Annotated in this window: 80 protein-coding genes and 1 tRNA gene; 42 read left to right on the top strand and 39 right to left on the bottom strand. The window is 38.9% G+C overall.

All coding sequences use genetic code 11. The features are described 5' to 3' along the window. The 4 genes from AC58DT_RS13725 to AC58DT_RS13710 form a co-directional block, all read left to right on the top strand. The coding region (locus AC58DT_RS13725) for a thioredoxin family protein (RefSeq protein ID WP_497217383.1) at positions 1–601 on the top strand (601 nt) is incomplete at its 5' end. 51 nt (positions 602–652) lie between these two features. Beyond that, positions 653–1,060, top strand: coding sequence for a BT0820 family HAD-type phosphatase (locus AC58DT_RS13720; protein ID WP_497217386.1), 408 nt, complete (start codon positions 653–655; stop codon positions 1,058–1,060). Between the two features lie 4 nt (positions 1,061–1,064). Then, entirely contained in the window at positions 1,065–1,868 is an 804-nt protein-coding gene (gene map, locus AC58DT_RS13715) for a type I methionyl aminopeptidase (protein WP_497217382.1), read from the top strand. A gap of 102 nt (positions 1,869–1,970) precedes the next feature. Next, on the top strand, positions 1,971–2,735 hold the full coding sequence (locus AC58DT_RS13710; RefSeq protein WP_497217381.1) for a class I SAM-dependent methyltransferase: 765 nt from the start codon (positions 1,971–1,973) through the stop codon (positions 2,733–2,735). Here the strand turns inward: AC58DT_RS13710 and AC58DT_RS13705 are convergent. The 9 genes from AC58DT_RS13705 to AC58DT_RS13665 form a co-directional block, all read right to left on the bottom strand. Further along, on the bottom strand, positions 2,724–3,731 hold the full coding sequence (locus tag AC58DT_RS13705) for an FAD:protein FMN transferase (protein WP_497217380.1): 1,008 nt from the start codon (positions 3,729–3,731) through the stop codon (positions 2,724–2,726). The genes AC58DT_RS13710 and AC58DT_RS13705 overlap by 12 nt on opposite strands. Further along, positions 3,728–4,090, bottom strand: coding sequence for a DUF8840 domain-containing protein (locus AC58DT_RS13700; protein ID WP_497217379.1), 363 nt, complete (start codon positions 4,088–4,090; stop codon positions 3,728–3,730). The genes AC58DT_RS13705 and AC58DT_RS13700 overlap by 4 nt, the downstream gene beginning before the upstream one ends. A 111-nt stretch (positions 4,091–4,201) precedes the next feature. Continuing rightward, positions 4,202–8,902: a DUF8693 domain-containing protein gene (locus AC58DT_RS13695; RefSeq protein ID WP_497217378.1), complete on the bottom strand. Its 4,701-nt coding sequence runs from the start codon at positions 8,900–8,902 to the stop codon at positions 4,202–4,204. Positions 8,903–9,064: 162 nt separating this feature from the next. Beyond that, complete coding sequence (nqrF, locus tag AC58DT_RS13690) at positions 9,065–10,375, bottom strand: NADH:ubiquinone reductase (Na(+)-transporting) subunit F (RefSeq protein WP_497217377.1); 1,311 nt, start codon at positions 10,373–10,375, stop codon at positions 9,065–9,067. 1 nt (position 10,376) lies between these two features. Further along, positions 10,377–11,117, bottom strand: coding sequence for an NADH:ubiquinone reductase (Na(+)-transporting) subunit E (gene nqrE / locus AC58DT_RS13685; RefSeq protein ID WP_497217376.1), 741 nt, complete (start codon positions 11,115–11,117; stop codon positions 10,377–10,379). A 77-nt stretch (positions 11,118–11,194) separates the two neighbouring features. Then, positions 11,195–11,839, bottom strand: a complete 645-nt coding sequence (locus AC58DT_RS13680) for an NADH:ubiquinone reductase (Na(+)-transporting) subunit D (RefSeq protein ID WP_062622351.1) — start codon at positions 11,837–11,839, stop codon at positions 11,195–11,197. 3 nt (positions 11,840–11,842) lie between these two features. After that, positions 11,843–12,592, bottom strand: a complete 750-nt coding sequence (locus tag AC58DT_RS13675; RefSeq protein ID WP_497217375.1) for a Na(+)-translocating NADH-quinone reductase subunit C — start codon at positions 12,590–12,592, stop codon at positions 11,843–11,845. Between the two features lie 2 nt (positions 12,593–12,594). Further along, the gene (locus AC58DT_RS13670) at positions 12,595–13,794 is read right to left on the bottom strand and encodes an NADH:ubiquinone reductase (Na(+)-transporting) subunit B (RefSeq protein ID WP_497217374.1); all 1,200 of its coding nucleotides are present in this window, start codon (positions 13,792–13,794) and stop codon (positions 12,595–12,597) included. 5 nt (positions 13,795–13,799) lie between these two features. Then, entirely contained in the window at positions 13,800–15,152 is a 1,353-nt protein-coding gene (locus tag AC58DT_RS13665) for a Na(+)-translocating NADH-quinone reductase subunit A (protein WP_497217373.1), read from the bottom strand. 549 nt (positions 15,153–15,701) lie between these two features. On the opposite strand from AC58DT_RS13665, the gene AC58DT_RS13660 reads away from it, so the two are divergent. The 4 genes from AC58DT_RS13660 to apaG all read left to right on the top strand — a co-directional run bounded on the left by AC58DT_RS13660 (position 15,702) and on the right by apaG (position 19,151). Continuing rightward, positions 15,702–16,208, top strand: a complete 507-nt coding sequence (locus tag AC58DT_RS13660; protein WP_497217372.1) for a hypothetical protein — start codon at positions 15,702–15,704, stop codon at positions 16,206–16,208. A gap of 161 nt (positions 16,209–16,369) precedes the next feature. After that, positions 16,370–17,623 carry a type IX secretion system plug protein gene (locus tag AC58DT_RS13655; protein WP_497217371.1) on the top strand — a complete coding sequence of 418 codons (1,254 nt, stop codon included), beginning with the start codon at positions 16,370–16,372 and terminating at the stop codon, positions 17,621–17,623. 45 nt (positions 17,624–17,668) lie between these two features. Then, on the top strand, positions 17,669–18,763 hold the full coding sequence (locus AC58DT_RS13650) for a DUF3667 domain-containing protein (protein ID WP_497217370.1): 1,095 nt from the start codon (positions 17,669–17,671) through the stop codon (positions 18,761–18,763). A gap of 1 nt (position 18,764) precedes the next feature. Beyond that, positions 18,765–19,151, top strand: a complete 387-nt coding sequence (gene apaG, locus AC58DT_RS13645; RefSeq protein ID WP_062622359.1) for a Co2+/Mg2+ efflux facilitator ApaG/CorD — start codon at positions 18,765–18,767, stop codon at positions 19,149–19,151. 21 nt (positions 19,152–19,172) lie between these two features. Here the strand turns inward: apaG and AC58DT_RS13640 are convergent, their stop codons facing one another. Next, positions 19,173–19,883, bottom strand: a complete 711-nt coding sequence (locus AC58DT_RS13640; protein ID WP_062622360.1) for an NRDE family protein — start codon at positions 19,881–19,883, stop codon at positions 19,173–19,175. A 205-nt stretch (positions 19,884–20,088) separates the two neighbouring features. Between AC58DT_RS13640 and pruA the strand changes: the two genes are divergently transcribed. After that, the gene (gene pruA / locus AC58DT_RS13635; RefSeq protein WP_497217369.1) at positions 20,089–21,714 is read left to right on the top strand and encodes an L-glutamate gamma-semialdehyde dehydrogenase; all 1,626 of its coding nucleotides are present in this window, start codon (positions 20,089–20,091) and stop codon (positions 21,712–21,714) included. Between the two features lie 73 nt (positions 21,715–21,787). On the opposite strand, the gene AC58DT_RS13630 is transcribed toward pruA, so the two are convergent. Then, the gene (locus AC58DT_RS13630; protein ID WP_497217368.1) at positions 21,788–22,702 is read right to left on the bottom strand and encodes an Omp28-related outer membrane protein; all 915 of its coding nucleotides are present in this window, start codon (positions 22,700–22,702) and stop codon (positions 21,788–21,790) included. Between AC58DT_RS13630 and AC58DT_RS13625 the strand changes: the two genes are divergently transcribed. Both AC58DT_RS13625 and AC58DT_RS13620 read left to right on the top strand, forming a co-directional pair. Further along, on the top strand, positions 22,691–23,047 hold the full coding sequence (locus tag AC58DT_RS13625) for a T9SS type A sorting domain-containing protein (RefSeq protein WP_497217367.1): 357 nt from the start codon (positions 22,691–22,693) through the stop codon (positions 23,045–23,047). The genes AC58DT_RS13630 and AC58DT_RS13625 overlap by 12 nt on opposite strands. Before the next feature lie 162 nt (positions 23,048–23,209). Further along, positions 23,210–23,776, top strand: a complete 567-nt coding sequence (locus tag AC58DT_RS13620; RefSeq protein ID WP_497217366.1) for an NUDIX domain-containing protein — start codon at positions 23,210–23,212, stop codon at positions 23,774–23,776. An 18-nt stretch (positions 23,777–23,794) separates the two neighbouring features. On the opposite strand, the gene rsmG is transcribed toward AC58DT_RS13620, so the two are convergent. Then, positions 23,795–24,424, bottom strand: coding sequence for a 16S rRNA (guanine(527)-N(7))-methyltransferase RsmG (gene rsmG, locus AC58DT_RS13615; protein ID WP_497217365.1), 630 nt, complete (start codon positions 24,422–24,424; stop codon positions 23,795–23,797). A gap of 269 nt (positions 24,425–24,693) precedes the next feature. Here rsmG and AC58DT_RS13610 point away from each other — a divergent pair, with 269 nt between their 5' ends. The 4 genes from AC58DT_RS13610 (at position 24,694) to purT (ending at position 31,130) form a co-directional block, all read left to right on the top strand. Next, positions 24,694–25,653 (top strand): fatty acid desaturase family protein, encoded by a 960-nt coding sequence (locus AC58DT_RS13610; protein ID WP_497217364.1) that lies wholly within the window; start codon positions 24,694–24,696, stop codon positions 25,651–25,653. A 5-nt stretch (positions 25,654–25,658) separates the two neighbouring features. After that, positions 25,659–26,846, top strand: coding sequence for a pyridoxal phosphate-dependent aminotransferase (locus AC58DT_RS13605; RefSeq protein ID WP_497217363.1), 1,188 nt, complete (start codon positions 25,659–25,661; stop codon positions 26,844–26,846). A 109-nt stretch (positions 26,847–26,955) separates the two neighbouring features. Then, entirely contained in the window at positions 26,956–29,868 is a 2,913-nt protein-coding gene (locus AC58DT_RS13600; protein WP_497217362.1) for a GEVED domain-containing protein, read from the top strand. Between the two features lie 95 nt (positions 29,869–29,963). After that, positions 29,964–31,130: a formate-dependent phosphoribosylglycinamide formyltransferase gene (gene purT, locus AC58DT_RS13595; protein WP_497217361.1), complete on the top strand. Its 1,167-nt coding sequence runs from the start codon at positions 29,964–29,966 to the stop codon at positions 31,128–31,130. A gap of 17 nt (positions 31,131–31,147) precedes the next feature. Here purT and AC58DT_RS13590 read toward each other — a convergent pair whose 3' ends face one another. Together AC58DT_RS13590 and trkA are read right to left on the bottom strand one after the other, a co-directional pair. Beyond that, on the bottom strand, positions 31,148–32,653 hold the full coding sequence (locus tag AC58DT_RS13590) for a TrkH family potassium uptake protein (protein ID WP_497217360.1): 1,506 nt from the start codon (positions 32,651–32,653) through the stop codon (positions 31,148–31,150). Next, positions 32,653–34,002 (bottom strand): Trk system potassium transporter TrkA, encoded by a 1,350-nt coding sequence (gene trkA / locus AC58DT_RS13585; RefSeq protein ID WP_497217359.1) that lies wholly within the window; start codon positions 34,000–34,002, stop codon positions 32,653–32,655. The genes AC58DT_RS13590 and trkA overlap by 1 nt, the downstream gene beginning before the upstream one ends. A 162-nt stretch (positions 34,003–34,164) precedes the next feature. Between trkA and ubiE the strand changes: the two genes are divergently transcribed. Further along, positions 34,165–34,896 (top strand): bifunctional demethylmenaquinone methyltransferase/2-methoxy-6-polyprenyl-1,4-benzoquinol methylase UbiE, encoded by a 732-nt coding sequence (ubiE, locus tag AC58DT_RS13580; RefSeq protein WP_497217358.1) that lies wholly within the window; start codon positions 34,165–34,167, stop codon positions 34,894–34,896. 3 nt (positions 34,897–34,899) lie between these two features. Then, the gene (porT, locus tag AC58DT_RS13575) at positions 34,900–35,610 is read left to right on the top strand and encodes a type IX secretion/gliding motility protein PorT/SprT (RefSeq protein ID WP_497217357.1); all 711 of its coding nucleotides are present in this window, start codon (positions 34,900–34,902) and stop codon (positions 35,608–35,610) included. Here porT and AC58DT_RS13570 read toward each other — a convergent pair. Continuing rightward, complete coding sequence (locus tag AC58DT_RS13570; protein WP_497217356.1) at positions 35,597–36,325, bottom strand: RNA methyltransferase; 729 nt, start codon at positions 36,323–36,325, stop codon at positions 35,597–35,599. The two genes, porT and AC58DT_RS13570, sit on opposite strands and share 14 nt — an antisense overlap. A 36-nt stretch (positions 36,326–36,361) precedes the next feature. Between AC58DT_RS13570 and tamL the strand changes: the two genes are divergently transcribed. Genes tamL through accD form a run of 3 tightly spaced genes read left to right on the top strand, consistent with a single transcriptional unit; the run spans position 36,362 to position 40,939 of the window. Beyond that, entirely contained in the window at positions 36,362–38,920 is a 2,559-nt protein-coding gene (gene tamL, locus AC58DT_RS13565) for a translocation and assembly module lipoprotein TamL (RefSeq protein ID WP_497217355.1), read from the top strand. A gap of 43 nt (positions 38,921–38,963) precedes the next feature. Then, positions 38,964–40,031 (top strand): class II fructose-bisphosphate aldolase, encoded by a 1,068-nt coding sequence (gene fbaA / locus AC58DT_RS13560; RefSeq protein ID WP_497217354.1) that lies wholly within the window; start codon positions 38,964–38,966, stop codon positions 40,029–40,031. Between the two features lie 41 nt (positions 40,032–40,072). Continuing rightward, on the top strand, positions 40,073–40,939 hold the full coding sequence (gene accD / locus AC58DT_RS13555; protein ID WP_497217353.1) for an acetyl-CoA carboxylase, carboxyltransferase subunit beta: 867 nt from the start codon (positions 40,073–40,075) through the stop codon (positions 40,937–40,939). Positions 40,940–40,989: 50 nt separating this feature from the next. Here the strand turns inward: accD and AC58DT_RS13550 are convergent, their stop codons facing one another. Then, positions 40,990–41,823 carry a hypothetical protein gene (locus AC58DT_RS13550; RefSeq protein WP_497217352.1) on the bottom strand — a complete coding sequence of 278 codons (834 nt, stop codon included), beginning with the start codon at positions 41,821–41,823 and terminating at the stop codon, positions 40,990–40,992. A 172-nt stretch (positions 41,824–41,995) separates the two neighbouring features. On the opposite strand from AC58DT_RS13550, the gene rpsO reads away from it, so the two are divergent. From rpsO to AC58DT_RS13505, 9 genes are all read left to right on the top strand, one after another. After that, positions 41,996–42,265, top strand: coding sequence for a 30S ribosomal protein S15 (gene rpsO / locus AC58DT_RS13545; RefSeq protein WP_062622380.1), 270 nt, complete (start codon positions 41,996–41,998; stop codon positions 42,263–42,265). A 185-nt stretch (positions 42,266–42,450) separates the two neighbouring features. Further along, on the top strand, positions 42,451–44,685 hold the full coding sequence (locus AC58DT_RS13540) for a polyribonucleotide nucleotidyltransferase (protein ID WP_497217351.1): 2,235 nt from the start codon (positions 42,451–42,453) through the stop codon (positions 44,683–44,685). Positions 44,686–44,799: 114 nt separating this feature from the next. After that, entirely contained in the window at positions 44,800–45,837 is a 1,038-nt protein-coding gene (locus AC58DT_RS13535) for an FIDD domain-containing protein (RefSeq protein WP_497217350.1), read from the top strand. A gap of 15 nt (positions 45,838–45,852) precedes the next feature. Beyond that, positions 45,853–46,398, top strand: coding sequence for an RNA polymerase sigma factor (locus AC58DT_RS13530; protein WP_497217349.1), 546 nt, complete (start codon positions 45,853–45,855; stop codon positions 46,396–46,398). Position 46,399: 1 nt separating this feature from the next. Further along, on the top strand, positions 46,400–47,023 hold the full coding sequence (locus tag AC58DT_RS13525) for a hypothetical protein (RefSeq protein ID WP_497217348.1): 624 nt from the start codon (positions 46,400–46,402) through the stop codon (positions 47,021–47,023). Between the two features lie 129 nt (positions 47,024–47,152). Next, positions 47,153–48,016 carry a sigma-70 family RNA polymerase sigma factor gene (locus AC58DT_RS13520; RefSeq protein ID WP_045080767.1) on the top strand — a complete coding sequence of 288 codons (864 nt, stop codon included), beginning with the start codon at positions 47,153–47,155 and terminating at the stop codon, positions 48,014–48,016. A 70-nt stretch (positions 48,017–48,086) separates the two neighbouring features. Then, positions 48,087–48,536 carry a BLUF domain-containing protein gene (locus tag AC58DT_RS13515; protein WP_497217385.1) on the top strand — a complete coding sequence of 150 codons (450 nt, stop codon included), beginning with the start codon at positions 48,087–48,089 and terminating at the stop codon, positions 48,534–48,536. Positions 48,537–48,541: 5 nt separating this feature from the next. Continuing rightward, a complete protein-coding gene (gene rpe, locus AC58DT_RS13510; protein ID WP_497217347.1) occupies positions 48,542–49,201 on the top strand; it encodes a ribulose-phosphate 3-epimerase in 660 nt (219 codons plus the stop codon). A 9-nt stretch (positions 49,202–49,210) separates the two neighbouring features. Continuing rightward, entirely contained in the window at positions 49,211–50,191 is a 981-nt protein-coding gene (locus AC58DT_RS13505) for a YpdA family putative bacillithiol disulfide reductase (protein WP_497217346.1), read from the top strand. Here the strand turns inward: AC58DT_RS13505 and AC58DT_RS13500 are convergent. The 15 genes from AC58DT_RS13500 to xrtF all read right to left on the bottom strand — a co-directional run bounded on the left by AC58DT_RS13500 (position 50,185) and on the right by xrtF (position 67,553). Beyond that, positions 50,185–51,021 (bottom strand): zinc-dependent peptidase, encoded by an 837-nt coding sequence (locus AC58DT_RS13500; RefSeq protein WP_497217345.1) that lies wholly within the window; start codon positions 51,019–51,021, stop codon positions 50,185–50,187. The two genes, AC58DT_RS13505 and AC58DT_RS13500, sit on opposite strands and share 7 nt — an antisense overlap. Positions 51,022–51,159: 138 nt before the next feature. Beyond that, a complete protein-coding gene (locus AC58DT_RS13495; protein WP_497217344.1) occupies positions 51,160–52,617 on the bottom strand; it encodes a SusD/RagB family nutrient-binding outer membrane lipoprotein in 1,458 nt (485 codons plus the stop codon). An 11-nt stretch (positions 52,618–52,628) separates the two neighbouring features. After that, positions 52,629–55,838, bottom strand: a complete 3,210-nt coding sequence (locus AC58DT_RS13490; RefSeq protein ID WP_497217343.1) for a SusC/RagA family TonB-linked outer membrane protein — start codon at positions 55,836–55,838, stop codon at positions 52,629–52,631. A 386-nt stretch (positions 55,839–56,224) separates the two neighbouring features. After that, the gene (locus AC58DT_RS13485) at positions 56,225–56,758 is read right to left on the bottom strand and encodes a DUF8685 domain-containing protein (protein ID WP_497217342.1); all 534 of its coding nucleotides are present in this window, start codon (positions 56,756–56,758) and stop codon (positions 56,225–56,227) included. A gap of 333 nt (positions 56,759–57,091) precedes the next feature. Further along, positions 57,092–57,412, bottom strand: a complete 321-nt coding sequence (locus tag AC58DT_RS13480; RefSeq protein WP_497217341.1) for a four-helix bundle copper-binding protein — start codon at positions 57,410–57,412, stop codon at positions 57,092–57,094. A gap of 78 nt (positions 57,413–57,490) precedes the next feature. After that, positions 57,491–57,856: a heavy-metal-associated domain-containing protein gene (locus tag AC58DT_RS13475; protein WP_497217340.1), complete on the bottom strand. Its 366-nt coding sequence runs from the start codon at positions 57,854–57,856 to the stop codon at positions 57,491–57,493. A gap of 23 nt (positions 57,857–57,879) precedes the next feature. Further along, positions 57,880–60,114: a TonB-dependent receptor gene (locus AC58DT_RS13470; RefSeq protein ID WP_497217339.1), complete on the bottom strand. Its 2,235-nt coding sequence runs from the start codon at positions 60,112–60,114 to the stop codon at positions 57,880–57,882. A gap of 3 nt (positions 60,115–60,117) precedes the next feature. Further along, a complete protein-coding gene (locus AC58DT_RS13465; RefSeq protein WP_497217338.1) occupies positions 60,118–62,628 on the bottom strand; it encodes a heavy metal translocating P-type ATPase in 2,511 nt (836 codons plus the stop codon). Beyond that, a complete protein-coding gene (locus tag AC58DT_RS13460) occupies positions 62,625–63,101 on the bottom strand; it encodes a DUF305 domain-containing protein (RefSeq protein WP_497217337.1) in 477 nt (158 codons plus the stop codon). The genes AC58DT_RS13465 and AC58DT_RS13460 overlap by 4 nt, the downstream gene beginning before the upstream one ends. Before the next feature lie 21 nt (positions 63,102–63,122). Then, positions 63,123–65,402: a multicopper oxidase domain-containing protein gene (locus tag AC58DT_RS13455; protein WP_497217336.1), complete on the bottom strand. Its 2,280-nt coding sequence runs from the start codon at positions 65,400–65,402 to the stop codon at positions 63,123–63,125. 110 nt (positions 65,403–65,512) lie between these two features. Beyond that, positions 65,513–65,707, bottom strand: a complete 195-nt coding sequence (locus AC58DT_RS13450) for a hypothetical protein (protein WP_497217384.1) — start codon at positions 65,705–65,707, stop codon at positions 65,513–65,515. Continuing rightward, the gene (locus AC58DT_RS13445; RefSeq protein ID WP_497217335.1) at positions 65,665–65,937 is read right to left on the bottom strand and encodes an HYC_CC_PP family protein; all 273 of its coding nucleotides are present in this window, start codon (positions 65,935–65,937) and stop codon (positions 65,665–65,667) included. The genes AC58DT_RS13450 and AC58DT_RS13445 overlap by 43 nt, the downstream gene beginning before the upstream one ends. Positions 65,938–65,992: 55 nt before the next feature. Beyond that, complete coding sequence (locus AC58DT_RS13440) at positions 65,993–66,538, bottom strand: DUF3347 domain-containing protein (protein ID WP_497217334.1); 546 nt, start codon at positions 66,536–66,538, stop codon at positions 65,993–65,995. 38 nt (positions 66,539–66,576) lie between these two features. Next, on the bottom strand, positions 66,577–67,011 hold the full coding sequence (locus AC58DT_RS13435; protein WP_497217333.1) for an exosortase F system-associated membrane protein: 435 nt from the start codon (positions 67,009–67,011) through the stop codon (positions 66,577–66,579). Next, positions 67,008–67,553, bottom strand: a complete 546-nt coding sequence (gene xrtF, locus AC58DT_RS13430; protein ID WP_497217331.1) for an exosortase family protein XrtF — start codon at positions 67,551–67,553, stop codon at positions 67,008–67,010. The genes AC58DT_RS13435 and xrtF overlap by 4 nt, the downstream gene beginning before the upstream one ends. A 156-nt stretch (positions 67,554–67,709) precedes the next feature. Here xrtF and AC58DT_RS13425 point away from each other — a divergent pair, with 156 nt between their 5' ends. Continuing rightward, a complete protein-coding gene (locus tag AC58DT_RS13425; protein WP_497217329.1) occupies positions 67,710–68,165 on the top strand; it encodes a GAF domain-containing protein in 456 nt (151 codons plus the stop codon). 121 nt (positions 68,166–68,286) lie between these two features. On the opposite strand, the gene AC58DT_RS13420 is transcribed toward AC58DT_RS13425, so the two are convergent. Further along, a complete protein-coding gene (locus AC58DT_RS13420) occupies positions 68,287–69,543 on the bottom strand; it encodes an ABC transporter permease (RefSeq protein ID WP_497217327.1) in 1,257 nt (418 codons plus the stop codon). Between the two features lie 165 nt (positions 69,544–69,708). On the opposite strand from AC58DT_RS13420, the gene purH reads away from it, so the two are divergent. The 6 genes from purH (at position 69,709) to rodA (ending at position 76,881) form a co-directional block, all read left to right on the top strand. Further along, a complete protein-coding gene (purH, locus tag AC58DT_RS13415) occupies positions 69,709–71,241 on the top strand; it encodes a bifunctional phosphoribosylaminoimidazolecarboxamide formyltransferase/IMP cyclohydrolase (protein ID WP_497217325.1) in 1,533 nt (510 codons plus the stop codon). A gap of 64 nt (positions 71,242–71,305) precedes the next feature. Then, the gene (locus AC58DT_RS13410; RefSeq protein ID WP_045080783.1) at positions 71,306–72,334 is read left to right on the top strand and encodes a rod shape-determining protein; all 1,029 of its coding nucleotides are present in this window, start codon (positions 71,306–71,308) and stop codon (positions 72,332–72,334) included. A gap of 102 nt (positions 72,335–72,436) precedes the next feature. Next, entirely contained in the window at positions 72,437–73,267 is an 831-nt protein-coding gene (mreC, locus tag AC58DT_RS13405; RefSeq protein WP_497217323.1) for a rod shape-determining protein MreC, read from the top strand. After that, positions 73,254–73,763 carry a rod shape-determining protein MreD gene (locus AC58DT_RS13400; protein WP_497217321.1) on the top strand — a complete coding sequence of 170 codons (510 nt, stop codon included), beginning with the start codon at positions 73,254–73,256 and terminating at the stop codon, positions 73,761–73,763. Before mreC ends, AC58DT_RS13400 begins: the two co-directional genes overlap by 14 nt. Beyond that, positions 73,760–75,625, top strand: a complete 1,866-nt coding sequence (locus tag AC58DT_RS13395) for a peptidoglycan D,D-transpeptidase FtsI family protein (RefSeq protein WP_497217319.1) — start codon at positions 73,760–73,762, stop codon at positions 75,623–75,625. Before AC58DT_RS13400 ends, AC58DT_RS13395 begins: the two co-directional genes overlap by 4 nt. After that, a complete protein-coding gene (gene rodA / locus AC58DT_RS13390) occupies positions 75,625–76,881 on the top strand; it encodes a rod shape-determining protein RodA (RefSeq protein ID WP_497217317.1) in 1,257 nt (418 codons plus the stop codon). The genes AC58DT_RS13395 and rodA overlap by 1 nt, the downstream gene beginning before the upstream one ends. A 78-nt stretch (positions 76,882–76,959) precedes the next feature. Here rodA and AC58DT_RS13385 read toward each other — a convergent pair whose 3' ends face one another. From AC58DT_RS13385 to AC58DT_RS13375, 3 genes are all read right to left on the bottom strand, one after another. Next, positions 76,960–77,775 (bottom strand): DNA/RNA non-specific endonuclease, encoded by an 816-nt coding sequence (locus AC58DT_RS13385; protein ID WP_497217315.1) that lies wholly within the window; start codon positions 77,773–77,775, stop codon positions 76,960–76,962. Between the two features lie 10 nt (positions 77,776–77,785). Further along, a complete protein-coding gene (locus AC58DT_RS13380; RefSeq protein WP_497217314.1) occupies positions 77,786–78,892 on the bottom strand; it encodes an ABC transporter permease in 1,107 nt (368 codons plus the stop codon). Positions 78,893–79,050: 158 nt separating this feature from the next. Further along, entirely contained in the window at positions 79,051–81,255 is a 2,205-nt protein-coding gene (locus AC58DT_RS13375) for a carboxy terminal-processing peptidase (protein WP_497217312.1), read from the bottom strand. Between the two features lie 188 nt (positions 81,256–81,443). Between AC58DT_RS13375 and surE the strand changes: the two genes are divergently transcribed. The 4 genes from surE to AC58DT_RS13355 all read left to right on the top strand — a co-directional run bounded on the left by surE (position 81,444) and on the right by AC58DT_RS13355 (position 84,180). Continuing rightward, a complete protein-coding gene (gene surE, locus AC58DT_RS13370) occupies positions 81,444–82,220 on the top strand; it encodes a 5'/3'-nucleotidase SurE (RefSeq protein ID WP_497217310.1) in 777 nt (258 codons plus the stop codon). Positions 82,221–82,234: 14 nt separating this feature from the next. Next, positions 82,235–82,522, top strand: a complete 288-nt coding sequence (locus tag AC58DT_RS13365) for a hypothetical protein (RefSeq protein ID WP_497217309.1) — start codon at positions 82,235–82,237, stop codon at positions 82,520–82,522. A gap of 54 nt (positions 82,523–82,576) precedes the next feature. Next, positions 82,577–83,014: a pantetheine-phosphate adenylyltransferase gene (gene coaD / locus AC58DT_RS13360; protein WP_497217308.1), complete on the top strand. Its 438-nt coding sequence runs from the start codon at positions 82,577–82,579 to the stop codon at positions 83,012–83,014. Between the two features lie 71 nt (positions 83,015–83,085). Then, positions 83,086–84,180 carry a hypothetical protein gene (locus AC58DT_RS13355; RefSeq protein ID WP_497217307.1) on the top strand — a complete coding sequence of 365 codons (1,095 nt, stop codon included), beginning with the start codon at positions 83,086–83,088 and terminating at the stop codon, positions 84,178–84,180. A 53-nt stretch (positions 84,181–84,233) separates the two neighbouring features. Here the strand turns inward: AC58DT_RS13355 and rpsT are convergent, their stop codons facing one another. The 3 genes from rpsT to proS all read right to left on the bottom strand — a co-directional run bounded on the left by rpsT (position 84,234) and on the right by proS (position 86,142). Further along, entirely contained in the window at positions 84,234–84,485 is a 252-nt protein-coding gene (rpsT, locus tag AC58DT_RS13350) for a 30S ribosomal protein S20 (protein WP_045080838.1), read from the bottom strand. Between the two features lie 27 nt (positions 84,486–84,512). Continuing rightward, a tRNA-Glu gene (locus AC58DT_RS13345) sits at positions 84,513–84,584 on the bottom strand. Positions 84,585–84,666: 82 nt separating this feature from the next. Then, a complete protein-coding gene (proS, locus tag AC58DT_RS13340) occupies positions 84,667–86,142 on the bottom strand; it encodes a proline--tRNA ligase (RefSeq protein WP_497217306.1) in 1,476 nt (491 codons plus the stop codon). A 72-nt stretch (positions 86,143–86,214) separates the two neighbouring features. Between proS and AC58DT_RS13335 the strand changes: the two genes are divergently transcribed. Together AC58DT_RS13335 and AC58DT_RS13330 are read left to right on the top strand one after the other, a co-directional pair. Continuing rightward, entirely contained in the window at positions 86,215–87,258 is a 1,044-nt protein-coding gene (locus AC58DT_RS13335) for a hypothetical protein (protein WP_497217305.1), read from the top strand. 123 nt (positions 87,259–87,381) lie between these two features. After that, on the top strand, positions 87,382–88,902 hold the full coding sequence (locus AC58DT_RS13330) for an OmpP1/FadL family transporter (RefSeq protein WP_497217304.1): 1,521 nt from the start codon (positions 87,382–87,384) through the stop codon (positions 88,900–88,902). A 247-nt stretch (positions 88,903–89,149) separates the two neighbouring features. Here the strand turns inward: AC58DT_RS13330 and AC58DT_RS13325 are convergent. Further along, positions 89,150–89,261, bottom strand: a 112-nt coding sequence (locus tag AC58DT_RS13325) for a T9SS type B sorting domain-containing protein (protein WP_497216853.1), incomplete at its 5' end; no start/stop codon positions are given.

The raw sequence follows: 89,261 nt of genomic DNA, 5'->3' as shown, positions 1-89,261 counted from the left end.
AACAAAAATCATGAAAAAAATAATTTTAATTATCGCAATAATAGGCCTATCCGCCTGCAACTCTTCAAAAGAAAAAAACAAAATAGATGAAAACACTTCCAAAGAAATGATTTCAGAAAACAACAAAGAAAAATTAAACGACACCGTTCCCTACGAAGATTCCGTGATGCTTTTGGGAAAAGCCAACCGCAAAGGGTTCCAAATGGACGCTTTTAAAAATTGGTTCAACACAGGCTATGGAGATTACAAAGTAGATTCTGACACTTTGGAAAAATTGAAACCGCTTTTAAAAGATGCGACCATCACTGTTTTTATGGGCACTTGGTGCGAGGACAGCCAGCGCGAAACACCACATTTTTATAAAATTTTGGACGAAGCCAATTTTGATGAATCAAAACTCACCTTGATTACCGTTTCTGATGAAAAAACCACACCACAGGGTTTTGAGGACGGCAAAAACATCACCAACGTTCCGACGATAATTTTCTATAAAAACGAAAAGGAATTGGGCCGAATCGTGGAATACCCTATTGAAAGCCTTGAAAAAGACATGCTCGCCATTTTGAGTGGCAAGGAATACAAACACGCATACGCCGAATAAAACTTTAGCAACGGTATAATTCTTTGTAAATTTGCGGCTCGAAAAATGACGATGATTAGAGAAACCCTCACCATAGCCGTAGATTTTGACGGAACCATTGTGGAAGATGAATATCCACGCATTGGCCGACCCATTATTTTTGCTTTTGATACTTTGAAAAAACTGCAAAATGAAGGGCATCGGATTATTTTATGGACCTACCGAAAGGGCCGTACCTTGGAAGAAGCTGTAAAATTCTGTGAAGAAAACGGCATTGTTTTTTATGCCGTAAACCAAAGTTTCCCTGAAGAAGAATTTGACGCTTCGTACAGTCGAAAAATACACGCGGACGTTTTTATTGACGACCGTAACATCGGCGGCCTTAAAAGTTGGGGTGAAATATACCAACAATTGGTTGGCGCGCCCGCACCCGCAAAACCCAAAACCCAAAAAAAGGGATTGTTTTCCTTTTTAAAATAACCCTATGATAATTCCAAAAACAAGAGAAGAAATAGAATTGATGCGAGAAAGCGCCTTGGTGGTTTCCCGAACCTTGGGAATGCTCGCAAAAGAAGTGAAGCCGGGCGTTACTACCAATCAGCTTAATAAAATGGCCGAAGATTACATCCGAAGCCAGGATGCCATTCCCGGCTTTTTGGGATTGTATGATTGTCCCTCAACACTACTTACCAGTGTAAATGAGGCTGTGGTCCATGGCCTGCCCACAGACATCCCTTTAAAGGAAGGCGATATTGTGGCTATTGATTGCGGCGCCATCAAAAACGGGTTTTACGGCGACCACGCCTATACTTTCGAAGTAGGTGAAGTGGCTCCCGAAATAAAAAAACTGTTGAAAATTACCAAAGAATCCCTTTACGTTGGTATCCGTGAATTTAAAGCCGGCAATCGCGTAGGCGATGTAGGTTTCGCTATTCAAAATTATTGCGAAGCACACGGCTATGGCGTGGTTCGCGAACTTGTTGGCCACGGCTTGGGAAGAAAAATGCACGAAGACCCCGAAATGCCAAATTACGGGCGTCGCGGTCGTGGAAAGAAATTTATTGAGGGAATGACCATCGCACTGGAACCGATGATAAATATGGGAACCCATAAAGTGAAACAGTTAAAGGATGGCTGGACCATCGTTACCCAAGACGGGCAACCCAGCGCCCATTTTGAGCACAATATTGCTTTGGTAAACGGAAAACCCGAACTGCTTTCTACATTTGCTTATGTGTATGAAGCCTTGGGCATTGTAAGCGATGAGGAAATGGAATTCAAAAATTAAAAGTAATACTATTTTTACTTTGCGCCCTCTGCGCCTTCGCGGTTTATTTTACCGCAGAGACGCGGAGCACGCAAAGAAATAAGTTAATATGGTTTCTAAAAATTGTTTAAAAAAATTCTAAATACCATTCCCCGTCCGCTGCTTATACGATTGAGTATTGTCGGCAGGCCCATACTCGCTTTTCTTCTGAAAGGAAATAAATACACCGACCCTATTGACGGCAAATCATACCGAAAGTTTCTTCCGTACGGTTATGAAACCGTTCGTGAAAATGTACTTTCGCCCGGAACGCTTTCCTTGGAAAGGCACAGATTGTTTTGGTTGTATCTTCAAAATGAAACTGGATTCTTCACTAAAAATCTGAAAGTGCTTCACTTCGCACCCGAACAGGCTTTTTATAAGAAATTCCGGAAAATGAAAAACCTAAATTATACCACAACCGACCTAAATTCACCCATTGCAGATGTGAAAGCGGATATTTGCAATTTGCCTTTTTCCGATAACGAATTCGATTTTATAATCTGCAACCACGTGTTGGAGCACATTCCAGACGACACTAAGGCGATGCAGGAAATCTATCGGGTTTTGGCACCAGGCGGCACGGCGATTCTTCAAGTTCCCTATAAAGCAGATTTGGAAAACACTTTTGAGGACAACAGCATTACCGACCCAAAAGAGCGGGCAAAAATATTTGGGCAATACGACCACGTTCGCGTATATGGGATGGATTATTTCAGCAAACTTGAAAGTATTGGCTTTAAAGTTGAAGCTGTGGATTATACAAAAACCCTTTCTTCAGAAGAAGTTGAAAAATACAGATTGCCAAAAGGAGAACTGATTCCTGTCTGTAAAAAACTAGTTTCCTAGACGCCTTTTAAATCCTTCTGTCATAAAAACTTGATGGTTATTTAAAGAATCATTAAACGTTAAATAGGCTTCCACATTTGGAAGAGATTTCAATACTTGTCTTGATTTTTCCATTCCCAATGCCATAAACGCAGTTGCGTAAGCATCAGCCACGGCGCAAGTGGGCGCGATTACTGTTGAACTGGTGACATCGCTCATTTCTGCAGAACCGGTTAGTGGATTTAATGTATGCACGTATTTTTTCCCCGTAAGGGAATCAATTCTGAATTTTCGATAATTTCCAGAAGACGCCATCCCTTCATTCTTCAATGTAACCGTAGTTTCATAGCTTCGATCTTCAAGTTCAGAATCTACGGCTTCAATACCCACGACCCATTTTTGCTTTTTTTCAAGATTTTCACCTTTAGTTAAAATTTCACCACCTAATTCAATTAAATAATCGTTCACGCCTTTCGATTCGAGATAACGCCCAAGACAATCAATTCCATAGCCTTTTGCAACGGCGTTAAAATCAAAATATATTTGTGGATATTCTTTTGAAACGGTTCCATCGGGATTGATATTCACTTTATGGAAACCTACATATTCCATCAAGGAATCTAAGGTTATACTGTCAATTTCTTTAAGCGGTTTCACATCACCAAAGCCATAGGCGTTCCTTAAAACACCGATTGTTGGATCAAAATAGCCGTTTGTTTTTTTGTTCACTTCTTCGGAAATTTCAAAAACTTCCTTAAAAATTGAATCTACGACAAGGGTTGAATCGCCTTGATTTACTTTGGAAATATCGCTATCGGGAATATAGGTACTCACAGAATGATTTACGGCATCAATAACAGAGTCCAACCCTTTTTTAAAATCGATATCCCTTTCGGAATAAAATTGAATGTTATAGGTAGTTCCAAAAGCATCACCCTGTAAAAAAAAGGGCCGTGGTTCTTTCTTTTCACAAAAAACGAAAAGCAACAATACGGGTATTAAAAATAGTTTCCTCATAATATTTGCTGTAATCCTTTATAAACCATGGTATAATCCTCATTTTTTAAAACCGGTTGTCCATAATCGTTTCCGTGACCAAGACCCACGCCTGCATAATAGGTTTTGGCTTCAAATTTTTCGGCATGTGCTTTTATGGTTTCCATAAAAATTGGATCATAGGCGTGCGCATCCTGTGGATATGTGATGGCGCGTACTATTATGAAATGAAGTACTTTATCCTTTAACGCTACAAACTGTGGGTCTCGTTTTAATTTTGAATTGATACCCAAAAATTCATAGCCCTCAGCTTCAAGTTGTTTACCCACAATATTCATTGCAAGGTTGTGAAGTTCCTGTTTGGTAAGTTTTTCGCTCATAAGTGACTTCAAAATTACAAATATTTGTTCTCATTCTTTTTATTAGTTAAATATAAAAAACCCGTCTCTCTTTAAAGAAAGACGGGTTAAGGGTTTGGTTCTATTATCAAATTAATTTTTCAAAACACGTTTTATCACACTTCCTTTTAATGTATTAATTTTTACAAAATAAGTGGCTGATTGAAGGGTCGATAAATCGAGCGGATAATTTGCGGTGTTGTAATCTACCGTCATCAGTTTTCTGCCGCGGATGTCAAAAACCTCAACGGATTCAACAACAGTCTGTGGCGAAACGATAGCTATGCTGCCAGTAGTGGGATTTGGGACAATACTAATTGTTTGCAATTGGTTTTCTGAAACTCCCAAAGCAGCGTTCTTAAACAGTAACGTAAAGCGATCGTTCTGTACACCTTCTTTAGATTTAAAAATATAGTCGGCATCCGTTAGATTATGAACTATGTTTTCGGTTCTGTCAACCAGATAGACCTGTACATCTGCCCAAACGGTCCCATCCTGTTCGCTGATGGTTATCTTGAACTCTTGGTCCTCCTCTATCTGGCTAACGAAGCCCAATGGAACTTCCTGATTTTCGTTGAAGGTACTGCGCCCTTGTATGGCTAGTTCTTCGCCCGTTGCCAATTTTGAGTAAAGACTTACAGGAGTGGCCAATCTCTTGGCATCGTATTTGGCATCGTAACCATCTATGGATGCCTCGGAGAAACTGACCAACATTCCGCTGCTCAAATTATAAGTTTCATTAGAAACCTGAAGCCAGATTCTATCCTTTGTTGCCGAAGGTCTTCTGTATGTATCATTGTTGCCAGTAACGCGCATATAGTTTTTAAATGAAGCTGTTCCCGCAGCCAATGCCTTGAAACCGAAACCTTGTCCCGAGGATATATAACCGTTAGGCTTGGTAGGTTCTGATGGGTCCATGTCGTTTGCAGCTTTCACACCACCGGAACTGTTGTACATGGAGATGTCGCCCATATCGTAGTTGTTTACCTTGTAGCCTGGATAACTAGAACTTGCCGTAGTAAGGTGCTCCCAGAAATAAACCGCATTTATCATACTGTTTTCGCTGAGGAAATCATTTGCCCAAATAGCTGAAGCATAGGGGTTGCCCATAACATTCATACTTGCATTTTGGGTTCCGTTATAAGCCACATTATAATCAACCTGGCCATTGTTAAGAGTACCCAAAGTGTAATCAAGTATATAGGAGCCGCTGCTCGCAAGGTCAGGCTGGGGCAGTACCAGATAGCCCTCGCCCGCATTGATATTTCCAGAATAGTTCTGCCAATCGTCACCATCGTCATCGGCAAAATTTTCGGCAAGTGGATCGTGATCCTCAACATCTTGGTTTGGAACAAAGTTTGAAGTAATATGGTTTCTGACCAAGACCGAGCTTCCATACACCCCTGATCGGGTCTCTGCTGTCATCGGGCTGCCAAGTACCATAAAGTATTTGGGCTCAAGAAAGGGGGTAACCTTACGTACCGTGATGCTGCCGTTATTGGTGACCGTAGCTGCATCGTCAACTTGTACCAGACTACCTTCGTTAGCGACGAAAAGTGTTCCGTTTACTGTGATATCGCCTTCAACCTTTACGTAAGTTCCATCGAGAACTGTAAGGGTTTTCCCGGCATTGACCACTAAGGTACAAGCTTCAATATCTGCTGTAGTGGTACTGTAATTTTCATCAATAATGACCATCTTATTTTCTGTAGGTACACCATTGCTCCATCCTGAAGATGTATACGTTGTGGTACTTGGGCAATCCACAAATGCAGCTGCAGGGCCAAAAAGATAATCTCCTGAAAGACCTGTAAAATTTCCTGTAAGTGTAATATTTGCACCAAAGGCACCGATTGTCAATGGAGAAGTTTCATTGCCGTCCGTTCTGTAAGCTACCAGCTGGGCTCTTGGAAGTCCCGTGGCATTTTCCCAACCGATGATTTCCGCAGGGGTAAAGTAAAATTTAACTGTAGTGCTACCCGAATTGGTAGAATTGCCAACACCTATTCTGAAGTTTTTGTCCATTACAAGGTTTGGGTAGGTACTGCTATTATATGGCTGGGCTCCCGTTCCTGCACGTGATACGGAGGTATCCGTACAGCCATAGTCAAACGAGTTATTATTGGTGATATCCAACATTACATTTCCTGTAGCGCTATCTGAAGTGTAAATGGTTCCAGCGCCAGCTAAACCTATCAAGTCATTCGTGGTGCCTGTGTTTACTGCGGTTTGGACTTCCGTATTATTAGTAGCATTAATAGTGACATTGTCAAACAATAATATCCCATTATTGGCTGATGAATTAAAGTGTCTTATTACAAAATAACCTTGACCCGATATTGATGCATTGTTTATCGTTCTAAATTCACCTGTACCAGCTAACGAATTTCTTTCTTCTAGCTTAATTCCAGAATTAATATTAGCAGCAGTTGAAACATTAGTTGCCCAATAAACTGCATAATGTTCCAATGTAAGATATCCCCCTACTCCAAAAATAAATTCCGTATTTGTAGTACCTGGGGGCAATGTTATTTGTGGGCTTATAAGGTAATTATTGGCATTTGCTTTTCCTGAACCCCCTAAAGGAGCCAAATTTGTTTCAGAACCGGGAAAATTGCCCGTTATACCTGTATAGGTGAGTCCCGTCAAGCCTGTCCAATTTCTACCATCTCCGTCGCCATCAAGTGTAGACCAGGAATTGACTTCAAAATTTTCATTCAACAAAACCACACTTTGTGTAGAAATTGGTGCCAAGTCATCATCATTTATTGTCAAAACAAAAGTATTAGCATTTGTATCTACTCCAGCATCGCCACCATTTGGGTTTACTGTAAAGTTGACTGAAACAGTTTCATCGCCTTCAACAAAACCGTCATGGTATACGCGAAGCACCATATTTTGACTGGCAGTACTTCCAGATGGGAAGGTAAGTGTAGGAGTCATTAAATCAAAATCGAGTCCAGAAGTGGCCGTACCTCCATTAATAGAAAAGGTAACATCTGCGTTTTGTGATGGTGCCTGTGCAATGTTCATTACCACATTAAGATCGGTATAGTTACAATCAGTGTTTTCTATTTCTGATCCTGTTGGCACAGCAAACCCTATCAATGGGCTGGTTGCTACTACAACACCAGTTACTATTAGTGAAAAGTTTTGTGATCCTCCTGAAAGTGTTCCTTTGTGAGTAACTGTAAGAGTATATGTTCCAGAAGCGCCATTGATATCAACGCGCTCATAGGGATCAACTGTATTATCTCCTTTTGTGTTGGAATTAACTGCAGTTAGTCTCCAAGGAGTATAAGTGGTTCCATTAGAAAGTCGAATATCTAAATCATTTACCAATGCGGGTGTATTACTGTTAGTACCATTATTAATACTTCCGGCAAGATCGGTCCAAGATATTGAAGCCATTAAAGGGTCAACGCCATTTGCCTGAACCGTAATTTGATAAGTTTGGCCTTGGGCGAGTGTCAATTCTTCTACAATGGCAGAGCCAGAACTTGCAGCAGCTGTTGTAAGGGTTTCAGCAGCTTTTTTCGCATTCATCAAACCCCAACCCGTTTGGGCATCTGGACCTGTGGGAGCAACGTCATCTGCTGTGTGCAAAGCCAGACCTTTTAAGGTGGCTGCTCTCATAAAGCTACTGTGCAGATTTACATAGTGTTCCTGTAAAAGCAAAAGTGTTCCCGCAACATTTGGGGAGGCCATAGAGGTCCCAGTAAGGTTTCCATACGCTGAATTTGAAGTTTCCAAAGTTGAGTATAAAGAAGTACCATTGCCCATAATATCTGGCTTTATACGATAATCGTCCGTAGGACCCTCGCTACTACCAGCATTTCGAGTAACAGAATTTAAACTACCATCTGGATTAATTGTGGCGTCCTGACCGTTTGCTACCACCATATTGTTTTTTGCCGTGGCGTGGCCCGAAAGTTTATCATAGGCGGCTTGACCATCAAGTGGCGCTCCGTTTGAAGAATTATCCTGTCCATCATTTCCTGCGGCTACCACCATCAAATAATAGGGAGCACTTCGCATAATAGCATCCCAATCCCTGGCATCCTGGCCATATTGTCCGAACCATGAATCAGGAATTAAAGAAGCTTGATACCCATATGAATGGTTAGAAATAAGCATTCCATTACCCGCCGCGGTTGTAGCCTCGGCAGCATCGTTATTCCAATCATAACCAACAGCATTTGCTTGCCAAGCCATACCTTTTGCACTAGCCTGTACACCTGAAGCCATTATGGTTCCTGCTACGTGTGCTGAATGATAATGGAGGGTCGTTGTGCCGTCGCCAATAGAGAAACGATTGTTTCCACCAGCACCATCGTATTCTTGATGTGCGCTTCGTGCCAAACCACCGTCCCAAACATGAGCGGTCAAGTCATCTCCATTTAAATTTAATCCTAAACCGCCACCACTATTTAAATAATTGGCACGGGTAGAAATAGCAGCAGCAGCATTAAATGTTTGGAAGTATATTGGAGATCCATCTTCAGCTATAAACTGAAGTTCAAAAAGAACTCCTTCTGCATTCTCATATCTTAAAGGAATGTTGTGCAATATTGCAAAGCTTCTAGCCTGCGCCTTGTTTAAAGCGGCAGTGGCAGAAACTCTTGAATATAAATCAGACAATTCGGCCTGGTCATAGCCCTCAACAATTTGGGCTATTTGTTTTGCGTATTTGTTTGATTCCGGTTTACTTGTTTGGCCAATAGCCGAAAATATCCCGAAGAAAGAAAAAAGAAGAAAACAACGGAAAAATAAGTTAGTGTAGTGTTTAAGCATGGCAGGTGTAAATTATAAATTGATTGAGGGCGAATAAAAAAATTTATATTAATCAAAAATAGGACTTTATAAGGATTTAACAACTTTTTAAGAAATATAATAAATAAAAAAACCGCTTCACAAAATAGTAAAGCGGTTTTATTTATAAATTACTGTGGTTATTTATCCTCCAAAATCGTCAAAACGTATGTTTTCATCAGGGATTCCAAAGTCTTCACCCATTTTTTGCACAGCTTGGTTCATCAATGGTGGACCACAGAAATATAGTTCTATATCTTCTGGGGATTCGTGGTGGCTTAGATAATTATCTATAACCACTTGGTGAATAAAGCCCACGAATCCATCACCAGTCTCGTCGTGAATGTCTTTCTTCACTTTCCAATTATCTTCTTCCATTGGCTCTGAAAGTGCAAGGTAGAATTTGAAGTTCGGGAATTCGTTTTCCAATTGTTTAAAGTGGTCTAAATAGAAAAGCTCTCTTTTGGAACGTCCTCCATACCAATAGGTTACTTTTCTTCCAGTTTTAAGGGTTTTGAAAAGATGATATAGATGCGAACGCATAGGTGCCATTCCTGCACCACCACCTACGTATAACATTTCTGCATCTGAAGGATTTATGAAGAACTCGCCATAAGGTCCAGAAATCACAACCTTGTCTCCTTTTTTGCAATTAAAAATATAAGAAGAAGCTATCCCAGGGTTTACTTGCATCCATTGGTTTTTTGCGCGATCCCACGGTGGAGTGGCAATACGAACGTTAAGCATAATCTCGCGTCCTTCAGCTGGATAAGATGCCATAGAATAAGCTCTCTCTACAGTTTCGGTATTCTTCATCACCAATGGCCATAGTCCAAATTTATCCCATTCTGCCTGAAACTTGTCTGGAGTTTCATGCTCTTCGGGATGGGCAGTAATGTCAATATCTGAATATTTTATTTCGCAAGGCGGAATTTCAATTTGAATATAACCTCCTGCTTTGTAGTTCATATCTTCTGGGATTTCAACCACAAATTCTTTAATGAAAGAAGCAACGTTATAGTTACGCACAACGGTAGCATCCCATTTCTTAATCCCAAAAACTTCTTCAGGAATGTGGATGTTCATATCCTGCTTCACTTTCACTTGGCAGGAAAGACGCGCACCTTCTTTTAATTCTTTACGTGTAAAGTGAGGGGTTTCCGTAGGCAAAGCTTCACCGCCGCCCGAAAGCACGTGGCATTCACATTGAATACAGGTTCCACCACCACCACAGGCAGATGGAAGGAATATTTTCTCACCTCCTAATGTAGATAAAAGTGTTCCGCCACTTTCTACTTCAATTACTTTTTCGTCATTAATAGTAATTTTTACAGGGCCAGATGGCGAAAGTTTCTGTTTTGTAAAAAGTAATAATGCAACCAATAGTAAGGTTAAGATCAAAAAAGCGATAACCGTTACTAAAATTACTCCAAGGGTACTTACTGCTAAAAACATATTATTGCTTCGTTATGGTTGAAACTTCAACCGTTTGTGCGGTTTCTGTATTTTCTTCTTGAATTTGTTCGGTTTTGATACCCATGTTTTCAGGGTTTGAATCCAGTGAAGGAGTTTCTTCGTCTCCTCCCGTCAGCATTCCTCCAAAACTCATAAAACCGATAGCCATTAGGCCCGTAATGATAAATGTGATTCCCAAACCTCTTAAAGGCGCAGGAACATTGGAATATCGTATTTTTTCACGGATGGCGGCAATTGCCAGAATGGCCAAGAACCAGCCAATGCCCGAACTAATACCGTAGTTTAGCGCTAATCCCAAGGTAGGAATCTCTCTAGACTGCATAAACAATGATCCCCCTAAAATGGCACAGTTAACGGCTATAAGTGGAAGAAAAATACCCAAAGAGTTATACAATGAGGGTGAAAATTTTTCAACCACAATCTCTACCAATTGAACCATTGTGGCAATAGTTGCAATAAAAAGAATGAAGGAAAGGAATCCTAAATCGTACGAAGCGTATTCTTCGCCCAACCATGCCAAAGCTCCGTCTTGCAATAGATATTGATCCAGCAACCAGTTAATGGGCACTGTAACCGCAAGCACAAATATAACCGCAGCTCCAAGTCCTACAGCTGTTGATACTTTTTTAGACACAGCAAGATATGAGCACATTCCGAGGAAGGTTGCAAATACCATATTGTCTATAAATATCGATTTAAAAAATAACTCTATATGTTCCATTTTTCAGTATTCAGTTTGCAGTTGCAGTATGCAGTTGCAGTAAGATCAATCACCGCTCTATCTACCGTCAACTCTATTTATTCTTCTATTAACTCTTTATTTCTAGAGCGTTGCACCCATATAATAATACCAATAACTATCAAAGCCATTGGTGACAGGAGCATAAACCCATTATTTTCATAGCCTAGGGCATATAATCCTGTTTTGGAGATAGGGTCACCGAGCACTTTGAACCCTAAAAGTGTTCCAGAACCCAATAACTCTCTAAAGAAACCTACGATTATAAGTATAACTCCATAACCAGCGGCGTTTCCTATTCCGTCTAAAAAAGAGCGCCAAGGACCGTTGCCCAAAGCAAAAGCTTCGAAACGTCCCATAATGATACAGTTTGTAATAATCAGTCCAATAAAGACCGATAATTCTTTACTTAGTTCGTAAGCAAAAGCTTTTAATACCTGATCCACGATTATCACTAAAGCAGCAACTACTACCAACTGAACGATAATTCGGATTTTTGAAGGAATAATGTTTCGCATTAGTGAAATCACTACGTTACCCACTCCCAAAACAAATACAACCGAGATGGCCATTACAATAGAAGCCTTAAGTTGTGCAGTAATTGCCAAAGCTGAACAAATTCCCAAAACCTGAATGGTAATTGGGTTATTATCTGCTAGTGGGTCTAGAATTAACTTACTGTCTTTTTTTGATAGCAATCCCATAATTTATTGATTTAATGAGTTTAGATAAGGCAAGTACATTCTTACGTCCTTTTTTATCATAGCCGTTACACCATCACCTGTGATAGTTGCTCCGGCAATGGCATCAACCTTATTGTCAGTTTTATTTTCGTTAACTGGGTCGTTATTACCTTTTGCTACAGTAATTCCTTTAAAAACATCAGCGTCCATTATGCTCTCTCCTGTGAAGTCATCCATAAAGTATCTCTGCTTAATCTCGGCCCCCAGTCCAGGAGTTTCACCCGCGTGATCAAAAAATACTCCTTTTACAACCAAAGATTTATCAACAGCTACAAAACCCCAAATAGCATCCCATAGTCCTTTTCCTCGCATCGGTATTACATAAAGTGTTTCCCCGTCTTTCTCGCCAACAAAAAGTGGAAGTCTGCGTTGATAATTAGGGTCTTTAGCTAAGGTTTCTTCTTTTTTTATATCAATCAAGTAGGCTTCTGGATCTTCGGTTACGTCATCGCCTTGAATAACCAATTGCTTTTTAATATTTGCAGCAAATACTTCTTCAACTTTATCGGTAGAAATAAAGGTAATGTCACCATCACTTTCATTCCCGTTAATACCCATAGCGTAAAGAATGTTTTGCATTTTCTCAAAACGTTCATTCAGTGTTATCTTACTTTTAAGTCCTTGTGCAACCCCGGCCAAAAGCGATCCCACCACAATAACCATTATCACTGAAAAGATAATGGTGTATGAGTTTTTATCTGTTTTCTTTGCCATGATTACGCAGTTTTAGCTTTTAAACGTTTCATTCTTTTCTTTATATTTCCTTGTACCACATAGTGATCTATAGTTGGTGCAAATACGTTCATCAATAATATAGCGAGCATTACTCCTTCTGGGTAAGCTGGGTTGAAAACACGAATCAATACTGAGATAAAACCAATAAGGAAACCATAGATCCATTTACCTTTATTGGTCTGTGAAGCGGTTACAGGATCTGTAGCCATATACACTATACCAAAAGCAAGACCTCCTATTACTAAGTGATGCCAGAAAGTTTCGCTCATCAATCCGTAAAAACTGCTGCCATCTTTAATCCATCCCGCATCTACAACACCATTAAAGATAAGGCCCATAGCCAATGCACCCAGCACGGCAGAGAGCATGATTCTCCAACTTCCTATTTTGGTGAAAATTAAAAACAATGCACCTATTAGAATAAGGAAAGTAGACGTTTCACCGACTGACCCGGGAATAAAACCCCAAAAGCTATCCCACATACTATAGACCGGCTCGTGGTTTTGAGCCAAGCTTCCTAAAATTGTTTCTCCTGAGATGGCATCTGGCTGGCCGGCCATTTCCTTTGCCCCGTGTACCCATACTTTATCCCCACTCATCCAAGTAGGATATGCGAAGAACAAAAATGCTCGGATAGTTAGTGCAGGATTCAAGATGTTCATCCCTGTTCCTCCAAAAACTTCTTTCCCAATTACAACACCGAAGATAACTGCAACAGCAAGCATCCAAAGAGGAATATCGATCGGAACAATAAGTGGCACGAGCATTCCCGTTACCAAATAGCCTTCTTCAACTTCGTGGCCTTTTATTACGGCGAATATAAATTCGACCAAAAGACCTACTCCGTATGATACTATAACCAAAGGCAAAACCGTCCAGGCTCCTAAAATAAAGTTATCCCAAGTGAAGAAATTTCCTAATGGATCCAGTCTTAAAGTATTGTCTATAGCCGCATAATGCTGATAACCCGCATTGAATATTCCAAAAATCAAACAAGGAATAAGCGCCATAATTACGGTATTCATCGTACGCTTTAAATCGTCTGCCGCGCGAACGTGTGATCCGGAATGCGTAGTTTCATTTGGAGTGTACAAAAAGGTATGCAGTGCGTTGAACGCGGGCGCCATTTTGGTTCCCTTGTACTTTTCCTTTAGCTTATGTAAATTCTGTTTCAATCCCATAGCGGTTATCCTATTTCTTTATACATTAAATCAAGACCGTTCCTGATAATTTGTTGATGCGGCTGCTTGCTCACGCAAACAAACTCGGTAAGTGAAAAATCTTCCGGAGCCACTTCATACATTCCCAGCGCCTCCATTTCATCTAAATCTTGAACCATGCAGGCTTTCAATATCTGCATTGGATAAATATCCAGTGGAAAAACTTCTTCATAATTACCCGTTACCACGAAAGCACGGTGCTCTCCATTGGTATTGGTGTCGAGATCGTATTTTTTGTTTGGCGTTAGCCAAGAAAAGGTTAATGCTCTTGAAGTTGAAATTTTATTGAAAACCGGCTTGTTCCAGCCAAACAGTTCGTAATCATCCCCTTCTGGGATTACGGTTACCGTATTGCTGTAATAGCCCAAATGCCCTTTCGGGGAAATCTTTTTCCCAGTAAGCACATCGCCGCTGATAACGCGAACGTTTTCGTCTTTTAGACCAGAGTCGTATAAAAAGGTCGCTGCCTCTGAACCGATTCTTGTTTTATAATATTTTGGAGTTTTCACTTCAGAACCCGAAAGTGCAATGGTGCGTTCGGCGTTGAATTTTCCTGTAAGTAACAATTCACCAATAATCACAAGATCTTGTGGCGCAATGGTCCAGACAATTTCACCTTTGTTAACGGGACCCAGCTTGTTTATTTGTGTACCCACATTTCCTGCAGGGTGCGGCCCTGAAACGTTGTGAAGCGCAATATCCTTCAAACCTTTGAATGGAGAATCACCGCTTTTGCCCACACCTACATGCACTTGCCCTGGGGTAAGTTTGCTTAGCGCGGTCACAGCTGCCTGTAATTCTTTTTCTTTTCCTTTTAAAGAAAAATCCACATCGTTTGTCAAGGGAGCGGTACTGTATGCGGAAACAAAAACATCTCTCGGCTCTTGCTCCGTATCGGCAATCACCGCATACGGACGCTGCAAAATAAAGGGCCAGCAACCAGCCTCCAGCAAACGCGCTTTAATAGCCTGGGCACTTGCAGCATCTGGGCTTAAAATGCCAAAATCCTTAAAAGTATCTTGCGGATCTGCTTCAATGATTATTTCAGTAATCACACGTTTTGCGCCACGCTCAATTTTGGTAAGTGTTCCGCTAACGGGAGAAACAAATTTTACGGCCTCATTGCTTTTTGAGAAGAAAATGATATCGCCAGCCTGAACTTTTCCACCTTCTTTAACCACCATTTTTGGTGTAATGAGATGAAAATCGGAAGGTCTTATTGCGAAAGTTCTTGATCGCGGGGCGCTGGAAAGTACTTTTTCGGCTTCGCCCTTTAAATTAATGGTAAGACCTTTTTTAATCTTAATGTCTTTGGACATAAATATGGATATTAATAATGCCTTTTTAATACCCTATTACCCCTCAAAACAAATGTGCGGGGAATAAGGGCGTGCAAATTTATAAATTAAATATACCATTGCACAATAAATGCATATAATTTTCTGTGTTAAAAAGGAGTGGGCTGTTATTTTAAAATGTTTTTAAATTAGGGAAAGAATAAATATGATAAAGGTTGTTTTTAAAAATTGCCATACTTAAAACGACACTCAAAGAAACTCACAATGCCGGCAATTATATTTTTTCGGAGGGTTTTCTGTGAAAAACTACTGCCTCCAACAAAGATTTGGGTTGAAAAATAGTTAATTCTCCATCACCCTAATAGCTATCTGGTTTTTGCATTTTTATTCTATGCTACTCACGGGTCTGGGGTTAAATTCCATTCAAAATTGCCAAAGCCGATAATTAACTGAAAATCATTAACTTTAGTAATTAATAAATTTCACAAGGAATAATAATCCCGCTAAAGGGCTTCACAGAAAAGAAAATATATTAAAACACCATTCTGGCTAATTAAATTAAATAAAATCATGAGAACAATCTTTATTATCACCTTAACGGCATTTATTACCTTCCAATCTTTCGGGCAATCTTCAGAAACTGATTCACTGTCAAAATCAAAAATATCTGAACTAAAATTTATGGTTGGCAATTGGAAAGGTTCTGGATGGATGATGGGCAAAGGGGGTAAATCTAATTTTGAACAAACTGAAAAAATACACTTTAAATTAGATTCTACTGCTATATTAATTGAAGGAATGGGAAAGGTGAACGGAAAAATTGTTCACAATGCCCTGGCAATCTTAACATATAACAAAACAGACAATAACTACCTTTTTAGATCTTACCTGCCAAGTGGGCAAAATGCAGAATTCAAGGCAGAATTAATTGACAACAAACTTCATTGGTATCCAAATGATAATGTAAGGTATATTATTTGGCTGAACGAAAATGGGCAATGGTATGAAAGAGGGGAATACAAAAGAGAAGAAGATTGGACCCAATTTTTTGAAATGACACTTGACCGAGAAAATTAAAGTTGGACTACCCTTTTTATCAATGAACACTTTTGACCAAAACGGTTAAGGACTTTTAAAGCTATTAAAAACAACCAAATTTTAAGACTGTTCTTGCATTCCCAAAAACACCAATGGAAGAGGCACAAAATTTGTTTATATTAGCCTTTTAAATTCCAGTTATGTCAAAAATCTTTGCCACTACCCTTTTTATCATACTTTCAGCCTTTCCAGCATTCTCACAAATTGTTGAAAAAGTGGAACCCCCATACATCAGCACCATACAGTTTCGTGGCGCCACGGACCTCAGCCAACTGCCCGTTATCAGACTGGGCGGCCAGTTGCAACTTTCTTTTGATGCGCTTAACGGTGAAGAAGAAGATTATTACTACACCATCACCCACCATGATTTTGACTGGAGCCCCAGCGATCTTTCAAAAAGTGAATATATAGATGGTTTTGATGATGTACGCATAGACACCTATCAAAACTCGGTAAATACACTTCAAATTTTTTCTCATTACGAACTCACCATCCCCAATCGTGATACCCGGGCGATTGAAAAAAGCGGGAATTATCTGTTAAGCATTTTCAACAGCGATGGAGAATTGATATTTACGAGAAAATTTTTGGTGATTGAAAACATAGCTTCTGTGGGTGTGGAAATAAAACGCGCACGGGACCTAAGGGTTATTGAAGAAAAGCAAGTAGTTCATTTTACTATAAATTCACCCAATTTATTATTGGTAAACCCAAAGCAAACCGTAAAAACATTGGTGCTGCAAAACAGCAATCTTAAAACTGCCATTACAGATCTGGTGCCGCAATACACCATGGGTAACGAACTTATTTATAGATACGACAAGGAAGCTTCTTTCGGCGGCGGCAATGAATTTCTTGCTTTTGACAATAAAGATGAACGGTCTGCCACTAATGGTGTGCGCTCCATAGACCTTACTGATGTTTATGAGAATTATCTTTACACAAATATACCCCGATATAATAGGCCATACACCTACAATCCAGATATTAACGGAAATTTTGTGGTGCGCAATGTAGACGCCAGAAACCAAGACTTAGAAGCAGAATATGTGCGAATGCACTTTAACCTTCAGTATTATGACGATCTGGAAGACAAGGAACTACATATTTATGGGAATTTCAATAATTGGACTATAGACGGGAGCACCTATATGAAATATGATCCAAAAAGCGATACATACAGGAATGAACGTTTATTTAAGCAAGGGTTCTACAACTATAAGTATGTAGTAGTAAATAGAGATGGAAGCATTGACGAAGGCGCCGTGAGCGGCGATTTTTGGCAAACGGAAAACGACTATACCGTAATTGTATATTTCCGTGATTTGGGGGCTAGATATGACCGCATCATTGGTACTGGTTATGCAAACTCCACAAATATTAGCAATAACTGATTTTCCTAAAATTAAATGAAGCGCTAACCCTTTTTTCATTAAGTCATGAACCGCAAAAAAGACGAGGTTTCCACTGGAAGAAAGTCGTTGCAATATCGTGGCAACAAATGTTTAAACTGCAACCAACCACTGGACGTTAGTGATGTTTATTGCCCCTATTGCTCACAATTAAACAGCAAGAAACAACTTTCAGCAAAAGATTTTTTTGCAGAATTTTTGAGCAGCATTTTAGTCTATGACTCGCGATTGCGCAATACGCTCAAAGATCTTTTATTCCGTCCCGGGGTAATATCAAAAAATTACGTAAAAGGCCAACGGTTAAAATACGCCAATCCGTTCCGATTTTTCTTGAGCGTTTCCATTATTTATTTTTTGATGGAAGGCTTCATTGGCTATATAAATCCTTCTGAAAAGGATAATCAATTAGGTTTAAATGTAAAACCTGCCAATGAAGCATCTATTGATTCTCTTTTTGCCAATCAGCCTCCTGAAATATTTACACCAGATTCTCGCGGAGATACTTTAAAGGCAAAACAGCTTGGAATACCGCTTTATTATTCTGAAAAGAGCCTTGACACGCTATCATTTTTCAAGAATTACAGTAAGCGAAGCTCACTATATATGTCTTATTATTTCCGCACAAAAACAGAAAACCCAGTAGTGGCTTTAGACAGCTTGAACCACTCCAATATATTTAAAAATCGTTGGCTCTACTCCCGTTCTATAACTTGGTACAAAATTATGAGCAATCCCAATGCCTTCATAAATTATATAACTTCAAAGATTCCATTCTTCATTTTCTTCTTTACGCCGTTTTACGCACTTTTTTTCTGGCTTTTATATTCTCGAAAGAAGTTTACCTATATGGAGCACGTAATTTTTTTGTTTCACATTTTCAGTTTTATATTTCTTACGATGTTAATTTTTCGAATTCCAGAAGTGATTGTGGGAACTAATTTTTTTCAGATCATTTTATTCTTAATTCTTGGCCCGTTGTATTTTTACCTTGCCCTTCGGAAATTTTATAACCAAGGAAAGTGGAAGACGTTATTTAAATTTGTATTTTTAAACATTATATTTTTTCTCAGCTTTCTAGTGGCAACTAGCTTATTTGTGGTAGCAAGCGCAGCAATTTATTAAAATGGTACAACAGGTAACACAAGGAATTAAAATTTCGGTCAAAACCGAATTTGATGGCACGTTTTACAAAAACCGTAAAATGCAGTATGCCTTTGCCTATACCGTTACTATTGAAAACCAAAGCAAAGACACGGTTCAGTTAACTTCACGCTGTTGGAAAATCAAAGACTCCCTAAACAATTCTGAAACTGTGGAAGGTGAAGGTGTAATCGGTCAAAAACCCATATTGCAGCCTGGCGAAAGACACGCATATACAAGCGGATGCCTTTTATATTCTCCTTTTGGCGCAATGAAAGGCCACTACAATATGGTGAACTTTACCACTACCAGAAAGTTTCGGGTTTCCATTCCCCTTTTCAATCTGAGTGCGCCTTTTTCGATGAATTAACCCACAGAGAAATATTTAATTCTACATACTGATTGCTAATTTACTGGTTTTACCTGTTTGCAAATCTTCATAACGCATTTCTATAGCATTTTCTTTTTTGGAAATCTGCGTAATGCTTTTTGTTTTTATGAAACCGCGATCCATAATTAGGTTGCTGTTTAAATCACCCTCGCCCGCTGTTTTGTGGAATTGGAGCAGTTCTTCTTCCGAAGGTTTTATGGTTTCAAGTAAAAATGCTGAAAACCACTGTTCACGTTTTTTCTTTAAATTTTCAGGATATAAAGGGGAAGAAGACCAAATATGCGGCGCCAAGGGTTCTTCGGAAAAATGATACGTTTCGCCATCCCAAACCAATTGTAGTAATTGTACTTCAGTTTCCCATTCAATCAAAACTGTTGTAAACGGCTCTATTCCGCAAAAATCATAGTTTTCAATTTCTTTTTTTAAATTGGCTGATTTCAATAAATCTTTTACAACCAATCCCCTGCTTTTTCTGTAAAAAGCTTCCCGTTTGTGGGCCACAAACCCACCGTTCATCAAACAGACAATTCTTTTTTTATCACTTGCACCAATCCACGTTCCTCCGGCCACGGCGTCTTTTGGGTAAAGCAATTTTACACCATCTTCTTCATAAATTTCTGGCGGAAAAGTTTCGCGCCCAGGCGCTTCATCACGATTGGAAGTTAAAACAAAATCGTTGTTGATTTTTGGGATAAAAGTTATTGTGCACATACGTTAAATTTGAAATTCCAAATAACAAGCACCAAATTCCAAATAAAATTCCAAAGGACAAGTGCCAAAATCCAAATAAATTGCGAAATACAAAATCCAAATTCCAAAAAAAATAGAGAAACCAATTTGTAATTGGGGATTTCAAGGTTTGGTGCTTCCATTTTTGTACCTTTGCAATCTTCATAAATTAAAATTTAAAAAAGTTATGGGAAATGGATTTTTTGAAGTGCCAATCGCCGTAAACGAACCTGTAAAAAGCTATGCGCCAGGTTCACCGGAACGTGAGGAAGTACTTAAAACTTACAAAGAAATGTATAAGGCAAAAATAGAGGTGCCTTTATTTATCAACGGAAAAGAGGTTAAAACCAAAGAAACTGCTACTATGTCTCCGCCGCACGACCATAAGCACGTGCTTGGAACCTATTATAAAGCTACCAAAAAAAATGTGGAAGAAGCAATTGAAACTGCTTTGGAAGCCAGAAAAAAATGGGCCGTTATGCCGTGGGAACAACGTGCGGGAATCTTTCTTCGCGCCGCCGAATTGCTTGCCGGCCCCTACAGAGCTAAAATAAACGCAGCTACCATGCTCGCCCAGTCCAAAAATATTTATCAGGCAGAAATTGATTCGGCATGTGAACTTATTGACTTTTTAAGATTCAACGTTCAGTATATGACCGAGATTTATGCCGAGCAACCGGAATCTACTTCCGCAGCCTGGAACCGAATTGAATACCGTCCATTGGAAGGTTTTATTTATGCAATTACTCCTTTCAATTTCACTGCAATTGCCGGAAATCTTCCCGCCAGCGCCGCGTTGATGGGGAATGTTGTTGTATGGAAACCGAGTAATGCCCAAATATATTCTGCAAAAGTCATTATGGATGTATTCCGTGAGGCTGGTGTTCCCGCAGGTGTAATCAATATGGTTATGGGAGATCCTGAGATGATTTCGAATACGCTTATGGCGAGCCCAGATTTCAGCGGGGTTCACTTTACAGGCTCTACAGGTGTTTTCCAGGGAATTTGGAAAAAGATTGGTGATAACATTAAAAATTACAAAACCTATCCGCGTATCGTTGGGGAAACCGGCGGGAAGGATTTCATTGTTGCGCATAAAACATCAAACCCTAAGCAAGTTGCAACCGCAATGGCCCGTGGTGCCTTTGAATATCAAGGTCAAAAATGTAGCGCCGCTAGCCGTTGCTATATTCCAAAAAGCATTTGGAAAGATGTCAAAGAATATTTGGTTGATGATATCCGCTCCTTCAAAATGGGAACTCCGGAAGATATGGGCAACTTCATAAACGCTGTTATTCACGAAAGTTCTTTTGACAAACTTGCAAGCTATATAGACCAAGCCAAAAAGGATAAAAATGTTGAAATAATTGCTGGCGGGAACTATGACAAAAGCAAAGGCTACTTTATTGAACCTACTGTAATTGTAACAAAAGATCCAAAATACACGACCATGTGTACTGAACTTTTTGGGCCTGTGCTTACCGTGTATGTTTATGACGACAATAAATGGGAAGAAACCTTGCATTTAGTTGATGAAACCAGTGAATACGCCTTAACGGGTGCTGTTTTCAGTGAAGATAGATATGCTTTGGAAGAAGCTGTGAAAATTCTTGAAAACGCTGCGGGTAATTTCTACATCAACGACAAGCCTACGGGAGCCGTAGTTGGTCAACAGCCATTTGGTGGTGCCCGTGCAAGTGGAACCAATGATAAAGCTGGAAGCAAGCAAAACCTATACAGATGGATTTCGCCAAGAATGGTGAAGGAGACTTTTGTTTCACCAACTGATTATAGATATCCATTCCTAGGATAAGACAGTGAGTGAATCTATAAAAAAACCCATCCTGAATATTCAGGATGGGTTTTTTGTTTAATATAAATTTTCGCTATTCGTATTGCTTGTTTTCTCCCACTTCAGCATGTTGTGAGTTTTTAGCCTCGTTATTTGCATTAACGACCATTACAATAACGCTTAAATTATCAACATTGTATTCGGAAGGAATTTCAATGCTATATTGTTTTTTGTATTCTGTATAGGCAGATGTATTGGCAATAGCATCACCAAAAATATCAGATAAAGAATTTCTAAGCGCATCGTTATGGACAAAATCTGGAATTGGATTACCGTGACCTTCCAATGGATGCCCAGAGGTATTGTTGAAATAATTTGTTTGGGCATAGATTATTCCACTTTCCACAAGATATACCACTAGTTTATCCCCAGCTTCAGAACCATTGGCATACATTACCTTTGTATCAATCGTCAAGTTAGAACCAGTCATTTTTGAATCAATGGCAATAGAAAGATTTGTTTCGTTACCAGCCATAGCTAGTACATCTTCTTTTTTATAAGGATCGAGCCATTTTTGTGTACGGTTTAAACGTGCTTGTGGAAGTCCACCTATTCCAAATTCATCTTTTAAAATTTCAACATCATCAAAATGCATAGGGTCAGGCAGCGTAGATCCTGTTTCGTGAATGGCTACAACCGAAATATGGTTTGTTGCCGCTTTAACGGTGTCAATTGCAAGTGCAACGGCTGGACAGAAACCACACCATGTACCGGTATAGTCTTCTACAACTACTTTTCTTTTTGGCGTGTAAACGGAGAAGTTTTTGACCGGAGTGCTATAGCTTTCATTATCTACCATGTATTCGGCATAGACTTCAAAACTTCCATCAGTTGCTGAGTTATATGTAAACCCTGAAATTACATTTCCGTTTACATAAAAAGTAGCTTCTGAAGCAGTATCATCACCATTACTATCGAGCAAACCAAATGTTATGGTTTGATTTTTCATTGCTCTAGGAAAATCAATTGTCAAGGCTCGTTCGGTTGGCGCAAGCACTTCAAAATTAAGAATGTTACTAGTAATATCATTATAAACGGCTTTAACCGCATAAGTGAAAATTTACTTGAAAAAATTGCTATTTACCCAAATCCTGCTAGCACAGTTCTAAATATAAATAATGCCAAGAGTGCAGATATTCAGGTATTTGACATATTGGGAAAAACGATTTTTTCACAAGAAAATATTTCTGTAAACGAGCGAATTAATGTTTCAAACCTAGAAAATGGAACGTATTTCATCAAAATTTCTATGGATAATGCAGTAATAACCAAGAAATTCTTGATTCTTAAATAGACCCTATAAATTACATTTTTGAAAAACCCCGATTTGTTCGGGGTTTTTTATTACTTTAAAATAAAAAATTCCGTTATGAAATGCCCAGAAACAAATTGTTAACCCACCGAAGATGAATAATGCGGGCATTCCATCTTCCGCTTTATCAAATATTTTACACAGATGAAATATACTATTAAAAATGAAAGGGTAGTTTTCAACGATCACTACAAAATGGTAAAAGCCAAAGTAACCTATGATACATTTCGGGGAAATAAAATAGAAACAGAAAGATTAGCTTTTGAAAGAGGAAATTCCGTTGCTATTGTACTTTTGGAAAAGGAGACAGAAAGTATATTATTAACCAACCAATTCCGTTACCCCAGTTGTAAAAACAATGATGGCTGGCTTTTGGAAATACCCGCAGGTTCTTTGGAAGAAAACGAAAAACTAGAGGATTGTGTACGACGTGAAGTCTTGGAGGAATTGGGGTATAGATTGGCTTCCGCAACTTTACTACATACCTTTTATACATCACCCGGAGCTTCAACCGAACGTATTTTCTTATACTATTCCGAGGTTTCAGCAAAAGATAAAATTGAAAAGGGAGGTGGAAATTCCGAAGAAGATGAAGACATTCAATTGGTAAAAATTCCCGTTGCGGAAATAACTTCAAAAATTTCTAAAATGAAAGATGCAAAAACAATACTTGCACTACAGTGGTATTTGCTCAATAAGATTTCTTCTTAAAATTTCAACTGGAAAAAATCAACCTTTAAATTTTAGGGGTAAATGCACTACACTTTTGGATTCAAAAAAGTCTTCCCCAAAATAATCGCTCAATGGAAAAACAGTTGCGGTTGCATAAACTTTTAACTCTTCAGTCAAATCGCCTCCCTTTAAATACAAGATTCCGTTTCTGCGTTCGTGCAGGCTTTTTTTGGTAATTTTGCCATTAATCCAATGGACAAAGGTTTCCATTTGGGCGACGGCACGGCTCACGATAAAATCATACTTGCCCGAAACAGTCTCCACTCGGGCATTTGTAGTCTTTACGTTTTGTAGTTGCAGGCCAGCAACCACTTCTTCCACTACCTTTATTTTTTTTCCAATACTGTCAACCAAATGAAACTGTACTTCTGGAAATAAAATAGCCAGCGGGATACCCGGAAAACCACCGCCCGTACCCACATCCAATATTTGTGAGCCGGGAAGAAAAGCTTGAATTTTTGCAATCCCTAAAGAATGTAATACATGCCGAAGGTAAAGTTCTTCAATATCTTTTCGTGAAACCACATTTATTTTAAGGTTCCAATCCTCATAAAGTGCCTGTAACTGCTCAAATTGTTGCTTTTGAATTTCGGTTAAGTTTGGAAAATATTTTAATATGAGTTCCATAATTTAATTTAAGAGGTAAAAGTATGTTATCTTTGTGAAAATTATGATTTTGAATCTCTCGATTTTCACAAAAGATAATTATTTTTGTGCTTTTCGCAGTAAAAATCCCCAGTTAATATATATATATTTTGACGTATACAAACTTAAATTTTTCCAGAGTTGACAGTGCTAAATTTTTCAGAACCCTAAATAGGCGTGTGAATGATTACTTTAAGGAAAATAATATAGCTAGAACTGGCAACTGGAAGCTTCACTTGAAAACTATTGTGATGTTTTCATTATACCTTACCCCCTACTTTCTTTTGCTAACATTGGATTTTCCAGGGTGGGCCCAATTACTTTTTACCATAATTATGGGCGTTGGTATGGCTGGCGTGGGAATGAATGTGATGCACGATGCTAATCACGGTTCCTATTCCTCAAAAAAGTGGATCAATAAGGTAATGGGTGGCAGTATGTATATCCTTGCTGGAAATGTTTATAATTGGCAAGTGCAGCACAACGTTTTGCACCACACTTATACAAACATCCACGGCCACGACGAAGATTTGGAAGCGGGAAGAATTCTTCGTTTTTCCAAACATTCAAAATGGCACAGGTTTCATAAATTCCAACATTGGTACAGCATTTTCTTTTATGGTCTTTTAACCTTCAATTGGGTTTTAACTACAGACTTTTTTCAGACGAAAAGATATTTGGCACGTAAACTTTCCTATGGAAAACTTCCCAAACCCGTAACACAGTGGAGTATCTTGGTCATTACCAAAATGATTTATGTGTCGCTTTGGATAGTTATCCCTATTCTTTTTTTCAATATTGTTTGGTGGAAAATTTTGCTAGGGTTCTTTATAATGCATTATGTTGCAGGACTAATCTTGAGTATTGTTTTTCAACTTGCGCACGTGGTAGAGGATACAGAAATAATGCTTCCGGACGATAGTGGTACAATGAAAAACACTTGGGCAATCCATCAACTTTTTACTACTGTGAATTTTTCAACGAACAATAAAATTGTCAATTGGTACACAGGGGGCTTGAACCATCAAGTGGAGCATCATATTTTTCCAAATATTAGCCACATTCACTACAAGAATATTTCAAAAATTGTGAAAAGCACAACCAAGGAATTTAATTTACCTTACAAAGAATATAAAACTACACGCAAGGCTATTATTGCACATTTCAGGCACTTAAAAGAAATGGGGCTAAAACCTGCAGTACCCGCTTAATTATTATGGACAACAGACTTTCAAAACGTGTGAATGAGATGGCTACATCTGCCACTCTGGCAATGGCAGCCAAAACAAGAGAACTAAAGGAACAAGGGATAGATATTATAGGTTTAAGTCTGGGAGAGCCAGATTTTCCAGTTCCTGAATTCATAAAAGATGCCGCTATTCAGGCCATTAAAGATAATTATCATTCCTATACGCCAGTTGACGGTTATGGCGATTTAAAAAAAGCCATCATCACAAAATTTAAAAGAGACAATAATTTAGAATATAAACCTTCCCAAATTGTTGTTTCTACTGGCGCTAAGCAATCATTGGCAAATTTGACAATGGTACTTTTGGATGAAGGCGATGAAGTGTTATTGCCTGCACCCTATTGGGTAAGTTATGCAGACCAATGTAAGGTAGCTGGAGGTATTCCGAAGGAGATCCCTACTTCAATAGAAACAGATTTTAAGGTAACGGCAGAGGCACTCGAAGAAGCAATTACCCCAAAAACCAAAATGATAATTTATAGCTCCCCTTGCAATCCAAGCGGTTCGGTTTACAGTAAAAACGAGCTTAGAAAGCTAGCTGATGTATTGGTAAAGTATCCAGACATTATCGTAATCAGTGATGAAATTTACGAACATATCAATTTTAGTGGCGGTCACGCTTCTATGGCAGAATTTGATGATATGTTCGATCGTACTGTAGTAGTAAACGGCGTTTCCAAAGCATTCTCTATGACTGGTTGGCGCATCGGTTACATTGGCGGCCCAGAGTGGGTTGCCAGAGCTTGCAACAAGATGCAAGGGCAAGTAACCAGCGGCGCTAATGCCATTGCACAAAGAGCTGCGATTACTGCCTTAGAAAATCCACCGAGCAAGATTCAGTTTATGGTAGATGCCTTTAAGGAGAGAAGAAAGTTGATATTGGGTCTACTTTCGGAAATTGAAGGTTTCCAAACCAACGAACCCGAAGGTGCTTTTTATGTATTTCCTGATGTTTCCTATTTCTTTGGAAAAACATTGCGGGGCAAAAACATAAACACTGCTTCTGATTTTTCATTATACCTTTTAGAGGAAGCCAAGGTAGCGACCGTAACCGGTGAAGCCTTTGGAGATCCAAACTGTATTCGCCTTTCTTACGCAGCTTCAGAAACAGAAATAAAAGAAGCAATGCGGCGGATTAAGGAAGTTGTAGCTTAATATATTAAAAAAACGGGATTGGTTAAAGTTACTCAATCCCGTTTTCATTTTACAATTTATCAGTACTTTAGACGCTTATATTTTTTTAATTTAATCCCTATCATTAATAATGAAAACTAAAATTACCTTAATTCTATTTTTCTTTGCCCTTATCTTTAACGTGCAGGCTCAGGAAAAAACTAATGCTACTTATGTTGGTACCGTGGGCTCTGTAGAGCACGTACCATCTATTGCTTCACAAACCGATTTGGCTCCCGCAAGAGTTAAAGAACAAGTCATGCAAGACGGAAGGGCTTCAAGAAATTTAATCATCCCCGGAAAAGACCCACAGATAGAAGATGATTATTTCAAAAGAAATCCAGATAAAATGGAGCAAGTGCTTAGCGGAAGAGCCCCTACACTTGTTTTTGATGCGGCTCAATCAAGTTCGCAACCCACAGACCCGTCGATCGGAGTAGGACCAAATCACGCCGTTGTGGTATTTAATACTGGGTTCAGAATTTTTGACAAAAGTGGTAACCCACTTACTGGACAAATATCTCCAAATCCTACAATTTTCCCTAACGGAGGATGTTGCGACCTTACCATTTCATATGACAATGCCGCCGATAGATGGGTTATGACCTTTTTAGGCAACGGTGCCCAAATTGCTATATCTGATGGACCTGACCCCGTAAATGACGGCTGGTATGTTTATACTATTCCTCAAATTAATGACTACCAAAAGCTTTCAGTTTGGAGCGATGGTTATTATATGACAGATAATACTTCGGCCACTAACAAAATTTACGCGATGGAGCGAACTAAAATGCTAGCTGGTGATCCTACTGCACAAATAATTGGTTTTCCCCTTCCCGGAATTGTAACTAGTGGTTTTTACAGTCCTCAAGCCTTGAATGTAACCAATGACAATCTTCCAGCTGCTGGAGGTTTGCCTATTGTTTATTTACAAGATGATGCTTGGTCTGGAGTTTCTCAAGATCACGTAAAACTTTGGACGGTAGATGTTAATTGGGCAAGTCCAGGAAGTTCTACCATTTCTGCACCCGTGGAACTAACTACCACTCCTTTTATCTCAGTTTTTGACGGCGGAAGTTTCTCTAATTTAGCACAACCTGGCGGGGGTGCTGACATTGATGCACTACAAGCTACAATCATGAACCAGGCGCAATTCAGAAAGTTTGGAGGCCACAATTCTGCAGTTTTTAATTTCGTTGTTGATACCGATGCATCAGGAGGAGAGCTGGCTGGAATACGCTGGTTTGAACTAAGACAACCTGGAGACGGACAGCCTTGGTCAATTTATCAAGAGGGCACCTATACTTCCCCAGACGGAAAACACGCATGGCACGCCAGTATGATGATGGACGTACAAGGAAATATTGGGATGGGTTATACCGCTATGGCAGGACCAACAACACCTGACCCAACTACCAAAAGAGTTAGCTCATACTATACCGGACGATATGCAAGTGACCCTTTAAACACAATGACAATCTCCGAAGAATTGATTGCAGCCGGAAACCAAAACATTCCTGGACTTCGCTATGGCGATTATAGCAAAATTGATTTGGATCCTTCTAACGATAAAGAATTTTGGTTTATCAATGAATATATGAATAGTGGGAGAAAAGATGTAGTTGGGGTTTTCCAAATTGCACCTAATTTTAATGATGACATAGGAGTTGTAAGTATCGACTCACCAGTAACCGGAACACTTTCAAATAGTGAAACTGTAACTGTCACCATTTTTAACTATGGACAAAATAGTGCTTCAAACTTTCCTGTAACTTTTCAGGTAGATGGTGGTGCAGTTATTTCAGAAACTTTTACCGGAACCATTGCATCAGCCGCAACGGCCCAGTACACTTTTACCGCTACCGCAAACTTGGGCACAGTGGGTCAAACTTATACCATTGTAGCAGAAACCAATTTAGCTGGTGACGAAGACATAACAAACGATGCCAGAACAAAAATGGTTACCTACTTAGAGCCAAATGATATTGGGGTGAGCGCCATTACATCTCCCGTTTCGGGCACTGACCTTACTGGTACAGAAGACATAGTGGTTACCATTACAAACTTTGGGGGTGAACCTCAGTCAAATTTTGATGTTTCCTATGATTTGGAAGGAACCGTTGTTACCGAAGTATTTGCTGGACCTTTGGCCGGAAACGATTCTGCATCATATACTTTCTCACAAACTGGGGATTTCTCTGCTTTGGGAACTTATAATTTAAGTGCTTACACAACTTTACCTAATGACAGCGATACTTCAAATGACATGACCTCTGTGATTATTACAAAACAGAATTGTCAACCAACGGGCGACTGTACGTTTGGGGATGGATTCCAACTTTTCAATGTTACAGATATAAATAATCCTTCAGCTTGTGAAGGCTATGGTGACTTCACAGATCTTATTGCTGGAATGGAAGCAGACACTACCTATGACCTTACAATAACTACAGGTTACGGAGATCAGTTTATCCGCGTTTGGATAGATTTTAATGACGATTTTGTTTTCACCAATGATGAAACCGTTGTAAATAACGTAGAAGTGGCTTCTGGTCAAGGTTCCGGAAATTACACTATAACAACAGATCTTGTTGTTCCTGCAGGAGTGCCATCTGGCCAGCATTTAATGCGTGCCAAAACTAACTGGAATGCTCCCGTACCAGATGACGCTTGTGAGGAAACCAACTTTGGAGAAACAGAAGATTATTCTGTACAAATTGGAACCGTGGGCGTTACAGACAATATTTTTGACGAAAATGGCTTAACAATATTGTCGTTGGATAATAACAAATTTGACGTTAGCTTAAAAACGGTGAATTATACCGAATCCATGAACCTTTCGGTTTACAACACTTTGGGACAGCGATTGTTGTTCAAAAAACTGGAAAATAACGGTAACGGATACAACTATAAACTTGACATGAGCTATGTAGCCACAGGTGTTTATTTAGTTCGCGTTGGAAATAAAGAAAACGGAAGAGTAAAACGAATCATCGTTAAATAAGTCCAAAGAATATATTTTTGAATAACCCAAAGTACAAATTGTGCTTTGGGTTTTTTCATGAAATCAATTGCTGTATTTTTACAGAAAAACATACAATGGCGAAAATTTTACTATTGGGAAGCGGAGAATTGGGCAAAGAATTTACTATTGCCGCAAAAAGAATTGGGCAAACCGTTATAGCGGTTGACAGTTATGAGAATGCACCCGCCGCCCAAATAGCAGACATTTCAGAAGTAATAAATATGCTCGACGGAAATGCTTTGGATGCCCTTGTTGAAAAACACAAACCAGATTACATAGTTCCAGAGATTGAGGCCATTCGTACCGAACGTTTTTATGAATATGAAAAGCAGGGTTACACAGTAATTCCTTCCGCAAAAGCGGCAAATTTCACAATGAACAGAAAATCCATTCGCGATTTGGCTGCAAAAGAATTGGGGCTAAAAACTGCCAATTATCGCTACGCAACCTCAGGCGAAAGTCTTAAAAATGCGGTTTCAGAAATTGGGATGCCCTGTGTTGTAAAACCTTTAATGTCTTCCAGCGGAAAGGGCCAAAGTACTATTAAAACAGAAGCCGATATTGAAAAGGCTTGGAAGTATTCGCAAGAAGGATCGCGCGGTGATGTTGCTGAAGTAATTGTGGAGGCATTTGTAAATTTCAATTATGAAATAACATTGCTCACGGTAACGCAGCGCAGCGGAAAAACGCTGTTTTGTCCGCCCATTGGTCACCGGCAAGAACGCGGTGATTATATGGAAAGCTGGCAGCCGGCAACTATGGAGGCTTCCGCCCTAAAAGAAGCGCAACAAATGGCGGAAAAGGTAACAAATGCATTAACGGGTTTTGGTATTTGGGGTGTTGAGTTTTTTGTGGCAGATGACGGTGTATATTTTTCAGAACTTTCACCAAGACCGCACGATACAGGAATGGTAACGCTTGCAAAAACACAGAATTTCAATGAGTTTGAATTACATCTCCGCGCGGTGCTTGGGTTTCCTATTTCAGAAATTACTCAGGAACGCATTGGAGCGAGCGCTGTAATTTTAGCTGCCGAAAATTCTGAAAACCCAACATTTGACGCACTTGAAACCGTAGCTGCTTCACCAAAAACAGATTTCAGGATTTTTGGCAAACCTACTTCTCGCCCTTTTCGAAGGATGGGGGTTGTTTTAACACACGATAATCTAGATGGCGATATTTCAGAAGTAACCGAAAAGGCCAAAAAGTTAGCGAGTCAAATAAAGGTCGTTTCAGAATAAATCTGAAGTTTTTAAAACTATCTATTTCTCCAGAAAAAAGGTGTTAATAGAATAAGTACGGTAAATAATTCCAACCTACCTATAAGCATCAAAAAGCTAGACCACCATTTTGCGGGAGCAGGTAGCGATGCGTAATTATCTACGGGTCCAAGATCACCAAGTGCCGGCCCCACATTCCCTAATGTAGATGCAGCACCACCGAGCGCTGTTTTAAAATCCAACCCTAACCAAGAAAAAACTAAGGTTCCTATTATAAAGGACAGCATATAAAGGATGAAAAAACCAAGAATATTAAAAACAATGGGCTGTGGTACCGCCTTACTATTATAACGTACCGGCAAAATAGCATGCGGGTGAAGGGTTCTTTTAAATTCAAGTACGCCATTTCTTATCATTATCAAGTGGCGCATCACTTTAATCCCCCCAGCGGTAGAGCCAGCGCATCCTCCCAAAAACATCATTCCAAAAAAGAAGATTGTTAAAAACGGAGTCCAAAGTGTGTAATCAGCACTTACAAAACCCGTTGTGGTAATTATAGTAAGAACTTGAAACAGCGCATGGCGAACTGCACTTTCAAACTGTCCCCAGACCATAGGGTGGGCTATGCTGGAAAATGTTACATCTGCTTCAAAGTAAATTAATAAAGAAGCAACAATTGTGAGCCCGATAATAAGTGCGGAATACATTTTAAACTCTTCATCCTGAAATATTTTTTGAAATTTTCGCTTAAAGGCAAAATAGCTCAAAACAAAATTACTACCTGCCAAAAACATAAATGTGATAATAATGTACTGCACCATTGGGTTGTCATTCCAATATGCTACGCTGGCATTTTTTGTTGAAAATCCACCTGTACTCAATGTTGCCAGAGAATGGTTTATAGCATCAAAAAAACTCATTCCGGCAAGTTTCAACAAAACCGTTTCTGCCAAAGTATAACCTACATATATCAACCATAGTCTTTTTGCGGTATCGGTTATTCGTGGATGTAGTTTGTCTCCGCCAGGGCCGGGAGCTTCAGCTGCAAAAAGCTGCATACCTCCAATTCCCAAGAGGGGTAAAATAGCAATCGCCAAAACGATTATACCCATACCTCCAATCCAATGGGTAATGCTGCGCCAAAAAAGCACCCCGTAAGGAATACTTTCAATATCGGTCAAAATAGATGCACCCGTTGTGGTATAACCACTCATTGTTTCAAAAAAGGCATTGGTGAAACTTGGGATTGCTCCAGTAAAAATATAGGGCAGCGTACCGATAAGTGCCATAAAAATCCACCCAAAAGTTACAATTATATAGCCTTCGCGCTTTTGGATTTCCTTGCGGTGGTTTTTTGTTAAAAACATGATAGTACCCCCAACACCCAAGGCAACTGTTCCGGCCAATAGCATTTCTTTAAGCACGCCATCTTTATAATACCAGCTTACTATAGAGGACAGCAACATAAAACCACCATTCACCATGAACAAAAGCCCCATTAAGTGTGAAATGATTTTATAGTTAAGCTTGGTAATTGAATTCATTATATAAAGAGCTTTTCAACCTTTCCTATGGATTGCGGTAGGCAACAAACCACTACTCTATCACCGTTTTTAATTTCAAAATCGCCCAATGCTATAATTCCTTCACCGTTTCTTACTACACCTCCAATAATAGCCGAAATCGGAAAATCCAAATCCTTGATTTTTTTGTTGCACACTTTGGAATGTGAATAGACCACAAACTCCAAAAGTTCTGCATTCATATTGTTGAGCTTCGTCATAGCCACGACTTCCCCTCTGCGTACATAGCGAAATATATTATTGGCTGCCAATAATTTTTTGTTGATGAGCGTATCGATACCAATGGAATGTGAAAGTTGAAAATAGTCCATATTTTCTACCAAAGCGATTGCTTTTTTAACCCCTTTTGACTTAGCTACCAAACAAGACATAATATTGGTTTCGCTGTTTCCGGTAACAGCTATGAAAGCGTCCATATCTTCAATGGACTCTTCATTTAATAAATCTACATTTCGGCCATCGCCATTAATTACAAGACATCCGGGGATATCATCTGCAATTTCAAAAGCCTTGTCTTTACTACTTTCAATAAGCTTTACATTAAAGCGGTTCTTGCAAAGATCTTTTGCGGTTTTATAACCAATCTTGCTTCCGCCGAGAATCATTACATTCTTTATTTCTTGTTTACTTTTTCCAGAAAGTTTAAAAATTTGGTCATCTCCTTTTTCTACCGTTGTAAAATAAACTTGGTCACCTTCCTTAAACTGAGTATCTCCGCGAGGAATTATTGTGTATTGTGTGCCAAAACGCTGCAACGCAATTGGCACAAATTGTAATTCGGGATATACAACCGCCATTTCCTTTACGGATTTTCCAACAAATGCCGAAGTACGCGAAAGGCTTAACCCAATCATGGTCAATGCGCCATCTTCAAATTCATAACTATCGTTAAATGCGCTTTGACTCAGCAGGAGTTCAATTTCATTTGAAGCCAAAGATTCTGGGGAAATCAATTCGTCTATTCCAAATTTCGCAAATCCCACTTCATCTTTTCCATCAATAAATTCGGTATTTGAAATTCTGGCAATAGTACGTTTTGCACCCAATTGTTTGGCGAGCACACAAACAGTAATATTGGTGGTTTCGCTTGAAGTTACCGCAATGACCAAATCGGTCTCATCTACTCTTGAATCTTTCAAAACCGCAATAGATGTGGAATCTCCCCTAACTACCCGAATATCTAAATGTGTATCTGCATGGGCCAAGGCCTCTCGGCTAGTGTCAATAAGTGTAATGTTTTGCGATTCAAAAGACAGCAATTTCGCAAGGTGAAACCCCACTTCGCCAGCACCGGCAATGATGATTTTCATTGAACTATTATTTAGGCTTTAAAATAAACAGTGCAAAGATATAGAAATAAAAGGCACTGAAGGACAAATCATTTTTGATGAATAAGCTAGGGCAAAAGTCTGAAACTTAAACAAAGTTGACAACACCTCTTAAAAAATATGTAGTTTTGCAAGCGCAATTTTATGGAAAAGAAAATAACACCCTATAAGGATTCTTCGGAAGGAAAAAAGAAACAGGTTGAACAGATGTTTGATACTATTTCTGAAAATTATGACGGGCTAAACCGTGTAATTTCGTTGGGCTCTGATGTAAAATGGCGAAAAAAGGTCATTAAAATGGTTGCTGATAAAAATCCGAGAACCATTCTTGATATCGCCACAGGTACTGGCGACCTGGCTATTCAATTTGCCGAAAAGACTTCTGCTGAAAAAATAGTAGGTTTGGACCTTTCCGAAGGAATGCTTTCCGTTGCCCGCAAAAAGGTTTCAGGGAAGAAAATTTCAGAAAAAATTGAATTTGTACAAGCAGATTCCGAAGCATTGCCATTTGAAGACGATACCTTTGACGCCATCACGGTTTCTTTCGGGATACGAAACTTTGAAAACCTTGAAAAAGGGCTTTCCGAAATTTTTCGCGTACTGAAAAAAGGGGGCATTTTTGTTATTTTGGAAACTTCTGTGCCTTCCAAATTTCCTTTTAAACAAGGCTATTATTTTTATTCAAAAAATATTTTGCCGCTGGTAGGCAAGATGTTTTCAAAAGACAAAGTGGCTTATAAGTATTTAAGCGAAAGTGCCTCTGTATTTCCACATGGTGAAGCACTCAACAATATTTTACGCAAAATTGGGTTTAATGAAGTGAAAAATAAACCACAAACTTTTGGTGTGGCAACCATCTATAATGCTACTAAATAATTTATGAAGAAGCTTTTTTTTGTACTAGCCGTTTTATGTATTGCAAACACCGCAAACGCGCAGTGGTTTTTCAACAAGGAGCGTTTGGCCAATTTGGAAAACTTTGATAAAAAACGTTTTTCGTGGGGCTACTTTTTGGGATTCAACAGCTATGATTTTAAAATAGATTATAAAGACCAGTATGCTGATGACAATACAGATATTCAGGTGGAACGTTCTGCCGGTTTTAATGTGGGGCTTATTGGCGATATGCGTATTAACGAATATTTAAACCTGCGGTTGGAACCAGGGCTTTACTTTACGCAGCGAAACCTTAATTTTCCTGGCTTTACGGAACAAAAGGATTATTTGCGCGAAGTGAAATCAACCTATATTCACGTGCCTTTGCTGCTGAAGGTTTCAACCAAGCGATTGAACAATATAAAACCCTTCATTATTGGTGGGGTTTCCACTTCACTGAACCTTTCCAGCAATGAGAAAAACCCAGAGGACAACGAACAGGGGAAATTCCGGATGACGAAGAGCACCAACTATTACGAACTTGGCTTTGGGATTGATTTCTATCTTTATTACTTTAAATTCACACCTTCAATCCGTGGTGTTTTTGCTATGAGTGATGAACTGGTGCCCGACGACGATCCAAACAGTCCGTGGACCGGCAACATTGATAAACTAGCCACTCGAGGAATTTTTATAAACTTCACATTTCAATAAATCTTCGGAATTCGCTTAAAAGAATAGCAGTAGCCGTTGCCACGTTAAGGCTTTCGGTTTTTTGGAACTTTCCGAAACGCGGAATGGTTATTTTATGGGGTATTTTCTGAATTATTTCTTCTGAAATTCCATTTGCCTCATTTCCCATTACAAGGATACCATCTTTCGGAAGTTTTTCGCAATAGATATTTTTACCATCCATAAATCCTCCGAAAATGGGCAAATTGGTTTTTTCCAGGTATTCGGAAAGTGAAATATAATGCACTTGCACCCGTGCCAAGGAGCCCATCGTGGCCTGTACCACTTTTGGGTTAAAACAATCTGTAGTATCTTCGGAACAAACTAACTGTTGTACTCCAAACCAATCGCAAAGCCGGATAATAGTTCCCAAGTTTCCTGGATCGCGCACAGCATCCAGGGCTACGATCAAACCTTTGGTCTGTAATGTTTTTGGCTGCGGAATTTTAAAAAGCGCCAACGATGAATTCGCCGTTTTCAGAAAACTTATTTTTTTAAGTTCTGTCTCGGTAACGTAAAAATGGTTTTCGGCAGTAATTTCAGAAGTATTTGTTGAAAAAAGGGAATGAAGTTCCATATTTTCGTTCAATAACTCGTCTATTACTTTTGGTCCTTCGGCTACAAAAAGACCATTTTGGCTGCGGTATTTTTTCTGTTGCAGACTCGTTATTAATTTTGTTTGACTTTTGCTGACCAAAATATAGTATTTTTGAAATTGAATTAAAACACACACTTGAAGCGCGACCTCACAAAAATATCACTATTTATAGTATTAATGAGCTTGTTTTTTTCCTGCAATGCCGTAAAAAGAGTTCCAGAAGATAAATACCTGCTCACCGAAAATATAATTTTGGTAGATAGCGTTAAAATTAAAGATGCGGGAGTATACAGCCAGCTGGCGCAAAAACCCAATACTTCCATCCCATTGATAGGGATACCATTAGGGCTGCACATTTATAATTTGGCAGATCCACAACCAGATTCCACATATTACCGATGGCTTCACAAAAACCCCAAAAGAGAGGAACGACTCATTAAACTTCTTTCAAAAAAACAGGTAGACCAGATTGACAGCAGTTATGTTGGGTTTAATGAATGGCTTCAAAAATCCGGGGATGCTCCTGCCATTATTGACGAACAAAAAATTCAGAAATCCATGGAACGCCTTAAGCGGTGGTATGCGAGCTATGGATATTTTAATGATGAAGTGGATTATAAAATTGAACCTAACGAGAAAAAGAAAAAGCGTGCAAAGGTTACTTATTTTGTAAAAAAGCATCAGCCCTATTTTGTGGGTGATTCAATCGTTGAAAAAATAAGTTCACCAGTAGTAGATTCCCTTTTTCAGGATACAAAAAGTAAGTCATTTATAGTTCCGGGCAAGCAATACACAGCAAATGATTTTGTAAATGAACGCGACCGCCTCACAATTCAATTTAGAAATTCAGGACTCTATCATTTTGAACAGGAATATGTAGGTTTTGAGGCAGACACTGTAAACACAGGCCATAAAGCCAACATCACTTACATAATCCCAGACCGAAAAATAACACAGGGCGACAGCACCTATACGGTACCTTTTAAAGTTCACAGTATTAAAGAGGTTCGAATTGTGACCGATTACTCCTATGAAAACCGTGATGCTACCTTCCAGGATTCAATAAGTTATAATGGATATAAATTGTTCAGCTATGGCAAGATGCGGTTTCGCCCTAAGGCTATCACAGATGCCATTTCAATCATTCCCGGAAATATTTATAAGGACATTGATAGAAAATTGACATACAACCAAATAAGTGATCTTCGCATTTTTAAGTATCCAAACATTAGTTATTCGGAAGTAGCGGCAGATTCCACAGGAAGGTTGCTCAACTCTACTATTCTACTCAGTCCCCGCGATCGGTTTACACTTGGGGTTGATTTTGATGCATATACATCTACTATTCAGCAGTTCGGAATTAGTTTCAGCGGAAATATGATTTTCAGGAATATTTTTCGCGGAGCGGAAATCCTTGAAATTTCTGGCCGTGGAAGTCTTGGCTCATCTAAAGATGCCGCGGACAGCGAAAGCAAGTTTTTTAATATTTCAGAATTTGGCGGTGACGTAAAACTCACTTTCCCCCGGATAATTTTTCCTATCAACACTGAAAAACTGATACCCAAATATATGTCTCCCTCAACAAGCGTTAGTTTTGGTGCCAGTTTGCAGAATAACATTGGTTTGGATAGACAAACTATAAGCGGAATTTATAATTATCGCTGGAAACCTTCAAAAATTCTAACATATCAGGTAGATTTATTAAACCTGCAATATGTAAGAAATTTAAATGTTGAGAATTATTACAATGTTTACAAAAGTTCTTATAACAGGCTTAATGAAATTGCGCAAAGCTTGAACTATGATTTCAATAACCCAAACACCAATCCAACGCTTGAAATTCCTGACGAAACAGAAGATTTCATTTTAGATGTTTTGAACCAAAATATAGCTGCAGATACCGATACATTTGATGAAGTTTTAAGTATTGCAGAACGACAAGCAAGGCTTACAGAAAACAATTTGATTTTTGCCTCAAACATAACATTGACTAGAGACACACGGGAAAATATCAATGACAATAATTTTTCACGGTTGCGTCTAAAACTAGAATCTGCAGGAAACGTATTATCCGGAATTTCAAGTCTTGCCGGATCCCAAAAAAATTCCGCAGGAAATTACAGGGCCCTGGGAGTAGTTTATTCACAATATATTAAACCGGAGATTGAGTATATTAAACACTGGGATTTAGACGGAAAAAATATAATTGCCGTTCGCGCTTTTGGAGGCATAGCCATTCCATACGGAAACAGTAACAGTATACCCTTTACACGAAGTTATTTTGCTGGTGGAGCAAATGATAACAGGGGCTGGAAAGCTTATGATCTTGGCCCGGGAAGCAGCGGTAGTATTCTGGACTTTAACGATGCAAACTTCAAACTTGCATTTAATGCAGAATATCGATTCACAATTTTGGGAGATTTTAAAGGCGGTCTGTTTGTGGATGCGGGTAATATTTGGAACGTGCTGGATAATATTGAAGATGAAGCCTCCGTATTTAACGGGATTGCAGATTTAAAGGAAATTGCAGTTGCAACAGGGATCGGTTTGCGATATGATTTCGGCTTTTTTGTATTCCGATTTGATGTAGGATTTAAAACCCACAATCCCGGAAACCCTATCGGCGAACGGTGGTTTACAGACTATAGTTTCCGTAAGGCTGTTTACAACATAGGCATCAACTATCCCTTCTAAACCATATAAATTTGTTATTTTTGCTTGCTAAACAATAATAATCATGAGCCACGGAATTGTACCCGGTGTAGCAACCGGAAAAGAAGTTCAAAAAATACATAATTACGCAAAAGAGAAAGGTTTTGCTATGCCCGCCGTAAATGTTGTGGGTTCTGATAGCGTTAATGCCGTTATGGAAACTGCTGCCGCATTGAATTCCCCCGTTATTATCCAATTCTCAAACGGTGGAGCACATTTTAATGCAGGAAAAGGCCTTTCAAACGAAAACGAAAAAGCCGCTATTGCAGGTGGTGTGGCAGGCGCTAAGCACATTCACGAACTTGCAAAAGTTTATGGGGCTACTGTAATTCTTCACACAGACCATTGCGCCAAAAAATTACTTCCGTGGATTGACGGATTACTGGATGCAGGTGAAAAGTTTTACAAAGAAACCGGAAAACCGCTTTACAGCTCACATATGATAGATCTTTCCGAAGAGCCTATTGAAGAAAATATTGAAATTTGCAAACGCTATTTGGAACGTATGAGCAAAATGGGGATGACCCTTGAAATTGAATTGGGCATCACCGGAGGCGAAGAGGATGGCGTCGATAATACCGGAGTAGATTCGTCTAAGCTTTACACCCAGCCCGATGAAGTTGCATATGCTTACGCAGAACTTTCAAAAATAAGTGATCAGTTTACCATCGCTGCGGCCTTCGGAAATGTACACGGCGTTTACAAACCTGGAAACGTAAAGTTGACTCCCATTATTCTTAAAAACTCACAGGAGTATGTTCAGAAAAAATTCAATACCGGACACAATCCAATTGATTTTGTTTTCCACGGCGGAAGCGGTTCGACTGTGGAAGAAATTCGTGAAGCTATAAGTTACGGAGTAATTAAAATGAACATTGACACCGATATGCAATTTGCGTTTACAGAAGGTGTACGTGATTATATGGTGAACAATTTGGAATATTTAAAAACCCAAATCGGGAATCCCGAAGGCGACGACCTTCCAAATAAAAAATACTACGATCCACGAAAGTGGCTTCGCGAAGGCGAAATCACATTTAAAAAAAGACTCGAACAAGCCTTTAAAGATTTGAACAACGTTAATACGCTATAAAGCTTCAATTGAAAATAAAAACATTAAATAAACAATAGTTTATGCCTTGGTTTAAAAGAACAAAAAAGGGAATTCAAACCCCAACCGAAGAAAAAAAGGACGTCCCGAAAGGACTGTGGTACAAATCGCCCACTGGAAAAATCGTAGATAGCGAAGAGCTTGAAAAAAATTATTACGTAAGTCCCGAAGATGGTTACCACGTGCGCATTGGAAGCAAAGAGTATTTTGAAATTCTTTTTGACGACAACAAATTTAAGGAGCTAGATAAAAATCTTACCTCAAAGGATACACTCAAATTTGAGGACAAAAAGAAATATACAGACAGATTAAAGGAAGCACAGGACAAAACGGGTCTTAAAGATGCTATTCGCTGTGCCGTTGGAAAATCCATGGGGGCAGATTTGGTTGTGGCCTGTATGGATTTTAGCTTTATTGGAGGTTCTATGGGAAGCGTTGTAGGCGAAAAAATTGCCCGCGCTGCAGATTATTCACTTAAAAAGAAAATTCCCCTACTCATAATTTCAAAAAGTGGCGGTGCCCGAATGATGGAAGCTGCACTCTCGCTGATGCAACTTGCCAAAACAAGTGTGAAACTTGCTCAACTAAGCGATGCGGGAATACCCTATATTTCATTGTGCACAGATCCAACAACGGGCGGAACTACCGCATCATTCGCAATGTTAGGAGATATAAACATTAGCGAACCTGGCGCATTGATAGGTTTTGCAGGACCGCGCGTTGTGCGCGATACTACAGGAAAGGAACTACCGGAAGGTTTCCAAACTGCTGAATTTGTTTTGGAGCACGGTTTCTTGGATTTCATTACTCATCGCCGTGACCTGAAAAGAAAAATAAACCTTTACCTCGATTTGGTCCTAAACAGGCCGCTTCGTGAAAAGACCGCATAAAAAAAAAGCTGCTCCAAACGAGCAGCTTTTTTATTGAAAGCTATTTTCAATCAATTCATTGTAAAGGGATATTCTTGACCGTTGTAAATAAATACGGCCTGATTATCACATTCGCCGTCACCAAAATCGATAGCTGCCGTTACCCCGTCCTGTGAAACCTCAAGCCGTCCATTAACAACCCAACGACAGGCAGTTTTATAAACAAGTGTTTCGGTAACTTCACCACTTCTTTCAAAACCATTGGTAAATACAGTTTGCCAATTTCCGCTTACGTGGTATACATTGTCAAGCCACGTACCAGAACCAACACCTTCCACCCATTCGGAAACACGGGTTCCATTACGAGTACCCGTTACAGTAGTGTTTGGAAAACTCACTGTGATACTTTCGTTAACAGTAGATTGTGGATTATCATTTTGATTAGCTATTTCATACAGAATGCTTCCACCACCGCTTACACCATTTCCATTAAAAATAAAGTTTTGAAAGGTATAATTGACGGTATAGGTTCCAGAAACCAATGGACCATATTCCAGAAAAATGCTTCCAGAAACCACATTCCCGTTATTTAATGTACAGGAATCGCCAAAATCCAAAAGAATGGTGAAAACGTTCCCTTGCATTCCAACGGTAATTTCTGTACAATTCGGGAAAAGAGAGAATTGCGTTGTGCCACGGCCTCCAGTTTCATTTTCCACAAAAGCCTGCTCTATAATATTAAATGTACCTTCGGCAACATTATCGGTTTTTGCAGCTCGCATAGAATTATCTGATGAGAAATTAACTTCTTCCGAAGCAGTATCCTCATCTTTAATACAACTTGTAAAAAGGAAGATTCCCATCACAAAAAATGAAAGAAATAATTTAAAAGGGATGATTTTCATAAATTTAAAGGTTTAGGGGTTTAGATTCCTATAACGCTGAAAAACATCATTTCAATATATTTGAATTAATTTTTATTTGAAATACAGCTATTTCAAAATCGATTTTGTACTTTTGCAACCTTGATTATCAAAATGGTAATCAGTACATAAAAATCATTTTAACAATATTGGCATGTATTTATCCCAAGAAGAAAAAGAAAAAATTTTCGCAAAACACGGAAAGTCCAAGACTGACACTGGTTCAGCTGAAGGACAGATTGCGCTATTCACGTACCGCATCGAGCATTTAACAAAACACCTTAAAGCAAATCACAAGGACTACAACACTGAGCGTTCTTTGGTAATGTTGGTAGGTAAGCGCAGGGCATTGTTGGATTATCTTATGAAAAAAGACATCCTTCGTTACCGTGCCATCGTTAAAGAATTAGGATTACGTAAGTAATATTTTAAAGGGCTCTTACGAGCCCTTTATTTTTATATTTTTTTCAGAACTTACTTCTGATACACATAGAAAAGCTACCCTTAGGTTTTTCATTGGTCAACCACAACAACACAACAACACGCGACTGATAAACAGTCGTTGACCATTTTTAACCGTGCGCCCCTGGCGTACAAAATGAAAAACAAATGATACCTAAAGTATTTAGAGAGGTCATAGACCTAGGTGATGGACGGGAGATTTCCATCGAAACCGGAAAATTGGCAAAACAGGCACACGGTTCTGTTGTTGTGCAATCCGGAAAATGTATGTTGCTATGCACCGTAGTTTCAAACTACAAACAGAGCGATGTTGATTTTCTACCTTTAACAGTAGATTATCGCGAAAAATTTGCAGCTTCGGGTCGTTACCCAGGCGGTTTCTTCAAAAGAGAAGCTAGACCAAGTGACGGTGAAGTTTTAACAATGCGTCTTGTGGACCGCGTATTGCGCCCACTTTTCCCAAAGGATTACCACGCCGAAACCCAAGTGATGATCCAATTGATGAGTCACGATGAAGATGTAATGCCAGATGCAATGGCAGGTTTGGCGGCTTCTGCAGCCATCCAGCTTTCAGACTTCCCTTTTGAATGTGCCATTTCCGAAGCACGTGTGGGAAGAATAGACGGCAAATTCATCATTAACCCAACCCGTGCCCAATTGGAGGAATCTGACATCGATATGGTAATTGGCGCATCGGCTGATTCCGTAATGATGGTGGAAGGTGAGATGAAAGAAATTAGCGAAGAAGAAATGGTTGAGGCCATTAAATTTGCTCACGAACATATCAAAAAACAATGTGAGGCACAATTAAGATTGGCTGAAGCTGTTGGTAGAAAAGAAGTTCGTGAATACGAAGCAGAACGCGAGGATGAAGATTTGAAAAAGAAAATTCACGATATGGCTTACGATAAAGTGTATGCCGTAGCAAAATCTGCCTCTGCAAAACACGAAAGAAGCGCTTCATTTGATGCAATTAAAGAAGAAATAAAAGCTACTTTCTCAGAAGAGGAATTGGAAGATTTTGGAGATTTAATTTCAAAATATTATTACAAAGCTGAAAAAGCTGCCGTTCGTGATCTTACCTTAAACGAAGGTTTGCGTTTGGACGGCAGGAAGACAGATCAAATTCGCCCCATTTGGTGCGAGGTTGATTATCTTCCTTCAACGCACGGTTCGGCTATTTTTACACGTGGTGAAACACAAGCTTTGGCAACCGTTACTTTGGGAACTTCTCGCGAAGCAAACCAAATTGATATGCCATCTTTTGAAGGCGAAGAGACTTTCTATCTTCATTACAACTTCCCTCCTTTCTCAACTGGTGAGGCCCGCCCAATCCGCGGAACTTCACGTAGAGAGGTTGGTCACGGAAATTTGGCACAACGTGCCTTAAAAGGAATGATTCCTGCAGATTGCCCTTATACCGTTCGTGTGGTTTCAGAAGTTTTGGAATCTAACGGTTCTTCTTCTATGGCGACTGTATGTTCAGGAACTATGGCATTGATGGATGCTGGGGTTCAGTTGAAAAAACCTGTTTCCGGTATCGCAATGGGATTGATTTCTGATGGTGAAACAGGAAAGTATGCAGTACTTTCAGATATCTTAGGTGATGAAGATCACTTGGGCGATATGGACTTTAAGGTAACTGGAACGGCTGACGGAATTACCGCTTGTCAGATGGACATTAAAGTGAAAGGGCTTTCGTATGAAATTTTAGTAAACGCTCTTAAACAAGCTGCTGCCGGAAGACTTCACATACTTGAAAAATTGACTGATACCATCGCAAAACCAAATGCAGATGTGAAGCCTCACGCTCCAAAAATGGTTACCGTTACTATTCCAAACGAATATATTGGTGCTTTAATTGGACCTGGCGGAAAAGTAATTCAAGAGCTTCAAAAAGCTACAAAGACTACAATTGTAATCAACGAAGATCCCGTTACCGAAGAAGGTATAGTGGAAATTCTTGGTACAAACCAAGAAGGTATTGATGCAGTATTGGCGAAGATTGATTCACTTACTTTTAAACCTGAAGTAGGAAGCATTTATGAAGTGAAAGTTATAAAAATGCTTGATTTCGGTGCTGTTGTAGAATATATGGACGCACCAGGAAACGAGATTTTACTTCACGTTTCTGAACTTGCTTGGGAACGCACCGAAAACGTTAGTGATGTCGTAAATATGGGAGATGTTTTTGATGTGAAATATATGGGAATTGACCCACGTACCAAGAAGGAAAGAGTTTCCCGCAAAGCGATTCTTCCAAAACCTGAAGGGTATAAAGAACGTCCACCACGCGACGACAAACGAAGCGGTGGACGCGATAACCGTGGCCGCGACAACCGTGGCCGTGATAATCGCGACAGAGACAAAAAGAGAGATTAATTTTTCTTTTTAACACAATAAACGCCTTTCAGCAATGGAGGGCGTTTTTTTTATGCTCACACGCAACCTTTCAAAAATTTTCAGACTAAAGAGTAATAACGTAATGATACATTTATGAAAAATATTTGGTTTTTATCGCTTCTCATACTTCTTACAGTCTTATCTTCCTGTGAAAACGAACCCATAAGCAAAGCAGATCCTTCGAAGGTTATCAAAGTAGATTCTGAACTTTATAATCTTATTGAGCGCGCTGCCGGTAATGATTTTGACAATGAAATTACTTGTATTGACTTTAATTACGCCTTTACATTGTTAATTTATGATGAAAATATGGATATTTTCGGCTACCAGATAATAAAAAGTGATATTGAATTCAGTGAGTTTTTGGGTGCATTAGAGGAAGATAAATCCATAAGTTTAAGCTATCCTATCACCAGTATTCTAAATGACGGCCAGCCATACACTATTAATAACAATGAAGAGTTGAAAGAAGCAATAGATCACTGTTTGGGAGCCGACACGGTTATTACCTGCAATAATATCCTAACCGAAACTTCGTGTATTTGGATGGTAAATCATTTGGAGGGCCCCAACAGCGAATACGACGGCTCGTATTTTGAAGTGAGCAATTTGGGGAATGCAGCGCTTTATTTTCAAGAGAACGCTTTCGGCGGAACTTGGGTTTCCTATTTTATAGAAGATGAATTACATCTCAATATTTTTTTGACGGGAAATGAAAACGTAAGTGATGATTGGAATTTTGATTGGAAAATAACAAGTTTTGACCCTGGGCAAATACAAATTGAAAATGGTACAGATCGTATTTCCCTGATCAAGGACTGTTACGAGCCTTGTAGAAAAATTCTCTTTGAGGAATGCGAAACCGAGCCAAATTCAGGCAGGGCTATATTTGATTTGGAAAGTTATTTTGAATGTTTCTTTCCATTTTCGGGTATTCCAGACCCTTCAACCGTTACTTGGAATTACTATGAAAATTACGATGACATGCTGGAGGGCTTAAATCCCATAACCAATTTAATGTATGAAAACAGGGAAAATCCACAGGTAATTTATGTTAGATTTGATAATATAAATAACGGGATTCAGGTTTCCGGTGTACCCATTGTTTTAAAAGCCATTAACTGTTTCTAAAATTTCAAAGTTTATTTGAAGGAAGCTGAACTTATAAAAGCGTGTATTAAGAATAACCGGACAGCACAAAATGAGTTGTTCCGAAAGTACAAAGACACCCTATATTTTACCTCACTGAAATATTGCAGAAACGAAGCCGATGCCGAAGACAACCTGCACGATGCTTTTTTAACAATTTTTAAAAAATTAAAAACATATAAAAACCAGGGTTCTTTTGAAGGTTGGATGAAACGAATTACAATCTTTAAAGCAATTGATAAATACAAAACAAAAAAGCCCCTGAATATTGAAATTAAAGAGGATATATTCGAAGATGAAGTGATAGTTGAAAAGGAAGAAAACCTTTCGCTGGACCAACTTTTGGCTCTAATACAGGATTTACCGGATCAGTATCGGCTTGTGTTCAATCTTTACCAAATGGATGGTTTTTCACACAAAGAAATTGCGTCATTTTTAAATATTTCCGAAGGAACTTCAAAATCAAACTATCATCGGGCAAAACTCATTTTACGCGATAAAATCATTGCGTTAAGCAAGGCAATTAACCCAAAAACATATTGAAATGGGAGAAAAAAAAGACATAGGAAAGCTTTTTGAAAATAAGCTGCACAAAGGAAAAAAAGTTCCCAAAAATACACTTTGGGAGAAAATAAATACTTCGCTTGACGAAGAAAAACACCGTAGAAAAAGAATTTTTTACTATTGGATTTCGGGAGGTGTGATTTTAACTTTATTGGGAGCGTTTTTGCTTTTTGGCAACAGTGATTTTTTGAAAATCAATTCAACTGTAACAAAAAAGCATAATGAAATTTTGGAAAATACCGTTTCTTCCCCGGAAAAAGTAAATGATGTAAAATCCACTAAAGCTTTACCGATTGATTCACTTTCCGCAGAACTCCCAGATGAAAAGTTGAGTAAAATAGCAACGGTTGAAGAAAATCAGCCTGTAAATTCTTCACAGAAATCAGAAGGGAAAAAATCAATTAATACTTCTGAAAAAAAGGTTTCAAAAAGTAAAAGCTTAGATGAAACTTTTACAGTTTCAGAAAAATATTATTATTACAACAGCCGTGACGGAAGACAAATTGTAACCCAAGACAAAAAAGAAATTGACAGTTTAATTTTAAAAAACAAAAACGAGCTAGATTCTGCAAATATTAAAAAGAAAGATACTTTAGAGCAATAATTAAATTGCTTCTGTAGTTTAATTTTAAGAAGATTTTAAAAAAAATCTAAAACTTTTGTAACCTTTTCCGTAATTGTTACGTATAACTCAATACACAAGTTTAAACCTTAATCTACAGGACAAACCTTAATGAGACAACTTAAAATTACAAAGCAGGTAACCAATAGGGAAACTGCTTCATTAGACAAGTATCTTCAAGAAATTGGAAAAGTTGACTTAATCACCGCAGACGAAGAAGTAGAATTGGCACAGCGCATAAAAGCGGGTGACCAGCGCGCCTTGGAAAAATTGACCAAAGCTAACCTTCGTTTCGTAGTTTCGGTGGCGAAGCAATACCAAAACCAAGGACTTACCCTTCCAGACCTTATTAATGAAGGAAACCTTGGCCTTATTAAAGCCGCGCAACGTTTTGACGAAACCCGTGGTTTCAAATTTATCTCGTATGCAGTTTGGTGGATTCGTCAGTCAATTTTACAAGCTTTGGCAGAGCAATCACGTATTGTGCGGTTGCCATTGAACAAAATTGGAAGCATCAACAAGATAAATAAGATGTATGCCTATCTTGAACAAGCCAATGAGCGCCCTCCTTCCGCAGAGGAAATTGCAAAGGAGCTGGATATGACCATTAATGACGTGAAGGAATCCATGAAAAATTCTGGCCGTCACGTATCCATGGATGCACCGCTTGTTGAAGGAGAAGACAGTAACCTTTACGATGTTTTGCGTAGCGGTGAAAGTCCAAACCCAGACCGTTCTTTATTGCACGAATCACTTCGCACGGAAATTGAACGTGCTTTGGAAACCTTGACCCCAAGAGAGGCTGACGTTATCCGTTTGTACTTTGGGCTTGGTGACCAGCACCCGATGACCTTGGAAGAAATAGGCGAAACCTTTGATCTTACCCGTGAACGCGTACGCCAGATTAAAGAAAAAGCGATTCGCAGATTGAAACACACTTCGCGAAGCAAAATATTGATGACCTATTTGGGGTAACTCCCATAAAGATAACTTACAGTATCAGTTTCTCAGTTTTACTGAGAAAATACTGTTCGTTTTTTGATTGATGAATGACCTCCGGCTGATTACCGGAGGTTTTTTCTATCTTTACAGCAGCATGGAGCATACAATATGTTATTTAAGCAAGCAAGCCGAAACCCTGAAAAATCCAGAGTTAGAAAAATTGTTTGAATTTATAATAGAAATGAACCCATCGTTGAATATAACTGGCGCCCTTCTTTACAACAATAATTTTTTTCTTCAAGTATTGGAGGGTAGTAAAAAAACCGTGAAAGAATTGTTTTCAAAAATTCGGAAAGATAAAAGACACACAGACATTTTAATGATTTTTGACCAAAGAATTGAAAACCGAATTTTTCAGAATTACGAAGCAAACTTCAGCATATTAAAAACCAAAGCAGATATTGAAAGATTGAATACTTATCTTTCTAATTATGACTTTGAAAACAAATATCCAAAAAACATAAAATCACTTATCGAACCTTTCTTACTATAAGTTATATGAAAAATACAATTATAGCCCCATCCATACTTGCAGCAGATTTTGCGAACCTTCAGCGCGATATTGAAATGGTTAACAACAGTGAAGCCGACTGGTTTCATCTTGATGTAATGGATGGTGTTTTTGTGCCGAATATTTCTTTCGGAATGCCAGTTATAAAAAGTATTGCAGCACACGCCAAGAAACCACTGGACGTTCACTTAATGATTATTGATCCCGATCGTTACATAAAAGATTTTGCAGACCTTGGCACAAGCATTCTCACCGTACATTTTGAAGCATGTACACATCTTCACCGTTCGCTGCAGGCAATAAAAGCTGAGGGAATGAAGGCCGGGGTTGCCATTAATCCACATACAAATGTTGCATTGCTTGAAGATACCATCAACGACATTGACTTGGTTTGCATGATGAGTGTAAATCCAGGCTTTGGTGGACAAAGCTTCATTGAAAACACCTATAAAAAAGTAAAACAACTTCGGCAAATTATTGAGGCCAATGGTGCTTCAACCAAAATTGAAATAGACGGGGGCGTAACAAATAAGAACGCTAAGCAGTTGGTTGATGCAGGTGCCGACGTTTTGGTGGCGGGCAGTTATGTTTTTGGCGCAAGCAATCCATCGCAAACCATTTCTGACTTAAAGGAAATCTTAAAATAATTTTTTTGAATGTCTATTGACAAAAAAACGAAAGACGTTCTAATAATTGGCGCGGGACCCATAGGCATAGCCTGTGCCCTTGAATGCAAAAAAATGAGCTTGGATTATGTTGTGGTAGAGAAAGGAGCGCTCACCAACTCAATTTACAATTATCCTTTGAATATGACCTTTTTTTCCACTTCGGAAAAATTAGAGATTGACAACATCCCTTTTATAAGCAACAATCCCAAGCCTAACAGAAATGAGGCTCTGGAATATTACCGAAGAGTTGCCACTTCAAATAATCTTCACATAAACCTATACGAAGAGATTATTACTGCCAAAAAAGAAAGTGAATACTTCAAAATTATTTCTGACAAAAGCACATATATCGCTAAAAACATTATCGTTAGCACTGGTTTTTATGACATTCCAAAAATGCTGAATGTCCCTGGAGAAGAATTGCCAAAAGTGATGCATTACTACAAAGAAGCACATCCTTTTGTAATGCAAAAAATAGTGGTGGTTGGGGCAAGCAACTCTGCTGTTGATGCGGCTTTGGAAATATGGCGAAAGGGCGGCGAAGTAACAATGGTAGTCAGAGGTTCTGAAATAGGTGAACGTGTAAAATATTGGGTAAAACCCGATATTGAAAACCGAATTAAGGAGGGTAGTATAAAAGCATATTTTAATTCTGAAATTGAAAAAATCACAAAATCGGAAGTTTTAATAAAGTCTTCCAAAGGACCCATTAGAATTAAGAACGACTTTGTGGTGGCGCTAACAGGCTATAAACCAAATTTTGCTTTTTTAAACCAATTGGGAATTAAGCTTAGTGATGATGGAAATTGCTATCCAACTTATAATTCCGAAACAATGGAAAGTAATATAAAAGGACTTTATCTGGCCGGAGTAATTTGCGGCGGAATGGAAACCCATAAATGGTTTATTGAGAATTCCAGAATACACGCAAAAATAATTTTGGAACACATTTCAAACAAAAATCAATAACCTGCAAAATTAAAATTCAGCATTTTTTTTGTGTGGAAGTATATTTTAGGAAAAATACGCTTGAAGTCTTGTGGAGATTCAAAAAAATATTCAGCCAACACAGCCATAAATTCATACTGATTGGTAAATGCGTAAGCACGAAAATACTCTGTTCTGTCTAATTGATCTTTTACCTCAGGCTTAGTTAATTGCCTTAGAATATTTTGAAATTGTTTTGCGAAACGAATTGAATCCAAGTCTCGGTTTTTTTTGGCCTCTAGTTGCATTGCGTGCATAAATTCATGAATTCCCACATTTAAATTATCATTACTTATAGCAAATCCTTCCTCAAAATCTTTCCATGATAGTACCAATGCCTTTTCTCTAGGATTAAATTCTCCTTTATGGTAGTTTTTGTTGACCGCGCTAAAAAACTCAGCGGGATAGATAAGTATGAAATCTATTAGGGAATAACTATAATTTCTTCTACCGAAACTAAGCATACAGCCAATTGCCGCCACCAGCACTTTCATATGGTCGGTAATGACCAAATCATCCCTTCCCACATATTTTTTTTCAGAAATAAATTGGGCTACTCTGTGTTGAAATTGCTTTTTATGTTTTTCAGAAAGTTTATTGTAAAAGATGAAATCCTTTTCCAGTATTTTTAATTTTGAATCGGAGAGTTTTTTATAAACAAAATAATGCCTGTAGAGTGGTTTGTCAAAATTTGCTGCATACCAATTTTCAAAAACCCTGAAAAGAAAAAATGCAAACCCAAGTAATACAACTGCATATGCATAAGGCGCGAGCCAAGGAGCATAGGCTTCAGATAGAAAAAATAATGACATAGTATAAATGGTAGCATTTAGGGATTATCATAAATATAACGCTTTTCAGGTATCAATATTTCTTTAAAAATAGATATAAAAAAATCCCCGGCATGAGCCGGGGATTTCTATTAAATAGAGTGTGTAATACACTATTTATTAAAAGTCAAAAGTATAAAACTTATCCCAGAAAAGTTGAGTCTCTGGAGCATCACCACCAATTGCAGAAGCAGCAGCTTCATAGTTTGCACCATTAAGAGTTTGCTCTACTACTGGATATGTATAACGAGTTGGGAACCCTGACTGAGCATCAGTTGGTTCGGTTAAGATTGGATAATCCAAACGGCGAACAGATAGATAACTAGCAAAAGTTCTATTGTAAAGTCCTAAATATGCTTGTACACCAACCACTTGTTTCCAAGCAGGAGTAGAAGTACTAGTGGCAAGTGCACTAGCGTAATCCACTTCTGGTTTTGCCAAATATGAAGCTACATCAGGAGCTCCCCAATAATCAAAAGAAGCTGTAATAGCAGCAGCATAATGAGTAGCAGCGTCTCCACCAACAGAATAACCTCTTGCAGCAGCTTCAGCCAATAAGAATCTAACTTCTACGTAAGAAAGTAAAACTCCAGGAGCTGTAGGATCTACTAAAGCATCTGCTACGTGGGAATAATCTGGGTAAGCAGAAATTTCACCAATTTGTCCTCCAATATACTCGCCGTCAACATCGGTGAAATATGATGGTCTTCTTGGGTCTTCTAAGTTATTCATTATATCAATTATAGTCACAGCAGCAACATAATCGTTACGTCCACTAAGGACTAAGTTGTCGTTCATAGGGTTATTGTTTGGAGCAGCAGCAGAATATTGGTAACTACCATTGTCTGCATTGCTTGTAAATACACCGCTAGAAAAAGCAGATTCAACCGTAGACTTTGACAAACCAGCATCTACATCTGAAAGCATAATACCCATTCTTAATTTCAAAGAGTTAGCAAACTTCTTCCATTGTGCAACATCACCACCATATATAAGGTCGGTTGACCCATCAAAGCTACCTACAGAAGTATTCATACTTCCGATAGCAGCATTCAAACGAGAAATCAAGTCTTTGTAGACAGTTAAACCATCGTCATATACAGGCAGAAGGTTATCAATATCCAATGCTTCAGAATAAGGAATATCTCCATAAGTTTCTACCAAATTACTAAATGCGTAAACATTTAATACCTCAATAATAGCCAATTTGTTAGGCTTAAGATTATTGGTAAGATCATTATCTGTTTCTGTAATAACTCTTGCAGATTCCTTAAGATCTTTTAAAACATCTCTGTAAATCTCTCTCCAATGGTTATCAGGAATAGCACGAGTTATTTGATCGTATTGACTCTCATCAGTATAAGTAGTCTCCTGCAATTGTTGCGTCCATAAACGTAAGTTGTTTAGGTTTACGTTAGGAGTAACAATTTGATCCGCAAGTTGCTTTTGGGCAGATGCGAACAAACTCTCACCACTAACCGTAGTAGGATCTTTTATATTTTGGTTCAGGTCCTCAAGGTTATCTGAACACGACACGGCAAATATAGCCGCAGTTAAAATTAAAATCAGTTTCTTCATTTTTCTATGTATTAAAATTGTGCTTTAATGTTAAACCCATAATCCTGGGTAGTTGGCAATGAACCTGTAACATATCCTTGAAGGTTACCAGAACTCAAACCTGCTTCTGGATCTGCGTAAGGTAAATTCTTATCAATAATCCACAAGTTAGATCCAGTAACACTGAAAGACAAACCAGTCATAAAAGTATTATCAAGGAACTTTGAAGGTAAATTATAAGTAAGTGAAACCTGACGAAGTTTTATGTAGCTTGCATCGTATACAAACTCAGCAGCAGGAAGTGCGGCATAACCAAAAGCACTAAATCCATTTGCATCAGTTCTAGTTGTGTTTGTAGAACCATCAGGGTTTACACCGGGGTTGATAAATCCACCACCTTCATCTAAAGGATTTCTAACAGGGTTACCAAGATCGTTTGTAAAGGCAGTATTGGCATAAATACCAGTAGCTTGACCATAGTATTGATCTAATGAGAATAGGCTTCCACCTTCTTGTATATCAATAAGGAAACTAAAAGAAAGATCCTTATAAGTCAAGGTATTCGAAATACCCATTAACCAATCTGGGTTTGTATCTCCAAGAATATTATTTGAAGTTGGAGTCTTAAGATATCTTCCGTTATCAGGATTTACAACTTTTTCACCATTTAAGTAAACATAGTCTTGACCATAGATTACTCCATAAGGCTCACCTTTTACAGCATTAATTGTAACACCTCCCTGAAAGCTACCTAACTGTAAGGTTTCAATACCGTCAGGTAACTCAACAACTTCGTTGTCATTTTGAGACCAGTTAACATTTAAGCCCCAGCTAAAATTATCAGTTTTAACAGGCATTGCATTTAAGGAAACCTCAATACCAGTGTTTTCAATTTCACCAGCGTTCAATAATTTTCCTGTATAACCAGTAGCAGCAGAAATTGGCACTGTTACAATTTGGTCAATAGAGTTTGACTTGTAGTAAGCCACATCAAAACCTAAACGGTTATTTGCAAAACGCATTTCTAAACCTGCTTCGTAACTTTTTGTAGTTTCAGGCTTAAGGTTTGGATTATTTGATACGTTTGGAATAGAAGTTCCTATATCATTATTAATCGTATAAGTATCAACCAATCTATCAAACGGAGCTCCGTTACCTACCTCAGCATAGTTCAAACGTAATTTACCAAAAGAAATAGCATTTACATTCAGCAATTTACTGAACACAAAACTTGTAGATACAGATGGGTAGTAGAATGCACTCTCATCCTCAGGCAATGTAGAGAAACGGTCTCTTCTGATGGTACCATCCAAGAATACAACATTTCCAAAACCAAAAGATGCACTTGCATAAACACCATCAACTCCAATTTTTTCAGCTCTTTCAACTGGATTTGGAAGCGGTGATGCACTGTTCTGCAATGAATATAAACCTGGAACTACCAATCCACCGGCTGTAGAAGATGTTATTGAATTAAATTCATTTCTACGAATATTTGTCCCTAAGATACCTGCAAAGCTGATGCTCTCAGAAAAATCGGCATCAAAATTAAACATCAAATCATAGTTTGTTTCTGTAGCGGTAATATCTCTTCTTAAATACCCTGAATCCACGTTTCCACGGGCTACACCAAATGAAGTTGCTACAGAACCAACTGCTCTGCGCTCTTCTTGGTTTTCATTATATGTATCTGTAGAAACTCTACCTGTTACATTTACCCATTCAGCTAACTCATAGTTTAGCTCAAAGTTACCAATAAAACGACTTCTTCCGTCATTTTGATAGTTCTCATATCGAGTCCAATATGGGTTATCCCAATATATCGGGGCTGCTCCAGGCTCAGAAGTACCTGGGTTCCAGCTTACGTTTCTGCGGGTTGCAAAATAAATATCTCTTTGCTGTTTAATATCTGTACTAACTGCCCACCATTGCTTAAAGTTACCTACAACGTTGTCGTTATAACCGGTAGAGTTACGACCCAAAGCATCAGTTTTAATATAGTTGGCAAATCCACTAGCTGTCAATTTTTCAGAAACATCATATGTTCCGCTAAAGATAAAGTTGTGTCTGTCTAAAGTACTATTTGGCAATAATCCAGATTGATCTAGTTTAGTATACGACAAACGGTATGAACCATTTTCAAGTCCATTTGAAATAGAAATGGAGTTGGTTAATGTAATAGGAGTTTCGAAGAATGTCAATGGCCCATTCTCAGCAGCTACGTACGGAGATTTTTTTAAGTAATTGGGCGACGAAGGATCAAATGAATCCCACTGATAGATAAACAAGTTAGGGTCAAATGCAGGACCGTAAGATGCATCATCAACATAGTTTTCTACTTGATCATCAATACCGTCTCCATTAATATCTTCAAAGGTGAAGTAATCACCATAACCAGGACCGTATTGATTTTGATACTCAGCAAATGTGCTCTTATCTACAAAACCAACAGTAGCATTAGAGTTAATAGTTACTCCTAAGCCTTTCGCTTTTTTACCTTTTTTGGTAGTAATGATAATTACACCGTTAGCAGCACGTGAACCGTAAAGTGCAGATGCAGCCGCACCTTTAAGCACGTTAATAGACTCAATATCGTCCGGGTTAATATCCGCAGCAGCATTACCATAATCGTAGTAATTACCCCTTGCCTGAGTTTGTGCAGCGTCGTTAGTATTTCTGTTACTAATTGGCACACCATCAACCACAAACAATGCTTGGTTATCACCAGTTAAAGAGGTGTTACCTCTAATAACTACGTTGGTAGAACCACCAAGGTTGTTGTTTCTTCTAATTTGAAGACCGGAAACTTTTCCTGAAAGTGCATTTGTAAAGTTGTTACCCTTTACTGTAGAGATATCTTCTCCTTCTACTTGCTGCGTTGAGTAACCCAATGATTGTTTTTCACGGGAAACACCAAGTGCAGTTACAACTACCTCGTCCAAAACTGAACCAGCCTGCATTGTAACGTCAATTTTATTTGAAGCCCCAACAGCAATCTCTTGGGTCTCAAAACCTACATAACTATAAACAAGCGTTTGTCCCACTGCAGCCTCAATGGTATAATTACCATCAAAGTCCGACTGCGTTCCGGTACTTGTACCCTTTATAATTATGTTAACTCCTGGAAGCGGCAGACCCGTGTCATCGGTCACCATTCCGGAAATTGTTTTTTCCTGTGCAAAAGCGAGCTGCACAACCAACACTAATAATAGTGTTAAAATTCCACTAAACTTTGTTTTCATTTTTTTGTTTGTTTGAATTAGCACTCCAAAAGTGCCAATAAAATCTTACAATTCCAACTTTTATAGGAAGTAGATTATGAAAATTTTATCAAAAAGTTATTTTAAAAACACTCTCACAACTTAATTTTTAACATAAAATTTTGCAAAGCGTTGATTTTCTTACGTTTTCGGAAGACTTCAAAAAAAGCGAATTAAAAAAAAGTGTTTGAAAATATTTTAAAATATTTTCAAACACTTTATGAACAATTGCCCCAATAATGCAAACTAAGGAGATTTACGGCATTTTAACACAATCTTTAAAATTGTAAAGATAATGTTAAACTAACATTTCAATTTATACTCAAAAAGATAGTGAATTTTCTATAGAAACCACAGATAAAAAAAGATTACTTACCAGCGCTTTCTCCTTTAAATTGTTGTGAATTATTCTTAAACAAAACATTAAACGTAGTTAAGCTACCATAGCACCGTGTTATGTATTGCTGCAAATCTATTTTATCCTGTTCGGCCAATTCTTTACTAGAATTGATTTTTTGTTCCATAACTCGCAATCTATCGCGAAGCATTACAATTTTGTGAAAAAAAGTATCGATAGGAATTTCCTTTGAAGCTAAATTTGAATCAGCGGGCTTTAAGACCATGCTTCCGCCTTTCCATTTGTCGGCTAATGGCACTAGTTCACTGAAGCCGTTCCATTTTTTTAAAATATCGCGAAGGCTTTTTTCTACTTCGTAAAAACTTACGGTGTCCACCTCGTCCTCGGCGGCATCAATGATCTCAAAATCCTCGTCTGTGGAGATTGTTTCAAGGCCGTTTTCAATAAAGGTTACCCAATACATTTTTGCGGTAACATTTGTTACCACTCCCTTTCCGTATTTGGGGTGGTTTATCCGGGAACCTATTCCTAAAATTTGTTTCATTTTAATAATAATTTAGTGAGTAAAAATATATAAAATGATTTATCTACTAAAAAGACGAACACTGTATTTCTAAAAATAAAAAACCATCCAAATTCTAAATCTGGATGGTTTCTCGGGTCAAAATGTGACCGACCAAAAACTACTTCTTTTTAGGAGCAGCTTGTGGAGCCTTTTTGTTATCCTGCTTTTTAGCCTGTGGGCTTTTTGCGGGTTGCGGCTTCTTGCTTTGCTGTTGTTGTGGCATAACACTTACTTTTTTTGAATTAACACCATAAAATTAAAAGGAGCCACTGTTAAATTATTCTCTTCTTAGCTAAATTTAACAGCCAAATTTTATGCTAAGTAAGCACGGCACTCTTCGGCACATTTTCTGCAAGCCTCAGCGCAATCTTGACAATGTTTTGCTTTGTGTTGTGAGCATTCCTTTGCACAGGCCTCGCATACTTTAGCACAATATTTAACTAGATCTTCTATGTCTTTATAGTTGGTAGCCAAAAGTTGGTTTAGGGTACTACAAACTTCCGCGCAAACCCTATCGGTGCGTATGCAGTTTACCATCATTTTTACATTTTCTTCATCTAGACATGCATCTGCGCAATAATTACAGTGAGTGATGCAATTGCCCAAAGCGTGGATAAGTTTTTCGTTTTTCATAATTTAAATTTTTATGAAATCAAATTACCAAATTCACACCAACTTCATTATTAAGAAAATTATAAAATCCTCCTAAAATTATTCACCACCCTGTTTGTGATCGTCAATTACTTGCTGGTCACGGTATCTGCAGCACGGATCAATCTTTTCATAAACTTCGTCTTTTGCCTTTATGTCTTGTGTATCGTGCCCTGTATCTGCAATGCTTTGTTGAATTTTGGTCAAATCGGTTTTTCCCTCGTTATAAATAAGGTCCAACTGGTGTGTTTCCACATTCCAATTAGCCGATTTCACACCTTTGGCCTGAATTGAAGCCTTTTCAATGCGCTCCTTGCACATACCGCAAACGCCGTCAACCTCAATAGTGGCTCTCGCATTTTTGTTTTGCGCGAAACCCGTTACTCCTATAAAGAGTATTCCTAAAATTGCAATTATTTTCTTCATCTTTCTGTTTTTAAAATTTATATTTAATTAATACTATATCTTAAACCTGCATAATACGAACTGCCAAAGATGGGCCCGTAAACGTAGGTAGTGTCAAAAGTTGTTCCAAAGGGATTGTCGGTTCCCACAATTGGATTTTCCTGCGTAACATTTGTAATATTTTCGCCACCCACATAGATTTCAAAATTAGGGGAAAAAACTTTAGTAATCTGCGCATTCAGTGTGGAAACTGAAGGCGAGAATTCAGAAAGACCTATAGTGTTCAAATAGCTTTCTGTGGAAGCAAAGCGCTGCTCGCCCAAATAGTTGAAGGTAGCGTCAAATTTCCAATTGGCTCCTTTTGCACTTTGATGGGTTTGATAGGAAGCATTTGCAAAAAAACGATGGCTTGGCGTTAAAGGAGTCTGCTTTTTTCCGCTTAAATAAGTTGTTTCCACATCGTAATATTTATATGCCAATCGCACATCAAAATGGGTGAACGGATTGTAGTTGAATTCTGCCTGGAAATTATTCGAAAAACTTTCTCCTTCCAAATTATAAAAATTAATTTCCGAAGGATTTTCCCAGTCCACCACAATTTGATTTACAAAATCGGTTCTGTAAAAATCAAAAGTTACATCTCCTTTTCTATTGAAAAGATTGAAACCCTGCATATAGGAAACTCCGTAATTCCAGGCAATCTCCGGATCCAATCCATAAATTTCTCCACCATTACCCAAAATATTCAAGCTACGTGAAGTAGCAAAAAGCTGTTGGTTTTCGGTGAAAATATTGGCACTTCGTTTTCCCCTTCCGGCAGAAATACGAAAAGCAGATTTTTCCCAAGGCGTATAACGCAAATGAAAACGCGGCGTAATAAACGCACCCAATCTATTGTGAATATCGCCACGGATACCAGCAGTAAAATTAAGATCGCCCAAATTGTCAAAATTATATTCAAAAAAAGCTCCAACGGAATTCTCCACCCTGTTATAATTTTCGGTCAAAACCAATTCGTCATACCCATCATAGGTTGCGCTCAACCCTGTTTTTATCTTGTGCCGCGAATCGCTTATTATTGTATTGTAAAGGAAATTCCCGTATAAACTATTGTGCTGAATGTTGTAATTATTTAACCCAAAATAGGATTCTTGGTCATGATGGCTGTATGCCAGCTGCAAGCCGCCCGTACGCCAGGGAATATCTGGATTCACATATCCAAATTTCCCCGACACATCAAACCGCTGGGTTTTTATTTCGCTTCCCCACGCGTTTGTTGTTCCGCGATCGGTGTCAGGATTGAAAAATGTTTGGCCCGTCTGCTTTTCATCATTTAAATACCGAACATTGAAAAACCCAACATAACCGTTTTCAGTATCGGTATATTGCCAGCGGTTCATCACATTTACTTGCTGCATCAGCGGTGCATCGAGAAAGGAATCATCGTTTTTATCAAACTCTGTTTCCCGCAAATTTCCGTGAATATACAGCCCCGTGCTCCAACGATCAGTAACTTTTGTGTTAAGATGTGTATTTAACTCAAAACGGCCATTTCCTGCACCGTATGCGTTTACGAAAAGTTTATCGTCCGTAGTTGGTTTTTGCAGTTCGGCGTTAATCTGCCCGGCAATGCTCTCAAAACCATTTGTAACACTTCCCGCACCTTTGGTTATTTGGATGCTTTCAACCCAAGTACCCGGAATAAAACTCAAACCGTATGCTTGTGAAGCCCCGCGAATGCTCGGAACGTTTTCAGTTGTAATCAAAATGTACGGACTGGTAAGCCCAAGCATTTTAATCTGTCGCGTTCCAGAAATGGCATCGGCAAAATTCACGTCGATGGATGGATTGGTTTCAAAACTTTCCGCCAAATTACAGCACGCGGCTTTCAAAAGTTCGGCACTGCTTACGTTCAGTGTATTTGTAGCTTGGATGAAGGAACGCGAAGTGGCCTTCTGCCGTGCGGTAACCGTAACTTCATCCAGATTGGCAGTGGAAGTAAGTGAATGTGTTATCCTTTTGGCAAAATTCACTGAAATAGTATCGGTTTTATAACCCACAAAACTGATGACCAGTTTCTTGTATTCGGGTTTATAATTCAGTTCAAAATTACCGTCAAAATCAGTAACGGCCCCAACTTGGGTGTTCAGCCAATAAACGTTTGCCCCGCCAAGCGGCACTTCTTCGTTATTGATATTTTCAGTAATGGTTCCCGTTATTTTTTCCTGTGAAAAAACGCAGAGTGGAAATATAAAAAGTATGTATAATAGATTTTTCATTGTTTAATCAATTTTTGCGGCTCGCAACCGAAGCGCATTAGTAATTACCGAAACAGAGCTAAAACTCATTGCCAGCGCTGCAATCATTGGTGATAATAATATTCCGAAAAACGGATAGAGCACTCCAGCGGCAATCGGCACGCCGAGTGTGTTGTAAATCAAAGCGAAAAACAGGTTTTGTTTAATGTTTCCCATTACTTTTTCGCTTAGATGAAAAGCTTTCACAATTCCGTGCAAATCGCCTTTTACCAGTGTTATTCCGGCGCTTTCAATCGCCACATCCGTTCCAGTTCCCATCGCAATACCCACATCACTTTTTGCCAAAGCGGGTGCATCGTTAATTCCGTCGCCGGCCATTGCAACTTTTTTGTCTTCGGCTTGCAGTTTTTCAACTACTTCCAGTTTATTCTGCGGAAGCATTTCGGCTTTAAAATCTTTGAGGTTTAATTCCGAGGCAACGGCTTTTGCAGTGTCGTGATTATCGCCTGTAAGCATTATAACCTGAATTCCTTTTTCTTGAAGTTCGGCAATTGCTTTTTTACTGGTTTCCTTTATTTTATCAGCAATCACAACATAACCCACCACTTTCCCATCTACGGAAAGCATCGGCACGGTTTTGCCTTTTTGCTGTTCTTCTGAAATTTCTTTTTGAATTGCTTCGGAAATATTTGCGCCAGCATCCTCCATCATCTTTTCGTTCCCGAGCGTTATCTTTTTGCCGTTGATAATTCCTGTAACACCTTTCCCCGTAACCGCATTGAAATCGGTAGTTTTTAAAACTTCGGAATTCTTTTCTTTCCCGTATTTAACAGTAGCATCGGCCAGTGGATGTTCGCTGTTTTGATTGAGCGAAACAATATATTGAAGCACTTTTTCTTCCGAAAAATCTTCTGTCGCACCCACTTTTTCCACCGAAGGTTTTCCTTCGGTAATGGTTCCGGTTTTGTCAATAATCAAAACATCAATTTTATTCAAGGTTTCGAGCGCTTCGGCATTTTTGATAAGTACTCCGTTTTGGGCGCCCTTACCTACTCCAACCATTACGGACATTGGCGTGGCAAGACCCAAGGCACACGGACAAGCAATTATCAAAACCGCAATTGCATTCACCAATGCGTACACATATTGTGGTTCGGGACCGAAAATGGCCCACACGATAAAGGTTATAATCGAAATCATAACAACGATTGGCACAAACCAACCCGAAATTTTATCTGCCAGTTTTTGGATGGGCGCACGGCTTCTGCTGGCTTTGTTTACCATTTCGATTATTTGCGAAAGCAGGGTATCGCTACCTACTTTTTCGGCTTTCATTACGAAGGTTTGTTTCCCGTTGATGGTTCCCGAACTTACTTTGTCGCCCTCGGTTTTTGAAACGGGCACGGGCTCACCCGTAATCATCGATTCATCTATGGAGCTTTCGCCTTCAAGAATGCTGCCGTCCACGGGGATTTTCTCGCCCGGTTTTACGCGGAGTTTATCGCCTACTTCAATTTTATCGATTGCGATGGTTTCCTCTTTTCCGTCGACAATCCGAACAGCTTTATTGGGCGCCAATTTCAGCAATTCCTTTACTGCGGAATTGGTTCGGTTATGAGCGCGGGCTTCCAAAACCTGACCCATTAAAACCAAGGTTAGTATTACCGTTGCTGCTTCAAAATAAACATGTACCGTTCCCATTTCGGTTTTGAATTGCGCGGGGAAAAAATCTGGAAACAGCATCCCGAAAACACTGAAAATCCAAGCTACTCCAGCACCAATCCCGATGAGGGTAAACATATTGAGATTCCAGGTTTTGATGGAACGATAGGCGCGTTCAAAAAACATCCAAGTGGCGTAAAAAACCACAGGAATTGAAAGACCGAATTGAACCCAGTTCCAATATTTCATTGGCATTAAATCGTACAATGGATTGTTGGGAATCATTTCGGACATTGCGATTATGAAAATGGGAAGCGTAAAGGCTACGGCAATCCAAAACTTTTTCAGCAACTTTTTATAGGATTTGTTTTCGGCGGATTCGTCGGCTTCCTTTGGCACCAAATCCATTCCGCAGATTGGGCACGAACCCGGTTCGTCACGAATTACTTCGGGATGCATTGGGCAGGTGTATTCCGTTGCCGAGTTTGTTGAAGTTTTTGCCTCTTCTACCAAATCCATTCCGCAAACGGGGCAATCACCGGGTTTGTCATAGGTTTTTTCACCTTCGCAATGCATAGGACAATAGAAAGTACCAGAACTGCTTTGGTTGGCTCGTTTCTCTTCCTTTTTCTTTTTATGCTTTTGCGCGGCTTCGGCATCGTCGGGAAGGGAAATACTATACCTTCCACCGTCGTCTTCCAAAGCTTTTTCAAAAACGTTCAATGAAATGTGTTTTTCCATTTCAATAACCGCTTCAGCTTTTTCAAGATTTACCGATGCCTTGGAAACACCTTCAATTTCACTTAAAGTATTTTCCACATGGCCTCGGCAGCCGTTGCAGGTCATTCCGTGTATTTTGTATGTGTGTGTCATTTTTGTTTTTCAAGACGATTAATCATTTCTTTCATCTCTCTAATTTCCTTGCGCTGTGCTTCAATAATATCATTAGCCAGTTTTTTTACTTCGGGGTCTTGGATATCCACTCTTTCACTCGTTAAAATAGCGATGGAATGATGCGGAATCATTGCTTTCATCCACAAAACATCTCCAATTGGTTTCTGTGCCCGAACCAAGAAAAGCGCGCTGCCAAATAGGAGCATGCTTCCCAACAGAATTGCCGTATTCTTTTTTCGGTTTTTGTACATTTTCTTCATAAAGAAAAACATGATTAAAGCCATAGCAGATATGCCCAAACACGTCATATAAAAACGGGTGAAGCTGAAATAGACATGGTCTATTTCATACGTATTTAAATACATCGCTATATACATTGCCACAAAAGATGCCGCAAGCATTAAAACGAATTTTGTGTAAGGATTTCCGTGAGTGTTTTTATTATTTTCCATAATTCTTAATTTATAAGGTTATTAAAAACGAATAGATAGGCCACCTCCCGCACCAAAACGATTGTCGTAACTGGCCATTAATGAAAAGTTCTTTGAAAGAAAATATTCAAGACCTGCATTCCAAGTCAGTTCATCGCCGTAATTAATTCCTGTGGGCAGATCGTCCACCAAACCGAAATCGGCTTGGTATTCAATCATTCCAAAGGCAAGGGTTCGGGGAAAAATCATGATTTCCCGCTCCAGCCCAATTTGGGGGCGCAGCTTATTGTCTATCCGTACATCCAAATTAAATAAATAAGGTGTTAAATACCGAATTCCGGCAATAGCCGTGGTTTCAATTTCATCTAAGCTATCTTCGGTTTCGTTTTCTACATTTACGGCTCCAAAAACGCGCAGGTAATCGTGCAAATAGCGCTCATAGGTTACCTCAGCCTCCAGGTTTTGGTTCCAACCATACTCTGCCATTACATTGAATTGGTTTCGCAAGTTGGAAGAAGTGAGATTCAATTCAGCCATATGCGAAGCCACATCTGCAGTTCCCCATGTATAAAAATGATTGGCCTCATTCATGATTTTTGAAACAGGATATTCCTCCATTCTTGGGTCTCTTGGCGTTTCATAACTAAACACGCGCGCCATTCCGCCCATCATATGGTAAAGCACGTGGCAATGGAAAAACCAATCGCCGTAAGCATCGCCGTAAAACTCAATGGTCACCTCTTCCATTGGCGGAACGTTTACCGTGTGTTTTAAAGGGGAATATTCGCCGTTTTTATTGATTACCCTGAAAAAGTGCCCGTGAAGATGCATTGGGTGGTGCATCATCGTGAGGTTATTCAAAGTAATCCTTGTTACCTCGTTCCCCTTAATTTTGATGTTATCCGTTTCCGAAAGCGGCACGCCGTTCATACTCCAAATGTAGCGGTTCATATTTCCGGTTAGGTTCAACAGAATTTCGGTTACTGGGGTATCTTTGGAATAACTGGTTTTTTCGGGTGATTTTAAATAATCATAGGTATATTCTGAATTCATCCCCATCCCTTCCATTTGCATCGGCTCATTTTTCATATCCATTTTGGAATGATCCATCTTTGAATGGTCTATTTTCATTGAATCTTTTGGCATTTCCATTTTGGAATGATCCATTTTTGAGTGGTCCATTTCCATCCCGTCCATTTCCATTCCGTATTCCTCCTTCATTTCAAAACGCTCATCTTTTTTAGGCTGAAATTTTAAAGCGTGGGCGCCCATTTTCATCTTCATTTTAGCCATTTCCTGCATCATTGCAATTTTATCAGGTTTTTCAACTATAGGTGCTGGCAGAGTTTCTCCTTTGCCCAAATAAGCAAAAGTAGTTCCCGAACCATCCTGTGCCATGGCTCTATATTCAAGTTTTCCACTTTGTGGGATGGTTACAATAAAATCATAGGTTTCGGCAATTGCGATAAAGGTTTTGTTCCTTTTTACGGGAGTTACATCAAGTCCGTCTGCTGAAATTAAGAGCGGTGATTCACCACCAAAAGTCATCCAAAATTGTGTAGAGGCTGAACCATTGATAATTCGCAATCTAACCTTTTCACCAGGTTTAAAGTTCGGATATTCCGCCAGCTGTTTACCGTTAATCAAAAAAGCAGAGTAATAAATATCGGCAATGTCGGCACCTTCCATTCGCTGTCTCCAAAAATCGATCTGGGCGCCTAACGCACCGCGACCAATTACTTGGTTTAACGGCGTTGAAGTTCCTTTTTTAATCTCATACCATTCACTGCCACGCTTTAATGTGCGCATTACATCTTTCGGCTTTTCATTGGTCCAGTCTGATAGCATAAGCACCAATTCCTTATCGTAATCCAAGGCTTTCTCTTTTGGCTGAATTACAATGGAACCAAAAACACCGCTCTGCTCTTGTAGCATGGTATGCGAATGGTACCAATAGGTTCCGGAATGGTTGATAGGAAAATTATAGGTGAAAGTTGTCCCCGCTTTTATTGGCGGCGTAGTCAAATAAGGCACTCCGTCCTGAAAATTTGGCAACAATATTCCGTGCCAATGGATGGAGGTTTCCACGTCCATTTTATTGATTACATGGATTATTGCCTGCTCTCCTTCCGTAAATTCAAGGGTCGGCCCGGGAATGCTTCCGTTTACGGTCATTCCCATAACCTCTTTGCCCGTGATATTTACAGTTTGTTGTTCAATGGTTAATGTATATTCACGAACGGGTCTTTCTTCTTCCTGTGAGTAGGAATAATTCAGAAAAACCAAATTCAGGAATACGGTTAAAATAAGTTTGTATTTCATTTTTTAAGATTTGATTGAATATGAGTACTTGCTCCGTAGAAAGTTGGAGTTTTAATCATGAGATGTCCGCCGGAGTTTAGTCGAAGCCAAAACCGAAGGACGGGTATTAATCAAATCAGAAAAGTCTCGTACAGAATATTAAAATCCCGTTCGAGAGGTGGCGGATTGTAATCCGCAAAGAAGGTTTTTTCTGCGGAAGCTATTTCAACTTCCTGCAATACAAATACCGAAACGAATGTTGCTACAAAGGTTTTGTTTAATTTTAAATCGAACGAGGCTTTTGCAAAATTATCGTCAGTCTGTATTTTGGTAAAATGGTTTTTACAGCAATCGTGGCTTTCCTTTCGGGAGCAACACTTTCATCACCACAATCCGAAACGAGGGCATTTTCATCCATTCCGCAGGAAAGATGTTTTTCACCCAAGGTAACCTCAGCCATCATTTCCATCCCGCTGCAGAAGTGCTGCGCATAGGCTATCCCTGAACTGCTGGCGAGTATCAGTATGGAAAGAAATATGGAAATGGTTTTTTTCATGCTTTCGCAAAAATACAAAAAAGCCTCCCAAATAAAATGGAAGGCTTTGTTAAAGTTATTTTACCTCGGAATCGACCCTTCCGCATTTCAGCATTTTATCGCCAAAATATGGGTTTAAAATATCTTTGCTGCTGCTTATCCAATAGGCGCCTTTATTGTTGAAGGCCATTGGGCAATACTGCTTGTAAAGCGTCCCGGATTTTAAACTTCCCTGTAGCATCTTTTCAATACTACCACTTAAAGTTTCAAAATTTTGTCTTTGAACACCAATATCTTCGGAAGCTGCCATTGCTGCTACTGCGGTTTGTGTTTCTTCATCTGCTTCTGAATCTTTAAGAAGCGCTTCAAGTTTTGAAGATTCTGTAGCCGTTTTAGCGGCATCTGTATTTACCAAAGCTGCTTCAACCTGCAAATATTGATCAAAAATAGCCTCTACTTTTGGATCATTAAATTCTGCTTCTACTTTAGCAATTTCATATGTTTTTGGCTCTGCATTGTCAACCGTTACAACTTCTGGCTCGTTTTGTTTTGCGGTTTCTTTACAAGAAGTAATTGCAAATGCTGCAAACGCAAAAAAGAAGATAAAAGAATTTTTTTTCATTTTAAAAGTCTATTTAGTGATGCAAAGGTATTAAAAAATCAGCGCGATTTGTATTTCTGAAAGTAAAAAGCGGGGAGCAAAATAAGTAGTAACAATGGCTGGATTAAAAATCTTCTTACATAAAACAGAACAAAATGCCCGCCAGATTCTTCCGAAGTAAAAATTATAAAACTGAATGCCATAAAAAGTATTGAAAAAAGAAAACTGTAAAGTATAAGAGAAAGTTTGATAATTTGTCTATCCTTAAAAACCAACCATAGTATTGCCAAAGAAATGATCGTATTCAGCAAAAACCGTAATGCAATTCCTGTCTGCAGTGCAAAAGTGTCCATTTCCGGTAACGACATTGATTTGTAATCTATTTCAAAAAAATGAAGCAATGGGTCGTAGAAAAGTATATCTTCAAAAGCGCGAATCAACACCAGAAAACTTGCGAGAATTATAACGCCAAATATTTTTAGAATCCTTTTCATTTAGCCGAATTCGGTTTCAGCATCCGCACCCAAATCATCCATAAAATAAAAACCATACTATAAATAATACCTGGAAAAACCACGGAATGCAACACATTTTCATACTGTGGATATTTATAAAGCGATACAGTAAGTATCGCAATGCGAAGTAAATTCACAATGTAAATCAATACCACTCCAGCAAAAAGAAACAGCAGGGTTTTTTTGAAATCTTCAGCAAAAGCGACAATAAAAGCTACAAACAAAATGATAATACTAATGGAATTGCAACCCTCCACAATATTTACGGTGTATTTGCTGTCAATGGTCAGCAACATTCCCTGATCTATGGAATCGGGCATTAAAATTGAATTATACCCGAATGCGCCCAATATCGCACTGCTCTGTTTCGCAACAAGGTTCGTTATAAAATCAGGAAAGTAACTTCCGTTTTCCGAAGCTTTCAAATACAATCCATACACTACGCTCATTAAAAGATATGTACCCATGAAAAGCACCACAAAGCGAATGACGGTTTTGTATTTTTTAAAAAGTTCCTTCAAAAAGTTAAAGTTTGATATTGTTTTTCCTGCAAATTAACCCACATTCGGAAATCATAATTTTCAGCGCTAGTATTTAACAAAAATACAGGAATTGTTTTTGGTGTTTGTAACGGTTTTGAAATACTTTTGCCAAAGCAATCAACATATACAAACCTAATGCCTTTTACACACTTAAAACCAAAAGTAACAACAATACTCGCAAACGCGAACGAGAGTGCCGAACAACGCTTAAAAGAAATTTGCGAACTGCTTCAATCCTCCGTAGGCTATTATGACTGGGTTGGATTCTATTTTGCAAACGAAGCAGAAAAAACACTTCATCTAAAAGCTTTTGCTGGCGAACCTACGGACCATACGGTCATTCCCTTCGGAAAAGGGATTTGCGGACAGGTTGCTGTAAGCAACAAAAACTTTGTGGTGCCAGACGTAAAGGCCCAGGACAACTACATTGCGTGCAGCATTACCGTGAAATCTGAAATCGTAATCCCGCTTTTTAAGAATGGAAAGAATATTGGACAGATTGATATCGATTCGCACGTGGAAGATCCATTTTCTGTCGAAGACGAACAGTTTTTGGAATGGGTAAACGAAGAAGTTGCGCTGATACTATAATTATCTGATAAGAATTTTAGGCGCCACTTCTTCTTAAATTCCAAATTACAAGCTCCAAATTTCAAAGCAAACAATAAATCTATTTGGGATTTGGAATTTAAAATTTTGGAATTTTCGAAGCTTACATTCCAGTTCTAATTGCTTCAACCGGATCGAGCTTTGAAGCTGAAATTGCCGGAAGAATTCCTGAAATTAAACCAATTGCAGCAGAAATTGCAGTACCAATGAACATGTTCCAAGGCGAGAGCACAAATTCAAAATCTCCGGTAAAACTAGAGGCGATTAATGAAACTATAAATACCAAAAACAACCCTATCAATCCTCCAATTACGGAAAGAATAACCGCTTCAAACAAAAATTGGAAAAGGATAAATTTATTTTTCGCACCCAATGATTTTTGAATACCGATTAAATTGGTTCTTTCCTTTACACTCACGAACATAATATTGGCAATCCCAAAACCGCCCACAAGCAGCGAAAAACCACTGATTATTAGGCCAATTATATTCATACTTCCAGTAATCTCGTCTATAAAATCAGCAAAGCCTTGTAATTGATTTATAAAAAAGTTACTTATTTCATCAGGTTTCAATCCTCGCTTTGTTCGTAGTTGCTGCGTAAGCATCGCTTTAAACTCGGCAATATCCACATCCTTCTCGGGTTTTATCACTATCTGCGGAAACGTATTTTTGTTGTTATCGCCATAAATTCTTCGCACAACATTCACGGGCATCCAAATGGAGGTGTCCTTAGAGTTTCCGAAAAGACCAGCTCCTTCTTTTTCCAAAACTCCAATTACGTTAAATTTTCTGCCATAAATGCGCACTTCCTTCCCAATAGCGGTTGCGGCATCACCAAAGAGCTGATTGGCAATTTCATCGCCCAAAACAACGACCATAGACCCACTGTTCGATTCAGATCCGTTAAAAAAACGTCCCTCTTCCAATTGAAGCGACTCAATATCGTAATAGCTATCGGTCACCGCACCAATAGGAACATTATCTACTTGATTATTTTCGTATTTTACACTCTCGTTTGGCACGTTTAACGTAAAGGTAGCGGCTTCAACATTTGGAGTATTTCGTTCCAAATATTGATATTCGTCAAAGGAAACATCCGGGAATTGCTGCCATTTCCAACGAGGAATATCTGTTGGCCCAAAATTAAAGCGCATAATAATAATCGTGCTGTTGTCCAGCCCGCTGATGCTTCCCTCAATTTCACGTTTCAAGGAATCAACCGCCGCCAAAACCGCAATGATAGAAAATATCCCAATGGTTACGCCCACCAATGAGAGGAAGGTCCGCAATTTATTGTTCCGAAGCGCATTGAGCGCAAAATTGAAACTTTCCTTTAAAACGCGAAGATATATCAGCATTTACGATTTTAGATTAATGATTGACGATTTTCGATTTCGTCCCAATTGCTATCGGGATCGATTTCAAAAAGGGTTAATAAAATTATGAAAAGTAAGACGTTTTCTCTTTGCTTATGTTACAAATTTACTATGCAATTATGTACTTTTGCACCTTAATTTTCGATAATGAACAATTCCAAAAAAATTACTTCTGCTTTAATTTCCGTTTTTAGCAAAGATGGGCTTGCCCCGATTGTTAAAAAACTACACGAACAAAACGTAAAAATCTACTCTACCGGAGGCACCGAAAAATTCATCAACGATCTTGGTATCGAGGTGATTGCGGTAGAAGATATAACCGATTACCCTTCCATTTTGGGCGGTCGCGTAAAGACTCTTCATCCAAAGGTTTTTGGTGGAATTTTAAACCGTCAGGACCACGAAGGCGATGTTGCCGAAATGGAGCAATACAACATTCCGCAGATTGATGCGGTGGTTGTGGATTTGTACCCTTTTGAAAAAACGGTTGCGTCGGGCGCTTCGGAAGCGGATATTATTGAAAAAATTGACATAGGCGGCATTTCCTTAATTCGCGCCGCCGCGAAAAATTTTAAGGACACCATTTGCGTTTCCTCGGTTGATGATTACGCTGAATTTTTGGAATTGATTTCAGCAAACAATGGCGAAATCTCGTTGAAGGACCGCAAGCGTTTTGCAGCAAAATCCTTCAACGTTTCTTCAAATTACGATACCGCGATTTTTAATTATTTCAACAAAGAAGAAAAATTGCCTGCTTTTAAATTGAGTGAAACCAATGGGCAGGAACTTCGCTACGGCGAAAACCCACATCAAAAAGGGTATTTCTTCGGAAATTTTGATGAAATGTTCACCAAACTCCACGGAAAGGAATTGAGCTACAATAACCTTTTGGATGTTGATGCTGCTGTGAATTTAATGAACGAATTTAAAGGTGAAGCGCCAACGTTTGCGATTTTAAAACACAACAATGCCTGTGGAATTGCACAACGTGAGACCGTGCAACAAGCCTATATGGCTGCTTTGGCGGGCGATCCGGTTTCAGCCTTCGGCGGAATTTTAATCAGCAATGTGGAAATTGATGAGGCAACCGCACACGAAATCCACGATCTTTTTTGCGAAGTGGTCATCGCTCCTTCCTTTTCAGCAAAAGCACAGGAAATTTTAGAAGGAAAAAAGAACAGAATCTTGTTGGTACAAAAAGAAATTGAACTACCTTCAACAACCGTTAGAACTTGTTTGAACGGCGTTTTGGTCCAGGATAAAGACAATATTACAGACAGTGCTGAAATTTTAACGCATGCAACAAACAATAAACCCAATTCCCAAGAGTTAGAAGACTTGTTGTTCGCTTCAAAAATTTGCAAGCACACAAAGTCGAACACTATCGTTTTGGCAAAGGGAAAACAACTTTGCGCCAGCGGAACCGGCCAAACCAGCCGCGTTGACGCGTTACGGCAAGCTATAGAAAAAGCACAATCCTTTAATTTTAACCTTGAGGGAGCCGTGATGGCGAGTGATGCATTTTTCCCGTTTCCCGATTGTGTGGAAATTGCGGACAAAGCAGGAATAACAGCGGTAATCCAGCCCGGAGGGTCAATCAAGGACCAATTGAGCATCGATTATTGCAACGAAAATGAAATGGCAATGGTATTTACCGGAACGCGCCATTTTAAGCATTAAATTTTATTACATTTGTTAAAAACCAAACTTAACACGTTAACTTTCAATACCACCGACTTATACTATGGGATTTTTTGACTTCCTGACTGAAGAAATAGCCATTGACTTGGGTACTGCAAATACCCTGATAATCCATAACGACAAAGTTGTTGTGGACGCCCCCTCAATTGTTGCACGCGACCGAACTACGGGGAAAATAATTGCCGTGGGCCGTGAAGCCGCAATGATGCAGGGAAAAACACACGAAAATATTAAAACAATTCGCCCTTTGAAAGATGGGGTAATTGCAGATTTTGACGCCAGTGAAAAGATGATAAATATGTTCATCAGCGACATTCCCGCGTTAAAAAAGAAATGGTTAAAACCTTCGTTGCGGATGGTGGTTTGTATTCCCAGCGGAATTACCGAAGTGGAAATGCGCGCCGTAAAGGAAAGTGCCGAACGCGTTAACGGAAAGGAAGTGTATTTGATCCACGAACCCATGGCAGCAGCCATCGGTATTGGGGTTGACATTATGCAGCCCAAGGGAAATATGGTCGTGGACATAGGAGGAGGAACCACTGAAATTGCCGTAATCGCCCTTGGAGGAATTGTTTGCGACAAATCCATAAAAATTGCGGGAGACGTTTTCACGAATGATATTGTGTATTATATGCGCACCCAACACAACCTTTATGTGGGTGAAAGAACCGCGGAAAAGATAAAAATCCAGATTGGTGCCGCAACCGAAGATCTTGAACTTCCACCAGATGAAATGGACGTACAGGGTCGCGATTTACTTACCGGAAAACCGAAACAGGTACAAACTTCCTATAGAGAAATCGCTAAAGCATTGGACAAATCCATTCTTCGAATTGAGGATGCGGTTATGGAAACCCTTTCGCAAACACCGCCAGAACTTGCAGCTGATATTTACAACACCGGAATCTATCTTGCAGGTGGTGGCTCGATGCTTCGCGGGCTTGACAAAAGGCTTTCCCAAAAAACCGATCTTCCGGTTTATATTGCCGAAGACCCATTGCGCGCCGTAGTTCGTGGTACAGGAATTTGCTTAAAAAACCTGAACAAGTACAAAAGCGTGCTGATTAAATAATTTTTCAGAAGAAACCATTTTTCTGAAAAACTCAAATAGAATAATTGCCCATTTATGGCGTTGCTCCCATTAGAAAGCAGAATATTTTAACCCCACAAAGCAATGCAGCAGATTATATATTTCTTCATTCGGAATAAAAATTTCCTGTTGTTTGCCGTGCTTTTTACAATTTCCGTAGCGCTTACCATCCAAACGCACAACTATCACAACGATAAATACATTAGCTCTGCCAATTTTATAACCGGTGGAATATATACGTTCAGAAATAACATTACCGACTACTTAAATTTAGGAAAAGAAAACCAGCAGTTGCTAAACGAAAATTTAATGCTTCGGAAGAAACTGGATCAATTTAAGGAAGTAGTAAATGTTGAAAAACTGGACAGTACCGTGCTTCCCAATAAATTCAACTATTTCACTGCGCGGGTAATCAATAACAATTATTCAAAAACCAAAAACCAGCTTACCCTTGATAAAGGCCGAAGCGATAGCTTAAAAATTGATTTGGGCGTAATTTCTTCAAAAGGAATTGTTGGTATTGTGAGCGATGTTTCCAAAAATTACGCGACTGTGCAATCTATTTTGAATACGAAAAGCCGGATAAACGCCAAACTTAAGAAATCGAGCCATTTTGGTTCACTTATATGGAACACAAAAGATCCAAACGTAGCACAATTAGTTGACATTCCACGTCTTGCACAGCTGGAAAAAGGAGATACCATTATTACTGGCGGGCGATCTACTATTTTTCCCGAAGGTATTTTGATAGGAACAATTAAAGACTTTCATCTCGATAACGATGATAATTATTACTATGTAAACATTGATCTTTTCAATGATATGACGAGCTTGGAGCACGTTTATTTAATTGAAAATAACGAAGCAGCGGAAATTTTGGAACTGGAAAAAGGAGTGGAAGATGTCGAACAGTGATATCATTATAAATATCGTCCGTTTTATACTGTTGGTTTTCCTTCAGGTGCTGTTGCTTAACAATGTAAACCTGGCAGGATACATTAACCCGTATCTTTATATTTTATTCATAATTCTTTATCCTTTGGACGGCAACAAAGGACTTTTGATTTTTTTCAGTTTTCTTTTGGGGCTTTCCATAGATATTTTTGAGGATTCGGGAGGCGTGCATGCCGCAGCCTGCGCCTTTATTGCATACATTCGGCCCGTTGTTTTAAAATATTCTTTTGGTGTAAGTTATGAATACAATAGCGTCAAAATCAAGAAAGCCGACCCAATGGAAAGGCTCACATATATTGCTTCCTTGGTTTTTATGCATCATTTTGTATTATTTTCTTTAGAAATTTTCAGTTTTAAGCATATTCTTTTATTGTTGAAATCCACATTGTTTTCTGGTCTGTTTACAATTATTGTCGTTGTGTGCACAATGATTCTTTTCAATAGAAAATCATCATGAGAAAAATTGTATTAATAGCATTGGTTTTGCTGAGCGGGATACTTTTTACCGCAAGACTTTTCTATTTGCAGGTTTATGACGCTTCTCCAGATTCGCTATCGCAAAACAGCGCCATTAAAGTGATGTATGATTATCCGCAGCGCGGCTATATGTTTGACAGAAATATGAAACTTTTGGTGTCCAACCAACCTTCGTATGATGTCATGGTAATTCCGCGCGATGTTAAACCGCTCGACACTTTGGAATTTTGTGGTTTACTGAAAATTACAAAGGAAGAATTCAAGGAAATTCTTCATAAAGCACGAGTGTATTCGCCAAGATTGCCCTCCGTTGTGATTCCCCAGCTCAACAAGGCCGACTATGCTTCCCTTTCAGAAAAAATGTATAAATATGAAGGGTTTTACATCCAGCGCCGTTCCCTTCGCGAATACCAAGTGGACCATTCGGCAAATGTGATGGGCTACATTGCGGAAGTGAACAATGCCATCATCGAAAAAAACCCATATTACCAAATGGGAGAGCTCATTGGTACCGCCGGTGTGGAAAAGGAATACGAAGAAGTGTTGCGCGGCGTAAAAGGCGTGAAATATATTCAGAAAGACCGCTTCAACAGAGATATTGGGCCCTACAAAGAAGGAATTTTTGACACTTTGCCAGAACGCGGCCACGATGTACAATTGACCATCGATGCGGTACTTCAAAAATATGGTGAAGAATTAATGGTTCACAAAAGAGGGGGTATTGTGGCGATTGAACCCGAAAGTGGTGAAATACTTGCCCTGGTAACGGCACCAAGTTATGACCCGTCACTTTTAGTGGGACGAGATCGGTCAAAGAATTTTACAAAATTGTGGTACGATACTATTAGCAAGCCACTTTACGACCGGGTTTTGATGGGTGAATACCCCCCCGGATCGCCTTTTAAAACTTTAACGGCATTGATAGGTTTGCACGAAAATGTGGTAGATACTCTAGATACTTTTGCCTGCTATCACGGTTATCGCTATGGAAACCGTACATTGGGCTGTCACTCCCACCCTAGCCCCTTGGCAATGGTCAGCGGAATTGCAAACAGTTGCAATGCCTATTTTTGTAATGTTTACAAACGGATTATCGATAAATACCCCAATCCACGTGAAGGCATTGATCATTGGCGCGAAGGGCTTTTAAGTTTTGGACTAGGTGATTTTTTGGGTTATGATCTTCCCAGTGGTAAACGAGGCAATATTCCCACTTCAAAATACTACAACAAAATTCACGATTATCCGGCACATAATTGGTCTTCATTGGCAACCATTTCAAACGCCATTGGACAAGGTGAAGTTTTGCTTACGCCTATGCAAATGGCAAACTTTACAGCGGCTATCGCCAATCGCGGTTATTATTACACACCCCATATAATTAAAAATGTTATCGGTCCGGATACAATTCCACAGAAATTTCGTGATAAACATTACACTACTGTGGAACCCGAACACTTTAAACCCGTGGTGGAAGGTATGTTTCAGGTTTACAAACGCGGGACCGCGTCTTCCATACAAATCCCGGGAATAGATATTTGCGGAAAGACCGGAACTGCTGAAAATTTTACCAAAATTGACGGTAAACGCGTTCAATTAACAGACCATTCCATTTTTGTGGCTTTTGCACCAAAAGACAATCCAAAAATTGCCATCGCGGTTTTTGTTGAAAACGGCTATTGGGGTTCGCGATGGGCGGGACGCATTGCAGGCCTTATGATTGAAAAATATCTAAAAGGCGAAATAACCCGGACCGATATGGAAAAATATGTGCTGGAAGGCAGTTTGGAAGCAGAATACGCCAAACCCTACAGCGGACAACCTTTTTCAATTAACCGCTAATGGCAGGAGGCAGAACTTATGTACGCTTTGATTGGCTAATGATTTTTATGTACATCGCCCTTGTAATAATGGGGTGGATAAACATTTACTCTGCCTCCTTGAGCGACACCGCAAAAGGGTTTTGGGATTTTGACCAAATCTACGCCCGACAGTTTATGTTTATTGGGTTTAGCATACTTCTGATAATATTTTTACTTGCCATAGAATCAAAGTTTTACGAAAAATTCGCAAGTGTTTTCTATATTATTTCCCTAATATCTTTGGTCGGGCTTTTTGTCTTCGGAAAAAATATTTCGGGTGCTACTTCTTGGTATGCCTTTGGTAGTTTTAGTCTTCAACCCAGTGAATTTGCAAAAGCCGCAACTGCTTTGGCACTCGCAAAATATGTGAGTGATATTCAAACCAATATGCAGGAATTGAAACATCAAATTGCAGCTTTTACAATTATAGCCTTGCCTGCCGTTTTGATTGTTCCGCAGCCAGATCCCGGAAGCGCACTGATTTATGCTGCGTTTGTCTTTACACTTTATAGGGAAGGATTGCACGGGGTTTACCTTTTGTTAGGCTTATTTGCTGTTATGCTTTTTGTTTCTACACTTGCATTCGGTGCTGTTTGGGTAGCGATTGCCATTACAGTAATTGGCGGTATTATTTTCTTTAGAAATAGAAAAAAACGTCCCAGTATTATTAAATATATTTTAATTGCCGCTGGGTGCATTGCCTTTGCTTTTTCGGTGAGCTATATTTTCAACAACGTTTTTGAACAGCGCCACCGCGACCGTTTCAACATTGTTTTGGGAAAGGAAGTGGACGCTCGAGGAATAGGCTACAATACCCACCAAAGTGAAATTGCAATTGCCAACGGGGGCTGGCTAGGGAAAGGCTGGACGCAGGGCACGCAGACCAAAGGAAATTTTGTTCCCGAACAGCACACAGATTATATTTTTAGTACTGTAGGCGAAGAATGGGGCTTTGTGGGAAGCTTGATTGTTGTACTGCTTTTTGTGGGACTCATCCTGCGTATTATTTTTAAAGCTGAAAAGCAGAAATCGCAGTTTGGAAGGGTATATGGGTATAGCGTTGCTGCAATTTTATTTTTTCACTTCTTTGTAAATGTGGGGATGGTTACTGGTATTTTCCCTACTGTGGGAATTCCGCTACCTTTCTTTAGTTACGGGGGTTCCGCACTTTGGGGTTTTACTATTTTGCTTTTTATTTTTGTAAAGTTGGATGGGGCGAATTATCATTATTCATAAGAAATCAAAACTGAAATCGAAATCGAAAATGAAACTTGAATAAGAATATGCTGCCAACTGCTACTGTAAACTGCAAACCTATTTCCTTCCCCAAGCTTTTAAATCTACCATCTGTTCCAACTTATTTTCGATGGAATCTGGCAATTGCGGAAAAAAATCAATCTCTGTTCTAGCTTCAATTTCATCGATGGAAACGGCGTATTCATAAAAAGATTCACTGGAAGGTTTATTCGGAATTAAAAATGCAACAGCCTTATAATTTCCACCGGAAGCATCAACGATTATTTTATAAAATTTATTTGGGACAGAAACATTTTCATCGCCGATGGTTTTCAAATTTTCTTTTAAAACTCCGCCCGTAACTATATAAACACCATCATATTTTTCGGCCCAATAGCGAACTTTTTGCTCAAGTCGGTTCCAGATTCCCGCATTAAAATCGTGATCCTGCGGACTTATGTTACTGGTGAGGAATGTTTCATTATAAGCTTCAAAGGACATCCTTCTGTCGCCAGCGGGGCAAAGATGGCCACGATCGTACCCCGAATTTTTGTAATTGCGCCAATCTGCAGATTTTGTTTTCACCTTTTTATCTTCAATAAAATAGGGGCGTTCAAATTCATTTTTAGTCAAATCACTTTTCTTCAATTCATAAGCCACCCACTCTGCCTGTTCATTTTCTTCGGAATAGGATAGGGTAAAATAATTGTGTTTTACGATGGCTCCGGTAGTTGAGGCAGGAAGGAAGGTATCATCAAATTCTTCGGAGGTACTATTTGTAGTTTTTGAAATTTCTGAAGTGGAAATGTTTTCTTCGCCCAAAAAATCGTCGGCATAATACAACGCGACGGTTACAATTATTATTACTAAGGGGTAAATGTATTTTCGGTTCATTTAAATTTTTTTAAGCATTCCGTACGTCCATCGCATCGCGCAGGGCATTTCCTATTAACATAAAAGCTGTGACCAAGCTCATAATGGCGAGTCCTGGAATTAGGGCAAGATACGGCTTCCCTAAAATTATGTAAGCATAATGATCCTTTATAATTCCGCCCCAACTGGGCATTGGCGGTTGTGCGCCTATTCCCAAAAACGACAGCCCGCTTTCAATAAGAATGGCTCCCGCAAAATTGGCCGCCGAAATGATTATCACAGGCGCCATGCTATTTGGCAAAATATGCTTTACAATTATTCTAAAATCATTAAAGCCCAACGCTCGGGCCGCGGTAACGTACTGCATCTGTTTAACGCCCATAACCTGTCCGCGCACCACACGGGCAACTTCCACCCACATTGTTAATCCAACAGCAATGAAAACCTGCCAAAAACCTTTGCCAAGTGCCAAAGTAATAGCAATCACCAAAAGCAAAGTTGGAATGGACCATGTGACGTTTATGAGCCACATTATTGCCGCATCAACCTTTCCACCAAAGTAACCCGCAATGGCACCAAGAGTGATTCCAATTACCAATGAAATGAAAACCGCTACAAAACCTATGGCCAAAGAAATGCGGATCCCGATCAACATTCGGCTCAACAGATCGCGGCCGTATTTATCGGTACCGAGAAGGAATTTTTTTCCTGAAATATATTTGTTGGGAATCTCCGCCGCTGAAGTTGCATCTGGAAAAAGCGAAAGCGCATAATTCTTTTGCAAACCATCTGTGCCATCTGGGGAATATTCCGTAATTTCTATAAAAGCATCTTTTAGTGTATAGTTTGAGATTGGAATCTCAGTATCAGCATTTTTCTTTCCGAAGAAGAAAACCGATAAGGAATTCTGTTCTTCCACTTTTGCAGGAATGGTAAGCATTTGCACAGAGAATCCTGGGTTTTTGGAATGAATGGAAAGATGCATCTGGTTTGCGTTCTCTGAATTATCCGGCGCCAAGGCATATGCAAAAATCGCCACCAAAACGCAGAGTGCCAAAAAGCACAAACTGAAAACGCCCCAAAAGTTTTTTTTAAACTTTCGGAGCGCTATCTTGGTTAATGAAGTGGTATTTTTCACACTTCAAATTTAGTAAAATTTGGCGTGTTTCATTCAGAAACACACATTCGGTTTACATAAAATCAATTTTTAATATCTGCTACTTTTCCTGCCTNCACTTCAAATTTAGTAAAATTTGGCGTGTTTCATTCAGAAACACACATTCGGTTTACATAAAATCAATTTTTAATATCTGCTACTTTTCCTGCCTTGATGTTATTGAGTTTTAAATCTTCCAACACGTGGACTGCTTCTTCAATATACATATCCTTACTTAAATTTTTATGCCATCTTTTACGCTTTTCAGAAAGTGTAGTGTCTTTTTTCATTAATGCAGTTTCGTAAGGCAAGGATTCAAAAGTAAGGTGGTTATCGTATTCATCAATAGCGTCAAAACGTTTTGTTTCTTGCTTGCGCTGCTCAATTTCGGCACTGTAAGTTTCATAATTTAAATTGACTTCTTTTTCATCCCTACGTGCCTTTATCCATCGTGCGTCTTCGTCAATCAACTTTAATTGTTCGTTTTGTGCCATTCGCTCTTTGCTTTTTTGGATGGTTTCGTCATAATCTATATAACCCTCCCAAACATCATACTTTGCGGCATCTATTTTATCATAAGGCAGTGGATTGTCATAATCTCTTTCGCCTACATCAATATAGCTATAACGATCTGGCATGACCACATCGCTCTTAACTCCCTCAAGTTGGGTAGAGCCTCCATTTACACGATAAAATTTCTGAGAAGTGATTTTTAAAGCACCCATATCGCCCAAATCATTTTTGCGAAGCCATTGGTTTAAATCAATTACATTTTGTACCGTCCCCTTTCCGTAGGTTTGCTTGCTTCCCAAAATTATGGCACGTTTGTAATCCTGCATTGCAGCAGCGAGAATTTCAGAAGCGGAAGCAGAAAGTTCGTTCACTAAAATCACCAAGGGGCCATCCCAAACAATTTCACTGTCCTTATCCTCAAGCACTTCCTTATTTCCGTTTGAAGCTACTTGCACCACGGGTCCTTTTTTGATAAAAAGTCCAGCAATATCAACAGCCGTACGCAAAGATCCCCCGCCATTATCGCGAAGGTCTAAAACCAGGCCTTCCATCCCTTGTTCTTTTAAACGAAGAATCTCTTTTTTAACATCGGTTGCAGCATTGCGTTCTTTGTAGTTTTCCATATCAAAGTAAAACTGCGGAAGATTAATAAGTCCAAATTTGCGATCGCCCTTATCAATCAACGACGATTTTGCATATGTTTCCTCGAGTTCAACCACATCACGGGTAATAACTTTATCTGTAATGGTTCCGTCAACGTTTTTGATGGTAAGTGTAACCTTCGTGCCTTTTGGCCCCTTGATTAACTTTACGGCATCGTCAATGCGCATGCCTACTATGCTAACCGCATCCTTTTCATCCTCTTGTTTCACTTTTAAAATTACATCGCCTACTTCCACTTTTTCACTTCGCCAAGCTGGGCCACCGCTTATAATTTCAATAATGGTGATGTAGTCATTCTTTTTTTGAAGTCTAGCCCCAATACCTTCCAATTTTCCAGACATACGAAGATCGAACCTATCTTTGTCGGGCGGAGCAAAATAATTGGTGTGCGGATCAAATTCTTCAACTATAGTATTCAAATAGATTGAAAAGTAATCTTTTCGCTCTAAATCTTTTGTAAAATCGAAATATTCATCCAGTGAACTTTTGGTTGTCTCGCGGGCTTTCGCTTCAAGCTCTGCCATTGATTTATGTTCAAAAGGCTCATCTGTTGAGGCAGTTTTTGCATTGTTTGAAACTTCGGAAGTATCTGCTTCATCCTCTTTATCGGTAGCGGAAGTAATTCCCTTTTCGCGATTTTTTTGGTCTTCTACCAAATCATAATAAGCGGAAAGTGTAGTGAATTTCAACTGTTGTTTCCAACGGGCCTTCAATTCTTTTATGGAATTTGCATAGGCAAGATTATCATAATCAACATTGATGGTTTCATTTACAGTAAAATCGAAGGGTTTATCCAGCACTTCGGGATAAATTTTCTTTACATCTTCCATTCTTTCATTGAAACGCTCATAAACCAAATCGAAAAAAGACAAATCCTTATTCTTGAGTTGATCGTCAATTTCTGTTTCATATTTGCTGAATTCTTCAATATCCGATGCCAAGAAATAGCGTTTTAACGGATCAAGTCCGTTGATGAAATCTTTATAAACTCCTGCTGAAAAATCATCATTGATATCTTTTGGGTCATAGTGACCTTTTTGAAGTACATAGGTTATAAGGTCTAAAAGCAGCTTGTCCTTATCGGGATCATTGAATTCCTTTGTTGTAAAACTGCAGGAAGCCACTGAAACGAAAACCGCCAAAAACAAAACTTTAAAATTCTTTTTCATTATCCGCATAGTCGTGGTATTATTTTATGAGTGCCTAAATTATATAAAAAACTGTGCCATTAAAGTATATTGGTACTAATTTTTTGTTAAACAGTTTTTTTCGATTCTAAATTTAGAATTCTGGTCCCGAAGGCTCTCGGGACAGAATTAATAAATGTATTTTTGTTTTTCAAAATTTAAAAGATTTTATGTCCAAAAAAAGACCACTGATATTAGTTACCAATGACGATGGCATCAACGCGCCGGGTATCCGTACTTTGATTGATGTAATGAATACATTGGGAGACGTTATGGTAGTTGCACCAGACTCGCCCCAGAGCGGAATGGGCCACGCCATAACTATTAACGATACATTGTACTGCAATAGTATAAACGTAGTGAATGGCGATCCACACAAAGAATACAGTTGCAGCGGCACGCCCGTAGATTGTGTGAAAATAGCGGTGAACGAAATTTTGAAACGTAAACCAGACCTATGCGTTAGTGGCATTAACCACGGAAGCAATTCATCCATAAATGTAATTTACAGCGGAACAATGAGTGCCGCCGTGGAAGCCGGAACATTGGGTATTCCATCCATTGGGTTTTCGCTTTTGGATTATTCAATGGAGGCAGATTTTGGACCCTCAAAAAAGTTTGTAAAAGCTATTGCACAGCAAACCTTAAAAAACGGACTGCCAAAAGGGGTGGTGTTAAATGTGAATATTCCGAAATTAAATGCTTCAGAAATAAAAGGCATCAAAGTTTGCCGCCAAGCCAATGCGCATTGGGAAGAAAAATTTGACAAAAGAACCAATCCGTTGGGACGCGACTATTACTGGCTAACGGGTGAATTTGTAAATGAGGACAAAGGCGAAGATACTGATGAATGGGCCCTACACAATGGTTTTATTTCCGTAGTTCCTGTACAGTTTGATTTGACGGCACACCACGCGATGAAAGAACTCAATACGTGGGATTTTTAAAAAAGAGGTATAAAATGAAGCCACACATAAAAGAAGTTCTTATTGGTTTAACAATCGGATTGCTTGCAAATATGGCGGGCACCTATCTCTATATATTCTTTTTTTCTGAACTAAGCCTGGAATCAACACTACAGGCTGCACTGGAAAATGATTTTCTGGGAAGCTTGATTGCCCTAGGGGCAATTTTAAACTTAATTGTATTCTTTATTCTTTTGAAAAAGAATCAATTTTATCGTGCACGCGGTGTGGTTTTGGCTACTGTTATCGCCGCACTTGCCATTTTGATTTCGAAATTTTTCTGAAAAGAAAATCGTTTTAATAATTACTCATTAACTTAGTATCAAAATATACATAAAATGAGACGCGCAGTTTTTCCCGGAACTTTTGACCCCATAACCCTTGGACACGTTGATATTATAAAACGTGCGCTGCCGCTTTTTGATGAGTTGATTATTGCCATTGGCGTAAATGCCGATAAAAAGACAATGTTTTCTCTGGAAGAACGCATCCAGTTTATTGAGGATGTTTTTAAAAATGAGTCCCAGGTTAAAGTAAAGAGCTACTCTGGGCTAACCGCTAACTTTTGTAAGGAAGAAAATGCACAGTTTATCGTTCGCGGTCTTCGCAACAGTATCGATTTCGCATACGAACAGTCCATCGCCCAAGCCAATGCAAAAGTTAACGGAATAGATAGCGTTTTCTTAATCAGCAGTCCGGAGTATTCACATATTTCATCTTCAATTGTTAGGGATATCGCAAGGCATGGGGGTGATTATCAAGACTTAATACCCTAAAAAAATATATTTCCTGTGAATAATTCATATCTTTATGAGAACTAATTTTAACCAAATAAAGTTTTCAAGTTATGGGGCAGGAAAACACTTCACAAGAAAAAGAAAAAAAGTCCACAATTATTAATGCCGTCAAAAGCTGGCTTGGACTCTTTACATTAGTAGTTTTGGTCATGGAGGGAATGCTGGTTTTGGCAATGACGCTTACTCCAGCCTCCGATCCAATTTTCATTCTCTATCCACTTATGATGTTTCTTCTGGCCATGGCACTTATGATTGCCTGGTTGATCGACAGCAAACAAAAGCGCAAGTTCAATATTGACAGATTTAACGCCGAAACTGAACGTATAAAAGCACAACAGACTATTAAGGTGGACAATATGGAAATTTCTTTTGATCCCGAAAAAAGTACCACCAAAGAGCTGGAGACAGGCCTAAATGTGTTTACAGACAATATGTTGCAGTTTTCTTTCGAAAAACCAGTAGGAGATGGATGGCATGCTCCAAAATTTATAAAATATGCAGATTTTGTTCGTAGCACTTACTTTACAAATCTTCCGGATGACCAATTGGAAGAATTGATTACGGCAAATTCTCCTTACGGAAAACTATTTTTCAACGCAAAGATAGTATCTGTAGTTTTTGGAGAGCCTAAGGCTATTGAAATGGACGAAAATACATCTACCGAAAGCATTGAAGAATACTTGGTAAACATGGTAGAAAAGTTCAAAAAAGAAGGAACCGAAGTTTCCGAAGAAGAAATAAAAGAAGCACGTGTAAAACTGAACCAAACCGAAAATGTATCAAAAATTGGTTTTGCGGTCGATTTCAAAATAATGGCTATGGACAAAAACGATATGGATACTCCTTTTCTTGACAGTAGTCTACCCAATTTATTTCTCAATTTTGGATCGATTATCAAAGAAACCATTGATTCGCTCAAAACCGACGACAACTCCCTACTCTGGACCACAAAAAACAAGTTAAAGAATGTATCCCTTGATGGTGAACCCTATGCGAGTTTTAGCATATACCGTCTTTACAGGCTATTGAAAAACGACGATTTTATTTATTTCTGCTCTGCCCAATACTCTCCACAAATTGAAGGCGCCCACTTTGCCTGGGACAGTCTTAAAAAATCATTTGAGTCCTTCAAAATACTGAAATAAAAAGACCCTCTCAGTTTCCTGAAAGGGTTTTTAAAAATTTTATTAAAAAGAAACTATAGCGCAGCTACGTGCTTAGCCATATTTGATTTTAAATTGGAAGCTTTATTCGAATGAATAATGTTTTTCTTCGCCAATTTGTCAATCATAGAAACAACACTTGGAAACATGGCTTCTGCTTCTTTCTTATCAGAAAGCTCTTGAAACTTCTTCATGGCGTTACGGGCAGTTTTGTGCTGGTAACGGTTACGCAAGCGCTTTGCCTCGTTGCTTCTTATTCTCTTTAATGCTGACTTGTGATTTGCCATTTTATTTTTGTTAAATTCTAAATTTTGTAGTCCGTAGGGGAATCGAACCCCTGTTACCAGGATGAAAACCTGGCGTCCTAACCCCTAGACGAACGGACCATTTTTTATTTTCAAATGCGGATGCAAAAATACAACAATTTTTGAATGGCGCAAATCCAAAATAACTTTTTTCAAAAAAAAATTAATATGCTTTCGCAAAAAGCACTTTTCTTTCGGAAGGCTTCCCAGTAAAAATACAAGTTCCCGAAGCATTATCACCGTCCAAAGGAATACATCTAATGGTTGCTTTTGTTTCGTTTTTAATTCGCTCCTCGGTTTCAGAAGTGCCATCCCAATGCGCCAAGACAAAGCCTCCTTTTCCATTCAAAACGGACTTAAATTCTTCGTATGAAGCAACTTCAGTTGTGTGTTCAGCTCTATACGAAACAGCTTTTTGAAAAAGGGTTTCTTGAATTTCCTCCATTAAAGAAGTTACCCTATCTACAACTTTTTCATTGTCTATAAATTCTTTTTGAAGCGTATCTCTTCGCGCAAGTTCCACAGTCCCTTTTTCCACATCTTTTGGACCAATGGCTATACGAACAGGCACACCCTTCAACTCGTATTCATTAAATTTCCAACCCGGTTTGTGGGTATCACGATTATCATACTTAACGCGAATTCCTTTCGATCGTAATTTCTTCATCAAATCTAAAGCGACTTCATTTACGGCATCAAATTCTTCATCCTTTCTATAAATAGGCACAATAACAACTTGATCTGGCGCTAAATTTGGAGGCAGCACCAAGCCATTATCATCACTGTGGGTCATCACCAAAGCACCCATCAATCGTGTGGATACACCCCACGAAGTTGCCCAAACATAATCCAAAGCGCCATCTTTGGCGGCAAATTTCACATCAAAAGCTTTTGCAAAATTTTGTCCCAAAAAATGAGAAGTTCCTGCCTGCAATGCTTTTCCATCCTGCATCAAGGCCTCAATGCAGTATGTTTCAAGCGCACCTGCAAAACGTTCGCTTTCGGTTTTGGTACCCTTCACTACTGGTATAGCCATATAATTTTCTGCAAATTCGGCATACACATTCATCATTTGTTCCGCTTCAACTATGGCTTCATCTTTAGTGGCATGAGCCGTGTGACCCTCTTGCCAAAGAAATTCTGCAGTGCGTAAAAACAGGCGTGTGCGCATTTCCCAACGCACTACGTTTGCCCATTGGTTTATTAAAAGCGGTAAATCTCTATATGACTGTATCCATTTACGGTAGGTGTCCCAAATAATGGTTTCGGAAGTTGGACGGACTATTAATTCTTCTTCCAGTTTTGCGTCAGGATCTACAATAATCCCGCTTCCATCTTCGGCATTTTTTAATCTATAGTGAGTAACAACGGCACATTCCTTTGCAAAACCATCCACATGGCTGGCTTCCTTACTGAAGTATGATTTCGGGATAAAAAGTGGGAAATAAGCATTTTGATGCCCCGTTTCCTTAAACATTCTATCCAGCTCTGCCTGCATTCTTTCCCAGATGGCATATCCATATGGTTTTATGACCATGCATCCACGAACTCCTGAGTTTTCGGCAAGGTCTGCTTTGATTACCAGCTCGTTATACCATTTGGAATAATCTTCCGCTCTAGTTGTTAAATTCTTTGCCATAACCTAGTTTTTGGCACAAATGTTGTGTCTATGTTAAATGATTAGTTATTGTCCGCAAAACTACTTATTTTTATGAAGTTCAACAATAAAATTACCACAGATATGTCCTTTCAAAATATAAATATTAAACGTTTCATGCCTTTAGCATTTATAGGCCTTTTCGCCTTTTTGCTAACATCATGTGGAACCCACAACAATGGTTACAATCAAAATGATGGCATTTATTCTTCTGGCAATACTTCAACTTCTGAAGAAGAATACGTAGATGAGGATTCTAACAATGAAAAAGCAAATTATTATCAGCAATATTTCCGTAGTAAATCTGACGCATACGCTGATCTTCCTGAAGAAGGAGCCATTTTTACTGATATTGAAGCCTATTCAACTACCGAAAGATTGGACGAAGATGGCTATATAATTATTGAAGAAGATTATGATGAGGAAGAGTATGGCCCATGGGGAAGCAACAGTGAAGACATCACCGTAAACATTTATAATTATGGAGGTTACGGCTATGGATTTTATCACAGACCTTATTGGTATGGTGGGTATTGGGGTTATCCTTATTATGGTTACCACACCCCATATTGGGGAATAAGCTATGGATGGGGTTACCCTTATTATGGCTATGGTTATGGGTATGGCTACCCTTATTACGGTTATGGGTATTATAATTCACATTATTACAATTACAACCCATATAATAATGTATCGTATAATCGGGGAAGAAGAAACACTGATTATAATAGAACAAGTACCCGCGGAAGAACCAACAATGTTTCTACCCGTAATTCCTACAGTCGTTCCGAATTATCTAGACGTGTAAACAGAAACAATGTGCGTGCTAACACAAATACTAGAAACACTCGCAGTAATATCCGCAATACTCGCTCAAACTCTAATAACTCAATCAGAAACACTCGTTCTAACTCAACGATACGAAACAATAGTAGTTCACAGTCCACCAGGAGCAATACTACAAGAAGAAGCGGCAATTACTCCTCTCCTACCAGGAGCAATAGCTCAGGTTCTGTAAGAAGTTCAGGTGGTAGTGTTCGTTCTAGCGGAAGTAGTGGACGTTCAGGAGGCAGTAGTGGACGTGGCGGACGCGGTTAAATTTATCTATCAGAATATTTTTCAAACATAGAATTAATATATTATGCCCAATGACCATTTCTATAAGAACGAAATGATACTTTGGGCATTTTTACTATATCACCTTTTTAAATTAAAAATTAGATGAAAAAAATATCATTACTATTTATAGCTTTTTTTGCTTTGGCTATTTTAAATGCCCAAAACACTACTGACGGTTTACGATATAGTCTAGGTGAAAATATCGGCACAGCACGCTACACTGCCTTAAGCGGCGCCATGGGAGCACTGGGAGGAGATTTTTCCGCAACAAGTATAAATCCAGCAGGGGGTGCAGTTTTTTTAACTTCCAGCCTAATGTTTTCTACATCATTATTTGATATTGAAAACAATGCGAACTATTTTGGAAACAGTGAAAAAAGTTATTCAGATAATATTACTATAAATCAATTGGGAGGAGTTTTTATAATCAATAACTCTAACGAAGAATCAATATTTAAAAAGTTCACTATTGGTGTAAGTTACAATATGGACAAAAATCTGGATAACGAACTTTACATTGCCGGTACCGGTAATACATCAATTGGCGACTTTTTCCTATCGCAAGCTCAGGGCATTCCCCTAAATCTTTTGCAACTACAGTCAGGTGAATCCATTTCAGATTTGTACCAATATCTGGGAGAATATGAGGGCACTTCGGCCCAAAATGCTTTTTTAGGGTATCAAGCATTTCTATTTGATCCTGTTGATCCAAGCAATCCTTCAAATACAACTTATACTTCCAATATTTCTAATGGTAGCTTCAATCAGGAGTATACTTATCTTTCGGAAGGATACAATAGCAAATTCACAATAAATTTGGCTACCCAAGTAACAGATAATTTATTTTTTGGAGCAAACATTAATACCCACACAATCTATTTTAACCAAAGTTCTTTCTTACTTGAAAACAATAACAACAACGGCTCAACGATAAACAGAGTAGGTTTTGAAAACAATCTTACCGCAAACGGCGCAGGAGTTTCAGCACAACTAGGGGCCATCGCTAAGATTGCAGACAACTTGCGTTTGGGCTTAAGTTTAACATCGCCGACCTGGTATCAAATCTCAGAAGAAACCACCCAATATCTTGAAAGCCGAAGACTGTTTCAAGGACAGAATATAAATGAAATTGTAGATCCAAGGGTGATAAATGTATATGAAGATTACACACTAAGAACTCCTGCTAAAGTAAATGCAAGTGCTGCATACGTTTTTGGCCAAAATGGTCTAATTAGCTTTGATTATTCCTATAAAGATTATGCTTCAATTGAATTTAGCCCAACCGAGGATATCTTTTTCAACAACTTAAACAATATAATAGAAAACACTTTAAAAGGCGTCTCAGCGTATAAAGCAGGCGCAGAATACCGTTTAAACCAATTAAGCCTACGTGGAGGGTTTCATTACGAGGAGAGCCCCTATAAAAATTCTGAAGTTTTAGGAGAACGCGTTGGATTCTCATTGGGCGCAGGCTATAATTTTGGAAAATTCACTGCTGATCTTGCCTATTCGCGTTCAGAACAAACAAGAAACCAACAACTATACTCCATTGGTTTAACCGATGCCGCAGAGATAAACTCAATTTACAGCAATTTTGTTCTTTCCCTCGGGTTCAATTTTTGAATTATCTATTTAGAATAAAAAAACGAGCAACGTATTTAAGTTTTAAAATTAACAAAATATTTTTTTGAAATATTTAAAATTGATCTCTTTACCATGAAGCTGAATTTTTTGAAGTATTACACTTGAAGAAATAGACTCTAGAATCTATTTCTTTCCCAAAAAAATTAATGTGCAATCAAAGCATCCTTCCCTAAAAAACAAAAGCTCTGCCATACAGCAGAGCTTTTGTTTTGCTCATAATTTCTATTTATCGTTTTAGGGTAAAGTGTCCTTTGAATTCTTTTTGGTTTCCGTCCTCGGTGTACTCCACGCGGAACCAGTAGTCGCTCGACGGCATGGGGCTTCCCCCGTAGGTACCG

This window comes from Aequorivita sp. CRS11 (assembly GCF_059693805.1).
This window is presented reverse-complemented; position numbering and strand designations above follow the sequence as displayed.

Bases quoted from the DNA above. Each gene is read 5' to 3' on its own strand.
- AC58DT_RS13720 (WP_497217386.1), top strand. From the start codon at position 653: ATGATTAGAGAAACCCTCACCATAGCCGTAGATTTTGACGGAACCATT.
- map (WP_497217382.1), top strand. From the start codon at position 1,065: ATGATAATTCCAAAAACAAGAGAAGAAATAGAATTGATGCGAGAAAGC.
- AC58DT_RS13705 (WP_497217380.1), bottom strand. From the start codon at position 3,731: ATGAGGAAACTATTTTTAATACCCGTATTGTTGCTTTTCGTTTTTTGT.
- AC58DT_RS13700 (WP_497217379.1), bottom strand. From the start codon at position 4,090: ATGAGCGAAAAACTTACCAAACAGGAACTTCACAACCTTGCAATGAAT.
- AC58DT_RS13695 (WP_497217378.1), bottom strand. From the start codon at position 8,902: ATGCTTAAACACTACACTAACTTATTTTTCCGTTGTTTTCTTCTTTTT.
- nqrF (WP_497217377.1), bottom strand. From the start codon at position 10,375: ATGTTTTTAGCAGTAAGTACCCTTGGAGTAATTTTAGTAACGGTTATC.
- nqrE (WP_497217376.1), bottom strand. From the start codon at position 11,117: ATGGAACATATAGAGTTATTTTTTAAATCGATATTTATAGACAATATG.
- AC58DT_RS13680 (WP_062622351.1), bottom strand. From the start codon at position 11,839: ATGGGATTGCTATCAAAAAAAGACAGTAAGTTAATTCTAGACCCACTA.
- AC58DT_RS13675 (WP_497217375.1), bottom strand. From the start codon at position 12,592: ATGGCAAAGAAAACAGATAAAAACTCATACACCATTATCTTTTCAGTG.
- AC58DT_RS13670 (WP_497217374.1), bottom strand. From the start codon at position 13,794: ATGGGATTGAAACAGAATTTACATAAGCTAAAGGAAAAGTACAAGGGA.
- AC58DT_RS13665 (WP_497217373.1), bottom strand. From the start codon at position 15,152: ATGTCCAAAGACATTAAGATTAAAAAAGGTCTTACCATTAATTTAAAG.
- AC58DT_RS13660 (WP_497217372.1), top strand. From the start codon at position 15,702: ATGAGAACAATCTTTATTATCACCTTAACGGCATTTATTACCTTCCAA.
- AC58DT_RS13655 (WP_497217371.1), top strand. From the start codon at position 16,370: ATGTCAAAAATCTTTGCCACTACCCTTTTTATCATACTTTCAGCCTTT.
- AC58DT_RS13650 (WP_497217370.1), top strand. From the start codon at position 17,669: ATGAACCGCAAAAAAGACGAGGTTTCCACTGGAAGAAAGTCGTTGCAA.
- apaG (WP_062622359.1), top strand. From the start codon at position 18,765: ATGGTACAACAGGTAACACAAGGAATTAAAATTTCGGTCAAAACCGAA.
- AC58DT_RS13640 (WP_062622360.1), bottom strand. From the start codon at position 19,883: ATGTGCACAATAACTTTTATCCCAAAAATCAACAACGATTTTGTTTTA.
- pruA (WP_497217369.1), top strand. From the start codon at position 20,089: ATGGGAAATGGATTTTTTGAAGTGCCAATCGCCGTAAACGAACCTGTA.
- AC58DT_RS13630 (WP_497217368.1), bottom strand. From the start codon at position 22,702: ATGAAAAATCAAACCATAACATTTGGTTTGCTCGATAGTAATGGTGAT.
- AC58DT_RS13620 (WP_497217366.1), top strand. From the start codon at position 23,210: ATGAAATATACTATTAAAAATGAAAGGGTAGTTTTCAACGATCACTAC.
- rsmG (WP_497217365.1), bottom strand. From the start codon at position 24,424: ATGGAACTCATATTAAAATATTTTCCAAACTTAACCGAAATTCAAAAG.
- AC58DT_RS13610 (WP_497217364.1), top strand. From the start codon at position 24,694: ATGTTTTCATTATACCTTACCCCCTACTTTCTTTTGCTAACATTGGAT.
- AC58DT_RS13605 (WP_497217363.1), top strand. From the start codon at position 25,659: ATGGACAACAGACTTTCAAAACGTGTGAATGAGATGGCTACATCTGCC.
- AC58DT_RS13600 (WP_497217362.1), top strand. From the start codon at position 26,956: ATGAAAACTAAAATTACCTTAATTCTATTTTTCTTTGCCCTTATCTTT.
- purT (WP_497217361.1), top strand. From the start codon at position 29,964: ATGGCGAAAATTTTACTATTGGGAAGCGGAGAATTGGGCAAAGAATTT.
- AC58DT_RS13590 (WP_497217360.1), bottom strand. From the start codon at position 32,653: ATGAATTCAATTACCAAGCTTAACTATAAAATCATTTCACACTTAATG.
- trkA (WP_497217359.1), bottom strand. From the start codon at position 34,002: ATGAAAATCATCATTGCCGGTGCTGGCGAAGTGGGGTTTCACCTTGCG.
- ubiE (WP_497217358.1), top strand. From the start codon at position 34,165: ATGGAAAAGAAAATAACACCCTATAAGGATTCTTCGGAAGGAAAAAAG.
- porT (WP_497217357.1), top strand. From the start codon at position 34,900: ATGAAGAAGCTTTTTTTTGTACTAGCCGTTTTATGTATTGCAAACACC.
- fbaA (WP_497217354.1), top strand. From the start codon at position 38,964: ATGAGCCACGGAATTGTACCCGGTGTAGCAACCGGAAAAGAAGTTCAA.
- accD (WP_497217353.1), top strand. From the start codon at position 40,073: ATGCCTTGGTTTAAAAGAACAAAAAAGGGAATTCAAACCCCAACCGAA.
- AC58DT_RS13550 (WP_497217352.1), bottom strand. From the start codon at position 41,823: ATGAAAATCATCCCTTTTAAATTATTTCTTTCATTTTTTGTGATGGGA.
- rpsO (WP_062622380.1), top strand. From the start codon at position 41,996: ATGTATTTATCCCAAGAAGAAAAAGAAAAAATTTTCGCAAAACACGGA.
- AC58DT_RS13540 (WP_497217351.1), top strand. From the start codon at position 42,451: ATGATACCTAAAGTATTTAGAGAGGTCATAGACCTAGGTGATGGACGG.
- AC58DT_RS13535 (WP_497217350.1), top strand. From the start codon at position 44,800: ATGAAAAATATTTGGTTTTTATCGCTTCTCATACTTCTTACAGTCTTA.
- AC58DT_RS13525 (WP_497217348.1), top strand. From the start codon at position 46,400: ATGGGAGAAAAAAAAGACATAGGAAAGCTTTTTGAAAATAAGCTGCAC.
- AC58DT_RS13520 (WP_045080767.1), top strand. From the start codon at position 47,153: ATGAGACAACTTAAAATTACAAAGCAGGTAACCAATAGGGAAACTGCT.
- AC58DT_RS13515 (WP_497217385.1), top strand. From the start codon at position 48,087: ATGAATGACCTCCGGCTGATTACCGGAGGTTTTTTCTATCTTTACAGC.
- rpe (WP_497217347.1), top strand. From the start codon at position 48,542: ATGAAAAATACAATTATAGCCCCATCCATACTTGCAGCAGATTTTGCG.
- AC58DT_RS13505 (WP_497217346.1), top strand. From the start codon at position 49,211: ATGTCTATTGACAAAAAAACGAAAGACGTTCTAATAATTGGCGCGGGA.
- AC58DT_RS13500 (WP_497217345.1), bottom strand. From the start codon at position 51,021: ATGTCATTATTTTTTCTATCTGAAGCCTATGCTCCTTGGCTCGCGCCT.
- AC58DT_RS13495 (WP_497217344.1), bottom strand. From the start codon at position 52,617: ATGAAGAAACTGATTTTAATTTTAACTGCGGCTATATTTGCCGTGTCG.
- AC58DT_RS13490 (WP_497217343.1), bottom strand. From the start codon at position 55,838: ATGAAAACAAAGTTTAGTGGAATTTTAACACTATTATTAGTGTTGGTT.
- AC58DT_RS13485 (WP_497217342.1), bottom strand. From the start codon at position 56,758: ATGAAACAAATTTTAGGAATAGGTTCCCGGATAAACCACCCCAAATAC.
- AC58DT_RS13480 (WP_497217341.1), bottom strand. From the start codon at position 57,412: ATGAAAAACGAAAAACTTATCCACGCTTTGGGCAATTGCATCACTCAC.
- AC58DT_RS13475 (WP_497217340.1), bottom strand. From the start codon at position 57,856: ATGAAGAAAATAATTGCAATTTTAGGAATACTCTTTATAGGAGTAACG.
- AC58DT_RS13470 (WP_497217339.1), bottom strand. From the start codon at position 60,114: ATGAAAAATCTATTATACATACTTTTTATATTTCCACTCTGCGTTTTT.
- AC58DT_RS13465 (WP_497217338.1), bottom strand. From the start codon at position 62,628: ATGACACACACATACAAAATACACGGAATGACCTGCAACGGCTGCCGA.
- AC58DT_RS13460 (WP_497217337.1), bottom strand. From the start codon at position 63,101: ATGGAAAATAATAAAAACACTCACGGAAATCCTTACACAAAATTCGTT.
- AC58DT_RS13455 (WP_497217336.1), bottom strand. From the start codon at position 65,402: ATGAAATACAAACTTATTTTAACCGTATTCCTGAATTTGGTTTTTCTG.
- AC58DT_RS13445 (WP_497217335.1), bottom strand. From the start codon at position 65,937: ATGAAAAAAACCATTTCCATATTTCTTTCCATACTGATACTCGCCAGC.
- AC58DT_RS13440 (WP_497217334.1), bottom strand. From the start codon at position 66,538: ATGAAAAAAAATTCTTTTATCTTCTTTTTTGCGTTTGCAGCATTTGCA.
- AC58DT_RS13435 (WP_497217333.1), bottom strand. From the start codon at position 67,011: ATGAAAAGGATTCTAAAAATATTTGGCGTTATAATTCTCGCAAGTTTT.
- AC58DT_RS13425 (WP_497217329.1), top strand. From the start codon at position 67,710: ATGCCTTTTACACACTTAAAACCAAAAGTAACAACAATACTCGCAAAC.
- AC58DT_RS13420 (WP_497217327.1), bottom strand. From the start codon at position 69,543: ATGCTGATATATCTTCGCGTTTTAAAGGAAAGTTTCAATTTTGCGCTC.
- purH (WP_497217325.1), top strand. From the start codon at position 69,709: ATGAACAATTCCAAAAAAATTACTTCTGCTTTAATTTCCGTTTTTAGC.
- AC58DT_RS13410 (WP_045080783.1), top strand. From the start codon at position 71,306: ATGGGATTTTTTGACTTCCTGACTGAAGAAATAGCCATTGACTTGGGT.
- mreC (WP_497217323.1), top strand. From the start codon at position 72,437: ATGCAGCAGATTATATATTTCTTCATTCGGAATAAAAATTTCCTGTTG.
- AC58DT_RS13400 (WP_497217321.1), top strand. From the start codon at position 73,254: ATGTCGAACAGTGATATCATTATAAATATCGTCCGTTTTATACTGTTG.
- AC58DT_RS13395 (WP_497217319.1), top strand. From the start codon at position 73,760: ATGAGAAAAATTGTATTAATAGCATTGGTTTTGCTGAGCGGGATACTT.
- rodA (WP_497217317.1), top strand. From the start codon at position 75,625: ATGGCAGGAGGCAGAACTTATGTACGCTTTGATTGGCTAATGATTTTT.
- AC58DT_RS13385 (WP_497217315.1), bottom strand. From the start codon at position 77,775: ATGAACCGAAAATACATTTACCCCTTAGTAATAATAATTGTAACCGTC.
- AC58DT_RS13375 (WP_497217312.1), bottom strand. From the start codon at position 81,255: ATGAAAAAGAATTTTAAAGTTTTGTTTTTGGCGGTTTTCGTTTCAGTG.
- surE (WP_497217310.1), top strand. From the start codon at position 81,444: ATGTCCAAAAAAAGACCACTGATATTAGTTACCAATGACGATGGCATC.
- AC58DT_RS13365 (WP_497217309.1), top strand. From the start codon at position 82,235: ATGAAGCCACACATAAAAGAAGTTCTTATTGGTTTAACAATCGGATTG.
- coaD (WP_497217308.1), top strand. From the start codon at position 82,577: ATGAGACGCGCAGTTTTTCCCGGAACTTTTGACCCCATAACCCTTGGA.
- AC58DT_RS13355 (WP_497217307.1), top strand. From the start codon at position 83,086: ATGGGGCAGGAAAACACTTCACAAGAAAAAGAAAAAAAGTCCACAATT.
- rpsT (WP_045080838.1), bottom strand. From the start codon at position 84,485: ATGGCAAATCACAAGTCAGCATTAAAGAGAATAAGAAGCAACGAGGCA.
- proS (WP_497217306.1), bottom strand. From the start codon at position 86,142: ATGGCAAAGAATTTAACAACTAGAGCGGAAGATTATTCCAAATGGTAT.
- AC58DT_RS13335 (WP_497217305.1), top strand. From the start codon at position 86,215: ATGAAGTTCAACAATAAAATTACCACAGATATGTCCTTTCAAAATATA.
- AC58DT_RS13330 (WP_497217304.1), top strand. From the start codon at position 87,382: ATGAAAAAAATATCATTACTATTTATAGCTTTTTTTGCTTTGGCTATT.